This window comes from Nocardia flavorosea, assembly GCF_015477805.1.
Classification (GTDB): domain Bacteria; phylum Actinomycetota; class Actinomycetes; order Mycobacteriales; family Mycobacteriaceae; genus Nocardia; species Nocardia flavorosea_A.
Map to the genome: position 1 here is coordinate 572,334 of NZ_JADLQL010000001.1, position 115,343 is coordinate 687,676.

Genomic DNA, 115,343 nt, shown 5'->3' on the forward strand with positions numbered 1-115,343 from the left:
GGCCTGCCTTATCGGCACGAAGTTCCGCGAGGAACTCGACAGCCGGTTCGCGCACCTGTACCACAACCTGGAACGCGGGACCGACGCCCTGGCCTACGTGGACCCCTATATGCCGATCGAAAGTTTCCGGATCCGCGACGAATCCCGGGCGAAACTGGTCGAGCTGGTCCAGGAGATCATGAACAACCGGATCGCGAACCCGCCCGCCGACAAAGAGGACCGCGATCTGCTCGACGTGCTGGTGTCGGTGAAGAAAGAAGACGGCACCCCGCATTTCAGCGCCAGCGAGGTCACCGGCATCTTCATCTCGATGATGTTCGCCGGCCACCACACCACCTCCGGTACCGCCGCCTGGTCGGTGATCGAACTGCTGCGCCATCCGGAGGTGCTGTCGGGGGTCGTGAAGGAACTCGACGAACTCTATGCCGACGGCCAGGAGGTGAGTTTCCACGCGCTGCGCCAGATTCCACAGTTGGAGGCCGTGCTGAAGGAAACGCTGCGGCTGCATCCGCCGCTGATCATCCTGATGCGGGTGGCGCAGGGGGAATTCGAGGTGTGCGGGCACACCATCGCCGAAGGCGACCATGTCGCGGCCACGCCCGCGATCTCCAACCGGCTGCCGGAAGATTTCCCGAACCCGGACAGTTTCGACCCCGGCCGCTATATCGACCCCAACCAGGAAGATCTCGTCAACCGCTGGACCTGGATCCCGTTCGGCGCGGGCCGGCACCGCTGCGTGGGCGCCGCGTTCGCGCTGATGCAGCTGAAGGCCATTTTCTCGGTACTGCTGCGGGACTGGGAATTCGAGATGGCGCAGCCCTCGGAAAGCTACCGCAACGATCACTCGAAGATGGTGGTGCAGTTGCAGCAGCCGTGCACGGTACGTTACCGGCGCCGACGCCGGGAGAACTGAGTCGGCGGGATCCACAGCCGGGACACCTTCGCTGCCATCCGCCCGGCTTCTGCCGGCTTGCCCCGGATAACAACCCGTTGTCCGGGTTTCGAAGGGATTCGAGCGAAGCTGTCGAACACGCGGCATGCGGCAAAGTAGTGCGTTCCCTGCTGATCGCGGCCGGACAATGCAGTGTCGCCGGCAACGGGTGCGGACGGACACTGCGCTGAACCGCGTTGCCGGCTGTGCTGCCCCGCGCGCACCCCGACGCACCGGAACCTGCGGCGATTCGATTCAGCCGTGGGTCAATTCGTCGGCCATACGGGTTGTGATGGTGGCCAGCACTCGAGCCGCGGTGGCCAGATCCTCGGGTGTGACAGCGCTGTAGGCGGCGTCCACGATCGCAGCGCATTCGGCGCGAACCTTGCCCACGACGGTCTTGCCCGCGGTGGTCGGTTCGAGTCGGCCGTGGGGTGTGTTCGCCAGTAGGCCCTTGGCGAGCAGTGCGTTCACGGCGGTTTCGACTTCGGCGGGGGCCCACTGGGTCAGTCCGGCGATCCGGTTGATGTGAGCGGCCCGCTCGACCGGCTCGCCGATGGCCTGATTCAGCACGATCCACTGCTTCTCATCCATAGTGGTACCGATCAGTGCGCGGGCCAGCACTGCGGCGTGATGCTTCTCGGCTCGGCCGATGATCGAGGGAGTCAAAGTAGAGGGGGCCGACGCTGGCCGGGCTGTAGTCGCGGCGGCAACGGCGCTGCTCGCGGGCGGCCCGGCCTCGATGGCCGTTCCGCCGCAACCGGTGAGCAGCAAAGCTGCGCCGATGGACGAAACAGATACGGCGACAAAGGAAGTCCTGCCGTTCATTTTGTGAAACCTCTTCCAGGTGGATGGACGAACCTCGCAACGGCGCTCGTGTGCCACCAGTCCGCGCTCGCTGCAGCGAGGAGCCGGTGGCGAATCGATTCAGGCGCCGGCCAGTTCCTGCGCCATGCGCGCGGTGATGGTAGCCAGCACTCGGGCCGTGGTGGCGAGATCTTCGGCGGGAACCGCGCTGTAGACAGCGGCGACGATCGCGCCGGATTCGGCACGAACCTTGCTCACCATGGCCTTGCCGGTGCCGGTGGGCTCTAGCAGTCCGTGGGGTGTGGTAGCCAGCAGAGCACCGGCGAGCAGTGCGTTCACGGCGGTCTCGACTTCGGTGCGGGCCCACTGGGTCATTGCGGCGACCTGGGCGATATGGGCGCCGCGCTCGACCGGGGCGCCGGCGGCAAGGGCTTGATTCAGCACGATCCACTGCTTCTCATCCAGAGTCGTGCCGGCCAGTGCGCGGGCCAGGACCGCGGTGTGGTGCTTCTCGGCCTGGCCGATAACCGAGGGGGTCAGGGTTGCCGGTGTGACATCGGTGCTCATTGCGATCTCCTCGTTCCGGTTGATGCTCGGCGACGCGCTCAATTCTGACACTGAGTTCCAGATGTGCGCAAGTATCACTTTGGACCTAGTTCCTTTTGATTCTGAGATTCTTATGGCGCTACGATCTCGCTATGCCCGCAGACGACCGCGCCCTGCCACTTCGCGAGCGCAAGCGGATCCGCACCCGCCGTGCCCTGGCCGACGCCGCACTGGCGCTGTTCACGGAGAAGGGTTTCGCCGCCACCACCGTCGAGGAACTGGTAGAGGCAGCAGAGGTCTCGCGCAGCACGTTCTTCCGGGCATTCCCCACCAAGGAGGCGGTGGCCGTCGAGGCCGAGACCGAGCTCTGGGCCCGCTATCTCCAAGCCCTCGCCGCGAGTGAACTCACCGGGCCGATCCTCACCGCGTTACGCGACGTCCTCACCGACGCAGCAACCGCGCTGCCCGAGGACTGGGATCAGCGCTACATCGCCACACGCAGCCTGATCCTGACCGCCCCCAGCCTGCTCGGCTACGTCGAATACGCCCGGTCGGGTGTGGAAACCGAAGTGGCGGCAACCCTTTCGAGCAAACTCGCGCTTTCCCCCGGCGATCTGCGCCCCCGCATCCTCGCCGAACTCACCACCACGGCCTGGAGCATCGCCGGGCGCGGCTGGGTCGCCGCCGACGGCGCAGGCGGCCGGTCCGCGCTCACCACCCGCCTGCACGAAGCCTTCGCCGCTATCCCCGACGCCCTGCAAACAACGGCTCCAACACTCACCTAGACACCGCGGCGGCACCGAGCGTTCTCCTGCTTCGCGGCGTGATAGGCCATCGAATAGCCGTCGCCGGTGCCGCCGCACCCGATACAGCGCCTTCTTCACATCCTTTGGCGAGGGCGCCGGAGTGCCGGACGTGGGCCTTCCCACTCGACCTGAAGTGCTCTCCAGGTGCTAGCGTGCGATCGACCCGATCACCCACCATCACAAGGGGACGAGAACGGAACTCGGTTTCCATGTTCCGGCCGCTTCGGGAACTCCATTTCGCCCTCGGCGCGATTGCGTAGGCCGCGGTTCCGGCGCCCCTGCCCGACGTCCCGTTTCGGGAGATCGGCGGACCACGGTGCTTCGCCGGCGTCGCCGCCACAATCCGCACCCGCCGATCCGAGGCGAGTGATGTGCCACTGGCCCCACCGGCGTGCACCTGCGCCGGTGGATTCGAGGCAGCGCTGTCGCTACGTCCCCGGCGCCGGGTCGCGCGGCATTCCGAGCACTCGCTCACCGATGATATTGAGCTGGATGTTCGTGGTCCCGCCGGCGATCGACAACGCCTGGGCGTTGAGGAATTTATGTGCGGGGGCCGAACGGTCCGGCCCACCGGCCAGCGCGCTCGGACCCGACCAGTCCATGGCGACCTCCCACACCTGCTGGGTGTGTTCGACACCGAGCAGTTTGGCTATGGAGGACTCCGCGCCCGGTTGCGTCCCGGTGATCGATCGCAAGGTGCTGCGCAGGCCCATCAATGCGCCGGACTGCGCGTCACAGAGCACCTTGCCCAAAACGGTCGACTGCTCGTCGTCGAGTCCGTCCGGCAGGGCGGCGGCCAGCGCCAGCAGTGCTTCCCCACCGGAACCCAACATCGACTCGCCGGCCATCGCGACCCGTTCGTTGGCCAGGGTCGTGCGCGCCAGTTTCCAGCCGTCGCCCGGTGCGCCGACCAGGCAGTCGGCGGGCACGAACACGTCATCGATGAAGACTTCGTTGAACAGTGTTTCACCGGTGATCTCCCGGAGCGGGCGGATATCGAGACCGCGGCTGTTGCGCATATCGATCAAGAAGTACGACAGGCCCTTGTGTATGGGGACGGTGCTGTCGGTGCGCGCGAGGCAGACGCCCCAGTCCGCGACGCTTGCTTTCGAGGTCCACACTTTCTGTCCCTGCAACCGCCAGCCGCCGGAGACCTGGGTCGCCTTGGTGCCGAGCGCCGCGAGGTCCGACCCTGAACCCGGTTCGGAGAACAGCTGGCACCACACGATATCCCCGCGCAGCGTCGGCGGTAGGAAACGCTGCACCTGTTCGGGACTGCCGTGTTCGATCAGGGTCGGCGCCACCCAGTTTCCGATGACCATATTGTGTGGTTCGAGCTCGGCGGCCCGCAGTTCCTCGGCGATCACCAGCTGCGTCACCGCGTCCGCGCCCTTACCCCAGGGCGCGGGAAGATGCGGTGCCGTATAACCGTTATCCGCCAGGTAAGCGGTGCGTTCGGCACCCGTGCGGCCCGCCGCGGCGGCGAGTTCGGCGCGGATCCCGGCACGGATCCGCTGGGCGTGCGGCGGCAGCTCGAGGCCGGGGCTGCGCCGCACTCCCTGCCGGCTGAGCGTGGCGACCCGGCGTCGCCACACCGCCGTCGGGCCCAGCAGGATACGCAGGGATTGGGCGCGCCGCAGGTACAGATGCGCATCGTGCTCCCAGGTGAAACCGATACCGCCGAGTACTTGAATGCAGTCCCGGGTCACGTTGAACGCGGCTTCGGGAGCGGTGGCGCCGGCGACCGCAGCCGCCAGCGAAGCTTCGGATCCCCAGGTGCCCGGCCCCATCGCGCGCGCGGCGTCCCACGCCGTCACACCGGCCTGCTCGGCCAGTGCCAGCATCCGGGCAACTTTGTGTTTGACCCCCTGGAACTGGCCGATGACCCGGCCGAACTGCCGGCGAGTGCGGGCGTATTCGGCCGCGATCTCGGTCGCCCGATACGCCAGGCCCGTCGCTTCGGCGGCGAAAAGGGTGGCCGCGATATCGAGTACTCGCCGCGCGGGGAGATCCAGTAGCTCGCTGTCCACTTCGACCTCGCCGGCGATCTCCACCCGGGCGTTGCGGCGGGCCGGGTCGTGACTGGCCAGTTCGGCCACCAGCAGGCGGTCGCGCGGCACCACCACGAAGGCACGCGCGCCGCCGTCGTCGGCGGCCAGCAGGAACAGATCACCGGTCCCGCCGCCCAGGACCGCACCGGACACACCCGAAACGGTCACTGTGCCGCCCGTACGGGTCAACCGCAGGGATCCGGGCTGGAGCGAGACCGCACCGCAGCGGCTGCCATCGGCCAGCCGGGCCAGTTCCGTGTGGTGACCGGCCTCGTGCAGCACCGTCGACAGTACGGCGGTCGGAAGGAACGGTCCGGGCACCAGCGCCCGTCCCAGTTCCTCGGTGACGATCGCCAGTTCCACCAGCCCCGCGGCGGAACCACCGAATTCCTCGGGTAGATGCAGGCCGAGCATCCCGAGATCCGCCAGGGACTTCCAGCAGTCCGGTCGCTTTTCGGTTTCGGCGTCGACCGCCGCCCGGATCACCGCGGGGGTCGCATGGCGCGCCGCCCATCCACGCACCGAATCACGCAAAGCACGTTCGTTTTCGGTCAGTTCGATTCCCATACCGGTCCCACTGTCTCGCCGATCCCGCATTACAGGTTTTCGATGATCCGGCGGTGGACGTCATTCCACCCGCACGCATCGAAGGACAGCCGCTGCGGCGCTCAGCACAGTGCGCGTGTCCACTCCATCGGGTGCCGCGCAGAGAGTCTGCCCGAGCAGCTGGATAGAATGTATTCTATTGACACCCAGCGGGGCAAGGGTCAATCGACGTGGAAATCGACGCCGAAGTCGTGATCGACCTCGGTATCAGGCTAGAATAAATTTCAGTGCGATATTGACATTTGCACCAGCAGCAGATCGCAGGCGTTCCGGATATCGGTTTCGGCATCCGGAATCGAAACGCGGCCGTTGAGGCACGACTGGATCACCGCGAACCACAGGTGCATCAACAACCGGATCGCCGCATGATCGTCCTCGGTCGGCTGCCCGACGCCGGCCGCGTCCAACAGGATCGCCCGGAACCCCTTGTCCACCTTCACCACATCCGGCACGGTGGCCGCGTTGGCGTTACTGCTCGATTGGATCATCGCCGTGGCCAGCGCGGGCCGGCGCAACAGGGCGCGCGTCGCCCGGACGAGCACCCCGTAGACAGCGTCCTTACCGCCGGTCGTCGCGCCCGACTTCGCGCGATACGCGGCGATCTGGTCGATCTGATCGACCATCACCGCTACGAACAGATGCGTTTTCGACGGAAAGTACCGATACAACGTGCCGATCGCGACCCCGGCACGTTTGGCGACCTCGTGCATCTGCACCTTCGCCAACTCCTTCTCCGTCGCCAGTTCGGCGGCGGCCGCGAGTATCCGCACCTGCCGCGCCCGCTGGTCGTCCGAACTGGGCTCCGCGGCGTCCCGCGCCTCGCCGATCCTCGGCACCGTCCATCCTCCTCGTCGCCGGCCACCCCGGATCGGGTGATCGTCTGCCCACCACCGTAGGAACTGCACAGTCCGCCCGCCGAGCGGACCGGCCGTTCACCCGGATCACCGGAAGTGCCGCCTGATTCTCGATGGTGGCCGTCACGGCCCCGGCGCGACGCGCGGCGGCGACCTGGGTTCGCATGAGCGGCGGCGGGCGGCGCACCGGCCGCTACGACGTCGGATGCCGGACCGGGTGCAGGTTTCGCGCGATCTCCCGCGCCGCGTGAGCGACCAGCGGCGCCACTCGTTCGAGCTGCGCGGGGTCGGCTTGACCACACAACGAGATACCGGCGACCGGGCCGTCGATCCCGCGAATCGCCGCACCCACACAGGAGATACCACGCAGCGCAACACACCGTCCGAATGCCAGGCCGCCGCGCTGCCGCACACGATTGAGCTCCTGGTGCAGGATCAGCGGATCGCAGATGCGTTCGGCGCCCCGGTCGAGCCGATGCCGGTAGAGCGCGTCGACGCGCTCCGGATCGGTCCACGCCAGCATCGCTCTACCACCGGCAGTGGCATACGCCGGGCCGCGGCCACCGACCCGGGACGGCAGGGCTGCGGCCAACCGGCCGCCGACCTTGTCCAGATAGACCGTTTCACCACCGTCGAGTACCGACAGATGCACCACCAGCCCTGTCCGTAGATGCAGGTCCTGCAGCAGCGGCGCAGCGACGGCGCGGATCCGGGACCGGCCGCTGTCGCCGCCGCCGAGCGCGAGTGCCCGCCGTCCCAGCCGATAGCCGGATGGGGCGTGCTCCACCCAGTCCAGCCGAATCAATTGGTGGAGTATCCGATACACGGTGGACCGTGGCAGCCGGGTACGGGCGGCGATCGACTCGAGACTCACGCGCGCCATGGGGCCGTCGAATGCCTCGAGGATGAGTGTCATCCGCTCCACCATCCTGGACGGCGGCAGGTCGGGCCGCGGGTTCCGCACCGGCGCCACCGAACCGGAATCAACTACCGTCATCGCACCTCCAACCGACCGGTCCCTGCATCGAGCAGGTCACGGCACTGAAATCAATTTCATTGTATTTACCGGTCATGTCATCCCGAGGGCAATCGACAACACCAGTCGCTCCAGGCGGATCGAGGGAGACGATCCATGGAGCACAGCCATCGGACAAGCCGAGAGCATGCGCGGGATATGTTTGTTTCACTGGGTAGGACACGCGCTCGCCCCGAAACGCTGCCGGGCGCAAGGTGATTCGGAGGTATGACCCATGCGGTACGAGAACGAATACTAGTACCGCCTGCCATCTCCGGAGGGAGCAACGTTGATCGAGGAACTCCGATTGTCCGGTCGCACAGCGGTGGTGACCGGCGCGGGCGCGGGACTCGGCCGGGCGGAGGCGCTCGCCTTGGCCGAGGCAGGAGCAGCGGTCGTCGTCAACGATATGGACGACAATGCCCACGCGGTCACCGACGAGATCATCGCCGGCGGCGGGCGAGCAGTCGCCGTAACAGGTGATGTCTCGGACTGGTCCCTCGGCGCCCGCCTGGTCGATCGCGCCGTCACGCATTTCGGATCGTTCGACATTCTCGTCAACAATGCCGGGATCCTGCGGGACAGGATGATTTTCAACCTGTCCGAATCCGACTGGGACGATGTCATCCGGGTGCATCTCAAGGGGCATGCGTCCACCTCGCGTGCTGCTGCCGCGCACTGGCGCCGGGCGAGCAAGGCCGCCGGCGGACCCGTCTACGGGCGTATCGTCAACACGTCTTCGGAAGCCTCCTTGTTCGGTTCCGCCGGACAGCCCAACTACTCGGCGGCCAAGGCCGGTATCACCGCACTCACCTTGTCCACCGCGCAGGGGCTGGCACGGTACGGGGTCCGGGCGAATGCCATCTGCCCGCGGGCACGCACCGCGATGACCGCCGAGGCGTTCGGCCACCACACCGAGGCCGCCGAGGCCGACCCGCTGTCTCCGGAACGAGTGGCCACCCTGGTCCGCTACCTCGCCTCGCCCGCCGCGGACGAGATCAACGGACAGGTGTTCATCGTGTACGGAAAGATGGTGGCGCTGATGCAGGCCCCGAAGGTCGAGAAGCGGTTCGATGCCGCAGGCTCGGCCTTCTCGGCCGAAGAGCTCGGTGTACAGCTCACGCAGTACTTCACCGGGCGCGGCCGGCACGAGACCTATGCTGCCCATGACATCGCGGCCCTGGAAAAGGCGGCACTGGCCACGTAGTCCGCATAGCGGAGCTGCCGAACCGGGCCCTGACCTCACCGTCGACCCGCCCCGCTTTCCACGAGGTGCCGGGGGGCCGGCATCGCCGCGCCGCCGCTCCCGGCGAGCCGTGGGCGGCGGCGGTCGGCGTAGGGCGGAAGCGAGGTCCACGTGGCCGATAGTGGAAGCAGCACAGCTGCTCGCCGCAGTGTGGCACGCCGTCATCACACGCGATGGCAGGCGACGTAATGGTTTTCCGCCATTTTCCGCATCTGTGGTTCCTCCCGGGAACATCGTTCGATCGCCAGCGGGCACCGGGTGCGGAAGCGGCAACCCGAGGGCGGCGCCAGCGGCGAGGGTGGATCGCCCTCGATCTCCGGTGCCGGTTCGAGCTGCTCCCGGTGCCTTTCCGGGTCCGGAATCGAGGCCAGTAGTAGCCGGGAGTACGGGTGCCGCACCATGTTCTCCATATCGGTACTGGGAACGATCTCACAGGCTTTGCCCAGATACATCACCATGACGCGGTCGCTGATGTTCTTCACCACGGCGATGTTGTGGGCGATGAAGATCATGCTCAGCGCGAACTTCTTCTTCGTCTCCTCGAGCAGGTTCATGATCTGCGCCTGAACGGATACGTCGAGACTCGAAACCGGCTCATCGCAGATGAGCAGCTGGGGTTCGAGCATCATCGCGCGGGCGATGCAGACTCGCTGGCACTGACCGCCCGAAAGTTCCGCCGGCAGCCGATTCCAGACGCTCTCGGGGTCGAGACCCACCGCCGTCAACATCTCGCGCGCGCGTTCGTCCAGCCGTTTCTTGTCGTGGACCCGCCAGATCCGCGCGCCCTCGGTCACCAGATGCTTCACGCGACGCCGTGGGTTCAGCGACGAGATCGGGTCCTGCATGATCATTGTCATCTGCGCCCGCACCTTCCGTAGTGCCGACGGCCCCAGCTCGACGAGATCGGTGCCGTTCAGTGCGACGCTGCCCGAGGTGGGGCGCGGCAGTTGCATCACCGCGCGGCCGGCGGTGGACTTGCCGCAGCCCGATTCCCCGACGATACCGAGGGTTTCTCCGGCGAACAGATCGAAGCTGATCCCGGATACGGCGTGTACCGTCCGCCGCCGCGGCACCGAAAACTCCACGACGAGATCCTGAACCGACAGGACCGGATCGGTACCCGTGCGCACCGGCGCTGTTCCGTCAACGGCCATCAGATATTTCCACCTTCGGTTTCGAATCGCCGGCCGGCTCGGCGGACACGCCCAGGGTGCTCGTCCCGCGGCCGAGCGGGAAGTGACATGCCACCACGTGTGCCCGGATGCCCTCCGCGGTATCCGGCACGGCCGGCTCGGGGATGTTGTCGAGGCATTTCTGCTTCGCGTACCGGCAGCGCGGGGCGAACGCGCAGCCCCGCATCGGCTTCGTCATATCCGGCAGGCCCCCGTCGATCGATTCGAGCCGGGTATGCGGCTCGTCCTGGATCCGCGGCACGGCAGCCAGTAGAGCTTCGGTGTACGGATGCCTCGGGTTGCCGAAGAGTTCCCGTGTCGGCGCGGTTTCGATGATCCGGCCGGCGTACATCACCGCCACCCGGTCGGTCCGTCCGGCCACGACACCCAGGTCGTGGCTGATGAGGATGCCGGCCATTCCGGCCTCGCTGCGCAGCGATTCGAGTAGCTCGAGAATCTGTGCCTGTACGGTGACATCGAGGGCAGTGGTGGGCTCGTCCGCAATGGTCAACTTCGGATCGCAGGCCAGGGCCATCGCGATCACCACACGCTGGCGCATACCACCGGACAGCTCGTGGGGATACTGCTCGATCCGCCGAGACGGTTCGGGGATGCGAACCTTGCGCAGCATATCGATCGCTCGTTCGCGGGCCTCGCCCTTCGTCAGCCCCAGATGGACGCGCAGCGGCTCCGTCAGTTGGGTGCCGATCCGTTTGAACGGGTTGAGCGCCGACATCGGGTCCTGGAACACCATCGCGATATCCTTGCCCCACAATCGCTGCTGTTCCTTGCGGCTCAGTGTCCGCATATCCCGGCCCAGGAAACGGATACCGCCGGATACTGTCGTGGACCCGTCTGCCGAGATCAGTCCCATGATCGTCTTGCCCAGTACGGATTTGCCCGAACCGGATTCGCCTACCAGGCCCAAGGTTTCGCCGGGGAACAATTGCAGCGAGACGTTGTCCACTGCGCGCAGCGGGCCCCGATCGGTGCGGAACAGCGTGGACACCTGGTCCACGCCGAGGAGTGGCTCGGTACTCACAGCGTCACCTCCCGAGCGCCGCCGGCCCGCTGCTGTGCCTTCTCGCCGACGATGTTGAACGAGACGACGGTCAGGAACAGGAACAGTCCGGGGACGATGACAATGTAGGGATGCTGATGAAAGACGTTGCCCTGGCCTTCGGAGATCATATTTCCCCAGGTGGGGGTAGGCGGTTGGATGCCGAGCCCGAGGAAACTCAGCGAGGCTTCCGCGACGATCATCACCGAGATCATGACCATGCCCAGCGCTGCCAGCGGTAGCGCGACGTTCGGGGCGAGTTCGCGCACCATTATCCGTACACGGGTAGCTCCCATGGCGCGGGCCGCCAACACGAACTCGCGTTGCGCGAACGTCAAGGTGTTGGCCCGCGCGATGCGGACCATACTGGGAACAGCCAGCATCGCCAGGGCGAAGGAGATATTGCGCAGGTTCGGCTCGAGCACCGAGGCGAGCGCGATCAGCAGGATCAATGCCGGTACCGCGAGCAGCGAATTCGTGAGGATGCCGATGAACCGGTCTATCCACCCACCGAAGTAGCCGGCGATGATGCCGAGTGCGCCGCCGACGACGATTCCGATCAGCACGGCCGCGACTGCCACGATGAGCGAAGAACGGGCGCCGTAAACCGACCGGGCGAGCATATCGAGACCGAAATTGTTCGTACCCAGGGGATGCTGGGAGAACAGGATGGGCGCCCGGTAGCTTTCGGCGGTCAGCGTCCTACTGGTGTCCTGGTGTTCGGCCAGCGGCAGCAGCGGCGCGAGCACGGCCGCGCCGATCAGTGCCGTCAACCAGAGACACGACACCAGGAAGGCGAGATCGAAGTCCGGCCCGAAGCGGGCCCGGCCCAGTCGCCGGACGCCGGCGTAGAGTGCGACCGCACCGGCGACGAAGAGCACCACACGGACCGGCATCACCAGTAACGGCGCCAGGCCGAAACCGATCGCGACCGACCCGGCCACAGCGAGAATCGCTCCCGGCCGGTAGCGATGCCGGCGTCGCGCCGGCCGCGAGCCTGCGGGCAACTCCGACGGGGCGGAGCCGGCACCCCCGGAAGCCGGGACGTCGACCCCGGCGATCGTTGTATCAGACATGGGCGCGCCGGCTCCTCGGGTCGAGATATCCGTAGGAGATATCGATAACGCTGTTGGCCACCACGTACACGACCGCGATGACCAGCACCACCCCTTGGACCATCGGCATATCCCCCTGCTGCGCCGCCCGCACCACCAACGACCCCAGGCCCGGCAGCGAGAACAGCGTTTCGACGATCACCATGCTGCCGATCATCGAGCCCAGGACGATCCCGAGCATGGTGATCAGCGAGAACGACGACGGCCGCAATGCATCACTGAAAAGGAGCCGGGCATTCGACATCCCCTTGGCCTTGGCTACGAGGATGAAATTCTCCTTCAACGTCTCGATCAGGTCGCTACGGAGGATGCGCAGGAACATCGCCATCTCCAGCAGGCTGATGGCGAGAGCGGGCAGAATCGCGTGGTAGAGGTTCTGCCCCAGCCCGTCGGAGAGGCGCACCCATTGCGAGCGCGGGAACCAGCCGAGGTAGTTGACCATCACCATGATCAACAACAGGCCGGACAGGAAGCTGGGGACCGACAGCACGCCGAATGTGCAGGTACTGATGGCGCGGTCGATCCAGCCGCCCTGATGCCGTGCCGACCATACCGCCAGCGGCACCGCCACCGCCAAGGCGATGAACAGGCCCATCACCGCCAACTGCAGACTCACGGGAAACGCGGCAGCGATACTCTCGGTGACCGAGCTCTGCGGCGGCACCAGCGAGGTACCGAGATCGCCGCCCACGGCATTCGACAGCCACTGCCAGTAGCGCGTGAGGAAAGGATCGTCCAACCCCATCTCCCCACGGACCCGTGCATAGTCCTCGGGCGCGTGCCCCTCCCCGAGTGTCGCCACCGCCGGATCACCCGGAATCAGCGATACCAGCGTGAATGTACCGAGACTCACCATGAACAGTACGGCGATCACTTCGAGTACCTTGTTCACCACTGTTCTCGTCATCGTTGCCCACCTCCTTTCTTCGCTCCCCCGTGCTGTTCCTCGATGGCGTCCCGGGCGCGGGACACGCCCGTCAGGGGCCTCCGGTCAACATCAAGGTCTGCCCGGACATATAACGCAGATCCGAACTCGCCAAGCCGACCACCGCGCGCCCGATATCCAGTTCCGGATCCCCCACACGACCGAGCGGAACGGCCTGCAGCCGGCGGGCCGCGCCTTCCGGATCGGCGGCGTGGAACTGCGCCGTCGCCGGGGACAGGGCATACGGCACAACGACGTTCACCCGTATTCCGTATCGTCCCCATTCCGTGGCGGCGACCCGGCTCAGACCGCGTATCGCTTCCTTGGCCATGGCGTACGCGCCGAATCCCGCATCACCGCGGAGCGCGGTGGCCGAGCCGAAGTTCACGATGCAGGAATCTCCGCTCGCCCGCAGATGCGGAAAGGCGGCCTGCATCATCCGGAACGTACCCAGCGCGCCGCTCTCCCAACAGAGCCCGATATCGTTCTCGGTCACGAACTCGAGCGGTCCGTCGGTCAACGACTGAGCGTTGTTCACCAGCGTCGTCAGGCCACCGAACGCCGCGACGGTGCCGGCCACGGCGTCCTCGACGTCGCTGCGTGCGGTGATGTCGCACCTCAGGGCAATCGCTGTGCCGCCGAACGCCCGGATCTCCTCCGCCACCGCAATGCATTTGCTCTCGGTGCGCCCGGCCACGGCAACCCTCGCCCCCTCCCGGGCGAGCGCCAGGCAGGTGCCGCGGCCGATGCCCTGTCCGGCTCCGGTCACCAACGCGACCTTGCCTTCGAGTCTCGTGCTCACGAGCCGATCCCGTTCCTTCCCTCGACTTTCCATGGCCCGGCCGGTGTCGGCCCGCGCGCGGTGACGCGACGGATCGACGCCGTACGGTCAGCCGCCGGCTCCCAGGATCAGCGCACTGGTCGGGACGCCGGTACCCGCGGTCACCAGCACGTTCTCGACATCGGCGACCTGGTTCACCGATTCCCCGCGAATCTGGCGCACGCCCTCGGCGATCCCGTTCATTCCGTGGATATATGCCTCCCCCAACTGCCCGCCATGGGTGTTGATCGGGAGCCGACCGCCGAGTTCGACGGCGCCGTCGCGAACGAAATCCTTCGCATCGCCGCGATCACAGAAGCCGAACTCTTCGAGCTGGCACAGCACGAACGGCGTGAAATGGTCGTAGAAGACCGCCGTCTGGATGTCCCGCGGACCGAGCCCGGTATCGGACCAGAGTTGCCGGCTGACCGTCCCCATCTCGGGTAGCGGCCGATCCTTGTCCGCCCGATAGAAACTCGTCATCGAATGCTGGTCGTAGGCGGAGCCCTGCGCGGCCGACCGGATCACCGCGGGTTTCGACCGCAGATCGCGGGCCCGTTCCAGACTCGTGACGACGAGGGCCTGGCCGCCGTCCGATTCCTGACAGCAGTCGAGCAGATGCAAGGGTTTGGCGATCCACCGGGAAGCCTGATGGTCGTCGAGTGTGATGGGCGCTTCGTGGAACCAGGCTTTGGGATTGGTTGCGGCGTGCCGCCGGGCCGCGACCGCGACGCGACCGAAGTCCTCGCTCGTGGCACCCGATACGTGCATGTATCGGCGCGCGAGCATCGCTACCCACGATGCCGGAGTCAGCAGCCCGTAGGGCAGGTACCAGCCGTAGTTCACCGCGCGCGCGTCGGGTGCCATACCGTCGACGCTCATACCTTTTCCGAAGCGGTTTCCCGACCGTTCGTTGAATGCCCGGTAGCAGACCACCGTGTCGGCGGCTCCACTGGCAACCGCCATCGCGGCGTGCAGGACGGTGGCCGCCGCGGCGCCGCCGCCGTAGTCGACCAGGCTGAAGAAGGACAGTTCCTTGCATCCCAGCCCCCGAGCCACCTCGATCGCGGGGTTGGTCTCCATGGAATAGGTCACCATGCCGTCGACCTCGGCGGGCGCGATACCGGCGTCGTCGAGCGCTGCCTTGCAGGCCTCGAGCGCGAGCTGCAGCTCCGAACGACCGGATGCCTTCGAGAATTCGGTGGCACCGATTCCGGCGATGGCGGTCTTGTCGACGATCTCACGCATTCGCCGGCACCTCCTCGGGCGCCCAGGTGAGCTGCACTGTCGCCGAGACGTGCACGCCCAGCGAGTTCCGCCCTTCCACCACGACGCGCACCGTTGCGTCGTCGGCGATATCGTCCACCGTTCCCGTGAAGGTCAGGCAGTCACCCGGAAAGTTCGGCGCTCCGAGGCCGATCTTCATCTTCGACAACCGGGCGTAGGGGCCGGCCCATTCGGTGATGTACCGGCTCACCAGACCGTTGGTGGTCAGGATGTTCATGAAAATATCTTTCGTTCCCGCGGCCCGGGCGGCATCCCGGTCGTGGTGAACGGGCTGGAAGTCGCGGGTGGCGATGGCGCCGGTGACCACCAACTGGGTCGTCACGGGTATTTCCAACTCGGGCAGTCGGTCGCCCACCTGACAATTGTTCATGACATATCTCCTTGTCGAGATCGGTGATCGGCGGTCACTGCGCTGGTATGGCGACGGGAAGAATCAATTCGGCGTCTACAGCCCGGACGTCGACACGGATTTTCATGCCGATCTCGATATCGTCTTCCTCGATGTCCTCGAGGTTCATCACCAAACGCGGGCCCTCCGCGAGTTCGACCAGCGCAACGATGTATCCGTCCTGGAACGGAGGGCGGACCGGGTGGTGCATCACGACGTAACTGATGAGTTCGCCCGTTCCGGACATCGTGCGCGCCGACCAGTCCAGCGAGTGGCACTGCGGGCACATCGGCACCGGCGGGTGGCGCAGTTGTGCACACGAATCGCAGCACTGCACCGAAATCCGGCCCGCCTTCAGTTCGTCGAAGAAGAAGGCGTTGTCGAGGTTGACGGGCGGCCGGGGTCGCAAAGCCTCACTCATCGCCGGCTCCTTCGGGTGTGCTCGCGTACCACAGTGTTCGGAATCGCATCGATCCGACGGGGCGCGATTCCTGATCGGTGTAGGTGGTCAAAGTGGTGATGAAATAGCCCGGTCCGAGCTTTGTTGTCTTCGGCTCGGAAATATGCTCGACCTTTTCCTCGCATGTCAGCACATCGCCGGGGACCAGATACCGGATGTATTCCTGTTCGCAGTTGACCGCGACAACGTTCGGGAACCCGCCGTGCCGCAGCAGGTCGTAGGCGCGCTCCACCTCGCTCGGAGCGGAGGCATCGGTATCGCCGGGAGGGAGCATATTCCACACCTGCAGAGCGCCGGGCGGTGCGACGACATCGGTGTGGCCGGCCGCCGCCGCAGATTCCGGGCTCAGATAAACCGGATTCCGGTCGCCCAGCGCATCGCACAGGTGATGGATCATCGGCCGGTTTACAGGGTCCCGCGCAACGGATGTCCGGCTGCCACCCGAATCGATCATCCGCTGGATTTGTTTCGCTATCTCGTCGCTACTCATCGAGAATTCCTCGTTTCCCTATCGCCGGATCGCTGCCTCGTCGCCAGCAGGTTGGTTCTTCCGTTCGTCTCGAATTCATCCTCGATACGGTCCCGGTCCGCTGCGGTCAGGAGCCGGTACCGCATATCGCCGGATGGCCGGTAGAAAATCGGATCGTCGACATACCACAACTCATTGCGCAATATGACCTTGTTGATCTTGCGGGTGGCGGTGATGGGCACATCGGTGACTATCCGGATGTATTTCGGCGCCCATTTCGTGCCCAGATCCGGTTGATTGCGCAGGAACTCCGCGAAATCCTCCGGGTCGAAGCGGTGCGGTTCCGCCATCTGGAATGTGGCCATGACCTGGTCGCCGGTCCGCTCGTCCGGCGCCGGATACACGGTCGCCAGCGCAATGCGGGAATAGCGGGACAGAATTCGCTCCACCGGGGCGGCCGAGAAGTTCTCGCTGTCGACCCGGATCTTCTCCCCGGACCGGCCCGCGAAATAGAAATAGCCGTTCTCGTCCCGATAGCCGAGATCGCCCGACAGGAAGATATCGCCGCGCACCCGTTCCGCACCGGCGGACGGATTCTTGTAGTAGCCCTCGAACATTCGGCCGCCGGTCATGTTCACCATTTCTCCGATGGCCTCGTCCGCATTGAGCAGGCGGCCGAACTCGTCGAACTCGGCGGGTGGACATTCCTCCAGGGTTTCTGTGTTCAGGATTGCCGCGGTCATATCCGCCTGTGGGCGCCCGAGCGCATCGTCGGGTGTGTCGGGTGTCCGGACTATGCCGAGGCCGCCTTCGCTGGCGCCGTAACTCTCCGTCGGCACCACCCCGAAACGGCGTTCGAATTCCGCACGGTCTGCCTTCGACGCCTCCGTGCCGAAGGCGGTTCGCAGCCGGGTGCACTTCTCCTCGCGACGTTCGGGCCGAGCCAGAATGTAGGCCAGCGCACGCCCTACGTAGTTGAAGTACGTCGCCTCGAACTTCAGGAGATCGTCGACGAACCGGGACGCCGAGAACCTGCGGGCCAGCGCGAAGGTTCCGCCCGTGTACAGCGGATTCGACCAGCACGCCATCAGCGCGTTTCCGTGGAATATCGGCATGGCGTTGTACGAGATGTCGGCGCGGCCGAGGTTCATATGCCGCCGCGATGCGATACCGGCGAATCTGCCGGTCGAACAGATCACCGCCTTCGGCCGGCCGGTCGACCCGGAGGTGAACAACAGCAGCAGCCGAGTCTGTGGATCATCAGCTGCCGGGCAGTCCGGAATATCCGCCTCCTGGTACCTGTCGATCAGCTTTTCGTATCCGGGTGAATCGACAAGGAGAATTCTTTCCGGGTCGAGACCGAGATCGAGCCCGTCGAGTCGTTCGGCGAGCGCACTGTCGGTGATGATCAATTGGCAGTCGGTGAAGCGGATATCGTCGGCCAGTTCGGCGCCTCTACGTGTCAGGTTTATGCCGACCACAGTCGCACCGCACAGAGCAGCGCCGGATATCATGAACAAGTATTCCGGGACGTTCTCGAGCATCACGCCGACGTGAAAGGGGCCTTGGCCCGCACGAAGATCGTGCAGTAGGTGCGCACGCCGGCTCGATTCCGCGACGAACTCGCGCCATGACCACCGTGAATCCTCGAAAAGCAGGGCATCGTGATCATCGTCGGCTCGCCTGCGCAGCAGGTCGGCTGTCGTCAGTGCCGTTTCGTCCGGTTGTGTCGTCCGGCCTGTCAACGGTCGACCTCTGCTGCCGCATACCGGCCCCGTGGTACCCGCGCCGTCTCCGTCGCGCCGAGGATGTCGCCGAGTTCGTGGAGCAATGCAGGCGCGGGGCCCGCCACGATATCCAGTTCCCGGGCCCACAGAAAGAACCGGTGGATATGGTTGTCGATATCGGCGCCCATTCCGCCGTGCAGGTGCTGTGCCGCGTGGACCACGCGGACGCCGGCTTCGCGGGCCCACCACGCGGCGATGAGCACCGCCTCGGCGGCATTGCCGCCCTGATCGAGTTGCCAGGCCGCGTCCAGCATCGTCAAACGAACCGCTTCGGTGTCGATATGCGCATCGGCGGCCCGCATCGCGACCCCCTGATTGGTCGACAGCGGGCGGCCGAACTGTTCCCGCTCGGAGGTGTAGTGCGCGGTGCGCCGCACGGCTTCCCGGCACAGACCCGACTCGATCGCGGCCAGGCCCGTCAGCAGCCGATCACGTATCCAGCGCGCGGGCTCACCGGTGCTCATGTCACCGCGGAGGCATTCGGATTCGGCGGCGAGGCACTCGGTGAATGTGATTGCGGCATGGGTATTGCGGCTGATCCCGTCGAAGGGGTCGACGTCGACACCGTCGCGGTCGACGGGTACGAGCAGCACCCGGTCCTGTCCGGAATCGTCGGCTATCACGAGAAGGTGTGTGCACGCCCCCGCCATGTACACCTGCGGCAGACTGCCGTCGAGGACCCACCGGTCGGCCCGTTTTTCCGCGGTCACCCTCGTCAGGGAATCGTCTCCGGCGACAGCGACGCGGGCGCCGCCGCTCAGGATCGCAGACAGGAGACCGGTGCCGTCGGTATCGAAGTGCGCCAGCGCCATTGCCGCCGTCGCCGTGGATACGAGCGGAACACGGCACAGATACCGTCCTTGCTGTTCCAGGGCGATGGCGAGACCGACCATCCCGAGACCGCCCCCACCGGCGGTGGTGGGCAGTATCGCCTCCAGCAGTCCGGTCTCGACCAGCTGCGCCCACAGCTCGTGGTCGTAGGTCGTGCCGTCGTGTTCGGTCCGGGTGATTCGCTCGTCGGCGCCGTGTTTTGCGAACACCGAGGATGCGAGGTCACTCAGGATCTGTTGTTGTTCGTCGAATGCGAATTCCATACTGGGTTCGTTCACCGTGGCCTCCTTGCCATGCCCAGCCGCGTCCACGCGACGATTTCGCGCTGGATCTCTGCGACACCGCCCCCGAATGTGTTGATCTGCGCGGCAAGGTTCATCTGCGCGAGGCGGCCGGACTCTATCCGCCACGGCTGATCGGTGACCCGCATGGCAGTGCCGGACCGGACCTCGAGCAGCGCTCGGTAGACGTCGACAGCGGTCTCGGTGGCGAAGACCTTGGCGGTGGAGGCGTCTCCGGGGGTCGCGGATTCTCCCTTCGCCGAATCCACGAGTTGCCAGTTCATCAGTTCCATGGCCCGGACTCGCGCCTGCGCTTGCGCGAGCGTCGTCCGAATCCAGGGCACGTCGATCATGCGGCGCCCATCGGTCGCCCGGGAGGTCCGCACCCATTCGAGCGTGCTTTCCAGCATTGCACCGCAGATACCGCTGAACGCGGCCAAGCCCACCCGCTCGTGGTTCAGCTGTGTGGTGATGAGGTCCCAGCCGCGATCCTGCTCCCCCACGACATTCGTCACCGGTACCCGGACATCGTCGTAGTAGGTCGCCGTAGTGGAACCGCCACCGACCGTGCGGATCGGCGTCGCGGAGAAGCCCGCAGCGGACGTCGGCACGAGAATCAGCGAAATCCCCTTGTGTTTGGGAACTTCCGTGTTCGTGCGGGCCGCGAGCCAGATCCAATCCGCGCCGTCGCCGCCCGAGGTGAACACCTTGTTCCCGGTGATGACGTACTCGTCACCGTCGCGCACGGCCCGGGTGCGCAGCGATGCGAGGTCCGTACCCGCGCCCGGTTCGGTGTAGCCGATCGCGAAGATCAGTTCGCCCCGGAGAATCCGGGGCAGAAAATAGTCTTTCTGGGCCTGCGAACCCTTCGCCATCAAGGTCGGGGCCACGGTGGTCAGCGTGACCATCGACAGTGGTGCTCCCGCTCGATATGCCTCGTCGAAGAGCACATACTGCGCATCCGGTCCACGTTCCTGCCCGCCGTACTCGGCCGGCCAGCCGATCCCCAGCCAGCCGTCGCTACCGATCCGGCGCAGGACCCGCGAGCGGACCGGTCCGCCCGCGGCGCCTTCCGCTCGTAGCCCGGCGCGGATCTCATCGGTGAGCAGTGCACCGAAGTACTGACGAAGTTCCCCACGTAAGCGTGTGATGTGTTCCGAAGGACGTAGATACACCCGGCGCCTCTCTCTCCGTGTCGACACGCGGTGCCGCGCAACCACAACCCCGGTTGGAACGCGGTGTGGCGAGGCTAACAATCAATAGTTGCTTAGCACAAGTCTTGCATTAAACAAGTATTGGCATATGCTACCCATGGGCAGCGCGGGCCCTGGTCGACGCGGCCGCGAGGGCGCGGCGATCGGCACCACGTACCAGGGACCGCCTGAACGCGCTGGGTCCGCCGCTGTCCACCGGTTCGTGTTCCGCTGTACTCACAATCGCCTTCCCGAAAAAGGCAATTCACGCCGAACGCGCCCTCCCCTGTCTGCAGCGGACCGAAACGAGCGTCCGCAGCCACTCAGCGTCCGGGTCCGAGGCCCACACGTCGGCGCTGCTTCCGGTGGGCGCAATCACCGGGCGAACCGTCCCGGCCCCACGCCCGGCAAGCGGGCGCCGATTCCACCGCGCGGAGGTTGGTCACATGAAACTCGAGAAATGCCGGCTCATCCGGCTCATGGCTACCGCGGCAGTCGGCGCGATCGCGCTGACCGGCTGTGCGAACTCCGGGACACCCGGTCAAGACAATGGATCGTCGGCCGCCTCGGCAGCCCACGGCCCGATCGGCGACCAGGGCGATCCCGGCCCACCGGTCGAAGGCGGCACGCTGAGCTTCGCAACGTACTCACCCGTCTCGAGTCTCGACCCGACGGTGACCGTGGCGACCGGTCCCACCGGCGGTACCGAATTGGCAGCCGTCTACGACGTGCTCATGCGCTACGACTACGACTCGCAGACATTCGAACCACAACTGGCACAGTCCCTGCAAGAGAGCCCGGACCGGCTGACCTGGACGATGCGGCTGCGGGAAGGCGTGCGGTTCAGCGACGGAACGCCTTTCGACGCGCACGCCGTGGTGGCCAGTATCGAACGCTACAACACGCGGCGCGGCCTCTACGCGCCGCTTTACACCAAGATGGTGCACAGCACCACCGCGAAGGACGCGACCACCGTCGAGTTCCGGCTCGAACAGCCGTGGAGCAACTTCCCGGCCATCCTCGCCTACGGGCACGGCATGATCGTGGCCCCGTCGTCGCAGCAGGGCGATACCTTCACCCCCATCGGCGCCGGACCGTTCAGTGTCGTGAACCTGCGTCCGCAGCAGGAACTCGAATTGAAAGCACGCTCCGACTACTGGGGCGGCGCACCGCATCTCGACGGCCTGAAGTTCGTCGCCATCGCGGGCGAACAACCGAAGATCGAGGCACTCAGAACCGGCGGTGTGCAGATGATCTACCTCCGCAATGCCGAAACCGTCAACGCGGCCACCGCGGAATTTCCCGGATTCGTCTCCACCTACAGCATGACGACCATCGGACAGATCAACAGTGCCCCAGGCCGTCCGGGAGCCGATCGGCGCGTACGGCAGGCCATGGCCTATGCCATCGACACCGATATCCTCAACCAGCGTGCCCGCGGCGGGCAGGAAATCATGGGCACAGATCTGTTCCAGCCGTGGTCGCAGTGGCACGGCGACACCACCGGAATCACCCCTGATCCAGTCAAGGCGAAACAACTGCTCGACCAAGCCGTGGCGGACGGCTTCGACGGCAAGGTGACCTACGTCGGTATCAACGATCCCGACGCACAGGAGGTCGCGCTGGCGGTGCAGGCCCAGCTCAACGCCGTCGGTTTCGACGCCTCGATCGAGTACGCCGGCAGCGTCCCCGATATGGTCCGGCGCCTCTACGCCGACCGCAATTTCGATATTGCCCTCGGTGGTTACAACGTCTCCGATATCGATCCGGAAATCCGCCTGTTCAACGCGCTGCACAGCACGTCGAAAAACCTCGTCGGCCTGCAGAGCCCGGTGATGGACGGCCTGCTCGGTGATGTGTTGTCGGCTCCCGACACCGAGACGAAACAACACGCACTCGACGAGATCCAGCGGTTCATCAACGAACAGCAGTCGTTCCTCACCTGGGGCGCCGGCCGGACCTATGTGGCGTGGTCGGACAACGTCTTCGGAGCCGATCCGTCGATCGACCAGATCATGCTGTTCGACGAGGCGTTCATCCGGGACTGACCCGGCGATGGTCATCAGTGCACCGAGATACGAAAGGACCGGGTATGGCTGCTCCCGGAAAACCGCAAGAACATCTCGATCAGGTGGTGTCCCGGCTCACCGGGCCGGGCGGGCGGTTCGAGATCGTCGAAGAAGAAGTGCTGGGCGCTCGCCTGGCGGTGATGAAGAACCGCAAACACGCGGTAGGCGAACTACTCGCCGACTCCGCCGGATGGGGTGATCGCGAGTACCTGGTCACCGCCGACCGCCGGATCACGTTCACCGAAAACGCCGCTGCCGCCTATTCACTCGCCTGCGCCCTGCGGGAACTGTACGGCGTCGAGAAGGGCGACCGGGTCGCCGTCCTGGCCGCCAACACACCCGAATGGGTGACGACGTTCTGGGCCACGCAGGCGCTCGGCGCGATCTCGGTGGGCTTGAACGGCTGGTGGGTGCCGCGCGAAATCGAGTACGGCCTGCAGCACAGCGCGCCGAAGGTGGTGGTGGCCGACGCCGAACGCGCCGCCGCGCTCGCCGGCGTCGACACCACGGATGTGGTGGTACTGACCATGGAGGAGGATCTGCCGCGCCTGATCGCGCAGTTCCCGGACGCCCCTGTCCCCGGTGTGGATATCGACGAAGACGATCCGGCCGTCATCCTCTACACCTCGGGCACCAGCGGTCGTCCCAAGGGCGCGCTGCACTCCCAGCGCAATCTGCTCGCCGTCGTCGACTACCTCCGATTCAGCGACGCCCGGGCGGACGCGTTCACCGGCGAACCCGGCGACCCGGACGGTCCGAGCGATCGACGGTATCTGCTCACCTCTCCGCTGTTCCACATCGCAAGCCTGCACAATCTCGTAGTTCCCCGGCTGGCGACCGGCAGCGCCGTGATCATGAGCCGAGGCAGGTTCGACGCCCACCGGGTCCTCACGCTCATCGAGCGGGAGCAGGTGACGAATTGGGGTGCGGTGCCGACGATGGCGTCGCGCCTACTCGAGCACGATGACCTCGACCGATACGATCTGTCCTCGCTCACGACCTTCGCGCTGGCATCGGCGCCGTCGTCGACGGCGTTCAAAGCCCGGGTCCGCGAGAAACTTCCGTTCGCGCGCACCGCACTGGTCGACAGTTACGGTCTCACCGAATGCAGTACTGCGATAGCGGCCGCAAGCACCGCGGAACTCGAGCGTTATCCCGGAACCCTCGGCCGGCCGATCATCACCGTTGCCGTGGAGATCCGCGATGCCGACGGCAACCCCCTCCCCGAAGGTACGGCAGGCGAAGTGTGCACACGCAGCCCGTTCGTGATGCTCGGCTACTGGAACGATCCGGCGGCCACGGCCGCCGCCATCACGCCCGATCGCTGGCTTCGTACCGGTGACTACGGAATCATCGAAGACGGTCGCCTCTACCTCACCGGGCGCCGCTCCGATCTGATCCTGCGCGGCGGCGAGAACGTGTACCCGACCGAGATCGAGCAGGTGCTCGACGAGCATCCTGCTGTCCAGGAATGCGCGGTGACCGGTATCCGGCATCCAGATCTCGGCCAGGAGGTCGCGGCCGTCGTCGTCGCCGCGCCGGATATCTCCGTCACCGAAGCGGAATTGCGCGAGTACGCCGCGGCCCGGCTGTCCTATTTCAAGGTGCCCACCAGGTGGCGGATCACCACGGTGCCGCTACCACGCACGGCCACGGGCAAGATCATCCGCAGGCAGATCGACGTGTGAGAATTCGGCTGCGCAAATAGTTGCCCCCGGTCCTGTAGAGGGCCGGGGGCACTTATGTCGTCGAACCCGCTGGAATCAGAGGCGCTCGATAATGGTGGCGGGCGACAGGGCGCCCCCGGCGCACATCGTGACGAGCGCGGTGGACCGGTCGCAGCGTTCCAGCTCGTGCAGCGCGCTGGTGATCAGGCGCGCGCCGGTGGATCCGACGGGATGACCGAGCGCGATCGCCCCGCCGTTGACGTTCACCTTGTCCATATCGGCTTCGAGCACCTGGGCCCACGACAGCACAACGGACGCGAACGCCTCGTTGATCTCGACGATATCGATATCGTTCAATGTCATTCCGGCTTTACCCAGCACATCCCGGGTGGAATCGATCGGACCGTCCAGGTGGTAGTACGGGTCGGAGCCGACCATGGTCGATGCCACGATCCGGGCCCGCGGCCGCAGGCCCAGCGCATACGCCTTCTCCTCGCTCATCAACAGCACCGCGGCGGCGCCGTCGCTGATCTGCGAGGAAGAACCCGCGGTATGGATACCACCTGCCAGAACCGGGCGCAGCGCCGCGAGTCCCTCCAGGGAGGTCTCGCGCAAACCGCCGTCGCGGGACACCGTCGCCAGCGCACCGGAGGGCACCCCGTCCTCGTCGACGACAGGCGCTTCGACCGGCACGATCTCCCGGTCGAACCGGCCTTCGGCCCACGCCTGCGCGGCCCGGCGTTGCGATTCGCATCCGAAGGCATCGGTATGACCGCGTTCGATACCGCGCGCGGCCGCGATACGTTCGGCCGAGGTGAACTGGTCGCCCATATCCAGTGACCAGTCCTCCGGATGCGGCCGGCCCGTCCCCGGGGTCCCGGCCTGGCCGAGGAACACCCGGCTCATCACCTCGACCCCGCAACCGATTCCGGCGGTGATCTGCCCGCCGGCGATCAGTCCCGCCACCAGGTGAACGGCCTGCTGCGATGAACCGCATGCGCAATCGATCGTGGTGGCGGCGGTGGAGTAGGGGAACCCCGCGTGTAGCCATGCGTTGCGGGTGACGTTGTTGGACTGTTCGCCTGCCTGCGTCACGGCGCCGCCCACGAGTTGCCCGATCTCTCCGGGCCCGATTCCCGCCCGCTCGAGCACGGCTCGCTGGGCGACGCCGAGCAGCGTGGCGGGGTGCACACCGGACAGCGCACCGCGGCGGCGGCCGATCGGCGTGCGAGCGGCCTCCACGATAACGACATTGGTCATAACAGTTCCTCTGCGGTGTTGCCGATCCTGCGGATGCCGTGGATCAGAGTGCGGCCAGGTAGTCGAAGAAGTGCGGAGTGTGCGTTTCCCGCAGCCGGGTGAGCCTGCGATAGCTGATGAGCCACTCCGCGCCTACTTTGCGGTACTCCTCGTGGTAGTGGCCGTATCCGTGGAGGTGTTCCTCGGTATCGCCGTTGGTCCACCACAGTTCGTCTTCCATGGCCCAGATTCCGGTGGCGGTGGTATCGGAGGTGAGGACGATCTCGGGGGTGTGCCCGTGATGCACCGTCGTCACATAGGTGTCGGCGCCGAGCATGCCGCGGATCGCGGTGGTCAGCGATTCGCGGCCCACGACCCGGTTCGCGGTTCCGCCGGTCCGGGGCTGTTTGTCCGCCGGCAACCCCGCCCAGGTTTCGCTGACGACATCCTCGGTGTGCAGTTCCGGATAGATATCCCAGCGTTTCTCGTCCAGGGCGCGTAGCCGCGCCGCAAAGACGCGCTTGATCGCCTCGATCGCCAGGCATTGCTCGCCGGCCGTCATCGTCACACTCATAGGGAGGTGCGCCCTCCGTCGATGGGCAGCACGGTTCCGGTGATAGCGGACGCCTGTTGCGAGACCAGGAAGGTGGCGCAGGCGGCGACCTCGTCCATCTCCAGGATCCGGCCCATGGGCATCTGTTTCACCAGATCGTCCACAATGCCTTTGGTCGAATCGTCGGCGAGCAGCCCCTCGATCATGGCCGTTTTGATGGACGCGGGGCAGATGGCGTTGACCCGGATGTTGTGCTTCGCGAGGTCGACGGCCATCATTTTCGTCAACAGGATCAAACCGTGTTTGGCGATCGGATAGGTGGGAGCGGTCCCGACCGGCGGTTTGAGCGCGGCCGCCGAACTGGTGAACAGGATCGCGCCGCCGCCCCGCTTCATCATCTGGTCCACCGCCAGCCGCGCCCCGAAGAAGCCCGCTTTGAGGTGGACGTTCATCTGCTGGTCCCAGTCGGCCTCGGTGATACCGGGGTGGTAGCCGCTACGGTCGGAATTGATCGCCGCACTGGTGGTTCCGGCGTTGTGCCAGAAGATGTCCACACCGCCGTAGGTGGCGGTCGCGAAGTCCATCAGAGCCTCGAGGTCGGCGATCTTCATGACGTCGCTGTGACAGTACGCCGCCTCGTGCCCGTTGCTGCGGATCTCCGCGACGGTATCGGCCCCGGCCGCATCGTCCAGATCGCTCACAACGACTCGCGCGCCCTCGGATGCGAAACGAACAGCCGCCCGGCGGCCGATTCCGGCGGCCGATCCGGTGATGACGGCGACCTTGTCTTTCAATTGCATCTGCTGTGTCCCTCGGGTATCGGTGTTTCCGGGTACTTGCGCGTACGGATGCTCTTCACCCGAGAAGGGCGAACAGATCTGCGACGTTCTCGACGGAATCGAGTGCGCGGAATCCCGCTACTGCGCGATCGAGGGCGTCGCCCGGAATCGGTCGGGCGGCATAGCCGGCGCAATCCTTGAATTTCGCGATGAGCCCATCCCAGGTCATCGGTGCGAGCGGATGGCCGTATGCCCGTGGCTGTTTCCGTGTCAGTGTGCGGCCGTCCCGGAGCCGGAGTTCGATCTCACCACCGGGGAACCCGGAACCCGGAACGAAGTCGTACCGCTCGTCATAGCGTGCGTCGATCCGGTCGGCCATGGCGAGGATATCGGGATCGGCCAGTTTCTCGTCGAAGTAGTCGGCGATGGTGACATCGCCGCGCTGCACCGCTGTGGCCACGGTGAACGGGATACTCAGTTTCGCCAGCATCGGGTTGGCCGGGCGGCGCCACTCCGCGAGAGGCTCGGTCTGGCCGCGGGCGAAATCTCCCACGGTCACGGTGACCGATGCGACATCCGTGGGCGCGAACGTATGCTCACGCATCAGGACCCGGACCATATCGATGAACACATGGGTGAAAGCGCACGAGGGCCACGGCTTGAACCCGTTGTCCAGGACGGCATAACGGATTCCCAGATCGCCCAGTAGCAGCTCGCGGTCGTAGTCGCCCTGGTAGTACACGTTCCAGAGACCGTGTGTCCCTTCGAAACTGCGGCGCACCCCGCTGATACCGGCCTGCGCCATCAGGGCGGCTCGCACCCCGACCTCGCCTGGGACGGCATGCCCGAAACCGCGAATGGTGGAGTCTTTACCGAATACGATCTCGTGGGTACCCCCGGCTTGGGTGAACGCGATACCCAGTGCGTTCACGGTCTGGTCTTCATCGAGACGCAACAGTTTGCTGCAGGCCAGCGCGGCCCCGAATACGCCGAACAGCGGCGCCGGATGCCAGGGGGCCATACGCCCGCCCGGCTTTCCCGCCGCGACCGTGAGGCGGCACTGCAGGTCGACACCCAGCGCGACGGCGGTAATGAATTCCTTTCCGGTGATATCGCCCTGTCGTTCGGCGAGGGCGATGGCCGCCGGCAGCACGGGCGAGGAGATATGCGCGGCGTCGGGGTGCAGATCGCTGAAGTCCTGGCAGTTGGCCATTGCCCCGTTGACGTAACCGGCGAGCCACGCCGGGGCCTTCCGTCCGAAGCCGAGCAGTGTGGCCTCCTCCTTACCGCCGAGGTCGAGCACCAGATCGGCCAGCGCCTTGGCCTCCGGTGACGTCGTAGCGGCCGGGAGGATCACACCGGTGGTGTCGAGGATTGTCTTGCTCGTCATATCGGCCACCCCGTCCGGGAGGTCACCGTAGGTGAGTGCCACCGCGTGCCGAGCGAGAACGAAGGCGGCCTCCTCGGCTCCTTCCTCGATGCGCTCAGTGGTCATACCAGCCCCTTAGATCGTGGATATGGACGCATACCTGCGTCGTATCGGTCGGGAATCGCTTTTCGGGCGATAGGCCCTGGAAGGCGGAACACGGTGGGTCGGACCGCCGGCCGTCCACATCTGCGCCGCCGCCTCCCGCAGGTATCCAACGGAAAAGCAACATAAGGCTCCTACAAGACTTGTAAACTACAAGCATTGGAGGTAGTTGGACGGTACCTGGATATCGACGCACAAACAAGGGGCAACCGAGAGACTTCACGAACCACGGCACGGACGGGCACCGCACCGGTGCGCGATGGATATCGGCGGCCCAACGTACACGAATACTTCTCTGCGACACGAGTTTTCGCAGATCAACAGACGGACCACGAGTCCGCGGATTTCTCGAAAGGTACCTCGATGACGACTGGCACCACCGCCACCCGCATGTGGGTATTCGATGCCCCGACCGCCATTATCGACAAAGGTCTCATCGAGGATGGGGCAACCGGCGATTGGATGACCCCGTTCCCCACCTTCCTCATCGAACATCCCCGTGGGCTCGTACTCTTCGATACCGGACTGTCCCCCGACGCGGCCGGCGACCCGGCTGCGGTATACGGCGCGGGCACGAACTCACGTATCGAGTACTCCCGGGAGCAACGGCTCGACCGCAGGCTACGCGCCGTCGGCTTCGAACCGGCCGATATCGAACACGTCGTGCTCTCCCACCTGCACTTCGACCACACCGGCGGGATGAAACTGTTCCCGGATGCGCAGTTCTACCTCGGCGCAGGCGAGCTGAGCTATGCGCTGAACCCCGCCGCGCACCTGTGTGGTCTGTATCGGCGAGACGAACTGGAGGACGCCCGGAACTTGCGGCTACACGAGATCTCCGGCGACCACGATCTTTTCGGCGACGCCGCGATCTCGCTGCTCTTCCTGCCCGGCCACTCGCCCGGTTCCCTGGCCATGATGGTCCGGTTACCCGGACGCACCATCATCCTCTCGGGCGATATCGCCCATACCCGCGCGGCGCTCGAATCGGCTTCGCCCTTCCCTCTCGATCACGACAGCGCATCCGCGGTGCGATCGATCGAACGCCTGCGCGCTGTCGGGGATCGGTTCGGCGCCGACATCTGGGTAGGACACGACCCCGACGATTGGCACCGGTTCGGCCCCGGCTGCTACGAGTGACCGTGGCCTCGGCGCCGGTCCGCGCCGAGGTCACGGTCGGCGCACGACCCCAGCGTTCACCGGCGGGCCGGGGTCAGCTCGAAATCGGCGAGGTCGGGGTGCGCCGACATGGCGAACACCCGCTCGCCGGTGAAGGGTGCGATCACTTGGAGCCGGCCCTGGTCGTTGACGTAGTAGTTCTTCTTCCGGGCGCCGTTCTCCGCCAGATACAACAACCGGCCGGCCTCCTCGTCGACGAGGCGGTTGTACTCGGCGCACACCTCCGGTCGCACGGCCATGGCGCAATGGCCGCCCTCGAGCATGGCGACGATTCCCTCGGCGATATAACGCGACCAGATCTCGAACCAGCACGGCAGCCCGGTACCGCTGGCGACCGGCTGCGAGTTCGGGCCGTTGAGCATGAACAGGTTCGGAAAGCCGGGAACCGTCATCCCGAGGTAGGCCTTTGCGCCCTCATCGCGCCAGGCCTGTTCGAGACTCACCCCGTTCCGGCCCTGATACCGGGTGGGCCAGAGGTAGTTCTGGGTGTCGAATCCGACGGCGGTGACGATCAGATCCACCTCCAGGTGGCGCCCGTCGGCGAGGTATATGCCTCGCTCATCGAGGGACGCGATTGCCTGCGTGACCAGTTCGACGTTGTCCTGGGTCAACGTGGCATACCAGTTGTTGTCGACCACCGGCCGGCGGGCCATGGGCGCGTAGTCGGGCACGAGACGATCGATCAGATCCTGCCGCCCGCCCACTTGCTGGGCGATATATCCCTCGAGAACGGCGCGCAATGCGTCGTTGCGCTCGTTGACACTGCCGCCGTTGCGGATCCAGTCACGGTCCACGATCAGCTGCTCGCGCAGATCGGTGGAACTCATACCGGCCACGAACTTGTCCCAGTTCCAGTAACAGGGCATGTTCTCGATGAGCCAGCGCAGCTCCACTTCGATGGGCCGGCCGTACCCGGCACGCGGCATGATCCACTGCGGCGTGCGCTGGCAGACATAGACCGTATCGGCGCGGGCGGCGACCTCGGAGAGCAGCTGTACGCCGGTGGAGCCGTTGCCGATGATCGCTACCTTCCGCCCCGCGTAGCACACCGCATCGCTCCATTCGGTGGTGTGCACCAGATCCCCGGCGAAACTCGCGACTCCGGGCACGTCCAGCGTTTTCGGCTGCGCGAACAAACCACTCGCGGTGACCACCACCTGCGCCGTGTGCTCGACCATCCGCTCACCGTCGACCTCGATCGTCAGATGCCACACGCCGGCATCGTCGTCCCACTGTGCCGACCGGACGTGATGGTTGAGCCGGAGCTTCTCGTGCACACCGTATTTGGTCGTCACGTGATCGAGGTAGGCACGCACTTCCCGCTGCCGCGCGAAGTGTTCCGACCAGGGATAGTGCTTCTCGAAGCCGAATTGGTAGATGGCGCTGAGCGTATCGACCCGCACGTCCGGGTAGCGGTTCGCACTCCACACCCCGCCCAGCTCACCGCGACGTTCGAAGAGGTGGTAGCCGATACCGAGCTGCTCGAGCTGGACGGCCATAGCCACTCCCGCGAATCCGCCGCCGACGATCGCCACCGAGAATCCCTCGGGTGCCCGGCTCGGGCCGGTCCAACGGGCCCGGTGCGGGAAATCCCCGAAGCTGGGCAAGAGCCGGCGCATCTCGAGGTCGGACGGGGCGATGGTGCGCGCCTCGGCCATCTGCACCAACTCGTCGAGCTCCGCGACGGAGACCTCGGGTGGTGTCGGCTCCCCGGCGTGATCGATGAGGAAATCGACTGCCTTCTTCTGGATCCTTTCGATATCGGCCGGGTCGATCACCACAGCTTCGGAACCGCCGCGCATCACCCGGCGCGCGGGTATGGCGGCTATCTCCGGGTCACGAGTTGTCTGGAACAACGCCATCCGCAGGGCGTTGGCATCGGCCAACGAAACGGCGCGCTCGAGGAAATTGCGGTCGGGCTTCTGGTCGGGCATCGGCAAGGCTCCGATTCTTCTGGAGGGGAAACACGACCGGCTCGGGGCGAAAGGTTCAGCTGCCCGCGCCGGTTTTCTGCGGTGTGGCCGTCACGGCGGGTGGGTCCGTGGCGAACCGGTTACGCAGCTGGTGCTTGCGGATTTTCATGGTCGGAGTTCTGGGCATGAGGTCGACGATTTCGACCTGCTCAGGTGATTTGAACGGTGCCAGCCCCGCGGCGAGACAATGCTCGCGCAGCCCGGCGACGGTCGGAGCCGCGGCGCCGGGCGCCAGCTCGAGGACCGCGCAGATCCGCTCACCGCGGATAACGTCGGGCAGGCCGATGACGGCTACGTCCTGGACGGCGGGGTGCTGCCCGAGCACGTCCTCGATCTCCATCGGGCTGATCGATTCGCCTTTGCGGATGATGAGATCCTTTTCGCGACCGACCAGCACGACGTGTCCGTCCGGCCGCAGGTATCCCACGTCGCCGGTGTAGAACCAGCCGTCCTCGTCGTGGGGGACGACGATATCGCCGTCGACGAGATAGTGGTGGAAGAGCATCGCTCCCCGGACCCACACCTGCCCCTCGGTTTCCGGGCCGAGCGGCCGCCCGCTCTCGGAGCGCACGGCGACCTCACAGCCCAGCACCGGGCGACCGGCCGTCGACGTCAACTGTTCGGCGGTATCGCCGGGGCGCCCCTGCGTGATCATCGGGCATTCGGTCATACCGTATCCGTGGAGGACGGGGATCCCCATGCCCGCGACCACATCGTGGTAGACGCGCGGCAGCATCGGCGCACCGCCACCGGCCAAGAATCGCAGGGTGGGGGCCACGGGTTCGGGGCCACTGCGGATCTGCTGCTCCAGATACATCGTGTAGAACGACGGACCGCCCCCGGACACCGTGGCGCCGTAAGTATGCAACAGCGTCATCGCCGCGGCCGGTTCGAACACCTCCGACATGATGATCGGCATACCGACGGCCAGCCCGGCGATCAGCATATCGGGCCCGCCGATATGAGCGAACGGGAAGAAGATCGTGGAGACATCGTCGTGGCTCACGGCGAGGGCATCGGCCACTCCCAACCCGCCGGCGATCAGCGAACCGTCGGAATGACAGACGCCTTTGGGCGCGGAAGTGGTGCCGGAGGTCGTGTAGATCCACCTGACCGCGGTATCGGATTCGGGCGGTGGTCCGAGCCGGTCCGGATCGCCCGCGGGGAGTTCGCCGGAGAGGACCAGCGCACGTATGCCCTGTACCGCCGCGATGTCGCGGGCCATCGCCCCGTGATCGAAACCGCGGAACTCTTCCACAGTGACGAGCCACGCCGAGTCGCACTGTCGCACCATCGCCGCTACCTCGCGGCTGCGGTAGACGGGAATGATGGGATTCTGTGTCACTCCGAGCCGGGCGAGCGCCAGACTCAGCACCACCGTATCGATGCGGCTGGGCAGCTGCCAGCTGACCGTGTCGCCCGGCCGCATGCCGAGCTCGTGCAGCCCGGCGGCCACGCGCTGCGCGCGCTGCAGCACCGCGGCGAAGGTCACGCTGCGGTGCTGCTCGTCGATGAGCATCGTACTGTCGGGGGTCAGTGCCGCACGGTGGGCGATCAGGCCCCACAGGGTGTTCGGAAGGGTAGCGAAACCGGTCACGCTCGTCCCCCGCCACGGCCGGCTTCGGCGGGATCCAACGGTCCCTCCCGCAGCAATGGATAACCGGTACGGACCAGCGCGTTCGCATGTCCCGTCCAATGGATTTCGAACGCGGCCTGCAGCGCACTGTGCTGGCCCATGATGTCGAGTGTCTGGTTCACCGCACGTTTGGCCTGGGCGAGCCCCCAACTGTCCATCGTTGCGATCCGCTGGGCGAGTTCCAGGCTCTGCGCCTCGAGCTCGTCGAGCGGAACCACGCGGTTCACCATGCCGAGTTGCAGCGCCTCGTGCGCGGACAGCGAACCAGCGGTGAACAGCAGCTCCTTGGCCTTCCGGGCCCCGAGTTCCCAAGTGTGGGCATGGTATTCCACGCCGCCGATGCCGTAGCGCACCACCGGGTCGCTGAACCAGGCGTTATCCGCCGCGACGATGAGATCGCAGGGCCAGATGACGTTGAGCGCACCGGCGATACACGCACCCTGTACCGCCGCAATCGACGGTTTCGCGATATTGCGCCACCGCTGGCTGAAACCGAGATAATGCTCGGCCTCCCAGCGGAAGCCCGATTGAACCGCCCCCAGGTCTTCCCTCGCATAATCGGCGATTTCCGATTTCAGATCGTGCCCGGCCGAGAAGTTCGCCCCGTTGGCCCGCACCAGAATCACCTTGACGGCGTCGTCTACGGCGGCTTCGCGCCAACGCGCGTCGAGTTCTACCAGCAGCGCCTGGTCCTGGGCGTTGTGCTTGTCCGGACGGTCCAGCGTGATCGTCGCGATTGCTCCGTCCACGCGGTACTGCACCGTCGTCATCGTTGTCCTCCGATCTGTTCCCGCCACAATCCGGCGAGGATCACCTTGTCGTCGCGGTGGTCGCCGCCCAGGTCGAACATCCATTTCGCGGCGGTCTTGGTGAACAGGTGCACGTCGGACTCGACCATGAACCCGATACCGGCGTGGACCTCGTGGGCGGCGTGCACCATTTCTTCTGCGGTCTGCCGGGCCTGCTTGCGCATCAGCGCGACTTCCAGCGCCGCCTCCGCGCCTCCGTCGAGGAGGCGGGCGGCGTCGCGGACGAATGCGGAGGTCAGGTGTACACCCACCGCGATATCGGTGCACAGGTACTGGACCGCCTGGAACCGGCCGATCGGCCCACCGAACTGCCGGCGTTGCTGTGCGTAGCGAACGGTCCGGTCCAGCAGCGCCAGGCCGGCTCCGTGTACCTGCGCGGCCACCAGGACCGAAGCCCTGGCGCGGGCCGTATCGACCGCGGTGTGTGCGGTGCCGCCCCGCGCGAGGACCACGGCGTCGCTCGCCGGTGTCGCGGAGAAGGTCACCGCGAAGATCGAATGCTCACCGAGGTTCGGCATCGGCTCCACCGCCACCGCCGGTGTGCGGGGTACGGCGAGGAGAACCTTCTCCCGGTGCCCGCCGTGCGCGTCCGCTGTCGCTTCCACCAGGAGCAGGTCCGCCACATCGGCATAGGGCACCGCAAGTACCGTGCCGTTCAGGACGCCCCCGCGTAGCGTCGGCATCGGCTGTCCCCAGGCCGGGTCGTGGAAGGCCGGCACCATCGTGGTGTCGCCCGCTCCGACCGCGGCCGCGAGTTCGTCGCTTGTCGGCGAACTGCACAGTACAGCCGCGTCGCGCGCGGTGGTGAGTGCCGGTAGCGGGCTGCGCACCAGGGCTCGGCCCGATTCCACGAAAACGGCTGCCGCGCTCGCCAGCCCGGTAGTCCCGGTGGCACCTCCCCGAGGATCCCCGAGGGTAAGCCAGTCCAACTGGGCGAACTGCCGGACCTGATCGGAAAAGTCGACGGTGCGGTCACGGTCGGTCAATGGCGACAGGCGCTGGAAAACCGATCGCGCTACCTCGGCGAGGACGTCGTAATCCTCGCCCCAGATCAATTCCATTCCTAGCTCCTATCGCGGAAGACCGAGTCCACGGGTGGCGAGCACCATCCGTTTCAGCTGGCTGGTTCCGCCCGCGTGATTCGCGAACGACTGGCGATACCAGGCCTCGGGGGTGCCACCCAGGGGGGCCCAGCGGGAATCTCCGGTGAGCTGGCTGCCCGGGCCGAGGACACGGTTGAACACTCGGGCGAACAGCGGCTCGTATTCCTTGGCCACGACCTGTTGCACGGCCCCGCCGTACGGTGTTCGCCGGCCGTTGACGTTGTCGCCGACGACCTCGTATGCCAGTAGCCGCTGTGCCTGGATCATGCGGGCGAGTTCGGCGATATCGGCGGCCACGGCAGGGTCGTCGTAGACGCCGGGAATTCCGCGGATATGCGCTATCAGTGCGTCGAGGCGCGCCTGCTGCGACGAGTAGATCGGCTCCACCGTGCCCGATGCATAGAACGCCCCCATGATGTATCGCCAGCCCATCCCCTCGGCGCCGATGAGCGCGTCACGGGGAACCCGCACGCGATCGAGGTAGGTCGTCGACTGCACTCCGCCGCCGAAATTGCGCATCGGGTGCAGAGTCACCCCCGGCGCCTTCAGATCCACCACGAAGATGCTGATGGCCTCACTCGGCGACGATTGCGCCGAAGTTCTGGCCGCGACGTAGAGTACGTCCGACATCGGCCCCCACGAGGTGAATGCCTTCTGCCCCGTGATGATCCAGTCGTCGCCGTCGCGGACCGCACGGGTCCGCAGCGATCCGAGATCGGAGCCGGCTTCGGGCTCGGTCAGCCCTTCGGCCCATAGTGTCCGCATCGACGAAATCGCCGGCAGCAACGTTTTTTTCTGTTCCTCGCTGCCGGCGGCGAGGATGGTGCCGGCGGCCAGGAAGATACCCACCGAGTTGACCATCGGCGCATCGGCCGCGCTCAGTTCCTCGAGCAGAACCTGGTTCTCGAGTGGAGATCGGCCGGCGCCGCCGTACTCGACGGGCCAGGTGAGTCCGATCCACCCCCGCGCTGCCACCTTCCTGCTGAACTCGAGCGCGATCTCCCACCGCTGCGGCGCATCGTCGAACTCGGTGTTGAACGCCTTGTCCGGAGGCAGTTCCGCGGCGAGGAACGCACGGATTTCGGCACGCCATGCCTCGAGCTCCGGGCCGAGTGGGCGCCTCATCGCGTGATCTCGTCGCCGGCCGGCGCAACCTGGACATCGGTCGCCGCACGCTGGTCCTCGGCCGCGTGGCCGCGCTCTCCCTCGGGATAGAAGCGCCGCGCCCACTGCCGGATATCGCGGAAACCCACCGCTTCGGCGGTAGCGAGGCCCGGCGGCTCGGTGTAGCGCTGATGCCGCCAGATCGCGAGATCCGCCTTGACCTGGGCGATCGCGCTTCGCTGCCGGCGCCGCAGCGTCTGTTCGTCTTCGTCCTCCTTGCCGGCCCATGCCGAGTACCACAGCATCGACTTCTCGTCGTCGATCGGAGTGACGGCGGTCAGACTGCAGATCCGGCCCGCGCCGGCGGCATATGAATATCCGAGTCCCACGCCGAGTATGACGGCATCGACACTGCCCTGTACCTCCTCGACGGCGCCCTCGGCATTCTTGCGTTTGAATTTCAACGCCAGGCTGGTGCGGAAGTCGTACTCGCCGAACACTCGCCGGGTCACCTCGGGGAGTTCGTCGGCGCGGTGCACGTATTTGAAGTGGGCGAAATCGACCCCGTTCTCGATGACGTACTGCGGGTGGATCGCCAGGTCCGTCTCGCTGAAGGTGCCTCCGGAGCGAGCGGGGTGGTAATCGTCGGCCGGACCCGAGCCGGTGAACAGTTCGAAGATGCTCGGCACCTCGTGATCGGGTTCCCGGCCGTCGGCGGCGTGCCATACGAACATCACTCCGTCCCGCTCGACCGCGGTCCACGTTCCGATGCGCCGCACCCGGTTCGGCTGCTCCTGATACGGAATACAGGTGTTGCGTCCCCGGGGGTTCCACCGCCAGCCGTGGAACGGGCACTGGATGTCGTCGCCGTGGACAGAACCCCCGTACGCGAGATTGGCGCCCAGATGTTCACAGAACGCGTTGAGTACTACGAGCCGCCCGGCGTCCGTGCGGTACGCCACCAGGTCACGACCGAAGAAGCGGAGGGGGGTCACCGCACCGGCACCGAGCTCATCGGACCACCCGATCTGGAACCAGCCCGTGGGTTTCATCGACAACGACATCGACGGCATTACTTCTCCTCATTCCTCGAACGCGAGCGGAACTCCACGCAAGCCAGTGATAGCCATCACTGTAGCCATTGGCTACAGTGATGGCAATGCATCCAGGTTGACGAACACCGTCGATTGCCGACGCCTTCCCCCGGCTGCGCCGACCACGGCAAAAACCCGGCCAACGGCACTCACAAGCGCTTATAACCGCTATAACACAGCATTTCTCGCACATTCCCAGCTCGGCCGAACGTACGCCGAAACCACAAATCGGGTAAACGATATTGACCTCCAATGTAGCCATTGGCTACCGTGGAGACCTCTCCGCGAACTCGCCTACGTCAACCATCCAGCGCCGCGACTTCGCGCCGATGAGCATCGGCCGCACGGCACCGTCCAGTCGGTGCGCCGACACATCCCTACGCATCCGAGCATGTACAGCGAGGAAAACACGTGAAAGCGATCCTGTTCGACGGCAACCGCAACCGGATCGTCGAGGATATGGAACTCCGAGCGCCGGCCGAGGGCGAAGTCGTCGTCCGAATACACGCCAGCGGACTGTGCCAGAGCGATTTGAGCGTCGTGAACGGCACCATCCCCTTCCCCGTTCCCGTGGTACTCGGTCACGAGGGTGCGGGCGTGGTGGAGGAACTGGGCCCCGGGGTGTCCACCCTGCGCGTCGGCGATCACGTGGTGACCTCCACTCTCGCCAACTGTGCCCGGTGCGCCGCATGCGTATCGGGCCGGCCGACCATGTGCCGGCGTTCCTTCGGCGCACAGGACGCACCGTTCCGCTGGCGCGGACAGCAGGTGCACAATTTCGCGGCGCTGTCGACCTTCAGCGAACGAATCGTGGTCCGTGCCGTTCAGACCACGGTCATCCCCGGCGATATCCCCTTCACTTCGGCATGCCTCGTCGGCTGCGCCGTGCTCACCGGCGCCGGAGCGGTGTTCCACCGGGCCGGGGTCGCCCCCGGCGACCGTGTGGCCGTGATCGGGGCCGGTGGAGTCGGATTGAATGTGCTGCAGGCCGCCCGCATCGCCGGAGCAACCACGATCATCGCCGTGGACACCAACGAGGCGAAGCGCGCGCAGAGCGAACGGTTCGGGGCCACCCACTTCGTCGACTCCGGTCTCGATGACGCCGTCCAGGCCGTCGAAAGCCTCACCGGCAGCGGTGTCGACCACGTATTCGACTGCGTCGGCGCTCCGGCCACCGTGCGGAAGGGCGTCGAAATGCTGGACTGGGGCGGTCAGCTCATCCTGCTGGGTGTGCCCCCGGCGGATACCGAACTGTCCGTACCGGCGGGCCGGCTCTACCTCGACCGATCGGTGCTCGGATGCCGTTACGGCAGCTCACGTCCGGGCGCCGATATTCCCCGCTATCTGGACCTGTACCGATCCGGGCGCCTCCTGCTCGACGAACTCGTCACCCGCACCTACCGATTCGACGACTTCCATCAGCTCATCGACGACGCGCGCGCCGCCCGGCTGGACCGCGGGGTCCTGACCTTCCCGTCCTGACCCGAACACCCTGTCCACAACGACGACCGGAGAACCATGACCACCGAGAATCCCGGCACCACCCCATCCGTAGCGGAACTCGTCGAAGCCGCCGAAGAGATCACCGACCTGCCGGCGCGGTTCCGTCTCGACGGCCGGCACTACGTCGTCCTCGGTGGCGGCCGGGGAATGGGCCGGCATACATCGCATTCGCTCGCGCAGCTGGGTGCTCGCGTCGTGGTGGTCGACGCGGACCGGGAACGAGCAGGCGCCGTGGCCGCCGAAATCGGTGCCGGCGCCACCGCCAGGGTCGTCGACGCAACCAGCGACACCGATATGGCCGCCCTCGCCCGGGATATCGGGAAGGTCGACGGTGTGGTCGACGTTATCGGCATCGCTCGTTACAAGACCCTGCTCGATGTCTCCGAACAGGACTGGATGTGGGAACACGATATCGTGCTGCGTCATGCCTGGCTGACCGTCCGCCATTTCGGCCGCCGCTTGGCCGAGCAAGGCTCGGGAACCCTGACTTTCGTCGCGTCCGTCTCCGGGTTGAGCAGCGCACCGGGCCATGGGGCCTACGGCGTCTTCAAGGCCGGGCTCGTCTCTCTGGTCCGCACTGCCGCCGTCGAACTCGGACCGGGCGGAGTGCGTGTCAACGCGGTCGCCCCCGGTTTCGTGCTCACCCCGCGCATGGCCGATGTCCTCGACTCGAGACAACTCGAGAACAGCCGGGCAGCCGCACCGCTCCCCCGGCTGACGACGCCGTCCGATATCGCCGCCGGAATCACATTCCTGGTGAGTGACCTTGCCGCCGCGGTCACCGGTCAGACCCTGGTCATCGATGCCGGCGCGACGTCCAGCTACCCATACCGGATGCAGGGTTTCGAGAGCGGAACCGACGGCCGATGACCGACGGCTCCACCCCATCCGCGAAAGAGGGACCAGCGCATAGCGCCACACTGCTGGACATGCTCCCGCCCGAGCGCTACGGCATGCCCGCAACCGCCGATCTCCGCGCCAGACGTGCGCAGTTCACAGCCGGCGAGTCCGACGAATCCGCGACCGCGACCGAGGTCTGTCTCGGATCGGTCCCCTGCCGCGTTCTCGGCGGCGGCGCCGGCGCCACCGTGCTGTACCTGCACGGTGGGGGCTATCGGATGGGCAGCGCCGCGGCTTACAGCCGCTACGGTGCCCGAATCGCGCGCACGACCGGCGCCGAGGTGGTACTGGCCGACTACCGGCTCGCCCCCGAATCTCCGTTCCCGGCGGCGGTGCGCGATGCGGTTTCGGTTTATCTGGAACTCCGAAACCGGCGCCCCGGCCGTCCGATCGTCGTCGCCGGCGACTCCGCCGGAGGTGGCCTGGCCGCAGCCGTAGCGGTCGCCGCGGCGCGGATCGGTGTCGCCGGGCCCGAGGGCATGGCCCTGCTGTCGCCCTGGCTCGATCTGCGGTGCGACGCACCGTCGTACACATCGGCCACCGATGCGCTGTTCGACCGCACGACCGCTGTGGGTGCCCGGGAGGCGTATCTCCAAGGCCACGACGGCGACGACCCGCTGGTTTCCCCCCTGCGGGCCGATCCCGGCGTCTTTCCGCCCGCACTGATCCAGGTCGGCACGACGGAAACCCTGCTCGACGATTCGGTCGCCTTCACCGGGCGGCTGGCGGCAGCGGGCGTCTCGTGCCGACTGGAAATCATGGCAGGACGGGGTCATACGTGGCCGCTGATCGAACCCGATCACCCGGATTCGGGCACAGCGGTGGAAACATTCGGCGAGTTCGTTCGCCGCCTCGCCGGCAGCGCCCGACGCCGAGGTGCGTGATCCCGTCGGATAGTCCGAAGTGGCTACAGGACAGCGCCGTACCGGCCCGAGGTAGGGCCGGTACGGCGTCCGCTATCCGATCACCGGCGGATCATCCGACCTCGAAGGCGGGGCGGCCGACCGGGCGCTCCCTCCGGTCTTCGGCAGGGGCGTCGTCGCCCGCGATTCTCCGGCCCGGCATGGTCATGATCACCGAGATACCCAGCGCCGCCGCCACAGCGACCACACCGGCGGCCGCATAGGCGTTACCTGTCATATCGGTGAATTTTCCGGCCAGGTAGGGGCCTAGTCCACCGCCCAGCGCGGACCCGATGCCGAATCCCATCGCCGCGCCGGTGTATCGCACCGCGGCGGGAAAGGTCGCCGTGAGTGTGGCATAGACGGGGACCGCTGCCGCACCGGCGAACCCGATGAGGAGCATCTGGCCGAGTGCGGTGACCACGATATTGCCGCCGGTTGCCTTGATCAGGTACATGATCGGGAACATGATGACGGCGAGGACACCGAGGAAGATCACCATGGTGGCCCTGCGGTCGGATTTGTCGATCAACAGGCCCGCGCCGAATCCGATCGCGATGGAGCAGGCGGAGGCGAACGTCGCGATACCTGCGGTGATGCCGGCCGCCATACCGACCTGCTGTTGCATGAACAACGGCATGTACGCGGGCACAATGTAGCCGATGGCCAGTACGGAGACGCTGAGCCCGGTCACCTTGAGCAGGTTCTTCGCATGTCCGCGGAACAGCGCCCGCACCGGTGCGGTCGGGACTTTGTGATTGTCGGCCAGTTTGCGGAATCCCGGCGATTCCTCCAACCGGGTACGCAGATACAGGGTGTATGCCATCAGCGGAATCGACAGCAACAGCGGGATCCGCCAGCCCCAGGCTGCCATCGTCTCTTCCGAGGTCAGCATCGTGGTCAGGGCTACAGCGCCCGGCGCCAACGCTGTTCCCATACCGAAGCCCATCGGGGTCATCGCGCTCAGCAACCCGTGGTTCGCGACCGACGCATGTTCGGTGACGAAAGTGGCCGAGCCTATTTGCTCGCCCCCCGCGAAGAACCCTTGGAGGAGCCGGGTGAGGACGAGGAGGACGGGGGCGAGGGTGCCGACGGTCGAATGGGTCGGTAGTGCGCCCATCAAGGCGGTCACCGCCCCCATTCCGGTGATTGTCAGAATCAGGGTGAATCGCCGGCCGCGCCGGTCCCCGATACGACCGAAGACGATTCCGCCGATCGGCCGGGCGAGAAAGCCGGTCCCCAGGACCAGCAGCGAGTTCAGGACCCCGGTTACCGGATCGTCGCTGGGGAAGAACAGCGGCGCCAGGTAGACGATGATGTAGGTGAAGACGATGAAATCGTATGCCTCCACAGCGGTCCCGAGAAAACCCGCCAGAGATGCTCTGCGTACGGTTTCGCGCGACGGCTCTGCGATATCCGATGTGGTCATGGCGCTCCTGCAAGATGCGGTGCCTTCGAAACGGCACCGACGGGAGATCGAGGAGTGTTTCGGCGGGGACGACCGCCACACATTCCACCGCTTGTTACGAATGCGGTGTGAGGAGGGTAACAATCAATAATTGCTTTCCACAAGCCTTGTATCCACCAAGAGTTGCAGTGGGGCTACTATGGACCAACACCAGCCTGCCCACGCAGGCCCACGACCACCCGAAGGAGATACGAGCGTGCCCGCTCACCCCAGTCACGACCGGCTCGATTCCGAGCAGGACGGTCCCGCCGGACGAACCTGGACCGACGCCGAATCGGACGCCGCGTTCGAGGTGCTCGGCGACCGCCTCATCGACGTGACCCGGCGGTTCCTCCGCTCGAACCGGCGAGAACGTATCCAGACCAAGCTCTACACGGTCAAGGGTCGCGAACTCGGCCCGGCCCAGATCGACGCCTTCGAAGCAGTGGCCCAGGAAGGCGAGATCCATATGAACCGGCTCGCCGCCCGGCTCGGACTCGACCCGTCGACCGTCACCCGCGCCATCAATCCGCTGGTCGACCTGGAACTCGTCGAGCGCTACACCGACCCCAGCAACCGGCGGTACGTCCTGCTGCGCTGCACCCCGGCGGGTAAGGAAGCCATCGCGCATGTGATGGAGGAGCGCCGGAATGTCATGCGCGAGACCCTCACTCCCATGGACCCGCAGCGCCGGCTGCTACTCGCCGAACTCTTCGACGAATACACCACGCTCTTCGAGAACACCCGGGCCGCAAGGGAGAGTTGACGCCATCAGGTGGGCAGTCGCCGGAAGTACTGCAAATTCTATGCTTTACGCGCCGGCCCTGCCGGGTCGGGCGGCCCAGACAAGCAGTTGCAGCAACTCGACCACCTCTTCGTGCTGGGCAGCGGAGTCCGGAGCGTCGTCACCCAGCAGAATGCTGAGGTAGGGCTCGAACGTTTCCCAGTTGCCGATCACCAATTGAATCAGCGACGCCACCACACGTGGATCGAAGTTCTCACGCACCCGGGGTGGTTCGGGATCCTCCCACAACTTCTCGATCTGTTGCCGGTACCCCCCCGAGCGCAGGCCGGGCCGGAAGAGCCGGGACGGCGGCACCTCGTCGAGGATTGCCCAGGTCACCATCTTGCTCCACTGCCCGGAATCCGCACCGAGTGTGTTCGCGATGGCCGAGTACGCATCGGTTTCCTCGTAGAGCGACTGGCCACCGTAGGTCACGAGCAACTCCATGGCGGCGGCCAGGAGCTTGTCCTTGGTCCCGAAGAAACGGTAGATGAGGCTGTAGGGCACCCCGGCCGCGGCCGCCACCTCGCGCAGGGATACCTTCGCCGGGCCGTGCCGGGCGAAGAGTTCCGCCGCTGCGAGCAGAATTGCCAATCGCGAGTTCTGTTCCTGCGATTCGAGTTCCGCGCGAACCCGCTCGAAGAAGCGGCCGTGCGAACTCGCCTCGTGACGGTCGTCCGCCGCTCCCTCGTCATCCGCTGTCGGTTTCCCGGCCCGGCGTCGCTGCGCTGCCAGCCGGAGCGCCTCCCCTTTCGTCGCGGCGGACAGAAGCAGTTGCGCCGGAGTGGCATTCAACTCCGGTATGACCGTGACAGTCCACCGCGACACCTCCGCGGGTTCGAAACCATCCCCGAGAGCTTCCAGCAGTTCCGCCACTTCGGGACGGACTTCGGCAGCTTCCCGGTCGAACTGCCATGCCGGGAAACGCGTCCGGCGGCCGTCCCGATATCCGAGGATCGTGCGGCCGTGCAGCCTCTTGTTCACGGCCTGCCGGCTGACGCCCAGGAAATCGACGACGCGCGGGGTCGTCCAGTCCTCCCCCTCGTCCGCGCCGAACGGCCGCGACTGCCTGCTCATGTCTTACCTGCTCCTCGCTGAGGTCGGCTGTTCGGTTCGGCCCACCGGGTACGAACGCCACAGCGGATACGGCCCCGGCGTCACACGCGCATGGGGCGGGAACCGCTCTCTCCGGCCGGGCGCCACTCAGATTAACCCTGTTCTTCCGTACCCGCTGTGGCGGGACCAGCCGTCGTTGCGCTGTCACCGAGCGGCCCCACAGGCCAGGGCGGACCTCGATAACTGTCCGTTCCCGAGTTGATTCGCACACCTGACCGAGCACCGCCGAGGCGGTGCGGTGGGAACCGGAAACTCGACGGCCGGTATTCGGATCGGGACACTTCCCCTTCACCCTTGACCTGGAGCGCTCTCCAGGTCGTAGCGTGTGATCGACCCGATCACCCACCATCACAAGGGGATGAGTATGGAACTCGGATTCCATGTACCGATTTTCGAGATCGACGGCGGCACCGCCGCCATTGCCGGGGAACTCGCGCGGGTAGGCGCGGCAGCGGAGGCGGCCGGCGGGACCTGGTTGTCGTTCATGGACCATTTCTTCCAGATCGAACCCACCGGGCTGCCCGCCGAAGCGAATATGCTGGAGGGCTACACCAGTCTGGGATTCATGGCCGCGCACACCTCGACCATCGAACTCGGCCTGCTGGTGACCGGCGTGACCTACCGGCATCCCGGCCTGCTCGCCAAGATCGTCACCACGCTGGACGTCTTGTCCGGGGGCCGCGCGGCACTCGGAATCGGCGCTGCCTGGTTCGAACGCGAACATCACGGTCTGGGTGTGCCGTACCCGCCGGTCGGCGAACGGTTCGACCGGCTGGAGGAGACGCTGCGGATCTGCGCGCAGATGTGGGATCCCGGCAACGACGGCCCCTTCGAGGGCAAGTATTACCACCTGGCCGAAACCCTGTGCGCACCGCAGCCGCTGCACCGGCCGAAAGTGCTCATCGGCGGGGGTGGCGAGAAGCGGACGCTGCGGCTGGTCGCCCGCTACGGCGATGCCTGCAACCTGTTCGCTTCCAGTACGGAAGAGGTTGCGCACAAGCTCGATGTTCTGCGCCGGCACTGCGACGACGCCGGTACCGATTACGACCGGATCCGCAAAACCGTGCTCGCCGGTAGCCCGGATCCGGCCGCGCTCGACGATTTCGTTCGCCAGATGGCCGGCTACGCCGAACTCGGCGTGCACACCGCCATCGTGATGCCGCCCGGTGGGTCACCGGCGGCGTGGATCGACAGCATCGCGCCGGCGACCTCACAGCTCGCCGAACTCTGACCGTAGTGGTGGGTCAGAACCGGGATCGACGGAAGCCGCCTTCGGAATCGATGACCTGACCCACCACCCAGCGGCCGTCGTCGGAAACCAGCCATTCGATGAGCCGGGCCGGATCGTCGGGTGTGCCGGCACGGCCGCGAGGGAAGGCGGCGTGGACCGCGTCGACGAACGCCGGATCCAGGCACCGAACCTTGTGCGCGGTCGAACCCGAACGCGCCCGCAGGGTTACCCGCTGCTGACCCGTACCGGTACCGGCCGGGCGGGCACGGCATCGGCGGCGAGGTCGCGGAAGATGCCGTTACCGGGTGTGGTGCGAGAGAGGGCGTCCGCGGCGAGGATCATCGCGGCGCCGGTCCAGGTGGTGCGTTCCACCGGCCAGCGTTTCCCGTCGGCGTAGACCAGGCCGGTCCAGTACGAGCCGTCACTTTCGCGAAGATGCTGCATATTCGCGAACAGCTGGTTGGCGCGATCGCGGTCGCCGAGGGCGTCCAGGGCCAGCACCAGTTCGCAGGTTTCGGCGCCGGTGACCCACGGGCGGTCCGAGACACAGCGGATACCGATATTGCCGACCACGAACGTATCCCAGCGTTCGGCGATCCGCGCCCGCCCGGCGGCACCTCGTAACGCACCGCCGAGCACCGGGTAGTACCAGTCCATCGAGTACCGGTCCTTCGCGGTGAACAGCTCCGGGTGTTCGCGCAGCGCGGTGCCGAGCCGGGTGCGGGCCAGTTCCCACTCGGGGTGCGGGTCACCGAGGTGCCGCGCCAATTCCAGTGCGGCACCGAGACTGTGGTACATACTGGCCGATCCGGTGACCAGTGCTTCAGGCAGGACAGCGGTCCCGTCGCGCAGCCAGTAGATCTGGCCCTGCTCGCCCTGGCAGTCGACGACGAGGTCGATGGCCGCGCGGACCACCGGCCACATCTCCGACGCGAAGGCGGTGTCACCGGTGCCGGCGAGGTAGTGCCAGAGTCCGGTGGCGATATAGGCGCAGAAGTTGACGTCGGTGGCGGCGTTCTCGACTTCGCCGTCACGGAACTGCATCGGCCACGACCCGTCGGGCCGCTGGGTGCGGGCCGACCAGGTGTAGGCGGCGACGGCTTCGTCGCGCAGTCCGGCGACGGTGAGCGCCATCGCGGATTCGACGTGGTCCCACGGGTCGGTGTGGCCGCCGGCGAACCACGGGATGGCGCCGGAGGGTTCCTGGTCGGCGGCGATGGATTGCGCGGTCTGCAGACACTGGCGGCGAGTGAGAACCGAGGGTACCGACGGTAGGTCAACCGGCGGCACTGGTCACCGCCGGTTTGCTGAAGTACAGGGCCACGCTTTTGCCGATCAGCGGATCGAGTGCTTTCTCGGCGGTCCGGGTGAGCAGCGGCTGTTTCATCATGTCCCACACCAGCATCCGATGATAGGCACGCACCAGCGGATGGTCGGGTTTGTCGACGCCGACCGCGCATTTGATCCACCAGTACGGCGAATGCAGGGCGTGCACATGGGTGCGGTGGGTATGCCGCAACCCGCGGGCGGTGATCTTGTCACGCAACTCGTCGGCCTTGTAGATGCGGATATGCCCGCCCTCGTTGGCGTGGTATTCGTCCGACAGCGCCCAGCACACCCGCTCGGGCAGCCAGCGCGGGACGGTGACCACCAGTTGCCCGCCCGGGCGCAGCACACGCACGAGTTCGGCGATGGCAGCATCGTCGGCGGGAACGTGCTCGAGTATTTCGGAGGCGATCACGACGTCGAATTCGCCCGCCCCGTAGGGCAGGTCGAGGGCGTCCCCCTCGACCGTTTCGGCCTTTGCGCCGGCCGGGGCCTCCCCTTCCTGCGCCATGGCCTCGAACATGGTGGCGACATTCGCGAGTTCGGGGGCGTCCTGGTCGAAGGCGACCACATCGGCGCCGCGCCGGTAAGCCTCGAACGAATGGCGGCCGGCGCCGCAGCCCACATCGATGACCCGGGTTGCGGGCCCGATCCCGGCGCGGTCGAAGTCGACGGTCAGCACGAGGCGCCTCCTGCGGTGGTGAGCTGGGCGGATGCGCCGGTTCCCCGGTCGCCTGCGACCCGGCCGGCATACCGGTCGATCGCGTTCTGGTACACCTGCACGGTCTGCGCGGCCACCGACTCCCAGCTGAACACGGAGACGGCGCGGTCGCGGCCGGCGGCCTGCATCCGCTGCCGGATCTGCGGGGAGTCGAGCAGGCGGCCGATCACCCGGACCAGGGCGGCCGAGTCGCCGGGTTCGGTGAGTTCGGCGCAGACGCCGGGTTCACCGACGACTTCCGGCAGGGCGCCGGTGCGGCTGACCACGAGCGGAGTTCCCGAAGCCATCGCTTCCACCGCCGGCAGCGAGAAGCCCTCGTACAGGGAGGGGATGCACGCGATCTCGGCCGAGGCGAGCAGTTCGGCGAGTTCGGTATCGGTCAGCCCGGGACGGACGGTGACGATATCGGAGAGCCCGAGTTCGGCGATCTGTTTCTCGGTCGGCCCGTTCGGTTCCAGTTTCGCGACCAGCTGCAGTTCCACCTTATGGGTGACCCGCAGCCGGGTGAGGGCCTGCAGCAGATGGGTGATGCCTTTGAGGGGTTTGTCGGCGCTGGCGACCGCGACGATCCGGCCGGGTACCCGCGGCCCGCGCGGTGCGAACAATTCGGTGTCCACACCCAGGGGGACCACTTTCAACTGCGCCGGGTCGACCCCGAAATCGTCGGCGATATCGCTCGCCGACGACGAGGACACGGTGAGCAGATCGGGGATCTGCCGGGCGATGCGCTGCTGCATTCCGAGGAACCCGTACCAGCGGCGGACCAGCGGTTTGCGCCGCCAGATCGCGGCCGCCAGATCGACCTCGCGGTCCTTGGTGATCGGGTGGTGCACGGTCGCGACCAGCGGCAGCCGCCGCGCGATATCGAGCAGCCCGCTGCCCAGGCACTGGTTGTCGTGGACGATATCGAAATCCTGGACCCGGTCGCGCAGGATCCGGGCCGCGCGCAGGCTGAAGGTGCGGGGTTCGGGGAACCCGGCGGTCCACATGGTGGCCAGTTCCAGCACGTCGATCCGGTCCCGGATCTCGCTGGGGCGCGGCGTGCGGAAGGGATCGTCCTCACGGTAGAGGTCCAGGCTGGGCACCTCGGTCAGGGTCACGCGCGGGTCGAGGTCGGCCGGATAGGGCTGGCCGGAGAAGACCTCCACCTGGTGGCCGAGTTCGGCCAATCCGGCGCTGAGCCGGCGCACATACACCCCCTGCCCACCGCAATGAGGCTTGCTGCGGTAGGACAACAAGGCGATTCGCACGGCTAGCTGACCTCACGAGTGATCGAATTCATGTCCCGCAGTTTGCCAGCCAGCCGTTCGAGGTAGGCACGCACCTCCGGTTCCGGCTTGTCCGGCAGCCCGTACAGCACATCGGTCACCCCGTCGGCGGCCCAGGCGGCGAGCCGGTCGGCATCGGGTTTGAAGTCGAGTGCCACCACTCGCGGGGCGCCCTCTCGGCCGGCGTCGGCCCATGCCTTCTTCAGGGTCGCCAGGCTGCCGGAGATATCGTTTTCGCCCGGGGTGGTGATCCAGCCGTCGGCGTGGGCGGCGATCCACGCGCAGGTGCGTTCGGTGCCCGCCGCGCCGATCAGCACGGGAACCGTGCGGTCGACCGGTTTCGGCCATGCCCAGCTCGGCCCGAATTTCACGAAGTCACCGTCGTAGGCCGCCTCGTCCTCACGCCACAGGGCACGCATGGCCGCCAGGTATTCACGCAGGGCCGTTCGGCGCTTCTTCCCCGGGATTCCGTGATCGGCCAGCTCGTCGGTGTTCCAGCCGAAACCGGCCCCCAGAGTGACCCGGCCACCGGACAGGTGGTCGAGTGAGGCGATGGTCTTGGCGAGGGTGATGGGGTCGTGTTCGACCGGCAGTGCGACCGCGGTGGCGAGTTCGATCCGTTCGGTGACGGCGGCCGCCATGGCGAGCGACACCCATGGGTCGAGGGTGCGCATGTAGCGGTCGTCGGGCAGCGTGGCGTCCCCCGTCTGCGGGTGTGCGGCCTCGCGCTTCACCGGGATATGGGTGTGTTCGGGGACGTAGAACGAGGAGAAGCCGTTGTCCTCGGCCGCGCGGGCGGCGGCGGCGGGAGCGATCCCGCGATCACTGGTGAACAGAACGATGCCGAAGCGCATACCTGAGCCTTGTCTGTCGTGGTGGTGGTTCGGGCCGCGGCGGCGTCCCGGCGGAGGGTTGGCTGTACCTGTCGAGCACGGGCGGTAGCCCGGCGTGGGCTACGTGGGCTACCCGCGTCCCCGGCCCGCATGTTTGTGGTCACTGACCGTTGCGAGCGGCTTTCTTCGCGGCTTTCGCGTGCTGATCGAGTTGGGCGCCGATCACATGATCGAGGGAGGTACCGGCGGGCCAGCCCACGTAGTGGCACAGGAACAGGGAGATTTCGCGCAGCGCGGTGTCGTCGAGCTCGCCGTTCTTCAGCGCGGCGCCGACCTGGATACCGGCGACATCGAACAGGCCCTGCGCGGTGAGCGCGCCGAGCAGCAGCAGCCGCCGGTCGCGCAGCGACAGGCCGGGCCGGGACCAGATATCGGCGAACAGGTGGTCGGCGGTGACGGCGAAATGGTCACCGGGGCCGTCCTGGAATTCCCATCCGTAGACTTCCGCCATCTTGGCCAGCCCCCGCTCCCGCACCGTGGGCTGCGAGGCGGGGTCGTTCGCCGCGGGCTGGGTCGTGGGATCGGTCATGCTGCTCCTTCGGCGCCGCAACGGTCCGGCGAAAGTGTCTGGACAGGTGTACGGAATATAATTCGGACACTCTCCGCCACGCAAGAACGTGTTCTCGTCGGGCCGGTAACCAGCCGGCCGGCCCATGGCGGTGACGACATCCGCAAATCACCTCGAAGCCACCTCGAGTTCTGGGAAGATCGCTGAATCGTTGTCGGACGCAGTTACCGATGGTAGCGTCCAGACACATGTCCAGCTACCTGTCTTCCCAATGGCTTCGCCCCTCGCGAACCGGGAAGAACTCGTTCTCGGAACAGCCGACGCCGAGGGAGCGCACACCATGAAGATCGTGGCCGATATGGACCTGTGCCAGGGGCACGCCGTCTGCGCCGCCGAGGCGCCCGGCATCTTCGCCGTACCCAAACGCGGCCAGGTGGAAATCCTCGACCCGAACCCCGGCCCGGAACACCAGGCCGATGTCGAGAACGCCGTGCGGTACTGCCCGACCCAAGCCTTGCTGATCGCCGCCGCCCCGGACTGAACGCCGCGTCGGGGCGCGAAGTCCTCGCATACGCCCGACGAGCACGGGAACCGACCGATTCACAGCCCGACAGTTTCTTTTCGAAAGGGAACAACACCGATGACAGGTTTCGATCGCGCCGAACTCGACGAGATGGTGCGCCGCTGGATCGCCGAGAACGAGCGATGCGAGAAGCTGGGTGACTGGAAGCCGCTGGCCGAGATGTACACCGCCGACGCTACCTACGGCTGGAACTACGGCCCCAAGGACGAGTTCATGGCGGTGGGCCGCGACGAGATCCGCGAGTTGGCCCTCGGCCAGGAGATGGAGGGTCTGCAGGGCTGGGAATACCCGTACCAGCAGTTCGTCATCGACGAGCGCAGCGGTGATTGCATCGGATTCTGGAAGCAGCAGTACACCACCACGCCCCGGGAGGACGGCAGCCTGTACACGGTGAACGGGATCGGCGGCAGCTGGTTCCGGTACGGCGGCGACTACCAATGGTCGTGGCAGCGCGATTTCTTCGACTACGGAAATGTCTCGGCGCTGTTCCTGGAGATGATGACGAACAAGGCGATGTCGGAGCCGATGAACCAGCGAATCGCGAAAGCCACCGCCTCGCGACTGCCCGGCTGGTACAAGATCGGCACGGCGCCGGCATCCCTGTGGTGACCCCGATGACCGTACCCACCAGCAGGTTCCACGCACTGAGCCGGGAGGCGCTGGCGGCTCTGGTGCCCGAACTGCTGTTGTGCGGGCAGCTCATCGACCGATCCGGGATGGCGCACTGTATCTCCGCCTTCGGCCGGGAGGGGATGGCCGAAGTCGCGATCGAGGAATGGCAGCTGTCCAGCCCGGTCTATACCCGCCGGATGCAGCAGGCCCTCGGGTACACCGGCGACGATATCGTCACCATCTTCAAGGGCCTGCAGCTCGATATCGGGGCACCACCGCAGTTCATGGATTTCCGGTTCCGGGTCGACGATTCCCGCCACGGCGAGTTCTGGCTCGACCACTGCGGCGCACTCGCCGATGTGGAGCCCATGGGCGAGCCGTATGTGAAGGCGATGTGCCACGATATCGAGGACCCCACCTTCGATGCCACGGCACTGGCGACCAACAAATACGCCCAGGTCCGGCCGATCCACCGCCCGCCGCGCGTCCCCGCCGACCGGCACCCGGTGTGCGCGTGGACGGTGATCATCGACGAATCGCATACCCCGCCGGAGGTTCCGCGCAATGCGCCGCTGGTCGCCGAATCGGTCGCCGCCCGGCTGCCGCTCGCCGCGATCGACCCCACCGGCGAGGGCCGCGGGGACTACAGCGGACCGCTGCTCAGCGATCTGCGGTTCCCGGATTTCTCCCATTCCGCACTCGTGCGCATCGCCGAGGAGGTGTGCCTGCAGCAGCATCTGCTGGTACTCGGTTTCATGATCGCCGTCCACGAACGCACCGACGACGATTCCGCGCTGGAAATCGGGCGTAAACAGTTCACCGGGATCGCCGGGGTCGCCTCCGAACGAATCCGCGCCTGCCTCGGGCTCGGCGACGATATGGACGCGCTCGCGCAGGTCGTGCGTATCCACCCGGCGCTGAACCCGCTGCACTACACCGACGTCGAAGTCGAGCCCGGCAGCGATAACGTGCGGATCCGGTTCCCCGGCGCCAGCGGCGCACTCACCGACCGCGCGTGGCCGTCGATGATCGACCCCGATCATCTCGGGCCACTGGATTCCCTGGTGCGGGGCGTGAACCCGCACTTCCAGGCCCGGGTCACCGATCACGGCCCCGGCGGCTGGACCGCCGAGATCACCGCGGCCCCCGAACCGTTCGACGAGTTCTCGGAAGTGGCGATCACCCGGTTCAGCACCGGCGTCGACTTCCGCTTCACCGATCGCGGAATACCGCTCCCCCTCACCGTTCTCTGACCCTCCCGGCCCCGGGAGGTTCCGCCGGCACCGCAGGATTGATATGGCAAATAACTTCGCCGACCTGTTCGAACACTCCGTCGACGCCATGCCCGACCGGATCGCGCTGATCGAGCAGGGCCGGCGCATCACCTACCGCGAACTGGACGAGCAGGCCAACCGGCTGGCCCACCATCTCGCGTCGGTGGGCGTCGGACGCGGAACCCATGTCGGGTTCCAGATGCACAACAGCATCGATACGATGCAAACGCTGATCGCCTGCTTCAAACTGGCGGCGGCCCCGGTGAACATCAACTTCCGGTACGGGCCGGAGGAACTCGCCTACCTCTACGACAACGCCGACCTCGAACACCTGGTCTACCACGCCTGCTACGGGGACACGGTGCGCGCGGCGGCGCAACGATCGCCGAGGTTGAAATACCTGCTGTGCGCCGCGGACGACCGGACCGCGGCCGATGCGGGCGTGGACTGCCTCGCCGAGGTCACCGCCGCCGCGCCCGCGACCCGCCCCGACGTCACCCGGACCGCCGACGACCGGTTCATCATGTACACCGGCGGCACCACCGGGATGCCCAAGGGCGTGCTGTGGCGGCAGGAGGATATGTGGCGGGTCCTCGGCGGCGGAATCGACTTCTACAGCAACGAGCCCGTCACCGACGAATACCAGCAGTCCCGTACCGGCGCGGCCGGTGAACCCTCCACCTGGCTGATCCTGCCGCCGCTGATGCATCTGGCGGCGATGATGCCCACGTTCATCGCGCTGTGGTCCGGGAACTGCGTGATCTTCGAACCCCGCTTCGATCCGGCCGCCGTCTGGCAGACGGTGGCCGCCGAACACCCCGGGGTCATGGTGATCACCGGCGATGCCATGGCCCGGCCGCTGATCGACGCCTACCGCGCCGCACCGGTCGACACCACCGGACTGTTCATGATCGCCTCCGGCGCGGCTCTGCTCACCCAGGCCACGAAGAACGATCTGCTGGACCTGATCCCGAACCTGTTCGTCTCCGATTCCATCGGCTCCTCCGAAACCGGTTTCGGCGGAATAGGTTTTGCGCAACGCGACGCCGACCCATCCCGCAAACCGCGGGTCTCGATCGGCCGCGGCGCGGTGGTCGTCGACGACGACGGCCGCCCCGTCCAACCCGGCGACCAGGGCTGGCTGGCGAAAACCGGGGCGGTACCGCTGGGCTATTACAAGGACGAGGCCAAGACCGCGAAACTGTTCAAAACTGTCGACGGGAAACGGATCGTGATCACCGACGACCGCGCGATCCTGGAGGACGACGGCACGATAAGCCTGATCGGCCGCGGCAATATGGTCATCAACACCGGCGGGGAGAAGGTATTCGCCGAAGAGGTGGAGGGCGTGGTGAAGGCCCATCCCGCCGTCTACGACGCGACCGTGATCGGGATCGACCATCCGCGCTGGGGTCAGCAGGTGGCCGCGGTGGTGAGCCTGTCGGCCGGCGCGGGCGGAGTCCTGGACCTGCCCGGCCTGCAGGCCCATGTCCGCGATCATCTCGCCGGTTACAAAGTGCCACGCGCTATCTGGGTCACCGGGACAGTAACCCGCTCCCCCAGTGGAAAACCCGACTACACCTGGGCACGGAGGTACGCGACGGATCGCCCGCCCGACTACCGCGCCGAGTGAGCGCCGACCGCCGCCGAAAACGCAGCTTCGGTGCCGTCGATTCGGCGTTCGCGCACCGACCACCGCGGGGTCGGACGAGATCGCGCCGGACCAATGGGCATGCCGGCGAAAATCCATCGACGCACCGATAACGGCACTGCCGGAACCGATTACCGGTCCGGGTCCGGTTGCGGTGCAGCCGGCACGCCGGCCCGGACGAGTCGCTGCGCGAGCGTCCGGCAGCGAGCTGCCAGTTCCGGCGGGTCGAGCACCTCGAACTCGTGTCCCAGCAACAGTACGTGTGCGAGTACACGATCGAGATCGCCGGCGCCGCTGAGCAGCTCGCACCGGTCGCTGCCGCGTGGCCGGATGACGGCCGCGGCCGCCGGGACCTGTTCGCGGACGGTCTCGGCCGGTGCGTGGACGAGGAACCGCGCGCTGTGCGGGTAGGCCCGGCTCGCCACGCCCTCCTGTACGTACGGGGCGGCGGCGGGGGCAGGCCGCGGGCGGAAACGCCAGGTACGGGCGGCTACCGCCGTCATCCGGTCGACGCGGAACGTGCGCCAGTCGTCGCGGTCGAGATCGTAGGCCAGCAGATACCAGCGCCGGTCCGAGGCCACCAGGCGATAGGGTTCGACCCGCCGGCGTTGCCGCCCGTCCACGCCGGGATAGTCGAAACCGGCCTCGACCTCGTCGCGGCAGGTTCGGGCGAGCGTCATCAGAGCCTCGGCGTCGACCGGTGGGCGGCCGGCGCCGAAGGATTCCACCGAGGCGGCCAGGGTGCGTACCTCCTGTCGCAACCGGGTGGGCAACACCCGGTCGATTTTGGTCAGCGCCCGCAACGCGGCATCACCGGTGCTCTCCCCACCCGCCCCCACCAGCAGCGAGACAGCGGTGGCGATTGCCTCCTCGTCGTCGAGCAGCAGCGGCGGCAGTTCTTTTCCCGGGCCGAGCCGATACCCGCCGCCGACGCCCTGGCCGGCGTAGACGGGGTAACCGAGCGCACGCAGCCGCTCGATATCGCGCCGGATCGTCCGCGCGGTGACCCGTAACCGGCCGGCGAGTTCGGGGCCGGTCCACACCCGGCGCTGCTGCAACAGGCCGAGCAAAGCGAGAACCCGCTCGGTCGTACTGCGCTCGTCACCATCTGCCATATCGCCAGTTTTCCAGAAATAGCGGACCGTTCCTGTCCGCCATGGATGCCAGAGTGGCGTTATGGACACCGACACACTCGACTGGAATCGAGCCCTGCGTGAGCAGTTCGAGTTCCACTGGAAGCATCAGCTTCGCGGCCGGCTCCAGGACCTGACCGATGACGAGTACTTCTGGTCGCCGGTGCCGGAAACCTGGAGCGTGCGCCCCCGCGGCACCTCGTCCGCGCCGATTCAGGCCGGCACCGGCGAATTCACCATCGACTACGGCTTTCCGCCACCGGACCCCGCACCGTTCACCACCATCGCGTGGCGACTCGGGCATGTCATCGTCGGCGTGCTCGCCGCGCGAAACGCGGCACATTTCGGCGCACCCGCCGCCTCCTACGAATCCTGGGCGTACGCCGGCGACGCGAGAACAGCATTCGAGCAGCTCGAATCCCAGCTGAGAATCTGGCTGGACGGGGTGCGAGACCTGGGGACCGCCGCGCTGGCCGTACCGGTCGGCCCGAAAGAGCCCTACGCGGACGCCCCCATGGCCGATCTGGTGCTACATATTCACCGGGAACTGATCCACCATCTGTCCGAGGTCTGCCTGCTGCGCGACCTCTACCTGCACACACACGCCGCCACGAACGGAGAAACACGATGAGCCGCGATATCCAGTTCACCTTCGACGCCCACGATCCGCGGGCCCTGTCGACCTTCTGGCGCGACGTCCTGGGCTACGTCCATCCCGGCCCGCCGGGAGTCCGGTTGCCCGAAGGAGCCGATCCGCTGGCCGCGTGGGACGAGTTCCTCGCCGGGATAGGGGTACCGCCCGAACAGCGCAATACCCGATCGGCCATCGAAGACCCGGACGGCCGGGGTCCGCGGGTGTTCTTCCAGCAGGTACCGGAGGACAAGGTCGCCAAGAACCGGGTGCACCTCGATATCCGCGCGGCACCGGGATTACAGGGCGACGAGCGGATGGCGGCGCTCGAGGCGGAATGCGAGCGTCTGGTCGCGCTGGGCGCGACCCGGGTGCAGCGGTTCGAGCCGAAGCCGCCGATGGAAGCCGGTTTCATCGTGATGACCGACCCGGAGGGCAACGAGTTCTGCCTGGACTGATCCGGGTGACGGTGGCTGCCGGGGCCTGCTGCGCTCTACATCGCCTCGGCACATCGGCCGGCTCACCGCGGATATCCGCGTACGGCGCTGCGATATCACGGCGATCGCCCACGGTCACCGGATCATGCTCTGGCGTCCGCGGCGGCTTCCGCTGTCAGCCGGCCGGTACTTCGGGGGACGGGGTGACCCGTTCGAGGATGCGGAGCGAGTTGGTGGCCGAGACCTCACGGAATTCGCCGCTGTCGAGGGCGCGGCGGTAGATACCGTAGGGCGCTTGTCCGCCGTCGGCCGGGTCGGGGAACACATCGTGGATGGCCAGGCCGCCGCCGGGGACGACCCATTTCGCCCAGCCGCGGTAGTCGCGGTCGGCGGCTTCCTCGGTATGGCCGCCGTCGATGAACAGGAACTCGATCGGAGTGCGCCAGGTTTCCGCAACGCGCGCCGAAGCGCCGACGATCGCGATCACGGTATCGCTGAGTCCCGCGGAGTCGACGGTGTGCCGGAATCGGGGCAGGGTGTCGAAGCGCCCGGTGACCGGGTCGACCAATGAGGTGTCGTGATATTCCCAGCCGGGCTGGTGCTCTTCGGAGCCGTGGTGGTGGTCGATGGTGAAAACCACGCCGTGTTTCGCACGAGCGGCGGCGCCCAGCAGTATCGCGGATTTACCGCAGTACGTGCCGATTTCGGTGATCACTCCGCCGTGGCAGTACTGCACCGCGGCGGCGTGCAGGGCCCGGCCTTCGTCCTCCGGCATGAATCCGGTGGCGCGGCGGGCATGGTCGAACAGCTGCTCGTCGGTCAGCGGTGCGGTGGGGGCTGGGGCAGTCATCGCAGGTGGTCTCTCTTCGGCAGATCGTGTCCGGCACGGGGCGGTGACCGACACTACTCGCCGCCGTGGCCGGGGAGTCGGTTGATCCGGTACCGCACCGACACTACTATCTAGACACATGTCCGAAGGCGATTCCAGAATTCTCGAGGCCACCCGGCGCCGGCTGAGCGGGAAGCAGGCGGACACTGTCGACAAGCTCACCAGGGCGGCGATGGAAGTGCTGTCGCGGGAAGGTTTCGCGGGACTCACCATCCGGATGGTGGCCGGCGCCGCCGGCGTGGGCACCGCCACCGCCTACACCTACTTCTCCTCGAAGGAACATCTGGTCGCGGAGATCTTCTGGCGGCGGTTGCGATCGTCGCAAACACCGGTCAGCGAAGACGCCGACCCCACGGTGCGCGTGCTGGCCGAACTGCGCGGTATCGCGTTGCTGGTGGCCGACGAACAGGAACTGTCGGGCGCGGTGACCAGCGCACTGCTGGGTCGCGACCCCGACGTCCAGCATCTGCGCACCCGGATCGGAGTGGAGATCCGCCATCGGCTCACCCGCGCGCTGGAACCGGAAGCCGACCCCGAAACTGTGGAATCGCTCGAACTGCTGTATGCGGGAGCGCTGGTCCGCGCCGGGATGGGGTACGAGTCCTATGCCGATATCGCCGACCGGCTCGAACGTGCCGCCTTGCTCGTCCTGAAGTAACCCGGCCGCCCGGATCCCGGACCGGATGCCGGAACGGACGGTTGAACTCCGGGTCGGCAACTGCCGCCGCGATTCGTATCCGCTCGGCCCGGATCAGGCCGGTGCGGTGGGCCGCCGGTGGGAGTAGACCAGACGGGCGTACTCACCGAGCAACAGTTCCAGGCGCACATCCTGCCCGGACGCGATCATCTGCTGATACCCGATCAGCATCGCCATCCCCAATTCGGTGTCCACCGCGGCGATCTCCGCGTCACCGACCACACCGGAGATCGTCCGGAACACGGTGCGCCGACGGGATTCGTCGACCCGTTTGAGCGCCACCGCCACCGATTCGTCGTTCGCCGCCCACGCCCGGATCGCCGCCTCTGCCCGATGGTGCAGGCCCAGGGTCAGATCCGACAGCGTCCCGATCGCCGAATCGGGGGTGGACGGATCGAACCGCAGCGAACGCAGGATCACCACCTGCCGGTTCTCCCAATGTTCCAGCAGCGCATCCACATACGACTGCCAGCTGCCGAAATGGTGGTAGAAGGAACCGCTGGTCACCCCCAGCCGCCGGCACAACACGCCGATATTGAGATTCCGGAACCCGAGGTCGGACAGCACCTCCAGGCCGGTGTCGAAATAGTTGTCCTTACTGACGATACGAGACATACGGCGCCGTTCTGCTCGGGGAACAGGGGATCTCGAGCATCGAACAGTACCGTATCGCCGGATCGCGGCGGCCGGAGGTTATGAGGGTTCACAGACCGTGCAGGCGACGGTAAGCCCTCCGCCCGAACCAGCGTGAACGAATCGGACCGGGCGCAGTGCCGGTACCTCGCCACGCTTCCGGACGCCGCGGCGGTGTGCGGATTCGCCGGTTCCGCGCGTTCCCCGGCCGGCGCAGCGGACCGGTCAGCGCAATTGCACACCCAGCAGCGCGTCGACCGCGGTGGCGATCTCCGTACCCGCGCCGGTATCGGTCCCGCCGTAATCGAGGGTGTCGCGAACCCAGGCGTCGACCGCGGCCAGCGCCCGCGGGGTATCGAGATCGTCGGCCAGATGGGTACGCAGCCGGGCAACGGTATCGGCGGCTGCGGGAGCAGCCGGGGCCGTCACCGCCTGCCGCCAGCGGTCCAGCCGCGCCTGCGCCTCGGTCAGCACCGCGTCGGTCCACATCCGGTCGGCGCGGTAGTGACCGGCGAACAAACCCAGCCGGATCGCGCCGGGATCCGCTCCGGCTGCCCGCAGCTTCGACACCAGCACCAGGTTGCCCTTGGACTTCGACATCTTCTCCCCGTCCAGGCCGATCATCCCGGTGTGCACATAATGACGGGCGAACCGGCGACCGGCCGCCAGCGCCTCCCCGTGCGCCGCGGAATACTCGTGATGGGGATAGATCAGATCGCTGCCACCGCCCTGGATATCGAATTCGGTGCCGAGCCGGTTCACGGCGATCGCGGCACATTCGATATGCCAGCCGGGACGGCCGGGACCGAACGGCGACGGCCACGACGGTTCGCCGGGCCGTTCGGCCCGCCACAACAGCGCGTCGAGCGGATCGCGTTTACCGGGGCGGTCCGGGTCGCCGCCGCGTTCGGCGAACAGCCGCGCCATCGTCTCACGGTCGTAACCCGATTCGTACCCGAACTGTTCGGTGGCATCGGTACGGAAATAGACATCCGGGAACTCGTCGTCCTCGACGGTGTAGGCGGCACCGGCGGCCAGCAGCTTGCGCACCAGTTCGATCACCTCGTCCACCGATTCGATCGCCCCCACGTAATCGCGCGGCGGCAGCACCCGCAGCGCGGCCATATCCGCGCGGAACAGTTCGATCTCACCGGTGCCCAGATCCCGCCAGTCCACACCGTCGCGGGCCGCGCGCTCGAACAGCGGATCGTCGACATCGGTGACGTTCTGCACGTAGTGCACGTCGTGCCCGTTGTCGCGAAGCACCCGGTTCACCAGATCGAAGGTGAGGTAGGTGGCGGCGTGGCCGAGATGCGTGGCGTCGTAGGGGGTGATACCGCAGACGTACATGGTGGCTGTCGCGCCCGGGGCCACCGGCCGGATTCCGCGGTCGGCGGTGTCGTGCAAACGTAACGGTGGCCCTGCTCCGGGGACCGCGGGAATCGGGGTATCGGACCAGGACTGCATACCGTCGAGAGTAGAGGTCGGTAACGGCCGGGCGCCGCCCACCCCGCCGTCCCGGCCCCGGCCCCGGAATACCGCGCCTCGCGGACCTGCACCGGACCCGCGGAACGGGGAAGGCAAGTATTGTCCGCGCCGCGAACGAATCGTCGGATGAACCGCCGGTGACCGGTCAGAACGCGGGCCACGGAATGGGGCGGGAGGTGACCGGCAGCGGCATCACCGGATCGTCGAGCAACCGTTTGGCGCGACGCAGCACGGCATCGATCTCGGGATCGGTCAGATGCTCGGCCAGCCGGTCGGCGAGCTCCCCCGGCAGCACGTCGGTGAAGGCGGCGATATCGGCGAGCAGATCCGCCGGAACGGGTTCACCGGCCCATCCCCACAGCACGGTGCGCAGCTTGTTCTCCTGGTGCAGGCAGATCCCGTGATCGACGCCGTACACCTCGCCGTCCAGTCCCGCCAGCGCGTGCCCGCCCTTACGGTCGGCGTTGTTCAACAGCACGTCCAGCACCGCCATCCGCTGTAACCGCGGATCATCGGCGTGAACCAGCGAGACCTCGTCACCGGCGCCGTCATAGGCCCGCAGGATCTCCCGATAGCCGTCGGGGACCAGTCCGGGTGGGCACAGATCGACCAGATCCAAGCGGGTGCCGCCGGCCGCGGCGGGCTCGCGGGTGCTGATCCAGCGCTGCACCATGCCCGGACCGTACGGTCCGTCCCGCAGCACCGTCTCCGGTATCACCGGCCAGCCCAGCGCGGTGCAGATCAGATACGACGCCACCTCCCGGCCGGCCAGGGTGCCGTCGGGGAAATCCCACAGCGGCTGTTCCCCGCGCACCGGTTTGTACACCACACGTACGGCACTGTCGCCGGTTGCGAGGTCGCACACCAGGGTCACGTTACTGGCGACACCCACCCGGCCCAGTACCGTCAGTTCACCGGCGGACAGCGCGTCCCCGGCCTCCGGCACGCTCATTCCTCCAGATCGTTCGCGCCGAACAGTTCACCGCGCTTGTACCCGTTGGTGCGCACACACATATGCCCGCGCGCCGACAGCGGCTCCCCGCACAGCGGGCACGGCGGACGCCCGGCGGCGATCACCCGGGTGGACCGCAAGGCGAACTCCCGCGCCTGGTCCGGGGTGAGGAAGACCCGCACCGCGTCGGGTCCCTCCTCGGTGTCGTCGAGGACCACCGATTCGTCCACCTCCGTTTCGGTGATCGCCAGCAGCTCGACCACCACGGCCCCCGCGTCGGCGTCCCAGCCCAGCCCCATCGTGCCGACCCGGAACTCGGCGTCGATCGGGGTCACCAGCGGGTCGTTGTCGCTGACCTGCTCGGCCTGCGGCGGCACCTCGGCCCCGAACCGGCGCGCCACCTCGTCCAGCAGCAGACCCATCCGGTCGGCCAGGACCTTGACCTGCTGCTTCTCCAGCAGCACGCTCACCACCCGGAGTTCCTCCACCGCCTGCAGGTAGAACGCGCGATCGCCCGGCTCACCGACAGTTCCGGCGACGAAACGTTCGGGGGTGCGGAAAACATGGATTGCTCGTGACACATGCACCTCCTGATACGTGACCCTGTTCGGCTGCGGTGCTCCGCCGCGCCGTTTCCCGGCGCACACGCCGAGTCGCCCGACGCCGCCGAGAGGTGGCGCATCCGCCGGTATCGGGCATACCCATTATCCGTCTTTCCTTCCCGCGCCGATCTCCCCGCCGGGGACCGGGCCCGAAGCCCCGGATTCGGGGGCGGTTGCCGGCGCCAGACCGGAAAGGTCGGAACCGGTGTCGTTCATCCGGGTGACGAACGGCGCGGTCCGGGTGTAGCGGATAACGCTGAGCGAGGCGGGTTCGACCATGATCCGCTGGAATCCGTCGAGATGGATTCCCAGCGCATCGGCGAGCACCGCCTTGATGACATCACCGTGGGTGCAGGCCACCCACAGCCGATCCCCGTCGTGCAACTCCGCCAGGGCCCGATCGTGTTCCCGGATCGCCGATACCGCCCGGGCCTGCACCTGCGCCAGCCCTTCCCCGCCGGGGAACACCGCGGCCGACGCGTGCCGCTGCACCACCTGCCACAGCGGTTCGGCCAGTAGGTCTTTGATCGCGCGGCCGGTCCACTCGCCGTAATCGACCTCCGCGAGCCGGTCGTCGACCACCGGTTCCAGTTCCAGACCGGCGGCCAGCGGCGATACCGTGCGCTGACAACGCAGCATCGGGGAGGTCACGATCCGGGTGATCGGCAGGCTCGCGAGCCGCGCCGCGACCCCTCGCGCCTGTTCGCCGCCGCGGTCGGTGAGCTCCACTCCGGGGCTGCGCCCGGCGAGAGTCCCTCCGGTATTGGACGTCGACAGGCCGTGTCGCAACAGGATGACCGTCATGCTGCCAGCCTAACGGCGGTCACAGCGCGGCGAGGCCCGATGAACCCGCCCGGCACCGCCACGTCTCCTCCCGGGCCCGACCGGCTCACGTCGCCGACACGACTCCGCCGGCGAGCAGACCGATGATCACGAACCCCAGCACGATCCGGTATCCGACGAACCAATAGAACGAATGCCGTTCCACGAACCGCAGCAGCCACGCGATCGACGCGTACCCGACCGCGAACGAAACCAAGGTGGCCACCAGTAGCTGCATCCCGGATGCGTTCAACCCCTCACCGGCCGGTTCGAAAGCGTCCGGCAGGCTGAACAGGCCCGACGCGGTGACCGCGGGAATCGCCAGCAGGAACGAGAACCGCACCGCCGCCTCGCGTTTCAAACCGAGAAAAAGGCCCGCGCTGGAAGTGGCGCCGGACCGGGACACGCCGGGAATCAAGGCGAGGCACTGCGCGAAACCCATCACCAGGCCGTCGCGGGTGGTGAGCTGCTCGATCGGACGCTCCTTACGGCCGTAGTACTCGGCCGCCGCGATCACCAGCGCGAAAACGATCAACATGATCGCCACCAGCCACAGGTTGCGTGCGCCTGTGCGGATCTGGTCCTTGAAGACGAAGCCCACCAGACCGATCGGGATCGTGGCGATGATCACATACCAGCCCATGCGGTAGTCGAGTTCGCGCTGCGCCTCGGCTCCGGGGTCGTAACCCACCGGCCCGGAACCGGTGACGACCGGCAGCTTCGTGGTGACCTGTTCGGCGAGCGGCACACGTTCCCGGGCGCTCAGCTTCTCGAATACGGTCGCGAACCACACCCGCACGATCCGCCAGATGTCTTTGGCGAAGAACAACAGCACCGCCGCCTCGGTACCGAGCTGGGTGACAGCGGTGAACGACGCACCCGCATCCTCACCGAAGAACACCGAGGACACGATCCGCAGGTGCCCCGACGACGAAACCGGCAGGAACTCCGTCAATCCCTGCACCAAACCGAGTACCAGCGCCTGCACCCAGGTCATCGACTCGCCGATCACACATCCTCCTGAACCACGCCGAAAACCCCGCTCTTCCTTCACTCTCGACGGCACCGCAGCCGTTGCACGATCCCCGGCGATCGACCGCAGCGACCCTACAGTGCCCGATACCGGACGCGCGCGGCGACCGGGCACACCCCCTGTCGATCCGTGCGCGCGAGACACGCCGCGCCCACCGTTCGCCGCGAACGGTCACCGGCTGGTCACGCTCTAGGCTGGGCGCCGTGAGGAAACGTCGAACCCTGTTGTGTCTGCTGCGCGCCGGCGAGGGCCCCACGCGGTTACGCCCCGCTACGGCCGCCGGGCCGGACGCACCCGCGCTGTGTCCGCCGGGCCCGGAGACCCGGTGATGGAACAACGCACCATCGGCCGCAGCGGGCTGCGGGTCTCGCGTATCGGGCTGGCGACCCACACCTGGGGCAGCCGTACCGACGCCGAGACGGCCGCCGCGCAACTGATCGCGTTCACCGAAGCCGGCGGCACCCTCGTCGACACCTCCCCCGCCTACGGCGGCGGGGCCGCACAGCGGATACTCGCCGGTCTCCTCGGCGACCTGGTGTCCCGCGATGAGCTCGTGCTGTGCGCGGGCGCGGGTCAGGTGCCCTATCTACCGGCCGTCCCCGCCGGAAGCGAACCGCCCACGCCCGATCAGGCGCGGATCACCGTCGACTGCTCGCGCCGCACCCTGCTGCGCCAACTCGACCGCACACTGCTCGAACTGGGTACCGACCACCTCGACCTGTGGCAGGTCACCGCCTGGGATACCGCCACACCGCTCGACGAGATCGCCGATACGCTGCACTACGCGATACGTTCCGGCCGGGTCCGCTACGCCGGGGTCCGCGGTTTCACCGCCTGGCAGCTGGCGAGCCTGGCCGCCCGGGCTCCCGTCACCGCCGTGCAGGCGCCGTATTCGCTGCTCACCCGAGGCGCCGAGGACGATATGGTCCCGGCCGCCACCCACCACGGCGCGGGAATCGTCGCCACCGCGCCCCTGGCCGCCGGGATACTCACCGGCAAATACCGCGACGGTGTGCCCGCGGATTCCCGGGCCGCCGACGAAGCCACTGCCGCCGAGATCCGCGGCCGTCTCGACGATGATCGAGCCACCGCCGTCGTCGATGCCCTCGTCACGGCGGCCGACGGCCTGGCGACCTCACCGCTGGCGGTCGCGCTGGCCTGGGTTCGCGACCGGCCCGGGGTGGCGAGCATGTTCGTCGGTGCCCGCGATATGGGCCAGCTCACCGGGGTGCTGGCCGCCGAAACACTGGAACTGCCGCGCGCGATCGCCGCCGCGCTCGACGATGTGAGCTCCACCCCGTAGCCGGGGCGCGGGCGATCACCACACCGCGGCACGGATTAGCCTTGCCTACATGAGCGAGTCGGGTCCGGAGGCGGCAGCGAAACGTGACCACGGAGGGTCCACGCTCGTGCGCGGCAGAGACATCAGGGGCGAATCGGTTCCGCAGGCGGGAACGCAACGTCATAGCGAACCGTCTGCACCGCAGCCGGACCGGCACTGCCCGAACCGGCCGCCGGCCCGTACCCGACGGGTGCGCGCCGTACTGGCCGGTATCGCCGCCGGCCTGCTGGTCCTCACCGCGGCTTGCGGCGGCACCCAGACGTCCGGCGCGGCCGGACAGCAGGGGCCTGCCACGGCGGTACTGGACAATCTGGACCCGGTACCACTCACTCCGCCGCCGAATCCAGCCCTGCCCGCGACGGTCCGGTCCTTCGACGGCGCCGATGTCACCGTCACCGATGCGAGCCGGATTGTGGCCGCCGACCGGTACGGCACCCTCGCCCAGATCGTGTATGCGCTCGGACTCGGCAGCAACCTGGTGGGCCGCAGCACCGCCGCGTCGTTTCCCGCCGTAGCGGATCTGCCGAATGTCACCGGCGGTAACGGCGCGTTGAACGTCGAGTCGATTCTCGCCTTGCGGCCCAGTGTGTTCCTCACCGATACCACCAGCGCATCGCCCGCGGTGCGGGAACAACTGCGCGCGACCGGGGTCACGGTCGTGTACTTCGACCCGGAACGCACCATGGAGGGGGTCGTTCCGCAGATCGAGGCCGTCGCCGCCGCGCTGGGGGTCCCCGAGCGCGGGCAGCAGCTCGCGCGGCGTACCCGGGACGAGATCACCGCCGCGTCGGCCGCGGTGCCCGCGCAGGATCCGCCGCTGCGGATCGCGTTCCTGTACCTGCGCTCCAGCGCCATCACAATGCTCGCCGGCCCCGGTTCCGGCGCGGACGCGCTCATCGACGCCCTCGGTGCCCGCGACGCCGGAACCGAATCCGGGGTGAGTGAACCCTTCACGGCGATCACGAGCGAAGCGATGATCGCGGCGGCGCCCGATGTGCTGCTGGTCATGACCGACGGGATGAAATCGATCGGCGGAGTGGACGGTATCGCGCAGATACCCGGTATCGCCCAGACCCCCGCGGGACGCAACAAACGGATCGTCGATATGTCGGATTCGGTGCTGCTGTCCTTCGGTCCGAACACCGGCCGCGTCATCACCGCCCTGTCCGACGCGATCTACGGTCATCCGACGGCATGAGCACGCCGGTTCCGCGCGCAGTGACGAGCCGGCCCCCTGCGACCACGGTCATCACTCGCAGCACGACCACTTCGCACTCTGCGGCGGCAAGGCAGAGCCGGACGGGGCTCGCGCACGGCCGGGAATGTCGGGGCCGGTCGATTGCCGGAACGATAGCGGGGCCCGGACCGGCAGTGGCACCCTCCGCACTCGTGGGCCGGGCCGGCCACCGACGGCCGATTCGGGCGGCTACGAGCCGCAACGCCGGGGAATTCCCGGGCGTGGCAATGGGCGCAGCGGCATGACCGTAGACCTGGACAAACCGCGACAAGCTGTCCCCCCGGACCTCGGCCACCACCGGCGGCGCCGGGCGGTGCTCGCATTCACCGTCGCCGTTCTCGCACTGATCGCACTGGCCATCGCCTCGGCCGCCATCGGGCAGGTCCCCACCGGACCCGCCGAGGTGGCCGGCAGTATCGCCCACCGGATCGGCCTGGACTGGGGGCCGCTGCCCGCTCATCCGGCCGGGGAGGTCACGCTGTGGGAGGTGCGGTTCCCGCGAGTATTGCTCGCGATCCTGGTCGGCGCCGCCCTGGCCACCGCCGGTGCGCTGCTGCAGGGGGTTTTCGCCAACCCGCTCGCGGAACCCGGCGTGATCGGGGTGTCGTCCGGGGCCGCGGTCGGTGCGGGCGCGGTGATCGTATTCGGCGGCGCCTTCGTCGCCGCCTGGTCGGTGGCGGCTGCGGCGTTCGTCGCCGGGTTGATCACCACCGTGCTGGTGTATGTGCTGTCGCGGTCGGGCGGTCGCACCGAAGTGGTGACGCTGGTTCTCACGGGTGTCGCCGTCAACGCGTTCGCCGGTGGACTCATCGCCTTCCTACTGTTCATCGCCTCCCCTGCCGCCCGCGACCAGATCGTGTTCTGGCAACTGGGCAGCCTCAACGGCGCCACCTGGGACGCGGTCGCGGTGGTCGCGATACTCGCCGCGGCCGGGATCGCGGCGGCGGTGTTCGTGGCCCCGCGGCTGGACCTGCTGGCACTCGGCGAATCGGCGGCCCGACATCTCGGCGTGGATGTGGAACGATTGCGGCGCACGGTGATCGTGATCGTCGCCGTGCTGACCACCGCCGGGGTCGCGTTCACCGGGATCATCCTGTTCGTCGGGCTGATCGTCCCGCATGTAGTGCGCATGATCGTCGGGCCCGGCCATCGCGCCCTCATCCCGGTCAGTGCCGTCACCGGCGCGGTCGTGCTACTCACCGCCGATGTCGCGGCCCGTTCGCTGGTCGACAACGCCGACCTCCCGCTGGGCATGCTCACCTCGCTGATCGGCGGGCCGTTCTTCTTCTGGCTGCTGCGCCGCACCCGCGCCCGTTCGGGAGGGTGGGCATGAACGAACCGGCGCCGGATACGGCAGCGCACCGCAGCGGTGCCGGGCACTCCCCCGCGCCCCACGGACAAGGCGCACAGGAACCGGGGGCCGCAGCGCTTCCGCACCACGAAGGATCCTCGTCCATGGCCACTCGGCACGGCACGCGAGAACCGGGCACGGAGCACGCAGCGCAGCATCACGACCATGCCGCGCTCCCTTCTACGGCCGGCGCGCTCGGCGGGGTCACTCGGATCCCGCTGCGACGCCGCTTCACCGGGCTGTTGCATCGTGCACACCGGTTGCCTGCCGCCACCGCACCGGGAACCGTCACCCTGCGCGCTCGCGGCATCACCCTGGACCGGCACGGCGGCGGGGGCGGTACCCGCCGGGTCCTCGACGACGTCGATCTGGACGTCACCGCCGGGCAAGTCCTGGCGCTGGTCGGGCCGAACGGCGCCGGTAAATCCACGCTGCTCGCCGTTCTGGCCGGGGAACTCGTCCCGGGACGCGGTGGGGTCGAACTCGACGGCCGGCCGCTCGAGCGGTGGACTCCGATCGATATGGCCCGCCGCCGAGCTGTCCTCCCGCAATCGCACACCGTCGGGTTTCCGTTCACCGCGGCCGAGGTGATCGCCATGGGCCGCGCACCCTGGCAGCGCACGCCCCGCGCCGACCGGGACGACGCGATGATCACCGACGCCATGGCCGCGACCGACTGCACGCATCTGGCCGGACGGTCGTTCCCGAGCCTCTCCGGCGGGGAACGGGCCCGGGTCGCGCTGGCCCGGGTACTGGCCCAGGACACCGCCACCCTGCTGCTCGACGAACCCACCGCGGCGCTCGACCTCGGCCATCAGGAAGCCGTGCTGACCCTGGCCGCAGACCGGGCCGCCGCCGGTGCCGCGGTGGTCGTGGTACTCCACGATCTGGCCTCCGCCGCCGCCTACGCCGACCGCGTCGCCGTCCTCGACAACGGGCAGCTCGCTGCCACCGGGACACCGCGTGCGGTCCTCACTGGGGAGCTGCTGAGCCGCGTCTACCGCTATCCGATCGAGGTCCTCGACCATCCGGACACCGGCGCGCAACTGGTACTACCGGCCCGGCCGAACCGTGCCACCGATCTCCCCGGGCCACACCGAAACCGGCCACCGCGCGCCGCACCGCATGGTGGAGCGGTGTAATCGCGGTGAGCGAGAGCAATGCTCGCCTCCGTACTGCACCGCCACCGGGCCCCTACTTCGAGTGATCGGATGTTGTCCGGAAGAATTGCCAGGACACGAGCCTCCTGGGCTCCGGTGGATATGCCGGTCGCGCCGGCGACCCAGTCGCCTTGGAAGCCACCGATCCAGCGGCGATCGTCGCGCCTGCGCGACGATCGCGGCCGCCGGGCAGGACAGGCGATGTTGTACTCGGTCCCATCGGTATCGCGGCTCCGGGGGCATGCGGTCGATCCCGCGGGTCGTGTCCGGAGACCAAGCCCCGCGAACCGGCCGACTAGGTCTTTCCGGCGGTCGATGATCCGGACACCGCGGCGTTCGGCTCCGCCACGGGACCGGCCGTGGCGCGCGGCGGTTTCGGCCGCCAGATCAGTTTCAGCACCGCCGGGGTCAGCAGCATGCGGATCACCGTCGCGTCCAGGATCAGCGCGGCGATCATCCCGTAGGCGATGTATTTCATCATCACCAGCTCCGAGAAACCGAACGCACCCGTCACCACGATCAGAATCGCGGCGGCCGAGGTGATCACCCCGCCGGTGTGCGCGATTCCGTACCGGATCGCTTCCGGCGGGTCGGCGCCGTTCGCGCGGGCCTCGGCCACCCGCGACAGCAGGAACACCTCGTAATCGGTGGACAACCCGAACACCACGGTCACGATCAGCACCAGTACCGCGAACATCAGCGGTCCGGGCGTGAAATCGAACAGTTCCGCGCCGTGCCCTTCCACGAAGATCCAGGTCAGGATGCCGAGGGTGGCACCGAGCCCCAGCGCCGACATCGCGACCGCCTTCACCGCCAGGATCAGCGACCGGAACGCTGCGTACATCAATGCCACCGCGGCCACCACCAGCAACAGCGCCAGCAGCGGCAGACCTTCCAGCAACCCGTGGATGCTGTCGCGTTCCAGCGCCGGCACCCCGGCCACCATCACCCGCACACCGTCCGGTTCCTCGATGGCGCGCAATACCGCGATCGCGGTGTCGGCGGCCCGCTCGTCCACCAGGCCGGCTTCCAGCACATTGATTCCGTCCCGGGTGGGTGCCGCAGGTTCGAACGGACCCGTCAGGCCGGGTGTCATATTCGCCTGCAGGCGGATATCGCTCAACTGCGCCGCATCCGCGCCCGTCACCACCAGCCGCAGCGGTTCGGTGCGGAAGCCCGGGAACAAGGCGTCGAATTTCTCCTGCGCCACCCGGGCCGGATTGTCCTGCGCCAGGTATTTCTCGCTCAATCCACCGAACTCGATATGCCGGAACGGCACCATCAGCAGCAGCAGGCCCAGAACCACCGGCACGATCACCGCCCACGGCCGCGCCATCGCCCGGACCGCCAGCCGGGAGAAGATCCCGCGATCGATTTCGGCCTCGGTACCGGCACGGGCGAACCGGTGCCACTGCCACAGATCGATACGCCGGCCGACGATCGCCAGCATGGCCGGGAGGGCGGTCACCGACAGCACCGCCGCGAGCAGCACCGAACTGATACCGCCGTAGGGCACCGACCGCAGTACGCCGTTGGGGTAGATGAACAACGCTCCCAGGCTCACCGCGATGATCGCCGCCGAGAACACCACCGTGCGACCTGCCGTGGCCACCGTCCGCGATACTGCCTCCTCCACGCTGCGGCCCGCCGCCAGCTCTTCCCGGAACCGTGTGACGGTGAACAGACCGTAGTCGATCGCCAGACCGAGGCTCACCAGGGTCACCACCGCGCTGGCGAATACGTTCACTTCGATATGGCCGGTGAGCAGCCGCATGATGCCCTGGGTGCCGAGGATCGTCATACCGCCGACGAGTACCGGTAGCAACGCCGCCACCACCCCGCCGAAGACGAAATACAGCAGCAACGCCACCAGCGGTAGCGCGATCATCTCCGCGCGCCGGATATCGTCCTGCATCCCGGTGTTGATGCCCTCCACCACCGGCTGCAACCCCGCCAGCTGCACCGTTGTCCCGGCCGGCCCGGCCCCGGGGGTGTCCGCCGCGAGGTCGGCCTCGATCGCGAGATAGTTCTCGACCGTCGCCGAACCCTCCCCGCGCAACCCGATACTCGCGAACGCGTACGTCCGGGAATCGTCGGCGAACTGTGCCGACAGGGCGCTGTCCCAATAGCTGTCGATCCGCAGCACCCGATCGGGATGGTCGCGCAGCAGAGCCGCCAGCTGCGCGGTCACCGCCGTCCGCACCTGCGGATCGTCCACCGTCTTCCCCGGTGGGGCGGTGTAGAGGGCGATCACATCGCTGTCTGTATCGCGACCGAAGGTGGCGTCGGCCAGTTTCGAGGCCGCCACCGATTCACTGGATTCGTCGAACCAGCCTTCCTGGGTGAGCCGATCCGCCAGATCCCGCCCGTACAGACCGGACAGCGCGACCACGAACACCGAAATCACCAGCACCGCGATCCGGTGCCGGTACACGAAACGACCCCACCGCCGGGTCCCCGCCGCCACCATTGCGCCGGACCGCGGCTAACCGCAGGCCGCAGTGCGGTAGTCGGCCGAACGCAGGATCCCGCACAGATCGGTCCGCGACAGCTTCCACACACCGTCGAGGTAGATGAAGTGCACCACCGTCGTCCGGACCGCGGTGCCCGAACCGTCCTTGTCCAGGCGCAATGTCGCCGTCACAGTACCGTCGTGATTGTCGAACACCGGATCGGTCACCCCGTAGACGGCACGGGGATTGTCCTGCAATGCCTTGTACATATCCGGGATCGCCTCCCGGAACGCCTCGCCGTCCTCGATCAACGCCGTACGTTCCGAATCGGGCAGCGCCGGATCCAGCGCCCGCTTGATCTGATCGTCCAGTTCCGCCGCCGTCGGCAGGGTGCGCGACGCCAACTCCCGTGAGGTCGCCGACGCCGAGGACGACAATGCCGCCTTGGCCGACGAGCGGGCCGCCGCCACCGAATCCTCGTCGGCACCGGTCCCGCAGCCGGTGAGCAGCACCAGCGCGGCCACAGCCGCCACGGCGCAGCCCGCACGCAGTGCGCGCATCGGCCGGGGAACAGCTGTGTACCGCATCACGTCCTGCATACCACTCTCACTGCCTGCCTTCGATCACCGAGCCGATACGTGCCAGCAAGGCCCGTACCGTCGGAACATTACGGCCCCCCGGCGGGGAAGTCGCCCGGGGCAGCAGATCCCGCACCGAGGCGACCACACTGCGCGCGTCGTCGAGATCGATATCGGTCACCTGGGTTTCGGCCACGGCCACCACATCCTCCGGCCCCGGCACCTCCGAATCGAGATCCGGACGGTAGATCTCCACCTGCAGGGTCGCCCGGACCGTGCGAAACGCGAATGTCCGTCCGTCCCCGGTCCGGCCGAACCCGTGCGCGAACGGACCCGTCGTCACTTCTTCGGCGGAAAACCCCGGCACCTCGTGCATCGTCGACTCCTGAACTCCGCACCGTCTGATCCGTACGGTAACCCGCCCCGTCCACGACCCGCCGCCGACACCCCACACCCCGCCGATACAGGCGACTACCCCGTCGTGATCGAATAATCCAATGCAGTATCGGTCGTTTCCGGGCACAGCGAGACGAACGCGGCGCCGGCAACGCCGCGGTACCGTCGTCGTGGTGCTGCTCGCCGCCGCCCTGCTGGCGGGTTGTTCCGGCGAATCCGATTCCGGTGCCGGCGATGCGCCTACGCGCGAACCGGCGACCCCGGCGGTATCTCCGCCCGTGGCCGCCGCCCCGGCCGGGGACGTGTATCCGGTGCCCGCACCGCTCGTCTCCCTGGCCGCCGATCCCGGCAGCAGTTTCCTCGCCGGTCTCGACCCGGCCGGTACCACCCTGGTGGTGCTCGACCCCGCGACGGCGCCGCCCACCGGCCACGAGGTTCGCCTGCCCACCCCGGCCCGCGACCTCGCCGCCGGAAACCCGGGCGAATTCCTCGCCGCGGGCGACGGTGTGATCCTGCGAATCGACGCCGCCGCCCGCACGGTCACCGAGGTCCCGGTCGACGGGGATCTGCGGACCGTCCGGGCCCGTCCGGACGGCACTCTGATCGCCGGGACGGCCGACGGCCGTGTCCTCGTCCTGGACGGCACGGGCGAGATCCGGCACACCGTCGGCGGCCTGGCCTCCGCCGACGGGATCGCTCTGACCGGCGACACCCTCGCCGTCCTCGACCGCCGCCAGACACTGCTCACCGAGATCGAACCCGGCTACGACAACCTGGGGCTGGCGTTACGCGCCGGAACCGGCGCCGTCAACGTGCTCGAGGCGCCCGACAACCGGGTCGTAGTCACCGACCCCGACAGCGGTCAACTGCTGGTGTTCACCACCGAACCGCTCGTCCTGCGACAGCGCTACCCGGTAGGATCGTCGCCTTACGCACTCGCCTATGACCGGGGTTCTGACACCGTATGGGTGACGTGTACGCAGAGCAACGAGATCGTCGGCTACGACCTGTCGACGGGAGCGCCGCGGGAGGTGGGCCGCTACCCCACCGTCCGGCAGCCGAACGCGGTAACCGTCGACGCCGATACCGGCGACCTCTATATCGGCTCGGCCACCGAACCGGGTCTGCAACGGATATCCGCGGACCAGCGCGAGAGAGGGCAGTGATGGCATCCACTCACCGTGGCGCGGCGACGCGGGCGAAATTCCCCGCCGAATGGGAAACCACCGGCGACGACTACGAGTACATCCCCCTGCGGCTCCCGCCCGACGTCACCCGCGTGACCGCGTCCATGCGGCTCGCCATCCAGGCCGAATTCGGCGGCTGGGAACTGTCGCGGGTCCGCGCCTATACCGACGGCAGCCGGCGGGTCCTGTTGCGCCGGCGCAAACCCGCGCTCACCAGCCCGGCGGGGCATACCACGGAGCTATGAGCGTGCTGTACCGATTACTTTTGCGTCTGATGTTCCTGGTGCCACCGGAGCGGATCCACCGCCTCGTCTTCGGAGTGATCCGCGCGGCCACCGCATTCGCTCCCGCCCGCGCGCTGTTGCATCGCCTTTTCGCCGTACCCGACCCGATCCTGCGCACTCGCGTGTTCGGGGTCGATTTCCCGGCGCCGCTCGGGCTCGCCGCCGGTTTCGACAAGGACGCCACCGGGGCGAACGCCTGGGGTGCGCTCGGCTTCGGGTTCGCCGAGGTCGGTACCGTCACCGCCGAGGCCCAGCCGGGTAATCCGCAACCCCGGTTGTTCCGGTTGCCCGCCGATCGTGCCCTGATCAACCGGATGGGTTTCAACAACCGCGGGGCGGCCGTCGCGGCCGCCCGACTGCACGGCCGCGTGCCCTCGGTGCCCATCGGCGCCAATATCGGCAAAACCAAAATCGTGCCCGCCGAGCAGGCGGCGGGCGATTACGCCACCAGCGCCCGTCTGCTGGGGCCGCATGCCGATTTCGTGGTCGTCAATGTCAGCTCCCCGAACACTCCCGGGCTCCGGGACCTGCAGGCTGTGCAGTCGCTGCGTCCCGTACTGACCGCGGTGCTGGAGAGCGTGCGGGTGCCGGTGCTGGTGAAGATCGCGCCGGACCTGTCCGACGAGGATGTCGACGCGGTGGCCGACCTGGCCGTGGAACTCGGCCTGGCCGGGATCGTCGCAACCAACACCACCATCGGGCGCGACGACCTGCACAGCGATCCCGGCGAGGTCGCGGCCATCGGCGCGGGGGGACTGTCCGGGCCGCCGGTGGCCGACCGTTCCCTGGAGGTCCTGCGCCGGCTCTACGCCCGCGTCGGCGGACAGCTCGTGCTGATCTCGGTCGGCGGTATCGAAACCCCCGACCAGGCCTGGGAGCGGATCCTGGCCGGGGCGTCACTGCTCCAGGGTTACACCGGTTTCATCTACGGCGGGCCGCTGTGGACGTGGCGGATTCACCGCGGGATCGCCGAACGGTTGCGCGCCGGCGGCTATCGCAGCCTGGCCGACGCTGTCGGCGCGGGTGGGGCCGGCAACCGCTGACCGGTCCGGTCAGGAAACCGAACCGCTGCGGATCGCGCCGGGATCGTCGTGGTATCCGGTGGGTACCGTAACCGGCTCGTCCCGCATGATCCGCGCCTCCGCCAGCCTGTCCTCGACACGATTGGCGAGCAGAACCACGACCTGTTCGAACACCAGCCCCAGTTGCTCGGCCTGCTGCCGCGCCCAGCGCAGCGCGGCATTGTCGTACACCAGCTCCGGGTCGGACAGAATCTCGTCGAGTTCCATTGCGGCATAGGCCTGTTCGAACGACAGGGCTCGGCCGGGCAACCAGCTCAACAGCCACGACGATCCGTGACGGGTCTGCACGCGCTCGGCGAATTCGAGGGAGATACCGCTGGTCATCTGCCAGTCGGTGATTTGGATGGTCACAGCTGCCTCCTCAGGGGGCTCGGCACCGAGACCGGGCCGGGCCTACAGCCGGCGCGGCTTCGCTGCCGTCGGGTAAGGGGGACTGCCGGGCGCTCAGCGCGCCGTCGCGGAGGATGCCTCCGGATCCGCCCCGGTGCAGGAGACGCATCGGCATGCCGCTGGATAACGGTGTCCGCGGAACCGGGCTGTCGTCATTGTCATCACCAGGCCCTCCCGTTCCTCTGCTCGAGGGAAACGCTGGTTCCAGTGTGTCATTTGACGGTTCCGTGAGTCAATGTCGATGTCAAACGCCGTCCTGCACTATGGTTATTGCCATCGATGACCGGGTCGAAACCCCTCGGCGACGGCGAAATACGAGAAAGGCGTGCCGTATGTCCCCCACCGACGACACCGCCATCGTCGCGATCCGCAATATCCTGACCCGGCTGTGCAAACGCTCCGGACTCAGCCCCGACCGCCTCGCCACCACCGAAATCGATATCAGTCCCCTCCTCGATCTCCCGGTCATCCGGCGTCACGCCGCCACCCACGGCACCACCCGCACCGCGGCCGTACTCCCTGTCGTCCGCGACCACGCGCGCCGTCTTCCCGCGACCCACCGTGTCATCACCGACGCCGAACTATCCCTCGGCCTACTGCGTGAATCCGAAACCACCGGAATCGACCCCGACGATCTCTACTCGCAGGACCTCGGAGACCGCCGCGAATACCTCTCGGCGCATTGGCGCCTGCTGCACGAGATCGCCGACGCCGATGCCATCCCCCCGGCTCCCACCGTGCGCTCGCTGCGCGCCACCCCCGAACGGCGCGCCTTCACCGCACTGGCCGCCCTGCTGGTCACCGGAAATGTCTACACCGACGCATCCTTCCCGCGCGACGCCACCCACCGCGGCAGCCCCGGCCGGATCGGCACACTCACCATCGTCGGCGACGCCGTGATCGACCATATCTACCGGGTCGACGAAATCCCCGACGCCCGCGGGTTCGCCCGCGGCCGGTTCAGCGACAATCCGGGCGGTAAAGGACTCGACCGCGCCGTCGCCGCCGCCCGCCTCGGCCTCGACGTCCGGCTGGTCAGCGCGGTCGGCGACGACGAGGCCGGGCACCGGATCCTCGATTATCTCCGTGCCGAGAAGGTCGATACATCGCTGGTCAAGGTCGTTCCCGACGCCGCTACCCCCATCACCGCGCTCATCGTCGGCAAGACAGGTATCGCGGGCACCATCTTCTGCGAGGACGACCGCATCCGGCTCACCACGGCCGAACTGACCGGACCGGCAGTCCGCGCCGCACTCACCGAAACCGATGCGGTCCTGGTGACCCTGGAACCACCCTTACCGGTGATCGAACGGGTCCTGTCCACCCTGCAGACCCTCCCCAAACGACCCACCCTGCTACTGACCGCGGCCGATGTCGAAACCCCCCAGGTGTTGTACCGCTACCTGTCCACCGTCGACTACCTGATCGGATCGACCCAGGAACTCGACAGTATGGTTCCCGAGATACCCGCTCGGTCCGGCGCCCATATCGCCCAGCAACTCCAGATGCTGGGCACCCGCGTCGTCTGCGTTGTCGAGGATTTCGGCTGCACCGTCCGCTCCGACCGGCTCGCCCTCGATATCCCCCGTTTCCAGGCCGCGGCGCTCACCGATGTTCCGGGCTCGCGCGGCGCCTTCTCCGCCGCACTGGTGTACCGGCTGCTGTCGCGCCCCGCGGTCGCCGACGACGACGGCGAGCCCGCTCGCCGGGTCGCCGACGAACACGACTACACCTGGGCGACGGCTGCCATGGTGGCGACCCAGTCGTTCGCCGGTGACGTACCCGGCGCGATGCCCACCGCCGACGAGGTGGACCGTATCCTCCGACTCACCGCCGAAAGACACTGAACGACCCCGTCCGATGAGGAGTCCGCCCGGCCATCGGGCGCACCGACCCGCCGCGCACGGAGTGCGTGTGCGCAGGCGTAAAGTCACCTATCGGCCCGCCATCGCACGGGAACGATGTCCCGGTCGGCGGGCCGAGCGCGCTGCGGTAGCTCGGCCCCACCATCCTCGCGGTACCGACAGAACATCGAAGGAGTATCGACCTTGACCGCAGCCGCGGAGGCCTCCGCTGCCGCCACCGGACACCGGTTCACTCGGCACGGCCACGAGTCACCGCTGACGGTTTTCACCGTCGACGACAGGCCCGAACTCGGTCACATACTGGTCTTCGGCCGGCCCGCCGACGGTTGCCTGGTGCGGATCCACTCCCGCTGTCTCTACGGTGAAGCACTCGATTCGCAGGACTGCGATTGCGGCCCCGAACTCCGCAAATCCCTCGATCTGATCCAGGAAGCCGGCGACGGAGTGCTGGTCTACCTCGAACAGGAAGGGCGTGGCGCCGGACTCATCGCGAAAGCGCTGGGTTACCGGGAAGCCGAACGCACCGGCACCGATACCTTCACCGCGTACCGCAACCTCGGATACCCCGAAGACGCCCGCAGCTATGCGCACGCCGCAGCCGGCCTGCGCAAGCTCGGGCTCACCCGGGTGCGGCTGCTCACCAACAATCCGGACAAGGTCGCGGCCCTGCGCGCCGCGGACATCGCCGTCACCCCCGAGCCGCTGTATACACCGCCGCTCAGCGAACGGGCGGCTGCCTATCTGGAGGCCAAGCGGCGCCACCGCGGGCACTGGATCCCGGCGAGTGAACCGGTACAGGTTCCTGCGCGGGGTGCCGACCGGACGCCGGAGCAGCAGGCCGCGGGCACTCTTCGCTGACCCAGACAGAACTGTCCCATCGGCGCCGTTCCCCCGCTACCATTGGTGATCCGCGTCACTCGCCGGTCGCCAGGGCCCGTACGGCATCCGGCGGTAACCTACGGCGAGTGTTCCGGAACCCCAGCACCTCGGGAACGGACCATGACCACAGATATCGACTACACCCACCGCACCGGCGCCACTGTCAGCACAGTGCCCGCGGCCTTCCAGCAGACCCTCACCCTCCGCCCGGACGCGGTCGCCCTGCGCACCGTCGGCGGCACCCAGGAGATCACCTGGCGGGAATACGGGCACCGGGTCCGCAGTCTCGCCGCGGGCCTGGCCGCACTCGGGCTCACCCGCGGCGACACCGTGGGCATCATGCTCACCAACCGGCCGGAGTTCAACCTCCTCGATACCGCCGCCCTGCACGTCGGCGCCACCCCGTTCTCCGTGTACAACACCTGTTCGGCCGAACAGATCGCGCATGTTTTCGGCAATGCCGGCAACAAGATCGTCATCACCGAGCAGCAGTTCCTCGGCACCATCCGCGCCGCGGGCGTACCGATCGAACATCTGGTCGTCGTCGACGGGCCGGCCGAAGGCGCGACCACGCTCGCCGACCTCGAGGCGAACCCCGATCCCGAGTTCGATTTCGACACCGCCTGGCAGGCCGTGGAGGCAGCCGACCTCGCAACCCTCATCTACACCTCGGGAACCACCGGGCCCTCCAAAGGCGTCGAGCTGACCCACAGCAATGTGCTGGCCCAGATCCTCGCTCTCACCAGCGGCCCGCTCGACGTCGGGATCGACGACCGCGCGCTGTCCTACCTGCCCGCCGCCCATGTCGCCGACCGCATCTCCGGGCACGCGATCAATCTGGTCACCGGTATCCAGATCACCACCGTTCCCGACCCCCGGGAGATCGCCGCGGCACTACCCGACGCCCGGCCGACCGTCTTCTTCGGAGTACCGCGCGTCTGGCAGAAGATCAAAGCGGGCGTCGAGGCCAAACTGGCCGCCGAAACCGGGGCCAAGAAAGCCGTCGCCGACTGGGCCGTCGCCACCGGAATCGCTGCCGCCAAAGCCGATCTGGCAGGTACGGGCCGCGGACCGCTGCTGACCGTCCAGCATCGCATCGCCGAAAAGCTGCTGCTGGCCAAAGTGCGGGCGGCGCTCGGTCTGGGCGAACTCCGTGTCGCCTCCTCCGGCGCGGCACCCATCCCGCCGGAAACTCTCGAATTCTTCCTCGGTCTCGGTTTCTGCGTCTCCGAGGTATGGGGTATGTCGGAAACCACCGGCGTGGCCACCTACACCGAACTCGACAAACCCAGGCCCGGAACTGTCGGCCGCGCCGTCGACGGACTCGAACTCCGGCTCGCCGACGACGGTGAGGTACTGGTGCGCGGCCCGATCATCACCCACGGCTACCGCGCCATGCCCGAGAAGACCGCCGAGGCAATCGATACCGACGGCTGGCTGCACACCGGCGACGTCGGCACCCTCGACCCCGACGGGTACCTGCGCATCGTCGACCGCAAAAAAGAGATCATCATCAGCGAGGGCGGAAAGAATATCGCGCCGAGCAATATCGAGAACGCCGTCAAGGCTGCCTCGTCGCTCGTCGGGCAAGCGGTGGCCCTCGGCGACGCCAAACCCTATATCACCGCGCTCATCGTGCTGGACCCCGATATGGCGGCCATCCGCGCGAAGGAAATCGACGCCACCGACGCCGATATCGCCACCCTCGCCCGGCATCCCCGTATCGTCGACGACGTCCGGGCCGCGGTCCAGGCCGGTAATACGAAACTGTCCCGGGTCGAACAGATCAAACGGTTCACCATCGTCGATACCGTCTGGGAACCCGGTGGCGACGAACTCACCCCGAAGATATCGCTCAAACGCGCACCGATCGCGGAGAAATACGCCGAACAGATCACCGCGCTCTATGCCGACGACATACCCGCCACCGTGATCGACGTACGCGGCTGAGCCGATCGCACGCCGAACACAGCAGTGTGGCCCCCGGAACCACCAGGGGCCACACTGTTGTCGCGAATCATTTCTGTTCGTAGGTACCCACCAGCGTCGCCCGTGCCAGCGTGTGCGAGAACAGATTGAACCCGAGGAAAGCCGGAGTGGCTTCCGGCGGCACACCCAGTGATTCGACGTCCACCGCGTGTACCACGATGAAGTACCGATGCGGACCGTGTCCGGCCGGCGGCGCCGCGCCGACATAGCCGGCGAAGCCGCCGTCGTTGCGCAACATCACCGCGCCCGCCGGCAGGGTGCCGCCCTCACTGCCCGCACCCGCCGCCAGTTCGGTGACCGTCGCGGGGATATCGGCCACCGCCCAGTGCCAGAAACCGGAAGCCGTCGGCGCGTCCGGGTCGTACACCGTCACCGCGAAACTCTTCGTCTCCGCCGGGAAACCCGACCAGCTCAGCTGCGGGGAAACATCCTTACCGCCGGCCCCGAACACACCGCTGACCTGGTCGTTGCCGAGCGGCGCACCGTCGGACACATCGGCGGACGTCACGGTGAACGACGGCACCGAAGGCAAGGCGTCATAGGGGTTGTAGGTCATGGAAACCTCTCTCGAATCGGATCAGCTGTGCAACAGAAAGTGTTCCAGGACATCGGTGCCGAATTCGAGGGCATCGACCGGCACCCGTTCGTCGACGCCATGGAACAGCGCCGCGAAATCCAGTTCCGGCGGCAACCGCAGCGGAGCGAACCCGAAGCACCTGATCCCCAGGTCCGCGAACGCCTTCGCGTCGGTACCGCCGGACAGCATGTAGGGCACCGTACGCCCCTGCGGATCGTGCGCCAGGATCGCCTCGTTCATCGCGTCCACCAGGTGACCGTCGAAAGTTGTTTCGTAGGAATCGAGTTTGGTGACCCATTCCCGTTCCACGTCCGGGCCGATCAGTTCGTCCACTTCGCGTTCGAATTCGGCCAGGCGGCCGGGCACCACCCGGCAGTCCACCACCGCCTCCGCCGTCTGCGGGATCACATTGGCCTTGTAGCCGGCGTTCAGCATGGTCGGGTTCGCCGTATCGCGCAGGGTGGCGCCGATGATCCGGGATATCGACCCCAGCTTCGCCAGCGTGCCCTCGATATCCTTACTGCCCGGATCGAACGCCAGTCCCGTCTCCTCCGACACCGCCGCGAGGAACTCGGCCACGGAATCGGAGAGGACGAGCGGGAAGGTATGCGTGCCCAGGCGGGCCACCGCGGCCGCCAGGATGGTCACCGCATTGTCCTCGTGCAGGAACGACCCGTGCCCGGCCCGGGCCTTCGCCCGCAACCGCATCCAGCCCAGACCTTTTTCCGCGGTCTCCACCAGATAGAGTCGCCGTTCACTGCCGTCGGGACGGGGCACGGTCAGGGAGAAACCACCGACCTCGCCCACTGCCTCGGTGATGCCCGCGAAGAGATCCGGCCGGTTCTCCACCAGCCACTGCGACCCCCATTTCCCCCCGTTCTCCTCGTCGGCCAGGAACGCGAACACCAGATCGCGCGGGGGTACGGTGCCCTCGATCTTGAACTGGCGGGCCACCGCCAGCATCATTCCGACCATATCCTTCATATCGATGGCGCCGCGGCCCCAGACGTAGCCGTCCTGCACCGCGCCGGAGAAGGGATGCACACTCCAGTCGGCCGCCTCGGCCGGCACCACATCGAGATGCCCGTGCAGCAGCAGGGCACCGCGGCTCGAATCGGCGCCCGGTAGCCGCGCGAAGACATTACCCCGGCCCGGCAGGCCGGATTCCACGTACTCAGTTGTATAACCGGCGTCCTCCAGCTGCCGGGCAACCCACTCGGCACACTCGCGTTCCCCCTTGGTGGTCGCCGGGTCGCCGGTGTTCGAAGTGTCGAAACGGATCAGCGAACTGACCAGATCCACCACCTCCGATACGGCGCGGGAACGAGCGGAGCCAGAGTTATCACCTGTCGCGGCCACGCACCCTTCCTACCATCAAGCCCGTCATTGATTCGTTTCGGTGGTGTTGTGCAATGCGTACGTCGGCGACGGACGGCAATGAAAATAGTGTGATGCGCATATCTACGTATGAACATTGTGCCGATTGTCCGCTCGGGCAGTTGCCGCTGCAATTCCCGTGGTCCGTTCGCCCGGGAACGACTGTCCGGGCCCACAATGCGCATGAAGGCGTGACCCACGCGGTTCGAACACTGCCCCCAACCGCCTCCCGGTGACAACTGCCGGCCGACGGCACGCGGTGATCCTATTTGTCGGAGAGGTCGCTGAGCACCCGGCGCAGGTAATCGCGGCTCTCCCCCGGAGTCGGGGCGATGACGCTGAGTTTGTTCATAACGGTCATATACACCTCCACCTCGTGCTTTTTCTCGAGGTAGTTCGAGGTGGTCAGCTGTTCCATATAGACCATGTCCGGCAGCTCGGGCTCCGGGAAACGCAGGATACTGAACGAACCACCCGCGGCGGGATGTCCACCGACCTCGTAGGGCAGTACTTGGATCTTCACGTTCGGCCGGTCGGATACGGCGATCAGATGTTCGATCTGACCGCGCAGCACCGGATAGCCGCCGACCGGCCGACGGAGTGCGTTCTCGTCCACCACCGCCCACAGGGTGGGAGCCGAGGCGCGGCTGAGGATCTCCTGGCGGCGCATCCGCACACCCACCCGGCGTTCGGTGTCCTCCTCGTTGAACAGTTTGATCACCGAGCGCGCATAGGCTTCGGTCTGCAGCAGGCCGGGGACGAACTGCGCCTCATAGGTGCGGATCGTTGTCGCGGCCTGCTCGAGGCCGATATAGGTTTCGAACCACGGCGGAAGCAGATCGTTGAACGGCTGCCACCACCCCGGATCGTTCGCCTTCTTCATCAACTCCAGGTAGACGGAGAGCTTCTCCGGATCGTCGACACCGTAGAGCTTCAGCAGATCCACCAGATCGCGTTCCCGGAACCGGGTGCGGCCCAATTCGAGGCGGCTGATCTTGGCGTGCGATCCGCGGATATGCTCTCCCGCATCCTCGCGGCTGATACCGCATGCCTCACGCAGTTGCCGCAGGCGGCTACCGAGCGATATACGCAATACGGTGGGTCCGCGGTCGGCTTCCGCCTTATCCGGGAGATCGGAATCGTCCTGCTCGTTAGTCATGATCGCCTCTGGCCAGTTCGTGCTGTGCTGCATCGTTCGGCGCCCGCCACCGACGAACCGCACCGGTCGGCAGGCGATCCTACTCCGTGGTAGGGACAAATTTCCGGTAACGCGCCCGCGGCGGGCGCAACCGGCATCCACACGGCAACCCGTTGCCGTGCACCTCGGCCCGAATTCTACAGCGCCGCATATCCGTAGCTTCTCCAACGTTTACGCGCGATATCGCGATTGGTTGCGTAAACTCCCCCACGACACGACGATCCGGCCTCATGAGCACGAAGACCTGGGGAGATGATACCGATGAGGGCACCGGAAGCAGGTGCGGGTACCGCGGAAGCAGTTCCCAGCATACCGCCTGCCCGCCCGAATCGCGACAGCCCGGCAGTCGGCCCGGGAACGTGTCCCCCGGCGCGCCCGGCGGCCGGGCACCGGAGCCGGCCGGCGCCGCCCGTCGGCCCCGCTTCCGGCTACGGCCGGGGCGACCGGGCGGGTCTCCGTAACCGATTGGGCGGCAACCATTCACCGTCGTGCCCACGATATCTCCCGGACTGTTCCGCATCGGCGCGGACCGCTAGGCTCGCGCGCAACCATCCCGGCCCGGATTCGCCGCGACTGCAGCGGCATTTCGAGAACGAATCACCACCTTGCACACCGAGTAAAACTGGAGGACCGCATGTCCGATGAACTCACCGCCACCGAGATCCGCAAGAAACTGACCGAGGTCCTCACCCATTCCAGTATCGACCTCGCGACCTCCAAAGACGGTGTCAACTGGGCCACCAGCGCGTTCTTCGCCAACCTCGACGAAGACCTGTTCCGGCTCACGCTGATCCTCGAGAACCGCGGTCGCACGCTCGACCAGCTCAGGGCCAACCCCAACGTGGGGGTGAAGGTGGTGCCGGGCGGTATCGCCGATCCGTTCGCCCAGGGCCTCGGCACGGTGACCCTGCGCGACGACAGCGAACGCGACGAAACCTTCCAGGCGTTGCTGCGCAAGGAACCACAGGTCGAACCGTTCTTCGCGTCTCCGGTCACCGCGGTGGTCATCGATATCGACTGGTGGCGGGTGACCCATCTGGGTGGCGGCTGGCTGCCGGGCAAGGTACTCGAACGCGGAAACGGAGCCTGAGCGCACGCCCGCTGCCGCACGGTCCTACCATCACGCTGTTCGATCGTTAATGCAGAGAGAGGTTTTCATGGCCGAACCGGCTCCTCGGACGGGCGTTCGTGCACCGGTCGGGGTGGACACCACCCGGCCGAGCATCGCACGCGTCTACGACTACAGCCTCGGCGGCAAGGACAACTACGACGTCGACCGTGCGGCATTCGAGCAGATCCTGGAAGTCGCGCCGCGGCAGGGCGACGTCTCCCGGATGAACCGGCGCTGGCTGCACCGGGTCGTCAGGTATCTGGCCGGGCCGGCCGGAATCGACCAGTTCCTCGATATCGGTGCCGGTCTGCCGACCGTGGGCAACACCCATCAGATCGCGCAGCAGGAGAATCCGGAAGCCAAGGTCGTCTACGTCGACAATGATCCGGTGTGCAACGCGCACGGCCGGGTCCTGCTCGAACAGAACGAGAACACCCACTTCGTCTCCGGCGACGTCCTCGAAAAGGGCACCCTGCTGGAGAACAAGAGTGTTCTGCAGTACCTGGATCCGGATCGGCCGATCGCGATCATCCTGTGCGGGCTGCTGCATCACGTCGATGACGAACTCGACCCACCGGCGGTCATGCGCGAATACATCTCCCGGCTACCGGCCGGATCGTATGTCGCGATCACCAATTTCTGGGATCCGGCGGACGAGAATCCCGAACTCCACGCGCTCGCGAAACAACTCGAGCGGGCTTTCACCGAAATGGGTCTGGGTTCGGGGTGGTACCGGACCCGGGAGCAGCAGCTCGAGTACTTCGAGGGTCTGGAACTCGTGGCGCCCGGGTTGACCGAACTCGAGGACTGGTGGCCATCGGGTCCGCCCACGCGGCCGCGACTGCCGGAGGAACAGGTCGTGATCGGCGGAGTCGGGTACAAACCGGGTGCTCCCGCGGTCCGGCTGCACAGTGTCGACGGAGTGGGATAGCCGGGTCGGGCGTCGGCCGGCGCGCTGCGGGACGGGTTTCCGGAACAGATTGTGCGGCACCGTATTCGATTCCGTCACGGCGCGAACCGCAACAGCAGGCCCCGCTCCGCCGCACAACGAGGCGAAGTGTGTTGCCGCGCACGGTGATCACGATATTGCCCGAGTCCCGGTCACGTTCTACGCTGAGTGATCCGACTCACACTTCGTTCGTCCAGTTCATTCTGCGCAGAGAGAGGTCGATATGGCCGAGCCGGCTTCCCGGATCAGCCCCCGCAAACCCGTTGGAGTGGATACCACCCGCGCCAGTATCGCCCGAGTCTACGACTACAGCCTCGGCGGTAAGGACAACTACGATGTCGACCGCTGCGCCTATCAGCAGATCCTGGAAGTCGCGCCGCGGCAGGGCGATGTCTCCATCATGAATCGCCGCTGGCTGCATCGCGTGATCCGGTACCTGACGGGGACCTCGGGGATCGACCAATTCCTCGATATCGGCGCCGGGCTGCCCACGGTCGCCAATACGCACGAGATCGCCCAGCAGCTCGATCCGGACGCCCACGTGGTCTACGTGGACAACGATCCCGTGTGCAATGCACACGGCCGGGTGCTGCTCGAACAGAACGAGAACACCCATTTCGTCTCGGCGGACCTGCTGGAACCGGGTACCCTGCTGGGCAATTCCGATATCACCAAATTTCTGGATATGGACCGGCCCCTCGGGCTCATCCTGTGCGGACTACTGCACCATATCGACGAGCATTTCGATCCGGTGGGCATGATGCGCGAGTACGTCGAATTGTTGCCCGCGGGGTCCTATCTCGCGATCAGTCATTTCCACGACCCCGGCCCGCGGGATCCGGAACTGCACGCGCTGGCCCGCGAGCTCGAACACCGTTTCACCGAAAAGGGGCTCGGTTCCGGGTGGTATCGCACCACCGAGGAGATCCTCGAGTACTTCGGCGGTCTCGAACTGGTTGCGCCGGGCCTGGTTCAGCTGGACGATTGGTGGCCCGCCGGTCCACCGCTGCGTGAGCGGTTTCCGGAGGAGAAGGTCATGGTGGGCGGTATCGCCTACAAACCCTGAGATACCACCGGCGGTATTTACCACGAAACCGCCGCACTCGGTCAGAACGCCCCAGAAAACGGAAACGAACCCGGCCGCACACCACATACGGCCGGGTGAAAACGCAGTCCGCTCAGCCGGTCACAGCACCGGAATATCAGCCGTTCACTGCGTGGAACGCGGCCAGCACCCCGGCCGGGATGCGGCCGCGTGCCGATACCTCGTGCCCGTTGCGCTGCGCCCACTCCCGGACCACCTTCGCCGAGGCCGACCGGCCCGCCCGTTCCCGCTTTGTCCGCCCGGGTCGTCCGGCCCGGCGGGCGAACGGCGTCCATTTTCCGAAGACTGCGCGCAATTCCCCCGCGTTGGCTTCGGTCAGGTCGATCTCGTACGTCACGCCCTCGAGTGCGAACACCACCGTCTCGGCTGCGGGTGATTCGCCGTCGAGGTCATCGATCAAACTGATGACGACCTTGCGCGCCATGGGCCTACTCCTCCGATCCCCGAATACATTGCCAGCTATGACATCAACATCCCCGCGGCGGTGCGAAATCCGGGCCCGCCCGCAGCACCGGCACCGCTACCTCTCCCGGGGGATGTGAGCATACCGCTATGGGTGAACGTCGCGACGCCGGGGCGGAATCCGGGCCGGCGGGCTACGGTGACGGGCAGATCAGAGAGGACCGGGATGAACACACACCGCGGGGACGAGCCCGAGACCTTGGAATTCGGACTCCCCCACTTGGCGATGACCGCCCTCGCCTGGGGTGCGCCGGACGGCCGACTCGCGCTGTGCCTACACGGTTTCCCGGACAGTGCGTGGACCTGGCGCCGGCTGGGGCCCGCCCTGGCCGCGCGCGGTTTCCGTGTGATCGCGCCCTTCACCCGGGGGTACGCCCCGACGGCGGTACCGGCCGACGGTGTCTATCACCTCGGCGCTCTCGCCTACGATGCCCTCGCGATCCATCGCGCGTTCGGCGCTCCGGACGATGCCGTACTCATCGGGCACGACTGGGGCGCATTGACCGCCAACACGATTGCCGCCGATCCCGACTGCCCGTTCCGGCGCGTGGTCTCGCTCGCGGTACCCCCGGTCCCCGGTATGCGCCCGCGGCGAGTGGCGACCCTGCGGTCCGCGGGGGCGTATCTGCGGCAACTTCGGTACAGCTGGTACATCCTGTTCAACCAGCTGCCCGGGGTCGCCGAACGTACACTCGACCGGCTGGTGCCCCGGCTGTGGCAGGACTGGTCCCCGGGCTACCCGGCGGCGGCCGATATCGCCCATGCGCTCGATGCCATGCCCGTGGGGGCACATCGGACCGCCGCGCTGTCCTACTACCGCGCGTTCCTGCGGGTGACGGCGAAGGTTCCCGAACCGTATGCCCGACCACACCGGTTCTGGGATCGGGCACCGCAGGTGCCGATGCTGTATCTGCACGGTTCGGCGGATACGACATTGCATCCGGCGTTCACCGCCGGGGTCGCCGATGTCCTGGCCCCGGCGGGCGGGGCCGTGGAGGTGATCCCGGGCGCCGGCCACTTCCTGCACCTGGAGCAGCCCGAGCCGATCGCCGGACTGATCGGCGACTACCTCACCGGCGGTTCCGCGCCGCGGAACTGAGCGGTTCCGACGTCCCGGCCGGTCGGCGGTATCGGGGGCTCCGGCCGGTTCGTCGGCTCGTCCGCCGGTGATGCGACCGCACGGCCGGTTATGTTTCCCATCACAGACGCGATAATCCCGCTTCCGCAACTATTACGGGAACCCATATCATCGCGCGGTGGCAAGTGAGGCGGAAACGGGCATACTGATCGAGCATTTCGTGCTCGCGGTCTGCGATCCGGGACGGTGGGAAGGGGTGGACCGGCTCGCCGAACTGGATCTCACACTGGCGCAGGCGCGAGTCCTGTTCAGTGTCGTTCGGCGCAGCGAACCGCAACCGATCCACACCATCGCGGGTGCACTCGGCCTGTCGATGACCGCAGCCGGCCGCAATGTCGACCGGCTGGTGCGCCTGGGTCTACTCACCCGGGAGGAAAGCCCGACCGACCGGCGGGTGAAACTGGTCGGCCCCACCGAGGACGGGCGTCAGCTCGCCTGGGATCAGATCGCGATCCACCGCGCGACGATCGACCAGGTGGTTGCCCGTCTCCCCGAACCGCTGCGGGCCGACCTCTGCCGGGTCCTCACCGCTGTCCTCGAATCCGGGGCCATACACAACGTCGTGGCGTGCCCCCCAGCATCTTCAGGAGATATTTCGTGAACGCAAGTCCAGCCCCCGCGCCCGCCGCGGGGGCGGCCCCGGAGAAGATCGACGCATCAGTGCTGAAACTGGCCGGTGTCGTCGTTCTCGGGTCCATCATGTCCATCCTGGACATCACGGTGGTGAACGTCGCCATGCCGACGTTCCAGTCCGAATTCGACGTCGCCAACTACTCGACGGTCGCATGGACCGTCACCGCCTACACTCTCGCGCTGGCCACCGTCATCCCGCTGACCGGCTGGGCGGCGGACCGCTTCGGCACCAAACGCCTCTACATGATGGCGCTGCTGTTGTTCACCGCCGGATCGGTCCTGTGCGCACTGTCGTGGAACATCGGCGCACTCATCGGTTTCCGGGTTATCCAGGGCCTCGGCGGCGGCATGCTCATGCCGCTGGGCATGACCATCATGACCAAGGCCGCCGGCCCCGAACGGATGGGCCGGTTGATGGCCATCCTCGGCGTCCCGATGCTGCTGGGCCCGATCCTCGGCCCGATCCTCGGTGGCTGGCTGATCGAGGACGCGTCCTGGCACTGGATCTTCCTGATCAACCTGCCGCTCGGCGCGATCGCCATCGTCTACGCCTGGTTCGCCCTGCCCAAGGACGAGGCACAGCCCACCGAGAAGTTCGATTTCGTGGGCATGCTGATGCTGTCACCGGGTCTGGCGCTGTTCCTGTACGGCATCTCCTCCATCCCGGAGGAGGGCACCGTCAACACCCCGAAGGTGTGGGCGACCATGCTGGTCGGCGGCGCGCTCGTGGCCGCGTTCATCATCTACTCGTTCAAGCCGAAGAACCCGCTGCTGGATCTGCGGCTGTTCCAGAACCGCGATCTGACCGTTGCCACCATCACCATGTTCCTGTTCTCGGCGTCGTTCTTCGGCGGCCTGCTGCTCATCCCGACCTACTTCCAGCAGGTACGCGGTGAGAGCGCGCTGATGGCGGGTCTGCTGGTGGCGCCGCAGGGCCTCGGATCACTGCTCACCATGCCGATCGCCGGCATGCTGGTGGACAAGGTGCCGGTGGGCCGGGTCGTCCCGGTCGGCCTGGCAATTCTCACCGCGACCATGTTCGGCCTGACACAGATCGGCGCCGACAGTTCCTACTTCTACGTCCTCGGCGTGCTGTTCGTCATGGGTCTCGGTATGGGCCTGACGATGATGCCGCTGATGACTGCCGCGCTGCGCACGCTGAAGGAGGTGCAGGTGGCCCGCGGGTCCACCCTGCTCAACATCATTCAGCAGATCGCCAGCTCGGTGGGTGTCGCGGTGATCTCGGTCGTGCTCACCAACCGGATGCAGAGCTCCGAGGCGGTCGCGGCCGGTCAGGCGATGATGGAGGCGCAGAAGACCGGTGCCCAGCCGGATCCCTCGGTACTGCAGTACCTGGCGAGCATGGGCGACAAGTTCGAGCAGATCATGCTGGGCGAGATGGCGGATGCCTACGCGACCAGTTTCTGGGTCGCCTTCGTGCTCTGTGTGGTGACCGTCGTCTTCTCACTGCTGCTGCCGCGTAAGGCGAGTTCGGTGCCGGAATCCGGCGAGAACGCTCCGGCACCGGTGCTCATGCACTGATTACACCGGAACGGACCACACCGCCCGCCCGAACCCAGCCGGTTCAGGCGGGCGGTGCCGTATTCCGGAACCATTCGAGGATCTGCGGGAGCGCCGCGCGGACGGTGTCCCCGTGGTCCGGATCGCCGAGTTCGATCAGCTCGGCATCGGCGCCGAGTTCGGCTTTCAGACAACGCTGCGAGTTCTCGAACGGCACACTGCGGTCACCGGGGGCGGCGTACAACCGGACCGGAACACCGGCCGTCCAGTCGCAGACGGCATCGCTGTCGGCCATGGCCCGCAGGGCGGCGCCGGCGGGGTTCCGCGCCAGGGACAAGAATTCCGGGGTGAGCAACTCCTGCGGAGTCCGCGGGAGACCCGCCCCGATCCGCAGCAGGTCGTGGCGGCCGTCGAACAGTTCCTCGACGCGCTGCGCGTACGGTTGCCGGAATGCTTCGGCGGGCTCGTCGTACAGGTGATAGATACGGTTCATGGCAGTGATCCAGTACGCGAGGAAGACCACCGCCTGCCGCGGATCGACTCGCCCGTCCAGCGCGGCGGGGGCCTGGACCTCCTGCACGGCGTAGGGCCCGCTCACCGCGGCCACCGCGCGCAGACCGAACCCCTCCACGTCTCCCTCACGCAGATCCCGGGCCAGCGCGAGCGCTGCCTGTCCGCCCTGTGAGAAGCCGGTGACCAGAACCTCGGGGCGGAGCTCACGCCCGTGCCGGCCGAGCAACTCGCGGGCAGCGAGCAGCAGGTCCGCGGACGCGGTGCCCGCCGACGGCGCGTGCGCATAGGGATGCGGTCCCGGCCCGGTACCCAGGCCGAGGTAGTCCGGTGCCACGGCTAGGTAGCCGGCGGCGGCGAACAGGGTCGCCCGGGCGCGATCGGCTTCTCCGGCTTCGGTCGGCGCCTCGTCGCGGCGCACGATCGTGCCGTGGGCGTAGGACACCGCGCGCAGGTGCGGTGTATCGGTATCGGGCACCACCACCAGGCCGCTGGCGGTGGTGGGAGCACCGTCCGGGGCGACGGTGCGGTATTCCACCCGATATCGACGGACCCCGCCGGCCTGCGTCAGGGGATATGCCCACTTGTCGAGATAGGCGGCGGTTTCCGGACCGTCCATCGCCGGCATCGGGGTCGCCGACACGATCTGCCCACGATACTCCGGAGCGATCGCCCGGGGGGCGGTGGAACCGCAGGCGGCGACCGGCGCGAGCAGCACAGCAGCCAGCAGCGTCAGCAGTACCCGGCCTGCGTACACCGTTCACCTCCCGGCGGATGGATGGACAGTGAGATGGACGCTACCGAAGCGATACCGTGCCGGGCGAAGCGGTGCGGTGGGGATGCGGCGGTTGTGGCCCGGTCCGTGACCGACCGGCGCTCGGGCAGTCCCCGGGGTGTTCGATGATCTGCAGATTTCGCGAAACGTCTACCACGCCATGGGCGATGACATCGTCGTGGACGCAGAAGTCATACCCCCGGCCGAGCGGCGGGATACGGTGCGGCGCTTGATCGCGCTGTGTCATACCGTCAACGATCTCGTCGCTGTCGCCGAAGCGGATCCGGGCGGCGGCGAATCCACGGCGCTGCTCCTGGAGCACGCACACCGTATCCAGGCTGTGTTACGCGATACCGTGGTCGACCTGGTGGCCAACGGACACGCTCGCCGGTCGGATGCGGCGTAACGCCGAAAATGCCGGGCCCCGCGGTGCTTCCGGGCCTATTCCCAGTAGTGGGCGCAGAAATACACTGGGGTGATGGCCAAACCGACCCCCTGGGGCCGCGGCGCCGGCGCGGACGCCGCCGGCACGGTGGGCTCCGCGTTCGCCGGTACCCCGGGCGGCGCGGCAGCGGCCACCGGACCGGCCGACGACCGAACCGAACGCTGGAACCGGCACCGGGCAACCGCCGCCGCCCTACTCCGGCGGACGCGCGATCGCGCCGAGGATATCCGCACCGCACCGCGGCTGAGCGGTAAATGGGGCTATGTGCTCAGCGCACTCGGGGGCGTCGTCACCTTCATCTTGATGTTCCAGCATTGGATGGTGGCCCGCGGCCCGGACGGGATGGCCGCGGCCACGGCCTTCGGGCGAATCGATACGACCAGCCGGTACCTGGCCGTATGGTCGTCCAAGGGAGCGCCGCCGGCCGCCGATCTGACGGGTTCGTGGGCGGTGACCGCCAGCGCCGCGATCGCGGTCACGCTCGCCGCGGTCGCGATCTACATCGTCACCGACTCACCGCGTTTCGCCCGGGTCGCCACCGGCGCGGCCGTGCTCACCGCCGTACTGGTCGTGGCGAATCTGCTGTATCTGACGGCCCGGCAGAAAAGCCTGAAGAATATGACGGCGCGACGCTGGGATCTCGGCGGGCAGATCGGTTCCTGGATCGACTGGGCGTTCAATGACGGCACCAAACCGGTGGCCGGTCTGAACCAGATCGAATACGTGGCCTCGGGCACGGTCACCGCCGCCGCGATCACCGCGGTGATCGTCGCGGTGGCCGGGGCGGTGATCGCGGTCGCGATGATGCCGCGGCCCGCTGCGGGGTCGTCGTGGCTGCCCTGGCGGATCAGCGTATCCCGGGCGACCACGGCGAATTACGTGGCCGCGGGCACTGAACGACCACCGGATCCGGTGTCCACGGTGGATACCGCGGTAACCCGATCGGAAGAGTCACGGTCGGCCGACGGTGGCCCGCCCGCGGACGAGTCCGGAGCGTCCGCATCGGCGGACCCGGGGCCACCGCAACGCTAGGTGCGGCCCAGCCCACGCCATCCGGCTCGTGCCGGCCGACAGACCCGGTCGTCGCCGGCGCTGCCAGGTACCGGCCACGCCGTGTAGTGTCGCGCGCGTGCCGGATCGGTTGCGGCACAGGCAAGCTTCTGAAACACCGTCCAGCGGCCCTGTCGGCTCGAGTGATCGCGAGGCATATGTTCACCCACCAGATGTCCACCGACTACCCCGTCGCCCCCATTCCGGACGAAGCCTACGGTCGCGGCGCGCCGTTGCCGCCTCCGCGCGAGACCGATCTGGTGATCACCGCGTTGCTGTGGTTCCTGCTCGCCACCCTGGCCATCGTCTCGGTGGTCATCTCCCCGTGGTTCCTGCTGGCGATGGGCGTCTGCGAAGGACGTACCGGCTGCAGTACCGATCCGAGCACCGGCAACTGGATCATCGTGCTGGGCGGCTGCTTCGGGTTTCTGCTCGGGGCCGCCACCTCGGTGAACGCGGCACGCAGCGGGCGTGCGCTGTATCCGGGCGCGTTGATCGGTGTCGCACTGGTGCTGGCCGCTTGGCTGGCGGGTTCGCTGCTGATGGGCTGAGGTGGGACGGACCGGCGATCCGTCCCGCTCGCCTTCACGGCCGCGCGGGGGCGAACCTGCGGTCGGTGTAGCGACGCAGGTTGGCCAGGAACCGGCGGAATGCCATATTCATCAAGGGTGTTGCCGCGAACGCCGTGAAACGCGCGGGTCCGGCCAGCCGCTGCGCGAGGGTCCAGGTGAGCCGGCACCCCTCGGGTGTCGGCTCGATCCGGTAGTCCTCGGCGAACGCCGTCAGGGCGCCGGTGGAGCAACTGTTGAACCGAAAGGCCATCCGCGTATTCGGTTCCCAGACCAGGAATTCCTCGTCTCCGGCCAGCCCGCCGCGCATATCGACCACCCGGGTCGTCCCGACACCGCGGGGTTCCGGGCTGGTCCAGGTGACCTTGGTGATCACGCTCGCCCACTGCGGCCAGGATTCGGCGTCGGCCAGCACCTCGAACAGCTGCTCGGGGGTGATCGCCAGATCCACACTGTTACTGCATCGCACCGGCGCGTTCTCGATGAATTCGAGCCCGACCCGTTCACAGGGGCGCATCGTGCTCATCGCCGGCCACCGCCGATCGTATGCTCCGGTCCTCGATTCGCACGGGTTTCCATGCGCCTGTTCCTCTCGTCGCTCGGCACAGCCACGCAATACCGGCTGCGCACCGATCGTGACACCTGTCCAGTCGTATGTCCATATCCCGGGAGCCGCCGCCGGCGCCGCGGCACTCCAGCGGAGCGGGTTGGGATCGGTGGCAGGGAACGGCACGGCGTCCTGGCCCACATCACAGAGTTCCACGGAACCGTGCCCGCCCGGCCACCGGGCACAATAACTTCCGGCGATGCGACACCGACGCCGCACGCACCGGGTACTGCTCGCCACCGTGGCCACACTGGCTCTCGCACCCCTCGCGGTCTCCCCGGGGGCCGCCGCGCCCGCATACCCGGATTCACTCGGCGCCCCGGCGTCCCCGGAAACGCCGGCTACCCGGATAACCGGCAGCCGGGCACTCGGCGGGCGCGCGGTCGAACTGGCCGTGTACTCGGCCGCGATGGGCCGGGAGATCCCGGTACGGGTACTGCCGGCCGTGGACCCGGCGGCCACGGCCCCGGTGCTGTACCTGTTGAACGGGATCACCGGCGGCAGCGAAGGGGGCAACTGGTTCGATCGCACCGACCTCACCGAATTCTTCGGCTCCGAGCAGGTCACCGTCGTCAATCCGATCGGCGGAGCCGGCAGCTGGTTCACCGACTGGCAAGCCGACGACCCGGTGCTGGGCCGTCAGCGCTGGACCACATTCCTGACCACCGAACTTCCGCCGTTGATCGACGCCACCTACCGCGGCAGCGGCGCCGACGCACTCGCCGGAGTCTCGATGGCCGCGGCGTCGGTGTTCCAGCTGGCGCTCGCCGCACCCGGCCGGTACCGCGCGCTCGGCTCCTACAGCGGCTGTGTCCGGACCAGTGATCCGCAGGGCCGCGCGCTGGTCGAGCTCGTGGTGCGCAGCAACGGCGGGAATCCGGTCAACATGTGGGGCCCGCCGCAGGACCCCGCGTGGCCGGACAACGATCCGTTCCTGCACGCCGAGCAGTTACGCGGGACGGTCCTGTATATATCCTCCGGCACCGGTACACCCGGCGCCCTGGACACCATGGACGGCCCGGGGATCCGGCGCGATCCGGGTAAATTGCTCGACCAGCTGCTCATCGGCGGACTACTGGAGACGGTTACGGCGAGATGCACGGCCCGGCTGGGGGAACACCTGGCCGATCTGGGTATCCCGGCGACGGTGGCGTTGCGCCCCGACGGCACCCATTCCTGGGGGTATTGGCAGCGGGAACTGCATGATTCGTGGCCGCTGTTCGCGGCGGCATTGAATGGGTGAACGCAACCGCGCTGGGCTACTTCACAATTCGGCACGTACCCCCTTGTGTGGTGACGGAAGTTTGTCCGGAAGCCATTCCAGAGACCCGAACCGCATCGGTAGCATCGGCCCCAATGTCGTAGCCGCACCGGATATTTTGCGACCATTTGGCATCTCGGCCGGACTTTCATCGCAACTGACGTTTCCGGGCGTCGGCGGCGAACACCGCAGCTCACCCGGACCGGGGAGGACACATAGATGTCGGATATTGCCATAGTCGGTATCGGCTGCCGATTCGGCGGGGGAATCGATTCCCCGGAATCGTTCTGGGATTTCGTGGTCGGTAAACGCGATGCCGTTGTCGAGATCCCCGCCGACCGCTGGGATTACCGGCGCTACTACGACCCCGAGAAACGCACACCGGGCCGCAGTTACACCAAACGCGGCGCATTCCTCACCACCGACCCCTGGGAATTCGACCCCGATTTCTTCGGCATCTCCCCACGCGAGGCCACCGGCCTCGATCCGCAGCAACGCCTCCTGCTCGAAGTCACCTGGGAGGCCCTGGACGACGCCGGTGCCGCCGGTAAGGCCGCCGGGGAATCGGTCGGTGTCTATATCGGCGGATTCGTGGTCGACCAGTCCGTGGTCGGTGTGGTGGGCCCGGCACTGGCGCATGTGGATATGCACACCGCGGCCTCGGCCTCCTACACCATGCTGTCGAACCGGATCGCCTACGCCCTCGATCTGGTCGGGCCCGCACTCACCATCGATACCGCCTGTTCATCCTCGCTGGTGGCGTTCCATCTCGCCTGCCAGGCCCTCGAGAACGGCGACTGCACGATGGCCCTGGCCGGCGGGGTGAACGTCATGTTGCAACCGGAAACCTTCGTGATGATGTGCAAGGGCGGATTCCTGGCAGCCGACGGGCGCTGCAAATCCTTCGATGCGGCCGGCGACGGCTACGGCCGCGGCGAGGGCGGCGGCATCGTCGTCCTCAAGAAGCTCGACGATGCCCTGCGCGACGGCGACCGCGTCTACGCGGTGGTCAAGGCAACCGGGTCCAACCAGGACGGGCGCACCGCGGCCATCACCGTACCCAACGCCGATTCCCAGGAGGCGCTGGCACGGACGGTCTGCGCGCGGTCGGGGCTGTCCCCCGAAGAGATCACCTACGTCGAGGCGCACGGCACGGGCACACCGGTGGGCGACCCGATCGAGCTGCGGGCCCTGGGTACCGTCTACGGCGCGTCCGGAGACCGCCGGGGCACGCTCGGCGTGGGCTCGCTGAAGGCCACCCTCGGACATACCGAGGCCGCCTCGGGAATCGCCAGTGTCATCAAATCGGCCCTCGCCCTGCATCATCGCACCATCCCGCCACAGGGCTGGCTCGACGAACCCAACCCCGATATCCCGTTCGCCGAACTCAATCTGCATATCCAGCTCGAGCCGCAACCGCTGTCCGCCGCGGCCGGGCCCATGACGATCGCGGTGAACGGCTTCGGCTACGGCGGAACCAACGCGCACACCATCCTGCAAGAGTTCCGCCCGGCCGCCGAGGCGCCGACGGACCGCGAACGCCATCATCTCGGGGTACTGCCGCTCTCGGCACGCAGCGCTGCTGCAGTCCGTGCCATGGCCGGCCGGTTCGCCGATCTGCTCGACGCCGGCGCGGACCCCGATCATCTGGCCGAAGCGGCGTGGACGCGGCTGGCGCACCACCAGTTCCGTACCGGGGTACCGCTGCGGGAACACGACGAACTCGTCGCGGAGCTGCGGCAGTACGCGGCCGGTGAAGGCCGCGACGCCGTGCGCACCGTCTCCCAGCGCACCGATGAGCCGGTCTTCGTATTCTCCGGGATGGGACCGCAGTGGTGGGGTATGGCGCGCGATCTGCTTGCCGCCGACGGCGTATTCGCCGCGACCGCGCGCACCGTCGATATCGCGTTCGCCGAGGTGGCCGGCTGGTCGATCATCGAGGAACTGCTGCGGCCGGAAGGGGATTCTCGGGTCACCGCCACCGAAGTCGCGCAGCCCGCGAATTTTCTCGTGCAGGTCGGGCTCGTCGCCGAACTCGCCCAGTACGGAATCACACCCGCACGTATCGTGGGCCACAGCGTCGGCGAGGTATCGGCCGCATATGTGTCCGGAATGCTCACGCTGCGCGAAGCGGTGGCTGTCGCCTACCACCGTTCCCGGTTACAGGCCACCACCGCAGGGACCGGTGCAATGCTTGCCGTCGGTACCGGTGCGGAGAAGATACGCGAGTATTTCGGTGCCGGCGACGCGGTGGATATCGCGGCGATCAACAGTCCCGGTTCGCTCACGCTGGCCGGTGATGTGGAACGCCTCGACGAGATCGCCGAAAAACTCACCGAGGACGGCGCCTTCGCCCGCGCGCTACGGGTCGAGGTTCCGTACCACAGCCGGTTCATGGATCCGATTCTCGGCGAACTGCGCACCGCGCTCGCCGATCTGTCCCCGCGGGCGCCGCGGATCCCGCTGGTGTCCACGGTGACCGCGCAAGCGGTGGTGGAGGCCGAGGACGGCTTCGACGCCGAATACTGGTGCGCCAATGTCCGCCGACCGGTCCGGTTCGCCGATGCGATCGCCGGTCTGGTCGCCGCCGGGCATCGGGTATTCGTCGAGGTGGGGCCCCATCCGGTGTTGTCCGGCAATATCCGTGAGGTGCTGCTCGCCGCCGGCGAGAACGGTGCGACGGTCGCGACTCTGAACCGTAAGGAGCACGACGCCGACAGTATCCGCCGCACGATCGCCGGGGTGTACGCCGCCGGTGTCCTCGATATCGCGGCCCTGTTCCCGCCGGACCGGCCGGCCACCGAACACCTGCCGCTGCCCCGGTATCCGTGGCAGAACACCCGGCTGCACAATCCGCTGCCGCTGTTCGAACAGCTCAGGCTGGGCAGCCCCGGCACTTATACGATGCTCGGCGACCCGGATATGGAAGGCCGCCCCGGCTGGATGCTACAGGTGGGGACCGAGCTGCTGCCGTGGCTGCCCGATCATGTGGTGGGCGGTATGCGGATCATGCCCGGCGCGGCGTATCTCGATGCGGCGCTCAGCGCCGCCGCCACCCGCTCCGGTGACAAACGGGTTGCGCTCGAGGATGTGCGGTTCGTGGCCCCGCTGGTCATGTCACAACCGGATGTGCCATTCCTCGAATTGGGGATCGAAGAGGGCGGCGGGCGTTTTCTGATCCGGTCGCGTAGCGCCACCGGGTCGGTGTGGACGGTGCATTCCACGGGCCGGATCCTCAACGGCAGCTACGAGACGAGCGTGGAGACGGTGCCGGAACCGGAATCCGCGGTGGAGTTCGAACCCGAACTGTTCTACGCCGCCCTGGCCTCGCGCGGACTTCAGTACGGTCCGGCATTCCGGCGGGTGACGGCCGTGCGCGCCGGGCGCGATGCGGTGGTCGCCACCGTCGACGCGTCCATCGGCGCGGGCTCCGGGCATTTCGCGCATCCCGCGGTGGTGGACGCCGCTATGCAGACCGTGGCACTGCTCTTCGCGCAGGACGGGTTCGGTGACGGCGCGATGGTTCCGGTCGGGGTCGAGGCGGTGCGGATGTACCGGACCCTGCCCGACGAGGTGACCGTGGTCGCACGGCGGGCTCCGGGAACGGGCCACCTCGCGGATGTGCGGTTGCTCGGCTCCGACGGCACGCTGTGCCTGCATCTCATCGGGGTGCGTCTCGGCGCCCTCACGCCCGGCGGCAGCCCGCTGCAACGAATGGCCGACTTCTATTACGCCGACACCATGGAGCTCGCCGAACCGATCGATGCGGCGGCGCTCGGTGACACCGGTACTCCGGCGACCGTCGTGCTCGCGCTGGGCGACAGCGACCGGGCCCGGGCACTCGCCGAGACGATGCCGGGCGCCCGGTACCGGTGCACCGCGGGCGACGATCCCGACCTCGAAACCGATCTCACCAAGCTGCTGCGCACGGCCACGGACGATCCCGATACCGACCGGGTGCATCTGGTGCTCGTGGCGGGACGTATCGAGGACGACCTGGCCGGCCTGTGGACCCTGAAACGGATCGCGGTCGCCACGCACGAATTCACCGCACCCGGTGAGGGCGATACCCCGATCGTCGGAATCGGCGACGGTTCCTGCCATGTCACGCTGGTCACCGAACACGCCTTCGCCCTGCCGGATACGCCGGTGCCCCCGGATTCCCGGCAGGCCGCGCTGGCCGGCGCGCGGCGGGTCCTGCTGAACGAACAGCCCGCACTGCGCTGGCGGCTCATCGACACCGCACCTGATACGCCGATCGGCGACCTGGTTGCCGAACTGGGCGTTCCGGGCGCGTTCCAGTACGACAATTCCGACGAGGTCGTGCTCCGCGACGGCGCACGCCGGCTGCCGCGGGTCACCACCCCGCTGCAGGAGCGTATCGACGTCCTGGAAACCGCCGAACCGCTCACCGACCCGGAGGCCGATTTCGAGCTGGAGATACCGAAATCGAAGCTGCTGTCCGCACTGGCCTGGCGGCGCACCCCGCGACGAGATCCCGGGCCGGGCGAGGTGGAGGTCGGGATGCGCATCATCGGCCTCAACTACAAGGACCCGCTCAAGGTCATGGGAATTCTCGGCGAACGCGAACTCGGCGAAACCTTCTTCGGGACGAGCCCCGGGATGGAAGGCGTCGGAACCGTCACCCGGATCGGCGCCGGGGTCACCGATATCGCGGTCGGCGATCTGGTCGCACTGGCCGCCAAGGGCATGATGCGGCGCTACCACATCGTCGACCGCGCCGCGGTCATCCCGCTGCCCGCCGGCACCGACCCCGCCGTATGCACCAGCACCACCGCGTTCGGCACCGCTGAATACTCCCTGCTCGATCTCGCCCGCCTGGAACCGGGCGAAACCGTTCTCATCCACGGCGCCGCCGGCGGTGTGGGGTCTGCCGCGATCCAGGTGGCCAAGGCACGCGGCGCGCGGATCATCGGCACGGCGAGTACCGAAGAGCGGCGGGCGCATATCCGTGAACTCGGCGCCGACCACGCGATGAATTCGCGGTCGCTGAACTTCGCCGACGATGTACTGGCCCTGACCGACGGGGCCGGAGTGGACGTGATCCTGAGTTCGGCGCCGGGTGAGGCCCTACGCCAGAATTTCAAGGCGATCCGGGAATTCGGGCGCATCGTCGAGGTCGGCAAGGCCGATATCTACACCGGCGGCCTGCTCGAACTAGCCGTATTCGACAAGAACCTGTCCTATTTCTCGATGGACCTCGACCGTATGTGCCGGTTCCGGCCACTGCAGCTGGCGGATCTGCTCCGCCGGGTAGTGGAGAAGTTCCGGACCGGTGAGTACCGGCCGTTGCCCTACGAACTGTACGGAACACACGAGGTCGCCAAGGCTTTCGACGACACCATCCGCTCGACCGGGATCGGCCGGATCGCCCTGTCGATGACCGACGAGGCACCACCGGTCCGGCCGATGCTGCCCGAACTCGAGATCGACCCGGCCGGAACCTATCTCATCACCGGCGGATTCGGTGGCTTCGGAATGGCCACCGGAACCTGGCTCGTCGCCAAAGGCGCGCGCCGGCTGGTGCTGGTGGGCCGCAGTGGTGCCGCCACACCCGCGGCCCACCAGCAACTGGCTGCCTGGCGGGCCGCCGAGGTCACCGTTGTCGAAGAACGTGCCGATATAGCCGACGCCGAGGCCGTCGCCGCGCTGGTGGCCCGGGCCCACGACCCGCGGCATCCGCTGCGCGGGGTCTTCCACGCCGCCGGGGCGGTCGCCGACAACCGGGTCGAGCATATGGACGCCGAACAGCTGGCACGGGTCTACCGGTCGAAAGTGCACGGCGCACGGGTACTGCACGATGCAGTCACCGGCGCCGGGGCGCAGCCGGATATGTTCGTCCTGTATTCCTCCGGCGGCTCCATGTTCGGGATTTTCGGTCAGTACAACTACACAGCCGCCAATCTCGCTGTGGAAGCGCTCGCCGAGGAATGGTCGCGGGCCGGGGAACGGGTGCTGTGCGTGGGGTGGGGGCATATGTCCGGTGCCGCCGGCGGGATGGCCGCCGACGAAAAGGTCGCGAAATACCTGGAACTGGCCGGTTTCGGACCCATCGATATGGCCGACGGCACCCTCTACCTGGAACAGGCCCTGCGCTTGGGCGTCACCCGGGCCGCGGTCATCCCCACCGACTGGTCGAAACTCACCGCAGCGTTTCCGCAGATGAGCCGTACCGGGCGGCTCGCCGCGCTCGTCGCGGCCTCGGTCCAGGACAACTCGATGCTGGCGAAACTGAAATCCGATCTGGCCGCGCTCGAAGAAGGTAAGCGCGGGCAGGCCATGGCGCGGCTGCTCGCCGATCAGCTGGCCGTGGTCATGGGGGTGCAAGCCGACACCATCGACCTGACCGCGCCGGTGACCGAACTGGGCCTGGATTCGCTGATGGCGGTCGAATTCGGTTCCCGCGTCAGCAAACAGCTGGGGATCGAGCTGATGTCGCTGCAGATGGGACGCTCGTTCACCCTCGAACAGGCGGGACCGAAAGTCGCCGAACTGATTCTGGCCACCGATCCGGCATCCGGTTTCGCGGCGTCCCTCCCGGGTGCCGCACCCGGGCCGGACGGCTCCCCGGGTTCCGCGGTCCCCTCCGGCGCGAAAGTGGCCACCGGCCGGAACCTGGAAGCCGCTGCCGGAAACGGCTACGGTGCTACCGGCAACTACGCCGCCGATGGCAGCGGCCCGGCAGACCGCGGCAGTGAAGTGGACCCTTCAGCTTCCCCGTCACCACATCCGCACGCCGCGGTGTCGAGCTCTGCCGACCCGATTCCGGCACCGAGCACCGAACGCGGACCGGCAGCAGGTAGCAGCAGCAAGACGACAGTACGAAGTAATGGCAGGCGGACAGAACCCGGCAGCAGTGCGCAGACAGCAAGCAACGGCGGTGCGCCGACAGCAGCTGACCGTGACACGCCGGCAGCAGGCTCCGACGGCGGACCGGCAACCGAGAACAACGGCCGGTCGGCAGTAGGTAACGGAGGCGGGGCGGCAGGCAACGACGCCGAGTCCGCAACAGGTCGCGGCGGCGCGCCGACCGGAGGCAACGGCGGCAAGCCGGCCGGAGATAACCGCGGTGCGCCGACCGGCGACAGCGGTGGTGGGTCGGCGGCACCGGAAAACGGTGAACCGACAGCGGACGACCACGGCGGGGCGGCATCGGATATCGCTGGCGAACCCGTAGGTAATGGCGGCAAACCCACAGAGGGCAGCAGCACCGGGTCCGAGGATGGCGAGGGCGTACTGCTCGGCGGGGAGCCTCCTCGGTGATCACCGGCGCCGCCGCAGACGCGCGGGCGAGGACAGGGGCGGGCGCTTGGGCGGCTTTCGCCGGCTGTCTGCTCTCGGTGTTCATGCAGATGATCGACGTGACGATCGTCAATACCGCGCTCCCCGAGATCACTGCCGACCTGCACGCGAGTTCCGCGCAGCAATTGCTCATCGTGTCCGGATACTCGCTGGCCTTCGCGTGCACCCTGCTCGCCGCCGCCCGGCTGGGCGCCCGCATCGGACGGCGGCGGCTGTTCCTGTTCGCGGTCGTCGCCTTCACCGCGGCGTCGGTGTGGTGCGGTACGGCCGGCAGCGCAAACGAACTCGTGCTCGCGCGGATCGTCCAGGGGGTGGCCGGCGGAGGGATGGCGGCGCAGACGATCGCGATACTCACCGCCCTGTTCCCCCGCCGGATGCATACCCGGGTATTCGCGCTCTACGGCGCCACTTCGGGATTCGCGGGCCTGCTCGGGCCGATCCTGGGCGGCGCCTTGGTCACCGCCGATATCGCCGGACTCGGCTGGCACAGTGTCTTCCTGATGAACTTGCCGCTGGGGGCGGTGGCCTTCGCCCTCGCCTGGCGTTTCCTGCGCCTGGATACTCCGGCGCAGCGGGTACCGATGGATTTCCCGGGCATAGTACTGTGCGCGGCCACGCTGTTCGCCCTGCTGTACGCGCTGTCGGAAATCCATCTGCGCGGCTGGCGCCCGATTCCGTGCCTGATCGCCGTCGCGGCGCTCGGGCTGGGCGCACTGACTCTGCTCCACGAACGTGCCGCGACCCGGCGTGACAGTGGACCACTGGTGCGGCTGGATCTTTTCGCCGACCGTGGTTTTGCGGTCGGGTCGATCGTGATCACCGGTTTCTTCGGGTTGTTCACCGCCTTCGTCTTCGCCATCTCCATCACCCTGCAGGATGTGCTCGAGTTCTCGGCGCTGCGCACCGGGATCGCGATGACCCCGTTCGCCCTCGGCGCCGGCGCCGGTGCCCTGTTGTCCCCGCTGCTGGTGCAGCGGTGGGGGGTACGGGTGCTCGCCGGCGGTCTCGCGCTGTACGCGGCCTGCGTGCTCATGGGAGTGGTATATGTGAACATCACCGGCGGTCAGGTCAATATGCTGCTGTGCGCCGCACCGGTTTTCTTGTGCGGGTTCGGCGCCGGGGTTTTCGCGGTGCCGCTGCAGCCCCTCATGCTGTCCGGTCTCGACGATTCGCAGATGGCCGAGGCTTCCGGTCTGGTTCCCACCATCGAGCAGATCGGCAACGGCGTCGGTCTCGCACTGCTGGCGACCGTCTTCTTCCGCGCCCATACGCTCGGCGGCAGCACCGTGATGTTGTCGGCGATCGCGGTGGTCGCGCTGGTACTGGCCGCCGTCACCCTGGCCCTTCCCGAACCGGCCACGCCGGACCATTCGGCCGCGGCACCCGCGCCGGTGGCGAACTGAGGAACGAGAGATGGTCGATTTCGGTCTCATCGACGAATGGAATCCCGCGCCCGGACGGGTGGTGAGCTGGGAGGCGACCCCCGCCGCACGAGCCGCGGCCGCCGCGGCGCCCGCCCACAGTGCGCCGCCGTCACATCAGCAGGAGCACTATCTGCGGCAGGCGTACCGCAACGCCGGCACCGAGTACCGGGTTTCCGGGTTGTGCCTGGTCACCGCGGAGGTGCCGGCTGTGCTCGATCGCGCGGCGATGACCCGGGCGGTCAACGAGTTCCTCGGCCGGCACGATACTTTCCGCAGTTGGTTCGCCCTCGAACCGGACGGCACGCTGCGGCGGCATCTCATAGAGGCCGGAAAGGTCGAATTCGCGCCCGTCGATCACGGCCCGCTGACCGATTCCGCCGCGATCCGCGAGCTCGCGCAGGACCGCACGCCGTCGCCCGCCCAGTGGGACTGCTTCACCTTCTGGGCCGTCGAACACGGCGAATCGACCACAGTGTTCATGGCGATCGATCATTTGCACACCGACGGTGTGGGCCAGCACATTTCGTCCTTCGAACTGGCCTGCCTGTATGCGAAGCACGCCTGGGACCAGACCCCGCCCATTCTGCCGCCCGCCAGTTACACCGAGTATTGTGCTCGCGAACGCGCGGCCTCGGCGCGGCTGTCGCTCGCCTCTCCCGAGGTCGGCGCCTGGTTGCGGCTGCTACGCGGAAACGACGGCGAACTGCCGTCGTTTCCGCTCGATCTGGGTCTGCGCGGCGACGATCCGCACCGCAGCGCCCACCGCACGGTGCGATTGTTCGACGAGGATGCGGCAGCCCGTTTCGAGAAAATCTGCCGGGACAACGGTGGCGAATTCGCCGGCGGAGTGTTCGCCGCGGCGGCTCTGGCCGAACGCGAACTCGCCGACAGCGACTACTATTTCGGCATCACACCGCTCAATACCAGGTCCACGTTCGAAGAAATGGCCTCCATCGGCTGGTATGTGGCCCTGGTTCCGGTCGCGTTCCCGATCGGGATCCGGGCGTCGTTCGAACGCACGGTGGCGCGGGCCCAGCGGGCCTACGAAAACGGTATGCGGCTGAAGAACACCGCTGTCCACCGGGTGCTCGAGCTGGCACCGGCCGACAGCGGTATCGCGGTGGGACCGCACTGGTCGAACCCGATGATCTCCTATGTCGACGCCCGTGATTTCGCCGGCAGCGAGTTCTTCGATATAGCCCGCAGCGGTCTGTACGGTAACCGCGCGGCCAGCGAGGAAGCTCTCATCTGGATCAACCGGTTGCCGCACGAGACCTCGATCAGCGTGATCTACCCGGACAATCCGATCGCCCACGCCTCGGTCCGGCGGTATCTGGACACGCTGGGCGGGATCATCCGTTCGGCCGCGGCCGAACGCGAGTAGGCCACCCGCGCTCCACTCGCTCAGTCCACCGCGAGGGCTTCGACGATCGGCATCCGCGCCGCCCGCAAGGCCGGCGGAATCGAGCCGAGCAGCGCCAGCAGCAGAGCCACCACCCCGTAGACCACCAGCAGCGGACTCGGTTCGTAGACGACATCGATGGTCATCGCATGGCCGATGGCGATCGCGGACAGGTACTGCACCCCGGCACCGACGAGCAGCCCGAGAACCGCACCGATCAACCCGATCCCGGCGGCCTCGGCCAGTACCGACCGCAGGAGAAACCGGCGGCTGGTACCCATCGCCCGCAGCACCCCGATCTCGCGGCGGCGGTCCAGTACCGACAACATCAGGGTGTTCAGCAGGGCAATGGTCGCCACCAGCACGACGATCCAGAGGATATTCGTCGCCAGTGCGGTCCCCTGGCGCAGGCTGGCGGAGGTGGCGGCGACGGCTTCCCGGCCGGAGTCGATATACAGCTCCGGCGGCACCACCCGCCGCAATTCGGCGCGCACAATTTCCGGGTCGGCGCCCGGGGCCAAATCCACGGCCAGAGTGGTCTCCCCCGGCCGCTGGTACCAGCCGCGCATCCGGTCGAGATCCATCATGATCACACCGGCGATCGCGGAGAAGTACGGGATCACCTGCAAGACCTGTACCTCATGGCGTCCGGTCGGCGTCGGCAGCGTCAGGGTATCGCCCGCGGCGATATGCAACGACCGCGCGACATCCCGGGAGACCACCACGCCCTGACCGGTGACGAGCAAGCGGGCGGTCTCCGGGCTGATCTGCGAGCTCAACCGCGAACTATCGGAGCCCGCAGGAAACCCCTGCAGCAGCACCCGGCCCGCGCCGACGCTGGCGAATGCCAGCTGCGCCGGATTCACCGCTGCCACACCGGGGACCGCTTCGATTTGTTCGGCGAGGCCGGTGGGCAGCAGCGGACCGGTCGGGAACTGCGCCATGGACCCCGGGGTGACCCAGAAATCGGTCGCGGCCAGATTCTCGAAACTCGCCCCCGCCGAATCGACCACATTGCGGGTCGCGCTGCCGGTGGACACCACGGCCGCCACCCCGATCAGCACTGTCATCGCGGTGGCCCACACCCGCCGGGGCGAGCGTTCGAGGGTGGTGGCGCCCAAGGCACCCGGGCCGCCGAACAATCGGGCGATCCCCCCGGCCGCGCGCACGATCGGCCCGGTCGCCGCGAAACACACAACGATCGCTGCGCCGAAAGACAGCGAGATCGAAGCCAGCGACCACATCCCGAAATCCGTTTCGGCCAGGTACACCGCGGCTCCCACCATGAACAGGCCGAGGACCACCGCTGCCCAGCGCAGCACCGGGCGTACCGTATCGGAGACCGCGGCGCCCACCGGTACCAGCGCCTCGATCGGCTGTACCCGGTACACCGCGCGGGCCGCGAACGCCGAGGCCGCCACACCGGCCAGCACACACAACGCAACCGCCACGGGTATCGCATAGGCGGGCACATGATATTCGGTGCGGGCCTCCACCGATTGCACGATGGCGGCGGGCAACTGGTCGATGGCGATACGTCCCATGACGATTCCCGCGCCCGAGCCGAGAATTCCGCCGAGTATCCCGACCAGCACCGCCTCACCCAGCAGGTCACGCACCATCGGTGCGCGGCGGCCGCCGATCGCCCGCAGCAGCGACAATGCCGGGCGCCGCTGGGCGATCGCCATGGCCATGGCGTTGTAGATCAGGAAGGCCGAGACCACCAGCGCCGCCGCCGCGGCCATCAGCGTGGAGTAACGGATGATCATCACCGCACCGCCGGCCTGGGCGGCCCGCAGGCCGGGGTCGGCGACGACTGCCCGGCCCGCCACCGTATCGGTCAGTGCGGTACGCAGCCGTTCGATATCGGTGCCGGGTTCGGCGATGATCTGAATCGAATCGAGTTGCCCGGTGCGACCGGTGAGTTTCTGCGCGGTCGCCAAGGTGGTGGCGATCAGATACCCGCCGTTGAGCTGCCCGGCGCCGTCGGTGTCGAGGATGCCCGCCACGGTGGCGGTGCCCGAGCCGAGCGTAAAGGTTTCTCCCTCCCGGTATCCCATGGCCGCGCCGGTCAGCACGCCGTTGGGTACGGTCAGCAGTTTCGCGGCATCCGAGCCGAGCGATCCGGTGAGCGAACTGCCGAGTTCGGCGATCCGGGCATCCGCCCCGACCAGCATTGCCCGGTCCGCGTCGGCACCGGTCTGCGCACGCAGCATCGGCACCGCCGTCCGCACCCCCGGGGTCGCCGATACCGGGCCCAGCAGGTCCTGGCCGAACCCGGCATCGGTGATACCGCTGACCTCGAGCTGGGCCTCGCCACCGAGGCCGGCGACGAGCTCGTCCACCGAACCGGTCACCGAGCCGGAAATACTGAACACCGCGACCAGCAGCGCCGCCGATACGGCCATGACGATCAGCGACATGAGCGACCGGCCCCGATGGATCAGCAGATCACCGATATTGAACAACCGGAACCGGTCCCAGCCCGCGGCCGTCATCGCGGGCCCCGCTCATCCTGCTCGGCCACGCGGCGCACAGCCCGGCTCCGCCTCACGTCCACCATCACACCCCGGTCCTGTCCCCGCCCGCCGTCCCCGATACCGTCCATCCTGGTGTATCGGAGCCCGCGACGCCATACCTCGTCCGGGTTCGGCACCCGGGCACCGGATTCCCGCTACTCGCGGACGACACGACCCGAGCCGTGCCCTCGACCCTCGGTTCGCCGGGCAGCCCGGTGGTACGGCCAGGGCGCTATTCGCGTTCGGGCCGGGCGAACATCTCGAGATGACCGCAGCGCACGCAACGGTAGGTGTCGACCGCGCGGCGTGGCCGGCCGAGACGTTTGGCGCCGCCGAGAATTCCCCGTTCGAGGGCGCCTTCGATCCAGCGCACATGCCCGCCGGATCCCTCCCCGCGATCCTCCAGGAAACCCGGCTCCAACTCCGTTCCGGCGCAGTAGGTGCACCGCAGTTCCTTCATAAGTTCATGATCGCCGAACCGGCGAGTTACCGAGGACCCGGTCATTGCTGCCGCACCGCGTCGCGGTGTCACCGCTGTGACGAGACCGTGCTCGTGCCGCAGCGGCAGGCCGCTCCATCCGATTCTGTCCTCCGCACACTCACGCCCCGATCGCTCGCGCGAGATACGGCCAGGAATCGTGCAGGTCGTATTCGAACTGTCCCCAGGTGTGCGCGCCGGCCGGGCGGTCGATGTGTACGGCGCCGACACCGATCTGCGCCAACCGGCCGGCGAAGGCCGAGGTGCAGGCACTGGCGACGGCCTCGACGGGCGGGAAACCCCAGCCGCGGTCGATGGTGCCCGGGATCCCCGAGGCCGCGGACAGGTACACCGCAGTGCCCGCGAGCCGCGAGGCGTGCCGGAAAGCGTCGTGTGCCTGCCACCCCGGGCCACCGGGCGGGCCCCACATATTGCCGGGATTACCGCCACCGCGCAGCACCTGCGCGCCGACCATCGCGACCCCGGCCGCGTCCGCGGACCAAGGACAGCCGCTGTAGGAAGCGACCGCCTGGTAGCGGCCCGGCGCCTGGATCGCCAGGTCCACCGCCGATCCTCCGCTCATGGACACCCCGGCGATCGCGTTGCGGCCGGTCGTCGTGAACCGGGCATCCACCACCGCCGGCAGTTCCGTGGTGAGATAGGTCTGCCAGCGGGCGCGGCCGAGCACCGGATCGTCGGTATGCCAATCGGTGTACAGGGTGTACGCGCCGCCGATCGGCATCACCACGTTCACATTTTTGTCGGCGAAGAACTGGCGGACATCGGTATCGTCCCACCAGGAGATGCCGTCGGTCCCGCCGCCGATACCGGTGAGCAGGTAGATCGTGGGAGCGGGGCCGCCACCGGCCGCCGGGATGACCCGGTTGGTGATCACCCTGTTCATCGCCGGGGAGAACACGTCCAGCGCAACGGCGCGCCCGCCGAGCGGCCGTTCCGCATCCACCCGTGGGCCCGGCGCGGCCGCCGCCGGAGACGGGACGAACAATGACACGGCGGCGACGAGCGCCGCGCTCGATACCGCGAACAGATATTTCCACCGCACTTCTGCCTTGTACCCGTTCTCGTGCCGCAGCAACGTCCCGCGGTATTTCGGTCGCCCGCACCGGTTCCGTTGCGCCCGAGCCGAGCCCGGCGCCGACCCCGGGCACCGGGCCGCGCGCCGAGTTTCGCGCCGCCGGGTCATCGGGCTCCGACCGGCCGCGGCGACAGCGCACCGGGCCGCCGGCGGCGGGTCCGCGCGCGCGGGCCGCGCGCCACCCGGTAGAAAGAAGTGAGGCAGTCGGCCGTACTCGCGAGCGAACCGCACCTGTTCGCGGGCTCCGGCGCGACCGGCCGGTATGTACAACCGTCGAACGAAAGAGCAGGTTCATGGCGTCCTCCACAGCGCGTGCCCAGATCGGGGTCACCGGCCTGGCGGTAATGGGCAGCAATATCGCTCGTAACTTCGCCAAGCACGGCTACACCGTGGCCCTGCACAATCGCAGCGTCGCCAAAACCGACGCGCTGCTGGCAGCGCACGGCGGCGACGGTGATTTCATCCGCACCGAAACCGTCGCCGAGTTCGTCGCGGCGCTGGAGAAGCCGCGGCGCGTGCTCATCATGGTGAAAGCCGGTGACGCCACCGACGCGGTGATCGAAGAGCTCGCCGCGGCCATGGAGCCCGGCGATATCATCATCGACGGCGGTAACGCCCTCTACACCGACACCATCCGCCGGGAGGCGGCGCTGCGCGAGCGCGGCCTGAACTTCGTCGGCGCCGGTATCTCCGGCGGCGAGGAAGGCGCGCTCAACGGGCCGTCCATCATGCCGGGCGGGCCGGCCGAATCCTATGAATCGCTGGGTCCGCTGCTGGAGTCGATCGCCGCACAGGTCGACGGCACGCCGTGCTGCACCCATATCGGTCCCGACGGGTCCGGGCATTTCGTGAAGATGGTGCACAACGGTATCGAGTACGCGGATATGCAGCTGATCGGCGAGGCCTATCACCTGTTCCGTGCGGCCTTGGATCTCGATCCGAAGCAGATCGCCGATATCTTCACCCAGTGGAACTCCGGCGATCTGGAAAGCTATCTGGTGGAGATCACCGCCGAGGTCCTCGGGCAGGTGGATGCGAAAACCGGTAAACCGCTGGTCGATGTGATCGTCGATGCCGCGGAGCAGAAGGGTACCGGGCGCTGGACGGTGAAATCGGCGCTCGATCTCGGTATCCCGGTGACCGGTATCGCCGAGGCGGTGTTCGCCCGGGCGCTGTCGGGGTCGCGGGCCCAGCGCGCCGCCGCCAAGGATCTGGCCGCGGGCGAACTCGCCGCCAAACCGACCGATATCGCCCAGTTCACCGAGGATATCCGGCAGGCCCTGTACGCCTCCAAGGTCGTCGCCTACGCCCAGGGCTTCGATCAGATCGCCGCGGGCAGCGCGGAGTACGGCTGGGATCTGACTCCCGGTGACCTGGCCACCATCTGGCGTGGTGGCTGCATCATCCGGGCCCGTTTCCTGAACCGGATCAAGGAGGCCTACGAAACCGATCCGGCGCTGCCGAGCCTGATCCTGGACCCCTATTTCCGGAGCGCGATCGAAACCGCGATCGACAGCTGGCGCCGGGTGGTCGCCACCGCCACCCTGCTGGGCATCCCGGTGCCGGCGTTCGCCTCGTCGCTGTCGTACTACGACGCGCTGCGCGCGGACCGGCTGCCGGCGGCCCTCACCCAGGCCCAGCGCGATTTCTTCGGTGCGCACACCTATGAGCGGGTGGATGCCGAGGGTAAGTACCACACACTGTGGAGCGAGGATCGGTCCGAGGTCCGGACCAGCTGACCGTGCGCCGGGCCGATCGACGGCCCGGCGTCTCTGCCCTGCACCGGGGCGGTCGATATCTTCGGCGTTCGGTTCCGGTAAACCGGGGCCACGCACCGGTGGTGATTCCTGCGAGCCGCGCAGAGCTCATGTGTCAGGACCGGGTCGCACCCTGCGGGCAGCCCGCGGCGGGCGTGGACCGACCGAACAGTGGATAGCGGGCACGCTCCGGGAGCAACGGATCCAGTAGGTCGCCCGCGCGCACCAGCCGGTCGAACCGGCGGGCGCGCGGGCGACCATTCGACCCCCAGCCGCGGCCGCAGTACCGGCGGCAGGTAGCCCGCGGTGGTTAGCCGCAGCAGCGCTGCCACCGGCACGGCCGGAACATTCCACAGCCACCGGGGCACCCGGAGTTCCGGGGGCGGCGGCATGGGGTGGCGGTCCAGCTCGATGAGCAGATCGGTGGTGCTGTTGCGTTCCAGTCCCGTGGCGACGGTGTGGTCGATGTAGGTCCGGAAGGCGGCCCGGTCCGTGGGATCATCCGGTCGGGGATGCGCAGCACGCGGGCCTGATCGGTCCATTCGGCGTAGAGGGCTGCCTCGGTCGTATCGTCGACTCCTGTGCGTGGAGCCGCCGGACGACGGCGCCGGCCCAGTATCCGGTGTCGGCGACCCACAGGTAGGCGTTGGCGTCCAGTGCGTGATAGCGGCGGCCCGCCGCGTCGAGGCCCCGGATCTCGCGATGTACCCGGCGCGGCCGCTGCCCTTCCTCGATCGCGGCGGCGGGCCCGTCCAGACCGCTGAAGCGGCGGGCCGAAGCGGCAGTGGAGCGGATCCTGGCCCAGCGACTGCGGGCCCCACGGGCGTAGCTCGGTGCCGGTGCGATGTTCATGGGTGTGCGACAAGGCTGTTCCGGCGCGGTTCAGCGCCGGTCCTCGGGGACGCCGAAGGATTCCAGGCCGAAACCGCGGAGGGTGCGGATCAGCTTCTCGTACCGGAATCGGTTGTAGGCCAATGGCTGGAGCAGCAGCCGGTCGGGCAGGTTGCGCCAGGCCCACTGCAGGAGCCGGACATAGAGGGCGAACTCCACATCGTGACGCGGTTTCAGTTCGAAACCGGTCAGCTCCTGCACCCGCGGATGCATCGCCTTGGACGAGCACACCTGAATCACATGGCCCGCGACCGGCCGCACCACCAGCCACATCGGGGTGAGTGCCCGCCGGGCCGGCGCCGGCAGGCCGAGAGTGGGCAGTGGAAGCTTCGTGAGACCGGCGAACTTCTCCACCAGGAACGGATTGCTGCGCAGTTCCGCGGTGGCCATCTCGGCGTAATATGCGCGGGCTTCCGCCAGATCGACGGGGAGTTTACCTGCGGTACTGGGCAGTTCGAGGTGAGCGAATGCCTCGCGTAGCAGTTGGTAGGCCGCTTCTTCCTCTTCCGGCCGCAGTTCGGTACCGGTGCAGTAGGTGAAAGTGTTGAGGACGACGAAGATGCCGCTCACCGCGATCCATTTCCAGGTGAACGGGCTCAGCGCACTGTATTTCACCTCCCCGAAATCCGCGGTACCGGTCCCGCGGACGTCGCGGTGACGCAGTTTCAGCCAGTCGGCCTCGGCACGGCGGTCGTCGGAATCGCCCCACAGCGCGATCATCGCCGAGGCGCTGCTGCGCACGCCGCGGTCGGCGAAGTTGGCGGCGAAGCGGCCGGTGCGATCCACCGAGGCGGCCACCGGCACCAGGGCGACCTGATCGAAAGCGGCCCCGGCGAAGACGCCGGCCAGCACACTGCCGGAATGTTTACGGAACTCACGCAGGACCTCGGGCCGGATCCGGGGAGCGGCGGACTCTTCGGCGGGACGCACCGTTGCGTTGTTCGCCATATCGTCACCTCGGACAAAAAGAGGAGTGATAGTTTGACCATCCTCAGACTATCATCGATGGCGGTTCGCGCACTACACCTCCCCGGCCGGCCGCGGCTCGGGAATCATCCCGCCGCGTGGCGAGCCGGTAGGCTGGCGCGAATGGAGACCGCCGCTGCACCGTGGACCGAACTGCAGCAGTTGGACACCAGATCCCGCGCGATCGTGGACGCCGCCCGCGAATGTTTCGCCGCGCACGGATTCGAAGACACCACCATGGTCCGGATCGCCGAAACCGCCGGAGTCGGCGTCGCCACGGTGTACCGGCGGTTCGGCACCAAATCGGCCATCCTGCGCTACGCGCTGATGGCCGAATCACAACGCGTCTCGACGATCGTCGCCGATGCGATGCACCGGTCGGCCGGGCCGGTGGGCGCACTGGCGGATATGTTCGCCGCGTTCGTCAGCGAGGCCACCGCACCCCGGCTGCTCACCCGCAGTCTGCGTTCCTCGGGTGGCGCCGGGCAGCTCACCGACTTCCTCACCGGCGACGACGCGGTCGCCCAGGGGCGCGACCTGGTGGCGCGCTTCCTGGCCTATTGGCAGCAGCGCGGCGAACTCGGCAGTTTCGATCCGCAAGTGGTGGCCGAACTGTTCGTCCGGCTCACCATCTCGTTCATCGCCAATCCGCGCGGCGTACTACCGCTCGGCGATACCGAGGCGGCGCGGGAATTCGCCCGGCGCTACCTCGCGCCGCTCATGTACCCGCATCCCGGCGGAGGCTGAGCCAACCGGGCGAATCAATCACCCGGGATCACCGTGACCGGCACGCAGAAGTCCGCGGCCGCGGATCGAGCAGGCCGACGATCGACAGGTAGTTGAACCGAACGAGCGGTGCGGCGAGCAACCGTGCGATCCGGCCGGCCGGAGAACCCATGGCGCGGAAAAGCAGCGGACCGGCCTTCGCCGTGGTGACATAGGCGGTGGCGACAACCCATTGGTAGGCCCCGGCCCACCACGCGGGACCGAACGAGGGTGGTCGCGCGCCGATCCGGGCCCGGCAACTCATCTCAGGGTGCCGCCACACCAGGCGATCACACCGCGGGCGAACCGGCTACCGATCCATGCGTCGGGTGTACCGGCTGCTGTGACGCCCCGCGGCCGGTGCGACGCCCCGGTCGGCGGTCGCGCCGTCGGCCGGTGACACCGGCGTTCGGCACCGGCAGCGAGTACCCGTCAGGCCGGCGCCACCGAGACCGGTACCCCGTTGAACACAGCATTGCCGGAAAGTACATCGAGGACCGAATCATCGGTCAGCGCATTGGCGTTCACTCCGGGATTCGCGGCGGCCACCTGCTGCGCACTGTCCGTGTGGCCCCAGCCGTGCGGCAGGCTCACCACCCCGGGCATGATCGTGTCGGTCGGTTCCAGGGGGACGGTCAGTGCACCGGCGGCCGATTTCACGATCGCGTAGTCGCCGAGGCCGAGGCGGGCGATATCGTCGGGATGGATCTGCAGCGTGCACCGATTGGTACCGCCGACCAGGCGTTCCATATTGTGCATCCAGCTGTTGTTCGAGCGCAGGTGACGCCGCCCGATGAGCACCAGATCCGCCGGTGCCGACGCCGAACCGGCACGCAGTCGCTCGATATCGGCCAGCAGCGGCTCGGGCGCGAGTTCGACCTTCCCGGACGTGGTTCGCAGGATCTCCGGAAGCCGGGGCCGCAGCGGACCGAGATCGATACCGTGCGGATTGTCCAGCAGCGTCTGCAAACTCAGGTCGCCGCCGTTCCAGGCACCGTAGGGGCCCAGGCGCAGCATCAGGTCCAAGCGCTGTTCGGTCGTGGTGGCGCCGAGCAGGTCCGGGCGGCGCTGCGGGAAACCGGCGCGTTGCAGCGTATCGCCGAGAACGAATTCGTCGAAGGCGGCGAGCGGATCGAAATCCGCGGTGGGGTTGTGCGGTTGTCCGCTCACCGCCGCACTCAGCCGCACATACACGGCGGCCTCTGTGGGCCGGTCTCGCAGCGGCACCAGCGGCGGGGAGTACCTGGCGTAGTTACGCACCGCGAACTGCAGCAGCGCGAAGTCGTAGTGCGGGGACTGCACCGGGCGGGGCGGCGGCAGGATCACATCGGCGTGCCGGGTGGTCTCGTTGAGGTAGCGATCGACGCTCACCATGAATTCCAGGCCGGCAAACGCTTCGTTCAGCCGGGGACCGCTCGGCGCGGACAACACGGGATTGCCCGCCACGGTGATCAGAGCCCGGACCTGGCCCTCACCCGGCGTGGTGATCTCGTCGACGAGGGTGGCGACCGGCAGTTCCCCCATCGTCTCCGGCAGCTGCCGCACCCGGCTGCGCCACCGGCCGGGCCGGAAGGGTTTGGTGCGGACGATGCCGCGCGCCGCGGCGGTCGCGAACATGACCCCGCCGGGACGGTCGAGATTGCCGGTCAGCACATTGAGTACGTCGACCAGCCATTGCGTCAGGGTGCCGAATTCCGCGGTGCAGGTACCGATCCGGGCATACACCGCGGCGGTGGGAGCGGCGGCCAGCTCACGCGCCAGACGACGCACCGTATCGGCGGGCACCCCGGTGCGCTCGGCTACCAGTTCCGGCGGGAAG

The 115,343-nt window shown here is 67.5% G+C and carries 105 protein-coding genes (2 of these 105 cut by a window edge); 45 read left to right on the forward strand and 60 right to left on the reverse strand.

What is annotated here, in order from left to right; translation table 11 throughout:
- Positions 1-913, forward strand: partial view of a cytochrome P450 gene (locus IU448_RS02640; RefSeq protein ID WP_195053868.1) — the 3' portion only. Its footprint begins 446 nt before the window's first position; 913 of the gene's 1,359 nt are visible here — the last part of the coding sequence; its start codon lies off the left edge, out of view; its stop codon occupies positions 911-913.
- 273 nt (positions 914-1,186) lie between these two features.
- On the opposite strand, the gene IU448_RS02645 is transcribed toward IU448_RS02640, so the two are convergent.
- Positions 1,187-1,525: a hypothetical protein gene (locus IU448_RS02645; RefSeq protein ID WP_195053869.1), complete on the reverse strand. Its 339-nt coding sequence runs from the start codon at positions 1,523-1,525 to the stop codon at positions 1,187-1,189.
- A 58-nt stretch (positions 1,526-1,583) separates the two neighbouring features.
- Here IU448_RS02645 and IU448_RS02650 point away from each other — a divergent pair, with 58 nt between their 5' ends.
- Positions 1,584-1,766 carry a hypothetical protein gene (locus IU448_RS02650; protein WP_195053870.1) on the forward strand — a complete coding sequence of 61 codons (183 nt, stop codon included), beginning with the start codon at positions 1,584-1,586 and terminating at the stop codon, positions 1,764-1,766.
- Positions 1,767-1,858: 92 nt separating this feature from the next.
- On the opposite strand, the gene IU448_RS02655 is transcribed toward IU448_RS02650, so the two are convergent.
- Positions 1,859-2,305 (reverse strand): hypothetical protein, encoded by a 447-nt coding sequence (locus tag IU448_RS02655; protein WP_195053871.1) that lies wholly within the window; start codon positions 2,303-2,305, stop codon positions 1,859-1,861.
- 131 nt (positions 2,306-2,436) lie between these two features.
- On the opposite strand from IU448_RS02655, the gene IU448_RS02660 reads away from it, so the two are divergent.
- Positions 2,437-3,069 (forward strand): TetR/AcrR family transcriptional regulator, encoded by a 633-nt coding sequence (locus IU448_RS02660; RefSeq protein WP_195053872.1) that lies wholly within the window; start codon positions 2,437-2,439, stop codon positions 3,067-3,069.
- A gap of 449 nt (positions 3,070-3,518) precedes the next feature.
- On the opposite strand, the gene IU448_RS02665 is transcribed toward IU448_RS02660, so the two are convergent.
- The 3 genes from IU448_RS02665 to IU448_RS02675 all read right to left on the reverse strand — a co-directional run bounded on the left by IU448_RS02665 (position 3,519) and on the right by IU448_RS02675 (position 7,598).
- Positions 3,519-5,708, reverse strand: a complete 2,190-nt coding sequence (locus IU448_RS02665; protein ID WP_195053873.1) for an acyl-CoA dehydrogenase — start codon at positions 5,706-5,708, stop codon at positions 3,519-3,521.
- A gap of 263 nt (positions 5,709-5,971) precedes the next feature.
- A complete protein-coding gene (locus IU448_RS02670) occupies positions 5,972-6,583 on the reverse strand; it encodes a TetR family transcriptional regulator (RefSeq protein WP_195053874.1) in 612 nt (203 codons plus the stop codon).
- Positions 6,584-6,794: 211 nt separating this feature from the next.
- Positions 6,795-7,598: an IclR family transcriptional regulator gene (locus tag IU448_RS02675; RefSeq protein ID WP_195053875.1), complete on the reverse strand. Its 804-nt coding sequence runs from the start codon at positions 7,596-7,598 to the stop codon at positions 6,795-6,797.
- A gap of 307 nt (positions 7,599-7,905) precedes the next feature.
- On the opposite strand from IU448_RS02675, the gene IU448_RS02680 reads away from it, so the two are divergent.
- On the forward strand, positions 7,906-8,823 hold the full coding sequence (locus tag IU448_RS02680; RefSeq protein WP_195053876.1) for a 3-oxoacyl-ACP reductase: 918 nt from the start codon (positions 7,906-7,908) through the stop codon (positions 8,821-8,823).
- 203 nt (positions 8,824-9,026) lie between these two features.
- On the opposite strand, the gene IU448_RS02685 is transcribed toward IU448_RS02680, so the two are convergent.
- The 12 genes from IU448_RS02685 to IU448_RS02740 all read right to left on the reverse strand — a co-directional run bounded on the left by IU448_RS02685 (position 9,027) and on the right by IU448_RS02740 (position 20,632).
- On the reverse strand, positions 9,027-10,016 hold the full coding sequence (locus IU448_RS02685; RefSeq protein WP_195053877.1) for an ABC transporter ATP-binding protein: 990 nt from the start codon (positions 10,014-10,016) through the stop codon (positions 9,027-9,029).
- Complete coding sequence (locus IU448_RS02690) at positions 10,006-11,076, reverse strand: ABC transporter ATP-binding protein (protein ID WP_195053878.1); 1,071 nt, start codon at positions 11,074-11,076, stop codon at positions 10,006-10,008. Before IU448_RS02690 ends, IU448_RS02685 begins: the two co-directional genes overlap by 11 nt.
- A complete protein-coding gene (locus tag IU448_RS02695; RefSeq protein ID WP_195053879.1) occupies positions 11,073-12,170 on the reverse strand; it encodes an ABC transporter permease in 1,098 nt (365 codons plus the stop codon). The genes IU448_RS02690 and IU448_RS02695 overlap by 4 nt, the downstream gene beginning before the upstream one ends.
- The gene (locus tag IU448_RS02700; RefSeq protein WP_195053880.1) at positions 12,163-13,116 is read right to left on the reverse strand and encodes an ABC transporter permease; all 954 of its coding nucleotides are present in this window, start codon (positions 13,114-13,116) and stop codon (positions 12,163-12,165) included. Before IU448_RS02700 ends, IU448_RS02695 begins: the two co-directional genes overlap by 8 nt.
- A 70-nt stretch (positions 13,117-13,186) precedes the next feature.
- Positions 13,187-13,936, reverse strand: a complete 750-nt coding sequence (locus IU448_RS02705; protein WP_280457245.1) for an SDR family NAD(P)-dependent oxidoreductase — start codon at positions 13,934-13,936, stop codon at positions 13,187-13,189.
- Between the two features lie 87 nt (positions 13,937-14,023).
- Positions 14,024-15,202: a lipid-transfer protein gene (locus IU448_RS02710; protein WP_195053882.1), complete on the reverse strand. Its 1,179-nt coding sequence runs from the start codon at positions 15,200-15,202 to the stop codon at positions 14,024-14,026.
- The gene (locus IU448_RS02715) at positions 15,195-15,611 is read right to left on the reverse strand and encodes a MaoC family dehydratase (RefSeq protein ID WP_195053883.1); all 417 of its coding nucleotides are present in this window, start codon (positions 15,609-15,611) and stop codon (positions 15,195-15,197) included. Before IU448_RS02715 ends, IU448_RS02710 begins: the two co-directional genes overlap by 8 nt.
- A gap of 34 nt (positions 15,612-15,645) precedes the next feature.
- Positions 15,646-16,050: a Zn-ribbon domain-containing OB-fold protein gene (locus tag IU448_RS02720; RefSeq protein ID WP_195053884.1), complete on the reverse strand. Its 405-nt coding sequence runs from the start codon at positions 16,048-16,050 to the stop codon at positions 15,646-15,648.
- On the reverse strand, positions 16,043-16,579 hold the full coding sequence (locus tag IU448_RS02725; RefSeq protein WP_195053885.1) for an FAS1-like dehydratase domain-containing protein: 537 nt from the start codon (positions 16,577-16,579) through the stop codon (positions 16,043-16,045). Before IU448_RS02725 ends, IU448_RS02720 begins: the two co-directional genes overlap by 8 nt.
- Positions 16,576-18,303 (reverse strand): AMP-binding protein, encoded by a 1,728-nt coding sequence (locus tag IU448_RS02730; protein ID WP_228812000.1) that lies wholly within the window; start codon positions 18,301-18,303, stop codon positions 16,576-16,578. Before IU448_RS02730 ends, IU448_RS02725 begins: the two co-directional genes overlap by 4 nt.
- On the reverse strand, positions 18,300-19,454 hold the full coding sequence (locus tag IU448_RS02735) for an acyl-CoA dehydrogenase family protein (RefSeq protein WP_195053886.1): 1,155 nt from the start codon (positions 19,452-19,454) through the stop codon (positions 18,300-18,302). The genes IU448_RS02730 and IU448_RS02735 overlap by 4 nt, the downstream gene beginning before the upstream one ends.
- Positions 19,451-20,632 carry an acyl-CoA dehydrogenase family protein gene (locus tag IU448_RS02740; protein WP_195053887.1) on the reverse strand — a complete coding sequence of 394 codons (1,182 nt, stop codon included), beginning with the start codon at positions 20,630-20,632 and terminating at the stop codon, positions 19,451-19,453. The genes IU448_RS02735 and IU448_RS02740 overlap by 4 nt, the downstream gene beginning before the upstream one ends.
- 464 nt (positions 20,633-21,096) lie before the next feature.
- Here IU448_RS02740 and IU448_RS02745 point away from each other — a divergent pair, with 464 nt between their 5' ends.
- Positions 21,097-22,698 carry an ABC transporter substrate-binding protein gene (locus IU448_RS02745; protein ID WP_228812001.1) on the forward strand — a complete coding sequence of 534 codons (1,602 nt, stop codon included), beginning with the start codon at positions 21,097-21,099 and terminating at the stop codon, positions 22,696-22,698.
- A gap of 44 nt (positions 22,699-22,742) precedes the next feature.
- On the forward strand, positions 22,743-24,407 hold the full coding sequence (locus IU448_RS02750) for a class I adenylate-forming enzyme family protein (protein WP_195053888.1): 1,665 nt from the start codon (positions 22,743-22,745) through the stop codon (positions 24,405-24,407).
- A 75-nt stretch (positions 24,408-24,482) separates the two neighbouring features.
- Here IU448_RS02750 and IU448_RS02755 read toward each other — a convergent pair whose 3' ends face one another.
- From IU448_RS02755 to IU448_RS02770, 4 genes are read right to left on the reverse strand one after another with little or no spacing between them, the layout of a single operon-like run.
- Positions 24,483-25,646 (reverse strand): steroid 3-ketoacyl-CoA thiolase, encoded by a 1,164-nt coding sequence (locus IU448_RS02755; protein WP_195053889.1) that lies wholly within the window; start codon positions 25,644-25,646, stop codon positions 24,483-24,485.
- Between the two features lie 43 nt (positions 25,647-25,689).
- Positions 25,690-26,199, reverse strand: a complete 510-nt coding sequence (locus IU448_RS02760) for a nuclear transport factor 2 family protein (RefSeq protein ID WP_195053890.1) — start codon at positions 26,197-26,199, stop codon at positions 25,690-25,692.
- Positions 26,196-26,978 (reverse strand): SDR family NAD(P)-dependent oxidoreductase, encoded by a 783-nt coding sequence (locus IU448_RS02765; RefSeq protein WP_195053891.1) that lies wholly within the window; start codon positions 26,976-26,978, stop codon positions 26,196-26,198. The genes IU448_RS02760 and IU448_RS02765 overlap by 4 nt, the downstream gene beginning before the upstream one ends.
- A gap of 55 nt (positions 26,979-27,033) precedes the next feature.
- The gene (locus IU448_RS02770) at positions 27,034-28,452 is read right to left on the reverse strand and encodes an MmgE/PrpD family protein (RefSeq protein ID WP_195053892.1); all 1,419 of its coding nucleotides are present in this window, start codon (positions 28,450-28,452) and stop codon (positions 27,034-27,036) included.
- A gap of 399 nt (positions 28,453-28,851) precedes the next feature.
- Between IU448_RS02770 and IU448_RS02775 the strand changes: the two genes are divergently transcribed.
- Positions 28,852-29,628, forward strand: coding sequence for an N-acyl homoserine lactonase family protein (locus tag IU448_RS02775; protein WP_195053893.1), 777 nt, complete (start codon positions 28,852-28,854; stop codon positions 29,626-29,628).
- 56 nt (positions 29,629-29,684) lie between these two features.
- Here the strand turns inward: IU448_RS02775 and IU448_RS02780 are convergent, their stop codons facing one another.
- Genes IU448_RS02780 through IU448_RS02805 form a run of 6 tightly spaced genes read right to left on the reverse strand, consistent with a single transcriptional unit; the run spans position 29,685 to position 37,365 of the window.
- Positions 29,685-31,601: a flavin-containing monooxygenase gene (locus IU448_RS02780; RefSeq protein WP_195053894.1), complete on the reverse strand. Its 1,917-nt coding sequence runs from the start codon at positions 31,599-31,601 to the stop codon at positions 29,685-29,687.
- A gap of 55 nt (positions 31,602-31,656) precedes the next feature.
- The gene (locus IU448_RS02785; protein WP_280457238.1) at positions 31,657-33,237 is read right to left on the reverse strand and encodes a class I adenylate-forming enzyme family protein; all 1,581 of its coding nucleotides are present in this window, start codon (positions 33,235-33,237) and stop codon (positions 31,657-31,659) included.
- Positions 33,234-34,046, reverse strand: coding sequence for an enoyl-CoA hydratase (locus IU448_RS02790; RefSeq protein ID WP_195053895.1), 813 nt, complete (start codon positions 34,044-34,046; stop codon positions 33,234-33,236). Before IU448_RS02790 ends, IU448_RS02785 begins: the two co-directional genes overlap by 4 nt.
- Entirely contained in the window at positions 34,043-35,146 is a 1,104-nt protein-coding gene (locus IU448_RS02795) for an acyl-CoA dehydrogenase family protein (RefSeq protein WP_195053896.1), read from the reverse strand. Before IU448_RS02795 ends, IU448_RS02790 begins: the two co-directional genes overlap by 4 nt.
- Before the next feature lie 9 nt (positions 35,147-35,155).
- Positions 35,156-36,313: an acyl-CoA dehydrogenase family protein gene (locus IU448_RS02800; protein WP_195053897.1), complete on the reverse strand. Its 1,158-nt coding sequence runs from the start codon at positions 36,311-36,313 to the stop codon at positions 35,156-35,158.
- On the reverse strand, positions 36,310-37,365 hold the full coding sequence (locus IU448_RS02805) for a Rieske 2Fe-2S domain-containing protein (protein WP_195053898.1): 1,056 nt from the start codon (positions 37,363-37,365) through the stop codon (positions 36,310-36,312). Before IU448_RS02805 ends, IU448_RS02800 begins: the two co-directional genes overlap by 4 nt.
- A gap of 432 nt (positions 37,366-37,797) precedes the next feature.
- Between IU448_RS02805 and IU448_RS02810 the strand changes: the two genes are divergently transcribed.
- The 3 genes from IU448_RS02810 to IU448_RS02820 are packed head-to-tail and all read left to right on the forward strand — an operon-like array spanning position 37,798 to position 40,673.
- Positions 37,798-38,868 carry a Zn-dependent alcohol dehydrogenase gene (locus IU448_RS02810; protein WP_195053899.1) on the forward strand — a complete coding sequence of 357 codons (1,071 nt, stop codon included), beginning with the start codon at positions 37,798-37,800 and terminating at the stop codon, positions 38,866-38,868.
- A 36-nt stretch (positions 38,869-38,904) separates the two neighbouring features.
- The gene (locus IU448_RS02815; protein ID WP_195053900.1) at positions 38,905-39,759 is read left to right on the forward strand and encodes an SDR family NAD(P)-dependent oxidoreductase; all 855 of its coding nucleotides are present in this window, start codon (positions 38,905-38,907) and stop codon (positions 39,757-39,759) included.
- Between the two features lie 59 nt (positions 39,760-39,818).
- Positions 39,819-40,673, forward strand: a complete 855-nt coding sequence (locus tag IU448_RS02820) for an alpha/beta hydrolase fold domain-containing protein (RefSeq protein ID WP_195053901.1) — start codon at positions 39,819-39,821, stop codon at positions 40,671-40,673.
- Between the two features lie 91 nt (positions 40,674-40,764).
- On the opposite strand, the gene IU448_RS02825 is transcribed toward IU448_RS02820, so the two are convergent.
- Positions 40,765-42,120: an MFS transporter gene (locus IU448_RS02825; RefSeq protein WP_195053902.1), complete on the reverse strand. Its 1,356-nt coding sequence runs from the start codon at positions 42,118-42,120 to the stop codon at positions 40,765-40,767.
- A gap of 235 nt (positions 42,121-42,355) precedes the next feature.
- Between IU448_RS02825 and IU448_RS29335 the strand changes: the two genes are divergently transcribed.
- On the forward strand, positions 42,356-42,904 hold the full coding sequence (locus tag IU448_RS29335) for a MarR family winged helix-turn-helix transcriptional regulator (protein ID WP_195053903.1): 549 nt from the start codon (positions 42,356-42,358) through the stop codon (positions 42,902-42,904).
- A 45-nt stretch (positions 42,905-42,949) separates the two neighbouring features.
- Here the strand turns inward: IU448_RS29335 and IU448_RS02835 are convergent, their stop codons facing one another.
- Entirely contained in the window at positions 42,950-43,999 is a 1,050-nt protein-coding gene (locus IU448_RS02835) for a helix-turn-helix domain-containing protein (RefSeq protein WP_195053904.1), read from the reverse strand.
- A 403-nt stretch (positions 44,000-44,402) separates the two neighbouring features.
- Here IU448_RS02835 and IU448_RS02840 point away from each other — a divergent pair, with 403 nt between their 5' ends.
- Positions 44,403-45,269 carry an LLM class F420-dependent oxidoreductase gene (locus tag IU448_RS02840; protein WP_195054989.1) on the forward strand — a complete coding sequence of 289 codons (867 nt, stop codon included), beginning with the start codon at positions 44,403-44,405 and terminating at the stop codon, positions 45,267-45,269.
- 225 nt (positions 45,270-45,494) lie between these two features.
- Here IU448_RS02840 and IU448_RS02845 read toward each other — a convergent pair whose 3' ends face one another.
- The 5 genes from IU448_RS02845 to IU448_RS02865 form a co-directional block, all read right to left on the reverse strand.
- The gene (locus IU448_RS02845; protein WP_195053905.1) at positions 45,495-46,559 is read right to left on the reverse strand and encodes a prenyltransferase; all 1,065 of its coding nucleotides are present in this window, start codon (positions 46,557-46,559) and stop codon (positions 45,495-45,497) included.
- Positions 46,546-47,277, reverse strand: coding sequence for a class I SAM-dependent methyltransferase (locus IU448_RS02850; RefSeq protein ID WP_195053906.1), 732 nt, complete (start codon positions 47,275-47,277; stop codon positions 46,546-46,548). The genes IU448_RS02845 and IU448_RS02850 overlap by 14 nt, the downstream gene beginning before the upstream one ends.
- Positions 47,271-48,566: a glycosyltransferase family 4 protein gene (locus tag IU448_RS02855; RefSeq protein ID WP_195053907.1), complete on the reverse strand. Its 1,296-nt coding sequence runs from the start codon at positions 48,564-48,566 to the stop codon at positions 47,271-47,273. The genes IU448_RS02850 and IU448_RS02855 overlap by 7 nt, the downstream gene beginning before the upstream one ends.
- A 2-nt stretch (positions 48,567-48,568) precedes the next feature.
- Positions 48,569-49,438, reverse strand: a complete 870-nt coding sequence (locus IU448_RS02860) for an LLM class F420-dependent oxidoreductase (protein WP_195053908.1) — start codon at positions 49,436-49,438, stop codon at positions 48,569-48,571.
- A gap of 139 nt (positions 49,439-49,577) precedes the next feature.
- The gene (locus tag IU448_RS02865) at positions 49,578-50,006 is read right to left on the reverse strand and encodes a carboxymuconolactone decarboxylase family protein (RefSeq protein WP_195053909.1); all 429 of its coding nucleotides are present in this window, start codon (positions 50,004-50,006) and stop codon (positions 49,578-49,580) included.
- A 319-nt stretch (positions 50,007-50,325) separates the two neighbouring features.
- On the opposite strand from IU448_RS02865, the gene IU448_RS02870 reads away from it, so the two are divergent.
- From IU448_RS02870 to IU448_RS02885, 4 genes are all read left to right on the forward strand, one after another.
- Positions 50,326-50,526, forward strand: coding sequence for a ferredoxin (locus IU448_RS02870; protein WP_195054990.1), 201 nt, complete (start codon positions 50,326-50,328; stop codon positions 50,524-50,526).
- Between the two features lie 99 nt (positions 50,527-50,625).
- Positions 50,626-51,177, forward strand: a complete 552-nt coding sequence (locus IU448_RS02875; protein WP_195053910.1) for a nuclear transport factor 2 family protein — start codon at positions 50,626-50,628, stop codon at positions 51,175-51,177.
- 5 nt (positions 51,178-51,182) lie between these two features.
- Positions 51,183-52,433, forward strand: a complete 1,251-nt coding sequence (locus IU448_RS02880) for a hypothetical protein (protein ID WP_195053911.1) — start codon at positions 51,183-51,185, stop codon at positions 52,431-52,433.
- A gap of 43 nt (positions 52,434-52,476) precedes the next feature.
- Positions 52,477-54,087 (forward strand): acyl-CoA synthetase, encoded by a 1,611-nt coding sequence (locus IU448_RS02885; protein WP_195053912.1) that lies wholly within the window; start codon positions 52,477-52,479, stop codon positions 54,085-54,087.
- 149 nt (positions 54,088-54,236) lie between these two features.
- On the opposite strand, the gene IU448_RS02890 is transcribed toward IU448_RS02885, so the two are convergent.
- Entirely contained in the window at positions 54,237-55,220 is a 984-nt protein-coding gene (locus tag IU448_RS02890) for a helix-turn-helix transcriptional regulator (protein WP_195053913.1), read from the reverse strand.
- A 61-nt stretch (positions 55,221-55,281) separates the two neighbouring features.
- Between IU448_RS02890 and IU448_RS02895 the strand changes: the two genes are divergently transcribed.
- Together IU448_RS02895 and IU448_RS02900 are read left to right on the forward strand one after the other, a co-directional pair.
- Entirely contained in the window at positions 55,282-55,869 is a 588-nt protein-coding gene (locus IU448_RS02895; protein WP_195053914.1) for a DinB family protein, read from the forward strand.
- Positions 55,866-56,327: a VOC family protein gene (locus tag IU448_RS02900; protein WP_195053915.1), complete on the forward strand. Its 462-nt coding sequence runs from the start codon at positions 55,866-55,868 to the stop codon at positions 56,325-56,327. The genes IU448_RS02895 and IU448_RS02900 overlap by 4 nt, the downstream gene beginning before the upstream one ends.
- A gap of 154 nt (positions 56,328-56,481) precedes the next feature.
- On the opposite strand, the gene IU448_RS02905 is transcribed toward IU448_RS02900, so the two are convergent.
- Positions 56,482-57,156 (reverse strand): class I SAM-dependent methyltransferase, encoded by a 675-nt coding sequence (locus IU448_RS02905; RefSeq protein WP_195053916.1) that lies wholly within the window; start codon positions 57,154-57,156, stop codon positions 56,482-56,484.
- Between the two features lie 118 nt (positions 57,157-57,274).
- Between IU448_RS02905 and IU448_RS02910 the strand changes: the two genes are divergently transcribed.
- Positions 57,275-57,853 (forward strand): TetR/AcrR family transcriptional regulator, encoded by a 579-nt coding sequence (locus IU448_RS02910; RefSeq protein ID WP_195053917.1) that lies wholly within the window; start codon positions 57,275-57,277, stop codon positions 57,851-57,853.
- Between the two features lie 93 nt (positions 57,854-57,946).
- Here the strand turns inward: IU448_RS02910 and IU448_RS02915 are convergent, their stop codons facing one another.
- From IU448_RS02915 to IU448_RS02940, 6 genes are all read right to left on the reverse strand, one after another.
- Positions 57,947-58,507: a TetR/AcrR family transcriptional regulator gene (locus IU448_RS02915; RefSeq protein WP_195053918.1), complete on the reverse strand. Its 561-nt coding sequence runs from the start codon at positions 58,505-58,507 to the stop codon at positions 57,947-57,949.
- 243 nt (positions 58,508-58,750) lie between these two features.
- Entirely contained in the window at positions 58,751-59,992 is a 1,242-nt protein-coding gene (gene mshC / locus IU448_RS02920; protein WP_195053919.1) for a cysteine--1-D-myo-inosityl 2-amino-2-deoxy-alpha-D-glucopyranoside ligase, read from the reverse strand.
- A gap of 166 nt (positions 59,993-60,158) precedes the next feature.
- Complete coding sequence (locus IU448_RS02925) at positions 60,159-60,965, reverse strand: SCO1664 family protein (protein WP_195053920.1); 807 nt, start codon at positions 60,963-60,965, stop codon at positions 60,159-60,161.
- On the reverse strand, positions 60,962-61,546 hold the full coding sequence (locus IU448_RS02930) for a DUF3090 domain-containing protein (protein WP_195053921.1): 585 nt from the start codon (positions 61,544-61,546) through the stop codon (positions 60,962-60,964). The genes IU448_RS02925 and IU448_RS02930 overlap by 4 nt, the downstream gene beginning before the upstream one ends.
- Before the next feature lie 123 nt (positions 61,547-61,669).
- Positions 61,670-62,371 carry a histidine phosphatase family protein gene (locus IU448_RS02935; protein WP_195053922.1) on the reverse strand — a complete coding sequence of 234 codons (702 nt, stop codon included), beginning with the start codon at positions 62,369-62,371 and terminating at the stop codon, positions 61,670-61,672.
- An 85-nt stretch (positions 62,372-62,456) separates the two neighbouring features.
- Positions 62,457-63,398, reverse strand: coding sequence for an undecaprenyl-diphosphate phosphatase (locus IU448_RS02940; protein ID WP_280457276.1), 942 nt, complete (start codon positions 63,396-63,398; stop codon positions 62,457-62,459).
- Positions 63,399-63,625: 227 nt separating this feature from the next.
- Between IU448_RS02940 and IU448_RS29340 the strand changes: the two genes are divergently transcribed.
- The 5 genes from IU448_RS29340 (at position 63,626) to IU448_RS02960 (ending at position 68,494) form a co-directional block, all read left to right on the forward strand.
- Positions 63,626-63,751, forward strand: a complete 126-nt coding sequence (locus IU448_RS29340; RefSeq protein ID WP_267466988.1) for a hypothetical protein — start codon at positions 63,626-63,628, stop codon at positions 63,749-63,751.
- On the forward strand, positions 63,751-64,725 hold the full coding sequence (locus IU448_RS02945; protein WP_195053923.1) for an aldo/keto reductase: 975 nt from the start codon (positions 63,751-63,753) through the stop codon (positions 64,723-64,725). The genes IU448_RS29340 and IU448_RS02945 overlap by 1 nt, the downstream gene beginning before the upstream one ends.
- A 49-nt stretch (positions 64,726-64,774) precedes the next feature.
- Positions 64,775-65,962 carry a heme/hemin ABC transporter substrate-binding protein gene (locus tag IU448_RS02950; protein ID WP_195053924.1) on the forward strand — a complete coding sequence of 396 codons (1,188 nt, stop codon included), beginning with the start codon at positions 64,775-64,777 and terminating at the stop codon, positions 65,960-65,962.
- 280 nt (positions 65,963-66,242) lie between these two features.
- A complete protein-coding gene (locus IU448_RS02955) occupies positions 66,243-67,334 on the forward strand; it encodes a FecCD family ABC transporter permease (protein WP_195053925.1) in 1,092 nt (363 codons plus the stop codon).
- Between the two features lie 122 nt (positions 67,335-67,456).
- Positions 67,457-68,494: a heme ABC transporter ATP-binding protein gene (locus IU448_RS02960; protein WP_195053926.1), complete on the forward strand. Its 1,038-nt coding sequence runs from the start codon at positions 67,457-67,459 to the stop codon at positions 68,492-68,494.
- Between the two features lie 313 nt (positions 68,495-68,807).
- Here IU448_RS02960 and IU448_RS02965 read toward each other — a convergent pair whose 3' ends face one another.
- The 3 genes from IU448_RS02965 to IU448_RS02975 are packed head-to-tail and all read right to left on the reverse strand — an operon-like array spanning position 68,808 to position 71,919.
- The gene (locus tag IU448_RS02965; RefSeq protein WP_195053927.1) at positions 68,808-70,982 is read right to left on the reverse strand and encodes an MMPL family transporter; all 2,175 of its coding nucleotides are present in this window, start codon (positions 70,980-70,982) and stop codon (positions 68,808-68,810) included.
- Positions 70,983-70,997: 15 nt separating this feature from the next.
- Positions 70,998-71,564, reverse strand: a complete 567-nt coding sequence (locus IU448_RS02970) for a hypothetical protein (RefSeq protein WP_228812002.1) — start codon at positions 71,562-71,564, stop codon at positions 70,998-71,000.
- Between the two features lie 7 nt (positions 71,565-71,571).
- Entirely contained in the window at positions 71,572-71,919 is a 348-nt protein-coding gene (locus tag IU448_RS02975) for a hypothetical protein (RefSeq protein ID WP_195053928.1), read from the reverse strand.
- Positions 71,920-72,040: 121 nt separating this feature from the next.
- On the opposite strand from IU448_RS02975, the gene IU448_RS02980 reads away from it, so the two are divergent.
- The 3 genes from IU448_RS02980 to IU448_RS02990 are packed head-to-tail and all read left to right on the forward strand — an operon-like array spanning position 72,041 to position 74,453.
- Positions 72,041-73,105, forward strand: coding sequence for a YncE family protein (locus tag IU448_RS02980; protein WP_195053929.1), 1,065 nt, complete (start codon positions 72,041-72,043; stop codon positions 73,103-73,105).
- Positions 73,105-73,371 carry a DUF5703 family protein gene (locus tag IU448_RS02985; RefSeq protein ID WP_195053930.1) on the forward strand — a complete coding sequence of 89 codons (267 nt, stop codon included), beginning with the start codon at positions 73,105-73,107 and terminating at the stop codon, positions 73,369-73,371. Before IU448_RS02980 ends, IU448_RS02985 begins: the two co-directional genes overlap by 1 nt.
- A 5-nt stretch (positions 73,372-73,376) precedes the next feature.
- Positions 73,377-74,453, forward strand: a complete 1,077-nt coding sequence (locus tag IU448_RS02990) for a quinone-dependent dihydroorotate dehydrogenase (protein ID WP_195054993.1) — start codon at positions 73,377-73,379, stop codon at positions 74,451-74,453.
- 9 nt (positions 74,454-74,462) lie between these two features.
- Here IU448_RS02990 and IU448_RS02995 read toward each other — a convergent pair whose 3' ends face one another.
- Positions 74,463-74,843 carry a hypothetical protein gene (locus IU448_RS02995; protein WP_195053931.1) on the reverse strand — a complete coding sequence of 127 codons (381 nt, stop codon included), beginning with the start codon at positions 74,841-74,843 and terminating at the stop codon, positions 74,463-74,465.
- A 371-nt stretch (positions 74,844-75,214) separates the two neighbouring features.
- On the opposite strand from IU448_RS02995, the gene IU448_RS03000 reads away from it, so the two are divergent.
- The 3 genes from IU448_RS03000 (at position 75,215) to IU448_RS03010 (ending at position 79,576) form a co-directional block, all read left to right on the forward strand.
- Positions 75,215-76,729 (forward strand): carbohydrate kinase family protein, encoded by a 1,515-nt coding sequence (locus IU448_RS03000; protein WP_195053932.1) that lies wholly within the window; start codon positions 75,215-75,217, stop codon positions 76,727-76,729.
- A gap of 201 nt (positions 76,730-76,930) precedes the next feature.
- Positions 76,931-77,605, forward strand: a complete 675-nt coding sequence (locus IU448_RS03005; protein WP_228812003.1) for a GTP cyclohydrolase II — start codon at positions 76,931-76,933, stop codon at positions 77,603-77,605.
- A 141-nt stretch (positions 77,606-77,746) separates the two neighbouring features.
- Entirely contained in the window at positions 77,747-79,576 is a 1,830-nt protein-coding gene (locus tag IU448_RS03010; RefSeq protein ID WP_195053934.1) for an AMP-dependent synthetase/ligase, read from the forward strand.
- Positions 79,577-79,643: 67 nt separating this feature from the next.
- On the opposite strand, the gene IU448_RS03015 is transcribed toward IU448_RS03010, so the two are convergent.
- The 3 genes from IU448_RS03015 to IU448_RS03025 form a co-directional block, all read right to left on the reverse strand.
- Positions 79,644-80,171, reverse strand: a complete 528-nt coding sequence (locus IU448_RS03015) for a YbhB/YbcL family Raf kinase inhibitor-like protein (protein ID WP_195053935.1) — start codon at positions 80,169-80,171, stop codon at positions 79,644-79,646.
- Positions 80,172-80,192: 21 nt separating this feature from the next.
- Complete coding sequence (locus IU448_RS03020) at positions 80,193-81,551, reverse strand: M20/M25/M40 family metallo-hydrolase (protein WP_195053936.1); 1,359 nt, start codon at positions 81,549-81,551, stop codon at positions 80,193-80,195.
- A gap of 283 nt (positions 81,552-81,834) precedes the next feature.
- Positions 81,835-82,728, reverse strand: coding sequence for a helix-turn-helix domain-containing protein (locus IU448_RS03025; RefSeq protein ID WP_195053937.1), 894 nt, complete (start codon positions 82,726-82,728; stop codon positions 81,835-81,837).
- A 673-nt stretch (positions 82,729-83,401) separates the two neighbouring features.
- Here IU448_RS03025 and IU448_RS03030 point away from each other — a divergent pair.
- The 3 genes from IU448_RS03030 (at position 83,402) to IU448_RS03040 (ending at position 85,893) form a co-directional block, all read left to right on the forward strand.
- A complete protein-coding gene (locus IU448_RS03030; RefSeq protein WP_195053938.1) occupies positions 83,402-83,857 on the forward strand; it encodes a pyridoxamine 5'-phosphate oxidase family protein in 456 nt (151 codons plus the stop codon).
- Between the two features lie 67 nt (positions 83,858-83,924).
- Entirely contained in the window at positions 83,925-84,809 is an 885-nt protein-coding gene (locus IU448_RS03035; protein WP_195053939.1) for an SAM-dependent methyltransferase, read from the forward strand.
- 241 nt (positions 84,810-85,050) lie between these two features.
- Positions 85,051-85,893: an SAM-dependent methyltransferase gene (locus tag IU448_RS03040; RefSeq protein ID WP_195053940.1), complete on the forward strand. Its 843-nt coding sequence runs from the start codon at positions 85,051-85,053 to the stop codon at positions 85,891-85,893.
- Between the two features lie 136 nt (positions 85,894-86,029).
- Here the strand turns inward: IU448_RS03040 and IU448_RS03045 are convergent, their stop codons facing one another.
- Positions 86,030-86,356 (reverse strand): histone-like nucleoid-structuring protein Lsr2, encoded by a 327-nt coding sequence (locus tag IU448_RS03045; protein ID WP_195053941.1) that lies wholly within the window; start codon positions 86,354-86,356, stop codon positions 86,030-86,032.
- Positions 86,357-86,560: 204 nt separating this feature from the next.
- Between IU448_RS03045 and IU448_RS03050 the strand changes: the two genes are divergently transcribed.
- The 3 genes from IU448_RS03050 (at position 86,561) to IU448_RS03060 (ending at position 89,707) form a co-directional block, all read left to right on the forward strand.
- The gene (locus tag IU448_RS03050) at positions 86,561-87,493 is read left to right on the forward strand and encodes an alpha/beta fold hydrolase (protein ID WP_195053942.1); all 933 of its coding nucleotides are present in this window, start codon (positions 86,561-86,563) and stop codon (positions 87,491-87,493) included.
- Between the two features lie 157 nt (positions 87,494-87,650).
- Positions 87,651-88,133, forward strand: coding sequence for a MarR family winged helix-turn-helix transcriptional regulator (locus IU448_RS03055; protein WP_195053943.1), 483 nt, complete (start codon positions 87,651-87,653; stop codon positions 88,131-88,133).
- On the forward strand, positions 88,130-89,707 hold the full coding sequence (locus tag IU448_RS03060; RefSeq protein WP_324188489.1) for a DHA2 family efflux MFS transporter permease subunit: 1,578 nt from the start codon (positions 88,130-88,132) through the stop codon (positions 89,705-89,707). Before IU448_RS03055 ends, IU448_RS03060 begins: the two co-directional genes overlap by 4 nt.
- Positions 89,708-89,750: 43 nt before the next feature.
- Here the strand turns inward: IU448_RS03060 and IU448_RS03065 are convergent, their stop codons facing one another.
- Entirely contained in the window at positions 89,751-90,953 is a 1,203-nt protein-coding gene (locus IU448_RS03065) for a hypothetical protein (protein ID WP_195053944.1), read from the reverse strand.
- Positions 90,954-91,089: 136 nt separating this feature from the next.
- Between IU448_RS03065 and IU448_RS03070 the strand changes: the two genes are divergently transcribed.
- From IU448_RS03070 to IU448_RS03080, 3 genes are all read left to right on the forward strand, one after another.
- A complete protein-coding gene (locus IU448_RS03070) occupies positions 91,090-91,377 on the forward strand; it encodes a hypothetical protein (RefSeq protein ID WP_195053945.1) in 288 nt (95 codons plus the stop codon).
- A gap of 72 nt (positions 91,378-91,449) precedes the next feature.
- Positions 91,450-92,448 (forward strand): hypothetical protein, encoded by a 999-nt coding sequence (locus IU448_RS03075; RefSeq protein WP_195053946.1) that lies wholly within the window; start codon positions 91,450-91,452, stop codon positions 92,446-92,448.
- Between the two features lie 191 nt (positions 92,449-92,639).
- The gene (locus IU448_RS03080) at positions 92,640-93,017 is read left to right on the forward strand and encodes a hypothetical protein (protein ID WP_195053947.1); all 378 of its coding nucleotides are present in this window, start codon (positions 92,640-92,642) and stop codon (positions 93,015-93,017) included.
- A gap of 34 nt (positions 93,018-93,051) precedes the next feature.
- On the opposite strand, the gene IU448_RS03085 is transcribed toward IU448_RS03080, so the two are convergent.
- Complete coding sequence (locus tag IU448_RS03085; RefSeq protein ID WP_195054995.1) at positions 93,052-93,552, reverse strand: SRPBCC family protein; 501 nt, start codon at positions 93,550-93,552, stop codon at positions 93,052-93,054.
- 289 nt (positions 93,553-93,841) lie between these two features.
- Between IU448_RS03085 and IU448_RS03090 the strand changes: the two genes are divergently transcribed.
- The 4 genes from IU448_RS03090 to IU448_RS03105 all read left to right on the forward strand — a co-directional run bounded on the left by IU448_RS03090 (position 93,842) and on the right by IU448_RS03105 (position 105,034).
- Positions 93,842-94,885: an alpha/beta hydrolase gene (locus tag IU448_RS03090; RefSeq protein ID WP_195053948.1), complete on the forward strand. Its 1,044-nt coding sequence runs from the start codon at positions 93,842-93,844 to the stop codon at positions 94,883-94,885.
- Positions 94,886-95,122: 237 nt separating this feature from the next.
- On the forward strand, positions 95,123-102,187 hold the full coding sequence (locus tag IU448_RS03095; RefSeq protein WP_195053949.1) for a type I polyketide synthase: 7,065 nt from the start codon (positions 95,123-95,125) through the stop codon (positions 102,185-102,187).
- Positions 102,184-103,629, forward strand: a complete 1,446-nt coding sequence (locus IU448_RS03100) for an MFS transporter (RefSeq protein WP_324188490.1) — start codon at positions 102,184-102,186, stop codon at positions 103,627-103,629. Before IU448_RS03095 ends, IU448_RS03100 begins: the two co-directional genes overlap by 4 nt.
- A gap of 10 nt (positions 103,630-103,639) precedes the next feature.
- Positions 103,640-105,034, forward strand: a complete 1,395-nt coding sequence (locus tag IU448_RS03105; protein WP_195053950.1) for a condensation domain-containing protein — start codon at positions 103,640-103,642, stop codon at positions 105,032-105,034.
- A gap of 20 nt (positions 105,035-105,054) precedes the next feature.
- Here IU448_RS03105 and IU448_RS03110 read toward each other — a convergent pair whose 3' ends face one another.
- The 3 genes from IU448_RS03110 to IU448_RS03120 form a co-directional block, all read right to left on the reverse strand.
- A complete protein-coding gene (locus IU448_RS03110) occupies positions 105,055-107,550 on the reverse strand; it encodes an ABC transporter permease (RefSeq protein WP_195053951.1) in 2,496 nt (831 codons plus the stop codon).
- A gap of 253 nt (positions 107,551-107,803) precedes the next feature.
- Positions 107,804-108,031, reverse strand: coding sequence for a hypothetical protein (locus tag IU448_RS03115; RefSeq protein ID WP_195053952.1), 228 nt, complete (start codon positions 108,029-108,031; stop codon positions 107,804-107,806).
- Between the two features lie 139 nt (positions 108,032-108,170).
- A complete protein-coding gene (locus tag IU448_RS03120; protein ID WP_324188491.1) occupies positions 108,171-109,112 on the reverse strand; it encodes an alpha/beta hydrolase family protein in 942 nt (313 codons plus the stop codon).
- A gap of 326 nt (positions 109,113-109,438) precedes the next feature.
- On the opposite strand from IU448_RS03120, the gene gndA reads away from it, so the two are divergent.
- Positions 109,439-110,884 carry an NADP-dependent phosphogluconate dehydrogenase gene (gene gndA, locus IU448_RS03125; RefSeq protein WP_195053954.1) on the forward strand — a complete coding sequence of 482 codons (1,446 nt, stop codon included), beginning with the start codon at positions 109,439-109,441 and terminating at the stop codon, positions 110,882-110,884.
- On the opposite strand, the gene IU448_RS29675 is transcribed toward gndA, so the two are convergent.
- The 3 genes from IU448_RS29675 to IU448_RS03140 are packed head-to-tail and all read right to left on the reverse strand — an operon-like array spanning position 110,809 to position 112,741.
- Complete coding sequence (locus IU448_RS29675; protein ID WP_195053955.1) at positions 110,809-111,444, reverse strand: oxygenase MpaB family protein; 636 nt, start codon at positions 111,442-111,444, stop codon at positions 110,809-110,811. The genes gndA and IU448_RS29675 overlap by 76 nt on opposite strands.
- A complete protein-coding gene (locus tag IU448_RS03135) occupies positions 111,401-111,754 on the reverse strand; it encodes an oxygenase MpaB family protein (protein ID WP_195053956.1) in 354 nt (117 codons plus the stop codon). Before IU448_RS03135 ends, IU448_RS29675 begins: the two co-directional genes overlap by 44 nt.
- Before the next feature lie 30 nt (positions 111,755-111,784).
- Positions 111,785-112,741, reverse strand: coding sequence for an oxygenase MpaB family protein (locus IU448_RS03140; protein WP_195053957.1), 957 nt, complete (start codon positions 112,739-112,741; stop codon positions 111,785-111,787).
- Positions 112,742-112,882: 141 nt separating this feature from the next.
- On the opposite strand from IU448_RS03140, the gene IU448_RS03145 reads away from it, so the two are divergent.
- A complete protein-coding gene (locus IU448_RS03145) occupies positions 112,883-113,506 on the forward strand; it encodes a TetR/AcrR family transcriptional regulator (RefSeq protein ID WP_195053958.1) in 624 nt (207 codons plus the stop codon).
- A 28-nt stretch (positions 113,507-113,534) separates the two neighbouring features.
- Here the strand turns inward: IU448_RS03145 and IU448_RS03150 are convergent, their stop codons facing one another.
- Both IU448_RS03150 and IU448_RS03155 read right to left on the reverse strand, forming a co-directional pair.
- Positions 113,535-113,789, reverse strand: coding sequence for a hypothetical protein (locus IU448_RS03150; protein WP_195053959.1), 255 nt, complete (start codon positions 113,787-113,789; stop codon positions 113,535-113,537).
- A 167-nt stretch (positions 113,790-113,956) separates the two neighbouring features.
- Positions 113,957-115,343: the 3' portion of a molybdopterin oxidoreductase family protein gene (locus IU448_RS03155; protein ID WP_195053960.1), read on the reverse strand. Its footprint extends 821 nt past the window's final position; the window shows 1,387 of its 2,208 coding nt (coding positions 822-2,208); its start codon lies beyond the right edge, outside the window — the gene reads right to left on this strand; it ends in the stop codon at positions 113,957-113,959.

What these genes read in the sequence shown, in the direction of transcription:
- IU448_RS02645 (WP_195053869.1), bottom strand. Translation starts at nt 1,525, where the DNA reads ATGGATGAGAAGCAGTGGATCGTGCTGAATCAGGCCATCGGCGAGCCG.
- IU448_RS02650 (WP_195053870.1), top strand. Translation starts at nt 1,584, where the DNA reads ATGATCGAGGGAGTCAAAGTAGAGGGGGCCGACGCTGGCCGGGCTGTA.
- IU448_RS02655 (WP_195053871.1), bottom strand. Translation starts at nt 2,305, where the DNA reads ATGAGCACCGATGTCACACCGGCAACCCTGACCCCCTCGGTTATCGGC.
- IU448_RS02660 (WP_195053872.1), top strand. Translation starts at nt 2,437, where the DNA reads ATGCCCGCAGACGACCGCGCCCTGCCACTTCGCGAGCGCAAGCGGATC.
- IU448_RS02665 (WP_195053873.1), bottom strand. Translation starts at nt 5,708, where the DNA reads ATGGGAATCGAACTGACCGAAAACGAACGTGCTTTGCGTGATTCGGTG.
- IU448_RS02675 (WP_195053875.1), bottom strand. Translation starts at nt 7,598, where the DNA reads ATGACGGTAGTTGATTCCGGTTCGGTGGCGCCGGTGCGGAACCCGCGG.
- IU448_RS02685 (WP_195053877.1), bottom strand. Translation starts at nt 10,016, where the DNA reads ATGGCCGTTGACGGAACAGCGCCGGTGCGCACGGGTACCGATCCGGTC.
- IU448_RS02695 (WP_195053879.1), bottom strand. Translation starts at nt 12,170, where the DNA reads ATGTCTGATACAACGATCGCCGGGGTCGACGTCCCGGCTTCCGGGGGT.
- IU448_RS02700 (WP_195053880.1), bottom strand. Translation starts at nt 13,116, where the DNA reads ATGACGAGAACAGTGGTGAACAAGGTACTCGAAGTGATCGCCGTACTG.
- IU448_RS02710 (WP_195053882.1), bottom strand. Translation starts at nt 15,202, where the DNA reads ATGCGTGAGATCGTCGACAAGACCGCCATCGCCGGAATCGGTGCCACC.
- IU448_RS02715 (WP_195053883.1), bottom strand. Translation starts at nt 15,611, where the DNA reads ATGAACAATTGTCAGGTGGGCGACCGACTGCCCGAGTTGGAAATACCC.
- IU448_RS02720 (WP_195053884.1), bottom strand. Translation starts at nt 16,050, where the DNA reads ATGAGTGAGGCTTTGCGACCCCGGCCGCCCGTCAACCTCGACAACGCC.
- IU448_RS02725 (WP_195053885.1), bottom strand. Translation starts at nt 16,579, where the DNA reads ATGAGTAGCGACGAGATAGCGAAACAAATCCAGCGGATGATCGATTCG.
- IU448_RS02745 (WP_228812001.1), top strand. Translation starts at nt 21,097, where the DNA reads ATGAAACTCGAGAAATGCCGGCTCATCCGGCTCATGGCTACCGCGGCA.
- IU448_RS02750 (WP_195053888.1), top strand. Translation starts at nt 22,743, where the DNA reads ATGGCTGCTCCCGGAAAACCGCAAGAACATCTCGATCAGGTGGTGTCC.
- IU448_RS02755 (WP_195053889.1), bottom strand. Translation starts at nt 25,646, where the DNA reads ATGACCAATGTCGTTATCGTGGAGGCCGCTCGCACGCCGATCGGCCGC.
- IU448_RS02760 (WP_195053890.1), bottom strand. Translation starts at nt 26,199, where the DNA reads ATGAGTGTGACGATGACGGCCGGCGAGCAATGCCTGGCGATCGAGGCG.
- IU448_RS02765 (WP_195053891.1), bottom strand. Translation starts at nt 26,978, where the DNA reads ATGCAATTGAAAGACAAGGTCGCCGTCATCACCGGATCGGCCGCCGGA.
- IU448_RS02770 (WP_195053892.1), bottom strand. Translation starts at nt 28,452, where the DNA reads ATGACCACTGAGCGCATCGAGGAAGGAGCCGAGGAGGCCGCCTTCGTT.
- IU448_RS02775 (WP_195053893.1), top strand. Translation starts at nt 28,852, where the DNA reads ATGACGACTGGCACCACCGCCACCCGCATGTGGGTATTCGATGCCCCG.
- IU448_RS02780 (WP_195053894.1), bottom strand. Translation starts at nt 31,601, where the DNA reads ATGCCCGACCAGAAGCCCGACCGCAATTTCCTCGAGCGCGCCGTTTCG.
- IU448_RS02790 (WP_195053895.1), bottom strand. Translation starts at nt 34,046, where the DNA reads ATGACGACGGTGCAGTACCGCGTGGACGGAGCAATCGCGACGATCACG.
- IU448_RS02795 (WP_195053896.1), bottom strand. Translation starts at nt 35,146, where the DNA reads ATGGAATTGATCTGGGGCGAGGATTACGACGTCCTCGCCGAGGTAGCG.
- IU448_RS02800 (WP_195053897.1), bottom strand. Translation starts at nt 36,313, where the DNA reads ATGAGGCGCCCACTCGGCCCGGAGCTCGAGGCATGGCGTGCCGAAATC.
- IU448_RS02805 (WP_195053898.1), bottom strand. Translation starts at nt 37,365, where the DNA reads ATGCCGTCGATGTCGTTGTCGATGAAACCCACGGGCTGGTTCCAGATC.
- IU448_RS02815 (WP_195053900.1), top strand. Translation starts at nt 38,905, where the DNA reads ATGACCACCGAGAATCCCGGCACCACCCCATCCGTAGCGGAACTCGTC.
- IU448_RS02820 (WP_195053901.1), top strand. Translation starts at nt 39,819, where the DNA reads ATGCTCCCGCCCGAGCGCTACGGCATGCCCGCAACCGCCGATCTCCGC.
- IU448_RS02825 (WP_195053902.1), bottom strand. Translation starts at nt 42,120, where the DNA reads ATGACCACATCGGATATCGCAGAGCCGTCGCGCGAAACCGTACGCAGA.
- IU448_RS02835 (WP_195053904.1), bottom strand. Translation starts at nt 43,999, where the DNA reads ATGAGCAGGCAGTCGCGGCCGTTCGGCGCGGACGAGGGGGAGGACTGG.
- IU448_RS02840 (WP_195054989.1), top strand. Translation starts at nt 44,403, where the DNA reads ATGGAACTCGGATTCCATGTACCGATTTTCGAGATCGACGGCGGCACC.
- IU448_RS02860 (WP_195053908.1), bottom strand. Translation starts at nt 49,438, where the DNA reads ATGCGCTTCGGCATCGTTCTGTTCACCAGTGATCGCGGGATCGCTCCC.
- IU448_RS02865 (WP_195053909.1), bottom strand. Translation starts at nt 50,006, where the DNA reads ATGACCGATCCCACGACCCAGCCCGCGGCGAACGACCCCGCCTCGCAG.
- IU448_RS02870 (WP_195054990.1), top strand. Translation starts at nt 50,326, where the DNA reads ATGAAGATCGTGGCCGATATGGACCTGTGCCAGGGGCACGCCGTCTGC.
- IU448_RS02875 (WP_195053910.1), top strand. Translation starts at nt 50,626, where the DNA reads ATGACAGGTTTCGATCGCGCCGAACTCGACGAGATGGTGCGCCGCTGG.
- IU448_RS02880 (WP_195053911.1), top strand. Translation starts at nt 51,183, where the DNA reads ATGACCGTACCCACCAGCAGGTTCCACGCACTGAGCCGGGAGGCGCTG.
- IU448_RS02885 (WP_195053912.1), top strand. Translation starts at nt 52,477, where the DNA reads ATGGCAAATAACTTCGCCGACCTGTTCGAACACTCCGTCGACGCCATG.
- IU448_RS02890 (WP_195053913.1), bottom strand. Translation starts at nt 55,220, where the DNA reads ATGGCAGATGGTGACGAGCGCAGTACGACCGAGCGGGTTCTCGCTTTG.
- IU448_RS02895 (WP_195053914.1), top strand. Translation starts at nt 55,282, where the DNA reads ATGGACACCGACACACTCGACTGGAATCGAGCCCTGCGTGAGCAGTTC.
- IU448_RS02900 (WP_195053915.1), top strand. Translation starts at nt 55,866, where the DNA reads ATGAGCCGCGATATCCAGTTCACCTTCGACGCCCACGATCCGCGGGCC.
- IU448_RS02905 (WP_195053916.1), bottom strand. Translation starts at nt 57,156, where the DNA reads ATGACTGCCCCAGCCCCCACCGCACCGCTGACCGACGAGCAGCTGTTC.
- IU448_RS02910 (WP_195053917.1), top strand. Translation starts at nt 57,275, where the DNA reads ATGTCCGAAGGCGATTCCAGAATTCTCGAGGCCACCCGGCGCCGGCTG.
- IU448_RS02915 (WP_195053918.1), bottom strand. Translation starts at nt 58,507, where the DNA reads ATGTCTCGTATCGTCAGTAAGGACAACTATTTCGACACCGGCCTGGAG.
- mshC (WP_195053919.1), bottom strand. Translation starts at nt 59,992, where the DNA reads ATGCAGTCCTGGTCCGATACCCCGATTCCCGCGGTCCCCGGAGCAGGG.
- IU448_RS02925 (WP_195053920.1), bottom strand. Translation starts at nt 60,965, where the DNA reads ATGAGCGTGCCGGAGGCCGGGGACGCGCTGTCCGCCGGTGAACTGACG.
- IU448_RS02935 (WP_195053922.1), bottom strand. Translation starts at nt 62,371, where the DNA reads ATGACGGTCATCCTGTTGCGACACGGCCTGTCGACGTCCAATACCGGA.
- IU448_RS02945 (WP_195053923.1), top strand. Translation starts at nt 63,751, where the DNA reads ATGGAACAACGCACCATCGGCCGCAGCGGGCTGCGGGTCTCGCGTATC.
- IU448_RS02950 (WP_195053924.1), top strand. Translation starts at nt 64,775, where the DNA reads ATGAGCGAGTCGGGTCCGGAGGCGGCAGCGAAACGTGACCACGGAGGG.
- IU448_RS02955 (WP_195053925.1), top strand. Translation starts at nt 66,243, where the DNA reads ATGACCGTAGACCTGGACAAACCGCGACAAGCTGTCCCCCCGGACCTC.
- IU448_RS02960 (WP_195053926.1), top strand. Translation starts at nt 67,457, where the DNA reads ATGGCCACTCGGCACGGCACGCGAGAACCGGGCACGGAGCACGCAGCG.
- IU448_RS02965 (WP_195053927.1), bottom strand. Translation starts at nt 70,982, where the DNA reads ATGGTGGCGGCGGGGACCCGGCGGTGGGGTCGTTTCGTGTACCGGCAC.
- IU448_RS02970 (WP_228812002.1), bottom strand. Translation starts at nt 71,564, where the DNA reads ATGCAGGACGTGATGCGGTACACAGCTGTTCCCCGGCCGATGCGCGCA.
- IU448_RS02975 (WP_195053928.1), bottom strand. Translation starts at nt 71,919, where the DNA reads ATGCACGAGGTGCCGGGGTTTTCCGCCGAAGAAGTGACGACGGGTCCG.
- IU448_RS02980 (WP_195053929.1), top strand. Translation starts at nt 72,041, where the DNA reads ATGCAGTATCGGTCGTTTCCGGGCACAGCGAGACGAACGCGGCGCCGG.
- IU448_RS02985 (WP_195053930.1), top strand. Translation starts at nt 73,105, where the DNA reads ATGGCATCCACTCACCGTGGCGCGGCGACGCGGGCGAAATTCCCCGCC.
- IU448_RS03000 (WP_195053932.1), top strand. Translation starts at nt 75,215, where the DNA reads ATGTCCCCCACCGACGACACCGCCATCGTCGCGATCCGCAATATCCTG.
- IU448_RS03010 (WP_195053934.1), top strand. Translation starts at nt 77,747, where the DNA reads ATGACCACAGATATCGACTACACCCACCGCACCGGCGCCACTGTCAGC.
- IU448_RS03015 (WP_195053935.1), bottom strand. Translation starts at nt 80,171, where the DNA reads ATGACCTACAACCCCTATGACGCCTTGCCTTCGGTGCCGTCGTTCACC.
- IU448_RS03025 (WP_195053937.1), bottom strand. Translation starts at nt 82,728, where the DNA reads ATGACTAACGAGCAGGACGATTCCGATCTCCCGGATAAGGCGGAAGCC.
- IU448_RS03030 (WP_195053938.1), top strand. Translation starts at nt 83,402, where the DNA reads ATGTCCGATGAACTCACCGCCACCGAGATCCGCAAGAAACTGACCGAG.
- IU448_RS03035 (WP_195053939.1), top strand. Translation starts at nt 83,925, where the DNA reads ATGGCCGAACCGGCTCCTCGGACGGGCGTTCGTGCACCGGTCGGGGTG.
- IU448_RS03040 (WP_195053940.1), top strand. Translation starts at nt 85,051, where the DNA reads ATGGCCGAGCCGGCTTCCCGGATCAGCCCCCGCAAACCCGTTGGAGTG.
- IU448_RS03045 (WP_195053941.1), bottom strand. Translation starts at nt 86,356, where the DNA reads ATGGCGCGCAAGGTCGTCATCAGTTTGATCGATGACCTCGACGGCGAA.
- IU448_RS03050 (WP_195053942.1), top strand. Translation starts at nt 86,561, where the DNA reads ATGAACACACACCGCGGGGACGAGCCCGAGACCTTGGAATTCGGACTC.
- IU448_RS03075 (WP_195053946.1), top strand. Translation starts at nt 91,450, where the DNA reads ATGGCCAAACCGACCCCCTGGGGCCGCGGCGCCGGCGCGGACGCCGCC.
- IU448_RS03080 (WP_195053947.1), top strand. Translation starts at nt 92,640, where the DNA reads ATGTCCACCGACTACCCCGTCGCCCCCATTCCGGACGAAGCCTACGGT.
- IU448_RS03085 (WP_195054995.1), bottom strand. Translation starts at nt 93,552, where the DNA reads ATGCGCCCCTGTGAACGGGTCGGGCTCGAATTCATCGAGAACGCGCCG.
- IU448_RS03090 (WP_195053948.1), top strand. Translation starts at nt 93,842, where the DNA reads ATGCGACACCGACGCCGCACGCACCGGGTACTGCTCGCCACCGTGGCC.
- IU448_RS03095 (WP_195053949.1), top strand. Translation starts at nt 95,123, where the DNA reads ATGTCGGATATTGCCATAGTCGGTATCGGCTGCCGATTCGGCGGGGGA.
- IU448_RS03105 (WP_195053950.1), top strand. Translation starts at nt 103,640, where the DNA reads ATGGTCGATTTCGGTCTCATCGACGAATGGAATCCCGCGCCCGGACGG.
- IU448_RS03110 (WP_195053951.1), bottom strand. Translation starts at nt 107,550, where the DNA reads ATGACGGCCGCGGGCTGGGACCGGTTCCGGTTGTTCAATATCGGTGAT.
- IU448_RS03115 (WP_195053952.1), bottom strand. Translation starts at nt 108,031, where the DNA reads ATGAAGGAACTGCGGTGCACCTACTGCGCCGGAACGGAGTTGGAGCCG.
- gndA (WP_195053954.1), top strand. Translation starts at nt 109,439, where the DNA reads ATGGCGTCCTCCACAGCGCGTGCCCAGATCGGGGTCACCGGCCTGGCG.
- IU448_RS29675 (WP_195053955.1), bottom strand. Translation starts at nt 111,444, where the DNA reads ATGGACCGATCAGGCCCGCGTGCTGCGCATCCCCGACCGGATGATCCC.
- IU448_RS03135 (WP_195053956.1), bottom strand. Translation starts at nt 111,754, where the DNA reads ATGAACATCGCACCGGCACCGAGCTACGCCCGTGGGGCCCGCAGTCGC.
- IU448_RS03140 (WP_195053957.1), bottom strand. Translation starts at nt 112,741, where the DNA reads ATGGCGAACAACGCAACGGTGCGTCCCGCCGAAGAGTCCGCCGCTCCC.
- IU448_RS03145 (WP_195053958.1), top strand. Translation starts at nt 112,883, where the DNA reads ATGGAGACCGCCGCTGCACCGTGGACCGAACTGCAGCAGTTGGACACC.
- IU448_RS03150 (WP_195053959.1), bottom strand. Translation starts at nt 113,789, where the DNA reads ATGAGTTGCCGGGCCCGGATCGGCGCGCGACCACCCTCGTTCGGTCCC.